This is a genomic window from Psychrobacillus sp. NPDC096426 (assembly GCF_044762745.1).
In the GTDB taxonomy this organism is placed as follows: domain Bacteria; phylum Bacillota; class Bacilli; order Bacillales_A; family Planococcaceae; genus Psychrobacillus.
The window spans coordinates 1-82541 of the sequence record NZ_JBIWEX010000023.1 but is presented as its reverse complement, the minus strand read 5'-3'; the positions used below and the strand labels follow the sequence as shown (position 1 = coordinate 82541).

Annotated in this window: 76 protein-coding genes and 3 pseudogenes; 19 read left to right on the top strand and 60 right to left on the bottom strand. The window is 36.4% G+C overall.

The window, feature by feature from the left end; all coding sequences use genetic code 11:
- Positions 1–287: 287 nt before the first annotated feature.
- The 8 genes and pseudogenes from ACIQYS_RS17585 to ACIQYS_RS17550 all read right to left on the bottom strand — a co-directional run bounded on the left by ACIQYS_RS17585 (position 288) and on the right by ACIQYS_RS17550 (position 7459).
- Complete coding sequence (locus ACIQYS_RS17585; protein WP_402982724.1) at positions 288–659, bottom strand: topoisomerase; 372 nt, start codon at positions 657–659, stop codon at positions 288–290.
- A 44-nt stretch (positions 660–703) separates the two neighbouring features.
- A complete protein-coding gene (locus tag ACIQYS_RS17580) occupies positions 704–1675 on the bottom strand; it encodes an anti sigma factor C-terminal domain-containing protein (protein WP_402982722.1) in 972 nt (323 codons plus the stop codon).
- The gene (locus tag ACIQYS_RS17575) at positions 1659–2171 is read right to left on the bottom strand and encodes an RNA polymerase sigma factor (RefSeq protein ID WP_402982719.1); all 513 of its coding nucleotides are present in this window, start codon (positions 2169–2171) and stop codon (positions 1659–1661) included. Before ACIQYS_RS17575 ends, ACIQYS_RS17580 begins: the two co-directional genes overlap by 17 nt.
- A gap of 365 nt (positions 2172–2536) precedes the next feature.
- Positions 2537–3385: an alpha/beta fold hydrolase gene (locus tag ACIQYS_RS17570; RefSeq protein ID WP_402982717.1), complete on the bottom strand. Its 849-nt coding sequence runs from the start codon at positions 3383–3385 to the stop codon at positions 2537–2539.
- An 11-nt stretch (positions 3386–3396) separates the two neighbouring features.
- On the bottom strand, positions 3397–4350 hold the full coding sequence (locus tag ACIQYS_RS17565) for an MBL fold metallo-hydrolase (protein ID WP_402982714.1): 954 nt from the start codon (positions 4348–4350) through the stop codon (positions 3397–3399).
- A gap of 871 nt (positions 4351–5221) precedes the next feature.
- On the bottom strand, positions 5222–5974 hold the full coding sequence (locus ACIQYS_RS17560; protein ID WP_402982712.1) for an amino acid ABC transporter ATP-binding protein: 753 nt from the start codon (positions 5972–5974) through the stop codon (positions 5222–5224).
- A gap of 3 nt (positions 5975–5977) precedes the next feature.
- Positions 5978–6643, bottom strand: a pseudogene (locus ACIQYS_RS17555) (amino acid ABC transporter permease).
- 33 nt (positions 6644–6676) lie between these two features.
- Positions 6677–7459 (bottom strand): transporter substrate-binding domain-containing protein, encoded by a 783-nt coding sequence (locus tag ACIQYS_RS17550; RefSeq protein ID WP_402982709.1) that lies wholly within the window; start codon positions 7457–7459, stop codon positions 6677–6679.
- 402 nt (positions 7460–7861) lie between these two features.
- Here ACIQYS_RS17550 and ACIQYS_RS17545 point away from each other — a divergent pair, with 402 nt between their 5' ends.
- A complete protein-coding gene (locus ACIQYS_RS17545; protein WP_402982707.1) occupies positions 7862–8818 on the top strand; it encodes an aromatic acid exporter family protein in 957 nt (318 codons plus the stop codon).
- Between the two features lie 247 nt (positions 8819–9065).
- Here ACIQYS_RS17545 and ACIQYS_RS17540 read toward each other — a convergent pair.
- The 5 genes and pseudogenes from ACIQYS_RS17540 to ACIQYS_RS17520 form a co-directional block, all read right to left on the bottom strand.
- Positions 9066–9278, bottom strand: a pseudogene (locus ACIQYS_RS17540) (TM2 domain-containing protein); the annotation flags it as partial.
- A gap of 690 nt (positions 9279–9968) precedes the next feature.
- The gene (gene aspA / locus ACIQYS_RS17535) at positions 9969–11393 is read right to left on the bottom strand and encodes an aspartate ammonia-lyase (RefSeq protein ID WP_402982705.1); all 1425 of its coding nucleotides are present in this window, start codon (positions 11391–11393) and stop codon (positions 9969–9971) included.
- Positions 11394–12157: 764 nt separating this feature from the next.
- The gene (locus ACIQYS_RS17530; protein ID WP_402982702.1) at positions 12158–13060 is read right to left on the bottom strand and encodes a hypothetical protein; all 903 of its coding nucleotides are present in this window, start codon (positions 13058–13060) and stop codon (positions 12158–12160) included.
- Between the two features lie 109 nt (positions 13061–13169).
- A complete protein-coding gene (locus tag ACIQYS_RS17525; protein ID WP_402982700.1) occupies positions 13170–14600 on the bottom strand; it encodes a sensor histidine kinase in 1431 nt (476 codons plus the stop codon).
- Positions 14597–15256 (bottom strand): response regulator transcription factor, encoded by a 660-nt coding sequence (locus tag ACIQYS_RS17520; protein ID WP_402982697.1) that lies wholly within the window; start codon positions 15254–15256, stop codon positions 14597–14599. The genes ACIQYS_RS17525 and ACIQYS_RS17520 overlap by 4 nt, the downstream gene beginning before the upstream one ends.
- Positions 15257–15526: 270 nt before the next feature.
- On the opposite strand from ACIQYS_RS17520, the pseudogene ACIQYS_RS17515 reads away from it, so the two are divergent.
- A pseudogene (locus tag ACIQYS_RS17515) lies at positions 15527–15709 on the top strand (23S rRNA (pseudouridine(1915)-N(3))-methyltransferase RlmH); the annotation flags it as partial.
- 565 nt (positions 15710–16274) lie between these two features.
- Here the strand turns inward: ACIQYS_RS17515 and ACIQYS_RS17510 are convergent.
- The 3 genes from ACIQYS_RS17510 to ACIQYS_RS17500 form a co-directional block, all read right to left on the bottom strand.
- On the bottom strand, positions 16275–17384 hold the full coding sequence (locus ACIQYS_RS17510; RefSeq protein ID WP_402982695.1) for a lactonase family protein: 1110 nt from the start codon (positions 17382–17384) through the stop codon (positions 16275–16277).
- Between the two features lie 659 nt (positions 17385–18043).
- The gene (locus tag ACIQYS_RS17505; RefSeq protein ID WP_402982693.1) at positions 18044–18304 is read right to left on the bottom strand and encodes a hypothetical protein; all 261 of its coding nucleotides are present in this window, start codon (positions 18302–18304) and stop codon (positions 18044–18046) included.
- A 470-nt stretch (positions 18305–18774) separates the two neighbouring features.
- Positions 18775–19638, bottom strand: coding sequence for a helix-turn-helix domain-containing protein (locus tag ACIQYS_RS17500; RefSeq protein ID WP_402982690.1), 864 nt, complete (start codon positions 19636–19638; stop codon positions 18775–18777).
- 1109 nt (positions 19639–20747) lie between these two features.
- Between ACIQYS_RS17500 and ACIQYS_RS17495 the strand changes: the two genes are divergently transcribed.
- Positions 20748–22103, top strand: a complete 1356-nt coding sequence (locus tag ACIQYS_RS17495; RefSeq protein ID WP_402982688.1) for a PepSY-associated TM helix domain-containing protein — start codon at positions 20748–20750, stop codon at positions 22101–22103.
- A gap of 557 nt (positions 22104–22660) precedes the next feature.
- Here the strand turns inward: ACIQYS_RS17495 and ACIQYS_RS17490 are convergent.
- The 4 genes from ACIQYS_RS17490 to ACIQYS_RS17475 all read right to left on the bottom strand — a co-directional run bounded on the left by ACIQYS_RS17490 (position 22661) and on the right by ACIQYS_RS17475 (position 25738).
- Positions 22661–22810 carry a hypothetical protein gene (locus tag ACIQYS_RS17490; RefSeq protein WP_402982686.1) on the bottom strand — a complete coding sequence of 50 codons (150 nt, stop codon included), beginning with the start codon at positions 22808–22810 and terminating at the stop codon, positions 22661–22663.
- Between the two features lie 122 nt (positions 22811–22932).
- Positions 22933–23913: an ABC transporter substrate-binding protein gene (locus tag ACIQYS_RS17485; protein ID WP_402982683.1), complete on the bottom strand. Its 981-nt coding sequence runs from the start codon at positions 23911–23913 to the stop codon at positions 22933–22935.
- 1 nt (position 23914) lies between these two features.
- On the bottom strand, positions 23915–24706 hold the full coding sequence (locus tag ACIQYS_RS17480; RefSeq protein ID WP_402982681.1) for an ABC transporter ATP-binding protein: 792 nt from the start codon (positions 24704–24706) through the stop codon (positions 23915–23917).
- Between the two features lie 12 nt (positions 24707–24718).
- The gene (locus tag ACIQYS_RS17475) at positions 24719–25738 is read right to left on the bottom strand and encodes a FecCD family ABC transporter permease (protein WP_402982736.1); all 1020 of its coding nucleotides are present in this window, start codon (positions 25736–25738) and stop codon (positions 24719–24721) included.
- A 911-nt stretch (positions 25739–26649) separates the two neighbouring features.
- Between ACIQYS_RS17475 and ACIQYS_RS17470 the strand changes: the two genes are divergently transcribed.
- Entirely contained in the window at positions 26650–26952 is a 303-nt protein-coding gene (locus tag ACIQYS_RS17470; protein WP_402982679.1) for a YciI family protein, read from the top strand.
- 112 nt (positions 26953–27064) lie between these two features.
- Here ACIQYS_RS17470 and ACIQYS_RS17465 read toward each other — a convergent pair whose 3' ends face one another.
- The 4 genes from ACIQYS_RS17465 to ACIQYS_RS17450 form a co-directional block, all read right to left on the bottom strand.
- Positions 27065–27913: a hypothetical protein gene (locus tag ACIQYS_RS17465; protein ID WP_402982676.1), complete on the bottom strand. Its 849-nt coding sequence runs from the start codon at positions 27911–27913 to the stop codon at positions 27065–27067.
- The gene (locus tag ACIQYS_RS17460) at positions 27888–28403 is read right to left on the bottom strand and encodes a sigma-70 family RNA polymerase sigma factor (protein ID WP_402982674.1); all 516 of its coding nucleotides are present in this window, start codon (positions 28401–28403) and stop codon (positions 27888–27890) included. The genes ACIQYS_RS17465 and ACIQYS_RS17460 overlap by 26 nt, the downstream gene beginning before the upstream one ends.
- An 83-nt stretch (positions 28404–28486) precedes the next feature.
- Entirely contained in the window at positions 28487–29038 is a 552-nt protein-coding gene (locus ACIQYS_RS17455; RefSeq protein WP_402982671.1) for a lysozyme inhibitor LprI family protein, read from the bottom strand.
- Between the two features lie 441 nt (positions 29039–29479).
- Positions 29480–30115 carry a YczE/YyaS/YitT family protein gene (locus ACIQYS_RS17450; RefSeq protein WP_402982669.1) on the bottom strand — a complete coding sequence of 212 codons (636 nt, stop codon included), beginning with the start codon at positions 30113–30115 and terminating at the stop codon, positions 29480–29482.
- Between the two features lie 405 nt (positions 30116–30520).
- Between ACIQYS_RS17450 and ACIQYS_RS17445 the strand changes: the two genes are divergently transcribed.
- Both ACIQYS_RS17445 and ACIQYS_RS17440 read left to right on the top strand, forming a co-directional pair.
- Positions 30521–31063 carry a PadR family transcriptional regulator gene (locus ACIQYS_RS17445; RefSeq protein WP_402982734.1) on the top strand — a complete coding sequence of 181 codons (543 nt, stop codon included), beginning with the start codon at positions 30521–30523 and terminating at the stop codon, positions 31061–31063.
- An 11-nt stretch (positions 31064–31074) separates the two neighbouring features.
- Entirely contained in the window at positions 31075–31551 is a 477-nt protein-coding gene (locus tag ACIQYS_RS17440) for a DUF4188 domain-containing protein (RefSeq protein WP_402982667.1), read from the top strand.
- Positions 31552–31717: 166 nt separating this feature from the next.
- Here ACIQYS_RS17440 and ACIQYS_RS17435 read toward each other — a convergent pair whose 3' ends face one another.
- Positions 31718–32347: a hypothetical protein gene (locus ACIQYS_RS17435; RefSeq protein ID WP_402982664.1), complete on the bottom strand. Its 630-nt coding sequence runs from the start codon at positions 32345–32347 to the stop codon at positions 31718–31720.
- 362 nt (positions 32348–32709) lie between these two features.
- On the opposite strand from ACIQYS_RS17435, the gene ACIQYS_RS17430 reads away from it, so the two are divergent.
- Positions 32710–32850 (top strand): hypothetical protein, encoded by a 141-nt coding sequence (locus ACIQYS_RS17430; RefSeq protein ID WP_402982662.1) that lies wholly within the window; start codon positions 32710–32712, stop codon positions 32848–32850.
- Positions 32851–33091: 241 nt separating this feature from the next.
- Here ACIQYS_RS17430 and ACIQYS_RS17425 read toward each other — a convergent pair whose 3' ends face one another.
- The 4 genes from ACIQYS_RS17425 to ACIQYS_RS17410 all read right to left on the bottom strand — a co-directional run bounded on the left by ACIQYS_RS17425 (position 33092) and on the right by ACIQYS_RS17410 (position 34089).
- The gene (locus tag ACIQYS_RS17425; protein WP_402982660.1) at positions 33092–33382 is read right to left on the bottom strand and encodes a D-alanyl-D-alanine carboxypeptidase; all 291 of its coding nucleotides are present in this window, start codon (positions 33380–33382) and stop codon (positions 33092–33094) included.
- A gap of 113 nt (positions 33383–33495) precedes the next feature.
- Positions 33496–33579 carry a hypothetical protein gene (locus ACIQYS_RS17420; RefSeq protein ID WP_402982731.1) on the bottom strand — a complete coding sequence of 28 codons (84 nt, stop codon included), beginning with the start codon at positions 33577–33579 and terminating at the stop codon, positions 33496–33498.
- Complete coding sequence (locus ACIQYS_RS17415; protein WP_402982739.1) at positions 33569–33748, bottom strand: hypothetical protein; 180 nt, start codon at positions 33746–33748, stop codon at positions 33569–33571. The genes ACIQYS_RS17420 and ACIQYS_RS17415 overlap by 11 nt, the downstream gene beginning before the upstream one ends.
- A 170-nt stretch (positions 33749–33918) precedes the next feature.
- Positions 33919–34089 carry a hypothetical protein gene (locus ACIQYS_RS17410; protein ID WP_402982657.1) on the bottom strand — a complete coding sequence of 57 codons (171 nt, stop codon included), beginning with the start codon at positions 34087–34089 and terminating at the stop codon, positions 33919–33921.
- A gap of 250 nt (positions 34090–34339) precedes the next feature.
- Between ACIQYS_RS17410 and ACIQYS_RS17405 the strand changes: the two genes are divergently transcribed.
- The 6 genes from ACIQYS_RS17405 to ACIQYS_RS17380 all read left to right on the top strand — a co-directional run bounded on the left by ACIQYS_RS17405 (position 34340) and on the right by ACIQYS_RS17380 (position 40794).
- Positions 34340–35530, top strand: a complete 1191-nt coding sequence (locus ACIQYS_RS17405; RefSeq protein ID WP_402982655.1) for a branched-chain amino acid ABC transporter substrate-binding protein — start codon at positions 34340–34342, stop codon at positions 35528–35530.
- A 78-nt stretch (positions 35531–35608) separates the two neighbouring features.
- On the top strand, positions 35609–36595 hold the full coding sequence (locus ACIQYS_RS17400) for a branched-chain amino acid ABC transporter permease (protein ID WP_402982652.1): 987 nt from the start codon (positions 35609–35611) through the stop codon (positions 36593–36595).
- A 6-nt stretch (positions 36596–36601) separates the two neighbouring features.
- Entirely contained in the window at positions 36602–37882 is a 1281-nt protein-coding gene (locus ACIQYS_RS17395; protein ID WP_402982650.1) for a branched-chain amino acid ABC transporter permease, read from the top strand.
- A 13-nt stretch (positions 37883–37895) separates the two neighbouring features.
- Entirely contained in the window at positions 37896–38672 is a 777-nt protein-coding gene (locus tag ACIQYS_RS17390) for an ABC transporter ATP-binding protein (protein ID WP_402982647.1), read from the top strand.
- A gap of 13 nt (positions 38673–38685) precedes the next feature.
- Positions 38686–39393 carry an ABC transporter ATP-binding protein gene (locus tag ACIQYS_RS17385; RefSeq protein ID WP_402982645.1) on the top strand — a complete coding sequence of 236 codons (708 nt, stop codon included), beginning with the start codon at positions 38686–38688 and terminating at the stop codon, positions 39391–39393.
- Positions 39394–39582: 189 nt separating this feature from the next.
- Positions 39583–40794: a M14 family metallopeptidase gene (locus tag ACIQYS_RS17380; RefSeq protein WP_402982642.1), complete on the top strand. Its 1212-nt coding sequence runs from the start codon at positions 39583–39585 to the stop codon at positions 40792–40794.
- Between the two features lie 133 nt (positions 40795–40927).
- Here ACIQYS_RS17380 and ACIQYS_RS17375 read toward each other — a convergent pair whose 3' ends face one another.
- The 13 genes from ACIQYS_RS17375 to ACIQYS_RS17315 form a co-directional block, all read right to left on the bottom strand.
- Positions 40928–43090, bottom strand: coding sequence for a glycoside hydrolase family 3 protein (locus ACIQYS_RS17375; RefSeq protein WP_402982640.1), 2163 nt, complete (start codon positions 43088–43090; stop codon positions 40928–40930).
- Positions 43091–43403: 313 nt separating this feature from the next.
- Positions 43404–44789 carry a glucuronate isomerase gene (gene uxaC, locus ACIQYS_RS17370; RefSeq protein WP_402982729.1) on the bottom strand — a complete coding sequence of 462 codons (1386 nt, stop codon included), beginning with the start codon at positions 44787–44789 and terminating at the stop codon, positions 43404–43406.
- A gap of 17 nt (positions 44790–44806) precedes the next feature.
- Positions 44807–45568: a response regulator transcription factor gene (locus ACIQYS_RS17365; protein WP_402982637.1), complete on the bottom strand. Its 762-nt coding sequence runs from the start codon at positions 45566–45568 to the stop codon at positions 44807–44809.
- Positions 45565–47412 (bottom strand): sensor histidine kinase, encoded by a 1848-nt coding sequence (locus tag ACIQYS_RS17360; protein ID WP_402982635.1) that lies wholly within the window; start codon positions 47410–47412, stop codon positions 45565–45567. Before ACIQYS_RS17360 ends, ACIQYS_RS17365 begins: the two co-directional genes overlap by 4 nt.
- 132 nt (positions 47413–47544) lie before the next feature.
- Positions 47545–48573 (bottom strand): TRAP transporter substrate-binding protein, encoded by a 1029-nt coding sequence (locus tag ACIQYS_RS17355; protein WP_402982632.1) that lies wholly within the window; start codon positions 48571–48573, stop codon positions 47545–47547.
- 48 nt (positions 48574–48621) lie between these two features.
- Positions 48622–49917, bottom strand: coding sequence for a TRAP transporter large permease (locus ACIQYS_RS17350; protein WP_402982630.1), 1296 nt, complete (start codon positions 49915–49917; stop codon positions 48622–48624).
- A 1-nt stretch (position 49918) separates the two neighbouring features.
- The gene (locus ACIQYS_RS17345; RefSeq protein WP_402982627.1) at positions 49919–50416 is read right to left on the bottom strand and encodes a TRAP transporter small permease; all 498 of its coding nucleotides are present in this window, start codon (positions 50414–50416) and stop codon (positions 49919–49921) included.
- A gap of 171 nt (positions 50417–50587) precedes the next feature.
- Positions 50588–51622, bottom strand: coding sequence for a Gfo/Idh/MocA family protein (locus ACIQYS_RS17340; RefSeq protein WP_402982625.1), 1035 nt, complete (start codon positions 51620–51622; stop codon positions 50588–50590).
- A 62-nt stretch (positions 51623–51684) separates the two neighbouring features.
- Entirely contained in the window at positions 51685–52080 is a 396-nt protein-coding gene (locus tag ACIQYS_RS17335) for a hypothetical protein (RefSeq protein WP_402982622.1), read from the bottom strand.
- 303 nt (positions 52081–52383) lie between these two features.
- Positions 52384–53214: a MetQ/NlpA family ABC transporter substrate-binding protein gene (locus ACIQYS_RS17330; protein ID WP_402982620.1), complete on the bottom strand. Its 831-nt coding sequence runs from the start codon at positions 53212–53214 to the stop codon at positions 52384–52386.
- A 15-nt stretch (positions 53215–53229) separates the two neighbouring features.
- Positions 53230–53892, bottom strand: a complete 663-nt coding sequence (locus ACIQYS_RS17325) for a methionine ABC transporter permease (protein ID WP_402982617.1) — start codon at positions 53890–53892, stop codon at positions 53230–53232.
- Entirely contained in the window at positions 53885–54634 is a 750-nt protein-coding gene (locus ACIQYS_RS17320) for a methionine ABC transporter ATP-binding protein (RefSeq protein ID WP_402982615.1), read from the bottom strand. Before ACIQYS_RS17320 ends, ACIQYS_RS17325 begins: the two co-directional genes overlap by 8 nt.
- A 156-nt stretch (positions 54635–54790) precedes the next feature.
- Positions 54791–55729, bottom strand: coding sequence for a Gfo/Idh/MocA family protein (locus tag ACIQYS_RS17315; protein WP_402982612.1), 939 nt, complete (start codon positions 55727–55729; stop codon positions 54791–54793).
- Between the two features lie 149 nt (positions 55730–55878).
- Here ACIQYS_RS17315 and ACIQYS_RS17310 point away from each other — a divergent pair, with 149 nt between their 5' ends.
- Positions 55879–56151 carry an alpha/beta-type small acid-soluble spore protein gene (locus ACIQYS_RS17310; protein ID WP_402982609.1) on the top strand — a complete coding sequence of 91 codons (273 nt, stop codon included), beginning with the start codon at positions 55879–55881 and terminating at the stop codon, positions 56149–56151.
- A gap of 117 nt (positions 56152–56268) precedes the next feature.
- Complete coding sequence (locus tag ACIQYS_RS17305) at positions 56269–57030, top strand: YgaP family membrane protein (RefSeq protein ID WP_402982607.1); 762 nt, start codon at positions 56269–56271, stop codon at positions 57028–57030.
- A 165-nt stretch (positions 57031–57195) separates the two neighbouring features.
- Here the strand turns inward: ACIQYS_RS17305 and ACIQYS_RS17300 are convergent, their stop codons facing one another.
- Positions 57196–57600 (bottom strand): hypothetical protein, encoded by a 405-nt coding sequence (locus ACIQYS_RS17300; protein ID WP_402982605.1) that lies wholly within the window; start codon positions 57598–57600, stop codon positions 57196–57198.
- Positions 57601–57811: 211 nt separating this feature from the next.
- Between ACIQYS_RS17300 and ACIQYS_RS17295 the strand changes: the two genes are divergently transcribed.
- The gene (locus tag ACIQYS_RS17295; RefSeq protein WP_402982602.1) at positions 57812–58897 is read left to right on the top strand and encodes a CotH kinase family protein; all 1086 of its coding nucleotides are present in this window, start codon (positions 57812–57814) and stop codon (positions 58895–58897) included.
- 25 nt (positions 58898–58922) lie between these two features.
- Positions 58923–59294, top strand: a complete 372-nt coding sequence (locus ACIQYS_RS17290) for an SET domain-containing protein (RefSeq protein ID WP_402982600.1) — start codon at positions 58923–58925, stop codon at positions 59292–59294.
- An 82-nt stretch (positions 59295–59376) separates the two neighbouring features.
- Here ACIQYS_RS17290 and ACIQYS_RS17285 read toward each other — a convergent pair whose 3' ends face one another.
- The 3 genes from ACIQYS_RS17285 to ACIQYS_RS17275 form a co-directional block, all read right to left on the bottom strand.
- On the bottom strand, positions 59377–61086 hold the full coding sequence (locus ACIQYS_RS17285; protein ID WP_402982597.1) for a methyl-accepting chemotaxis protein: 1710 nt from the start codon (positions 61084–61086) through the stop codon (positions 59377–59379).
- A gap of 352 nt (positions 61087–61438) precedes the next feature.
- Positions 61439–62362, bottom strand: coding sequence for an HPr(Ser) kinase/phosphatase (gene hprK / locus ACIQYS_RS17280; protein WP_402982595.1), 924 nt, complete (start codon positions 62360–62362; stop codon positions 61439–61441).
- A 473-nt stretch (positions 62363–62835) separates the two neighbouring features.
- A complete protein-coding gene (locus ACIQYS_RS17275) occupies positions 62836–63726 on the bottom strand; it encodes a LysR family transcriptional regulator (protein WP_402982592.1) in 891 nt (296 codons plus the stop codon).
- Positions 63727–63847: 121 nt separating this feature from the next.
- Between ACIQYS_RS17275 and ACIQYS_RS17270 the strand changes: the two genes are divergently transcribed.
- Positions 63848–65038 (top strand): coenzyme F420-0:L-glutamate ligase, encoded by a 1191-nt coding sequence (locus ACIQYS_RS17270; protein WP_402982590.1) that lies wholly within the window; start codon positions 63848–63850, stop codon positions 65036–65038.
- A 208-nt stretch (positions 65039–65246) separates the two neighbouring features.
- Positions 65247–65780, top strand: a complete 534-nt coding sequence (locus ACIQYS_RS17265; protein ID WP_402982587.1) for an ECF transporter S component — start codon at positions 65247–65249, stop codon at positions 65778–65780.
- A gap of 52 nt (positions 65781–65832) precedes the next feature.
- On the opposite strand, the gene ACIQYS_RS17260 is transcribed toward ACIQYS_RS17265, so the two are convergent.
- From ACIQYS_RS17260 to lspA, 14 genes are all read right to left on the bottom strand, one after another.
- A complete protein-coding gene (locus ACIQYS_RS17260) occupies positions 65833–67941 on the bottom strand; it encodes a triple tyrosine motif-containing protein (RefSeq protein ID WP_402982585.1) in 2109 nt (702 codons plus the stop codon).
- 173 nt (positions 67942–68114) lie between these two features.
- Positions 68115–68795 (bottom strand): DUF6944 family repetitive protein, encoded by a 681-nt coding sequence (locus ACIQYS_RS17255; protein WP_402982582.1) that lies wholly within the window; start codon positions 68793–68795, stop codon positions 68115–68117.
- A gap of 224 nt (positions 68796–69019) precedes the next feature.
- Positions 69020–69652 carry an orotate phosphoribosyltransferase gene (pyrE, locus tag ACIQYS_RS17250; protein WP_402982580.1) on the bottom strand — a complete coding sequence of 211 codons (633 nt, stop codon included), beginning with the start codon at positions 69650–69652 and terminating at the stop codon, positions 69020–69022.
- Positions 69649–70359, bottom strand: coding sequence for an orotidine-5'-phosphate decarboxylase (gene pyrF, locus ACIQYS_RS17245; RefSeq protein ID WP_402982577.1), 711 nt, complete (start codon positions 70357–70359; stop codon positions 69649–69651). The genes pyrE and pyrF overlap by 4 nt, the downstream gene beginning before the upstream one ends.
- Positions 70356–71270 carry a dihydroorotate dehydrogenase gene (locus ACIQYS_RS17240; protein ID WP_402982575.1) on the bottom strand — a complete coding sequence of 305 codons (915 nt, stop codon included), beginning with the start codon at positions 71268–71270 and terminating at the stop codon, positions 70356–70358. Before ACIQYS_RS17240 ends, pyrF begins: the two co-directional genes overlap by 4 nt.
- Positions 71267–72043 (bottom strand): dihydroorotate dehydrogenase electron transfer subunit, encoded by a 777-nt coding sequence (locus tag ACIQYS_RS17235; protein WP_402982572.1) that lies wholly within the window; start codon positions 72041–72043, stop codon positions 71267–71269. Before ACIQYS_RS17235 ends, ACIQYS_RS17240 begins: the two co-directional genes overlap by 4 nt.
- Positions 72040–75237: a carbamoyl-phosphate synthase large subunit gene (gene carB / locus ACIQYS_RS17230; protein WP_402982570.1), complete on the bottom strand. Its 3198-nt coding sequence runs from the start codon at positions 75235–75237 to the stop codon at positions 72040–72042. Before carB ends, ACIQYS_RS17235 begins: the two co-directional genes overlap by 4 nt.
- Positions 75230–76330, bottom strand: coding sequence for a carbamoyl phosphate synthase small subunit (locus tag ACIQYS_RS17225; protein WP_402982567.1), 1101 nt, complete (start codon positions 76328–76330; stop codon positions 75230–75232). The genes carB and ACIQYS_RS17225 overlap by 8 nt, the downstream gene beginning before the upstream one ends.
- Entirely contained in the window at positions 76327–77607 is a 1281-nt protein-coding gene (locus ACIQYS_RS17220) for a dihydroorotase (protein WP_402982564.1), read from the bottom strand. The genes ACIQYS_RS17225 and ACIQYS_RS17220 overlap by 4 nt, the downstream gene beginning before the upstream one ends.
- Position 77608: 1 nt before the next feature.
- The gene (locus tag ACIQYS_RS17215; protein ID WP_402982562.1) at positions 77609–78487 is read right to left on the bottom strand and encodes an aspartate carbamoyltransferase catalytic subunit; all 879 of its coding nucleotides are present in this window, start codon (positions 78485–78487) and stop codon (positions 77609–77611) included.
- A gap of 151 nt (positions 78488–78638) precedes the next feature.
- On the bottom strand, positions 78639–79937 hold the full coding sequence (locus tag ACIQYS_RS17210; RefSeq protein WP_402982559.1) for a uracil-xanthine permease family protein: 1299 nt from the start codon (positions 79935–79937) through the stop codon (positions 78639–78641).
- Positions 79938–79968: 31 nt separating this feature from the next.
- A complete protein-coding gene (gene pyrR, locus ACIQYS_RS17205; protein WP_402982727.1) occupies positions 79969–80508 on the bottom strand; it encodes a bifunctional pyr operon transcriptional regulator/uracil phosphoribosyltransferase PyrR in 540 nt (179 codons plus the stop codon).
- 202 nt (positions 80509–80710) lie between these two features.
- Positions 80711–81637 carry an RluA family pseudouridine synthase gene (locus ACIQYS_RS17200; RefSeq protein WP_402982553.1) on the bottom strand — a complete coding sequence of 309 codons (927 nt, stop codon included), beginning with the start codon at positions 81635–81637 and terminating at the stop codon, positions 80711–80713.
- The gene (lspA, locus tag ACIQYS_RS17195) at positions 81637–82113 is read right to left on the bottom strand and encodes a signal peptidase II (RefSeq protein WP_402982550.1); all 477 of its coding nucleotides are present in this window, start codon (positions 82111–82113) and stop codon (positions 81637–81639) included. Before lspA ends, ACIQYS_RS17200 begins: the two co-directional genes overlap by 1 nt.
- Positions 82114–82541: the final 428 nt, after the last annotated feature.

Below are 82541 nucleotides of genomic sequence, written 5' to 3'. Positions count from 1 at the left end.
TACTTTGACAAGCAAAAAGAACAATCGATTGTACGATATTCTGTTCGAAGACTTGAAAACTTGGGTTACAACGTTACAATCACTGAACCAAATGCTTCCTAATCCAACAAATAATTCCATCCAGATTTTGGCGCTGCAATTTTAAAAAAACAAATGAGCCGCGTCTGCTTTCGTATTGTCTTTTTCTCTAAATCGAAGATTTTAATTTTCATGGGAGTTTAAGTACATTCCATACTATAACACTACTTTATTTTTAGTGCTGTTTGTATCCTTTAAGAACTTCACTGTTAGTATTTCTCGATCTTTATTTTTATTTTCATTTTTTCTTCGCTAGTTGTTACTGTTTCTGTTTCAGAAACATTCTTAATAGAATCTTCAACTATTTGTTGAATCAACGTAGCATCAATTTTTGCATCCTTCGGGAAACCTACTGAAACTGTAAATTCATCAGCACCACCACCTAACATTATTGCTAGTGAATCACTTTCAAGTTCCGTTTGCTCTGTAATAGATAATATTATTTCATTTTGTAATTCAGAAAATAATTTCCCCTGAGAAACTACTACTTCCTGCTCGCTTTCTAATACCTCGGTTGTATTACATCCAACTAACAAGATTGAACAAAAAACAATTCCTGAAATTATAGCCTTTTTCATCATTTCTAAATTCCCCTTTCAAAAATAAATTGCACTTCCACAACAGTTTAATATTGGTCTGTTGTTGCTCCTAATGTAGCGCCGCGAATCATAGATTCATCACTAAACTTTATTAAATCACTTGGTTTTCCTGTAACTATCACACCAATGATTTTTAGGTTCTGAGGTTCTAGTTTTATTTCGCCCTGATTAGTTATGTTAGTAATAATTCTATCTGCATCTTCTTGATAATCACCACCATCTTCCTTTACTCTCTCTAAGATTGATATAAAGTTAGAGGCAGAATAGGTTTCTGCATTTCGGTTATATGAAAAGCCATATGCTTGAAAACCATGGATAGTAGCGTCTCGGAAATTCTTATCTTTGTTAAAATTATTATCATTTTCTATTTGATCTTTACTAAACGTATCTACCCAATACCATGCTAATTGTTCTTTAAATACCTCATTTACTTCTTCAATGGAGTAACCATCATCAAACGAAAAAGCCATTTCTACAACTTTGTTATCATCAATCACATTAAGTAACTTTCTATCATCAAATATTTGCTTATAATTTACTTGTGGATGAAAAAATTCAACGACTCTTTCTCCTTCATAATACATAGGAATTCGCTCATCATCTGAGTAGCCTAAGCCAGAAGGACCATTATTTGAAATAAGTCGAGACGAACCGAAAATAGTAAAAACTTTTTCCTGTTCCCCCCATGGAATTGGTACTCCTCCAACGACTTTTACTAACTTCGTTTTTGCTGTTGCAGAAGTTAGAGAATAATTAAATATGCCACCTCGCTTTTCGATGTTGGCGCCCATAACTCCGTTCCAAGCCGAATCTAAGTCGGTCTCCTTTTCCATTTTCATTTTCATTACTGTATCGCCAATAAAATATAGCCCAAATAATACTATGACACTAATAACTAATGAGATGAGCACCATTTTTATTATTGAACGTCTCTTTGCTTTTTTTACCAAATCCTCAAATTCAAAATCTTTAGAAAAAAACTCATTTTCCTTGTTCATTTTCATACCTCCTATATTGTTCTATAAATTCTTTTCTTGCCCTATGGAGAACAGTCTTAACAGATCCTTCTTTCATGCTATACAGTTCTGCTATCTCTTTTATTTTTAGTCCTGTACTATATTTCAGAAGAAGCAACTGCCTGTATTTTGGTTTTAATTTCGTTAAGATTTCATGTATATCTCTTTCTAGTTCACTTTGCATGAGGACTTTTTCAGGTGTTTCTTCCTCAAATATTTCCTGTACGTTGAATTTCAATAATATATCTCTTCGTCTAGATTTCTTACGGGACAAATCATAATATTGATTTACTGCTACTCTAAATAGCCAACTTTGGATATTATCAATCTGGACTGAGTCTATGTATTGTAAAAACTTATACGCAGTATCTTGGATAATATCTTCTGCATCCTCCTTTGAAGCACCCATTTTTATAAGGTAAGAGTAAACAAATTTTAGTATCTCATTTAATTTTTTCCCCATCATGGAATCATTCATTTCAAACCTCCTACCTTTAAAACGTTTCAAAACTAAAAAGGTTAACAAAAAAATTACAAATTTGGGTTACTTATTTCCCTTTAACATATATTTCTTGAGTTAAGAAATAAAAAAAGAACTTGGCAAGAAAGTTTTCGCTTCTCGCCAAATTCATTAGAAAATATATGATTACATTTAAACAATCTTCGACAGCCAATGGCTATTTATAGTTAGTTCACCCCTTTGTTTTACCATCATTTGTGGTACGGTTCTCCGTATCACATACTAACGATGAAAAAAGAAAAGCCCATTAACCCTTAGAACAAATTATTTTAAAATTTTAATGGAAGTCTTGGAATCTTTTATAATTTCCCAACTCATTTTCTTTATTTAACTTCTATCCATCTCTTTATCTCAATTACTGTTCGATCTGGTTCATCCCACTGCACCATATGCCCTGTACCTTCCATTGCTATCACCGTAACATCATCCAAGTCATCCTTTAGTTGTGATATACCGATCGCTCTTGCCTCATCTAAATTCTCAGGTTTAGAAGGATGAATAAGTAGTAAGGGTACCTTAATGTACGGATATGTATCTGAAAATGGTTCCTTAAAGAAGGCTTTAATAATGGACAAAACGGTAAATTTAGAAACTATTAGCTCAAATCGTTCATCTGTTTTTTTGAAAATTGATGATACATAGTGTTCTTTGTTAGTATCCCATTTATTCGTATATGTTTGATATTCCTGAACAACACTAGCCCAATCACTAAATACAGCTTGATTCATATAATCATTCCACCCATTAAACGCATGGTCAAATGTCATTTCCTTCTGGTTGTGCGGAAAGGTGAATCCCCCGTCCAACAGAATAATACCTAAAACGGTGTCGGGATAATGTTTGGTATAATGTAGGGCCAGATCAGCTCCCCACGAATGTCCCATCACATAGAATGGTCCTGGCACAACTTGCTGAATCACTCGTTGATACCACTTGGCTAATTTGGAGAACATATAATCACTTTCTTTATAGAAGGTGGCTGTTTCTCCATGGCCTGGACTATCAAATATAATAAGATGAAAATCATTTTCCAAAAGAACTGCTATTTCGGCAAAACTAAAGAAACCATTACCTGCAAGTCCGTGGAAACATACAATGGTTCCTTTGTTTATATCGCCCCACTCGTAGTAATTTACTGTGCTTCCATCTATTATTCTCTTGTAATTTTGCAAAAGGTTCCCTCCTATTCAAACACTCCAGCATAGAAGTTATATACAGTTGTAAGGTTACGGGTGATTCCATTTACACCTTTCCAGTTTGCATATTCAATAGGCGTGACAAATTCTGAGATGAAATCACTCAATGATATGTTATTTTGTTGCGCATACTCTACCTTTTTAATTAAAAATGACAAGTAACTCATTAATGTTTCACCCAACGCTAACGTCCCTACTTCACCATGTCCTGGGACAACTGTATCCATATCCATTTGTTTTACGTTTTCTAGAATAGTCAAAAATTCTTTTGGATTATTAATTGGCAAATGAATTTTTTCTGTGATGATATCCCCCATGAATGCTATCTTGTCAGCGGGTAAATACAAAAAGGTATCACTTGGTGAATGCCCTCCTCCTAAGCAGTGGAGCTCTACTGTTCGTTTCGAACCATGTATAACCAAATGTTTTTCAAAGATTACGGAAGGCAATACAGTTTCCAAATGAGGCAGCTCTTCTAACACTTTGGACATTTCTTCATATTGATTTAATAGACTGATCTTTATTATTTTATCTTCCGTTTTTTCTATTTGATTTCTTAAATTATGTAGATATTGTTTCGTTTCATCTATTTCCTTCTCTACATCATGAATAGTATTTTGTTCTTTAAACCATTTATAAGTTGATGAAGTAGAAATAATCGTAGCATCTTCAAATACTTGATTTCCAAACACATGGTCACCATGATAATGACTATTTATAAGATATTTCACCTTTTTCCCACATATCATTTCTGCTTGTTTCCTTAACTCCTTAGCAGCTGAAGGGGTACTAAATGAATCAAACACGAGCAACTCATCCCCTAAATCTACAACACCTGCATTACTCCAAGCTCCTTGACCAGGTTTGGCTATTGCTGCATATACTCCTTCTGCAAGCCTATATAAAGTGAAATATTCTGTCTCCGTCATGAAATTAACCATTCAATGCTCCCCCCTGTCTAACTATAGGTATTCGTCATTGTTATAGAAATCCCTTTTACTTCTTGATTTATTTGAATACTCGTCATACTAATAATTAATTACTATTATATATTCTGAAAACAACTCTGATGAAATACAACTCTATACTGCATGTATTGGAAGGACTATATTAGAAAAAAATGCAGTTTTTTTATATTGATAGGAACTCAATCTTTACCTGTTAGATTGAGCTCCTCCCACAGAAAAGGTAAATTCAACTGTACAACAGCATTTCGAAGTATTATAAAATTTGCAAAAAGAGGGAAAACTCCTTTTAGCAAGTCGAACTTTAAACAATGATCCAGTTGGAATAGTTGTAAACACTTGAAAAGCCAATATTTCACATGTATACTAGAAGTAAGATTTGAATAAAATAAAAAAGACCGGCTGATGTTGCTGCATCAAACGGTCAATTATAATTGCGGTTCCCTCAAGGGGATTGGCTGGTTGATAGGATTAACCCATCAGAGCGCTAACTCAAGGATGGGTTATTTTTTTGGTTAAATGACAGAATCACTACGACTAATGTCGCAAATGCTACTGCGAACATCAATGCTTCGAATACTGACATTGGCACCACGGGCCCGCACGATGCGGGTCATGCGGATGCTGCCACAGGATGTGGCACAATTAATCCGCCTTTCCTTTATTCTTTCGGGAGTGAGCCAACCACCCTTGAATTACCTTTCTATTATCCTCTCATTATACCACACATACGTTCTGAAACATATTATTCTCAACACATTGTAGGGACATATTTTCAACGACTGAAGGCACAAATCATTCAAAATACGAAGCCCTGTCTTAAACATATAGACAGGACCTCGTATATTTATTTCAGAATGGTTGTTTTTAAAAACTCTTGAGTTCGCTCCTCTTTCGGATAGCTGAAAAATTGCTCTGGGTTACCGCGCTCAACAATTTTTCCATCGTGCATATACACAATCCAATCCGCTACTTCTTTAGCAAATTCCATTTCATGGGTGACAACAACCATTGTCATTCCTTCTTCAGCCAATTCTTTCATAGTTGTTAAAACCTCTCCCACAAGCTCAGGATCGAGTGCCGATGTTGGCTCATCAAAAAGCATAATTTCTGGTTCCATCGCAAGTGCTCTAGCAATCGCCACCCGTTGCTTTTGCCCACCTGATAGTTTACTTGGATAGACATCTAACTTATCCTCCAAGCCTACTTTACCCAGTAATTGTTTTGCTTTCGAGATAGCCTCCTCTTTGGCAACACCCTTTACCATGATAGGTGCTTCGATAATATTTTCCAAAACAGTTTTGTGTGGGAATAGGTTGAAATGCTGAAACACCATTCCTACCTTTTCCCTAATCTTATTGAGGTTATCGGTATTTGGGTCGACTTCTTTTCCTTTAATAATAATATTACCGCTATCCTTTTTTTCTAAAAAATTCAAACAGCGAAGGAGAGTACTTTTCCCTGAGCCGCTCGCTCCTATTAAACAAACGACATCGCTCTCGTAAACTGTCATATCGATACCTTTTAATACATGTAAGTCTCCAAATGATTTATTCAATTGATTAATTTTAATCATTTCCTTTGTGTCCAATGAGCTCATCTCCTATCTGTCACTTACTGCTAATTTCAATTCAAATCGTTTCACTACGAATGTCAACAGTGCCACTAACAATAAATAGTAGACTGCTACGATGAGTAAATAGGTCATTTCGTCAAAATTATTGGACCCTAGTGTTGTCGCCACATTGAACAACTCATTCATGGAGATAAATGCGGCTAACGAAGAATCTTTTAAACCAATAATAAATTGGTTGCCTAAAGGCGGCAGCGCTCTTCGGAATGCCTACGGAAGAATAATTCTTCTTAATGTCAGTACTTTTGTCATCCCCAAAGAGCGTCCTGCCTCCATCTGACCTTTATCGACTGCCTGTATGGCTCCACGAAGGATTTCCGAAATATATGCTCCATTATGTAACGCCAAGGCCAAGGATGCAGCCCAGAAATCAGGAAGGAGGAAAAGCCCACTAATTCCGAAGTAGAGGATAAATATTTGAACAATCAGAGGTGTTCCACGGACTAAATAGACATATGCATCTGAAATGAATTCTAATATTTTTATTTTAGATATTTTTAATAAGGCAAAGAAAAGTCCAATAATTATTCCGATTAAGATAGAAACTACAGTAAGCTCTATTGTTACAAGCATGGCCTTTACGAATACACCTTTTGTTTCTATAAGTGTTTGAAAAAAATGTAATAAACTTGGCAATGTACCTACTTCCTTTCTTTCTATAGTATTGATTTATTCTGTTTTTTTGGTAATGTCCTCATCAAAATATTTGATGCTGATCTGACTTAGTGTTCCATCTTGTCGAAGCTGCTCTAGCGCTTCATTTAAACGCTCCAATAGTTTTGGGTTATCCTGGGGCAGCACGATCGCTTGTTCACTGCGCTCAATTAACTGCTGTCCTTTAATCATAAACCCTTCCTTTGCAGCATTTTTACCGGTCACAAAATCTGTGATGACCGCATCATGACGTCCACTGCTTAACGCTTGTAAAGCTGTAATATCGCTGTCATATGTTTTTATTTTGTTTGTATACTCAGCCGCTGTATCGGCATAAGTCGAACCTTTTGCTACAGCTACTTCTTTTCCCACTAAATCGTCGACAGTCTTAATTTGACTGTCCGGTCTGGTGAATATTTGCGGTCCAGAATAATAGTAGGGGGTAGTGAAGGAAACATGTTCGCTGCGCTGCGGATTAATGGTATGGCTAGCAACAGCTGCATCCGCACGACCTGTTTTTACCCCTTCTACAATCCCTTTGAATTTAATCCGCTTCTGAACTGGCTTAAGATCCATTTCTTTTGCAATAGCCTCGCCAACCTCAATATCAAAGCCTGACATGGTAAGATCATCATTCATATAACTAAATGGCTTAAACTCACCAGAAGCAGCAAAAACAAATTGATCTTTATGTATCAGTTTAGATCCGTCGGCAAGCTTCTCCTTCTCGGCACAAGCAGATAAAAAGCAGACCACGATCAAACCGAAAACCAATATTAACTTTTTATTTAACCACATGCTGGCTATCAATCCCTTTCACTCTTATTTATTTCTACAATACCCTTAGCAAACTAAGTAGCTTACATATAAATGGTAAATACCCTACTAACTTCCCGATTAAACAAAAGAGTGTCAAGCACCTTTAATGGTGCCTAACACTCTTTGTATAACACATACCATACACCTTTCCTTTATGACACTGCCCCACTTCTAGGGTAATAAATAAAATAGGGGAGAATCATTACGACCTCTCCTCACTAATTGTATAAATAAATGTATATGCAAAAAAAGCTACGGAGACAGTTACTTCGGCATATTAAGCCAAAAAAACTGTCACGTGCTTTCACGTCCCCATGAATTTCTGTTAGAATTAATAACTACTGGCAATAATAAAATATAGAAAACAATAGGATGATGCATATGATTGGAATGGGATTTCGGACAATTAAAACAGCAATAGGAGCGGGATTAGCAATTTGGATTGCTAGTTTATTCGACTTGGAGTTTGGATCATTTGCAGCCATAATCGTAATAATGTGTATTGAGAAGACAAAGAGAAAGACATTACATTCCATCCAGAAAAAGTTTTTCGCATCACTGTTATCTTTAATACTTGGTTCCATATGTTTTGAAGTATTAGGATACCATCCCATTGTCTTGACTCTCTTTATCTTATTGTTTGTCCCAAGCCTCATAAGGTTCCGTATTCAGGAAGGTTTTGTTACAAGCATAGTTGTGATTTTACATATTTACACAGTCAAGCATGCCAACCTAGAAAACTTATTGAATGAACTCTATATTATTTTCATTGGTATAGGAATAGCCATCCTCGTAAACAGTATTATGCCAAGCTTTAAGAAAGAAATTGAAAAATATAAAACAGAGATCGAAAATAAATTCAGCGTTATCCTTTACCAATTCTCTACATTTTTAAAAGATAGTAAGCAAAAATGGGATGGAAAAGAATTAGTCGAAGTAGAAAATATTCTTAATCAGTCTAAAAACATTGCTATACAAGATGTAGAAAATCATTTGTTAAGAAAGGAAAACAATGATTATTATTATCTCGAAATGCGAGAGGATCAACTGCAAATCCTAAAACGGATGGTAGACATCCTAAGCATTGTTTCTTCATCTGAATTAGACGTCAAACAAAGAGGAATGCTTGCTAATATCTTTCAGTACATCAGTCAACATGTGGATTCAGGAGATACAACCGTTGCATTACAGCTATTAGAAGAATATGAAGAGTCAATACGTGAAACAGAATTACCGAAGACAAGGGAAGAATTTGAAGTCAGAGCAAATCTTTTTTATTTAAATTTCGAGATTAAGAATTACTTAATTATTAAGAAAAATATATATCAAAGAAGTTAACTTTAGATCCAAATGCTAGTCATTATCTTTACAATGGCCACGGGGATAGGATTCTCAGCTTAATAAGCCTAGGAACCTGTCTCTTTGGCTTTTCTCTACAATAACCTGTTTTGAGATGTGGCGATGATATGTATCGAAGTAAACGATTCTTTATAAATTGTCAGCAACAAGCCAATTGATAACGAGAGGTGCCAGGTTCTAACACAATTCGGAATTCAATGAGAACCTGGCACTATTCACTATGAAATTATAAACGAAAACCTGGATCATGCTTTCTTGCAAAATCATTTGGATTAGAAACAAGATAAATAATCCCTTCAATCAAACCAATAATCGCCGGTATATATGTCCAACAGAATAATATATAAATAATTCCCCATCCCCATCTACCTAGATAGAATTTATGAATGCCAAATCCTCCAAATAAAATAGCTAAAATTCCTGCAGCTGTTTTACTTTTAGTAAACCTTCCTGAATAACCATTGTCATTTCCACTTGCTGCACTGGATGACGAACTAGAAGAACTTGAACTTGCTCCTCCAGCATTCATAAAGACCATTGGTTGATTTTTATTACCATTATCCTCTAATTTTTCAATCTTTTTCTTATTTTCATCAAATAATTCCTCAACACATTTCTTACAATAATTTTTTCCTTTTAGCTCAGTATTACAATTTTCACAAATAAATTTTCCACATCCAACACAAGTCCCTATTGGCGGTTGGTCATTATGCACGTAACAATTAGTCATTATTTACTCCCCCATTAATAAAATAAAAACTAAAATTCTAACAGTTTACTAATATATTACCATTTAAAATTACAAAAAACACAGTATTTTTTCAAAATTTTCTAAAACCCAACAAACTTTTTTCTCATGTTAATAAATATCTAAAATACCATTTGATATTCAAAGGTAGTATGAATAATGCCCCTATTCGTGCGGGGGAAATAGTGCATAGTTCCAACACTAAAAAAGAAGACAACAAATGACACAGCGGTTGCTGTAATCAAATGTTGTCCTCCAATTAATTAGTAGACCTATTCGTGAATATTTAATTCATCTTCATTGCTTTTAAAGTTATACGCTCCACACTTATCATCTGATTAGAAACTCATTTTACTTCTCTTTCATACTAAAACTTTGCAATTAACTCTTTACAAGTGTTCTACCACCAGCAATACCAGGATGTGTCATTTCAAAGGGATCTAATATAATATCTAATTGTTCTGCCGTTAAAACGCCGGATTGTAGACAAAGTTCTCGTACAGAAGCTCCCGTAGCAATGGCTTCTTTTGCAATTTGAGCTGCAAGTTCGTATCCGATATGTGGATTTACTGCAGTGATAATTCCCACACTTTTTTCAACGTATTCTCTTAAACGTTCTTTATTAGCTGTAATGCCTACTAAACATTTTTCAGTAAATACTGTAAATACATTATTCATGATCGAAATGGATTGGATTAGATTATAAAATAGAACCGGTTCCATGACATTTAGTTCAAATTGTCCAGCTTCAGAAGCTGCAGAAATGGTTAAATCATTCCCCATGACTTGGAAAGCTACTTGGTTCACGACTTCAGCCATTACGGGATTTACTTTTCCAGGCATGATCGATGACCCTGGTTGACGAGCAGGTAATTTGATTTCAAATAAACCATCACGTGGTCCAGAAGCCATTAAGCGCAAGTCATTTGCGATTTTCGACATATTAATCATACAAACTTTTAAATTTGCAGATACTTCCGTATAACAATCTGTATTTTGAGTAGCATCCACTAAATGTTCAGCACATTTTAATGGTAAGCCACTAATTTCACTAAGATTTCGAACGACTAATTCGATATATAAAGGATCCGCATTTAATCCAGTACCAACGGCAGTTGCACCCATATTGATGTCATATAAGTGTTGTCTGGAAAGTGAAATACGATCAATGTCACGTGAAATGACACGACTATATGATTCAAATTCTTGACTCAGTAAGATTGGCACGGCATCTTGAAGATGCGTACGACCCATTTTAATAATACCTTCAAATTCTTTTGCTTTCGAAACAAATGCTTTTTGCATTGTTCTAGTAGCTTCGAGTAATTGATCCATTAAGCACAACACTGCGATATGTGTAGCCGTTGGGAATGCATCATTTGTTGATTGGGACATATTAATATGGCTATTTGGGCTAATGATTGTGTAATTTCCTTTTTGTTCTCCCATTAGCTCAAGTGCACGATTTGCAATGACTTCGTTTGCATTCATATTAATTGATGTTCCTGCACCACCTTGAATAGGATCGACAATAAATTGGTCATTCCATTTTCCAGCAATGACTTCATCACACGCTTGAATAATCGATTGTCCGATTCCTTTCTCCAACATGCCAACTTCCATATTTGCTAATGCTGCAGCTTTTTTCACAATACCTAAAGCTTTTATAAGTTCCGGGTGAATTCGATATCCCGTAATCGGAAAGTTTTCGACTGCTCTCATGGTTTGAACACCGTAATAAGCATCTTTCGGAATTTCTTTTTCCCCTAAAAAATCTTTTTCCATACGAAACACTGTGGTAACCATTATCCTAATCTCCATTTCTAAGAAAACGTTTATTTTGGAATATTATTCATCAGTTAATAGATTAACACAATTTTAAAATAATACTCCTATATTCTTCAACAATCGACACAAAATCCTACTGAAAAGTTTACTTGTCGGCTTTTTAGTGGGATTCTTCTCTTTTTTACCCAAAAGATTATTTATGGTGCCGGGTACCCGACTTAACGATTTCCTCAAATTCTTTTATTAAGTCATCTAATATACCTTCTTGGTACCCTGCTACTTTTTGTTGCAAAATGACTTCTCCAAAAAGTTTTAGTTCTTGTTTTTTTATTTCCTAAGTTGTTTCAGGCGTTGATCGCTGATTAGCTCAATTGGCTCAGAATTTTGATATGAACCTACATCCATTTTGAGTATTTTTACTTGGTTTGGATAGCGTGCAAATAGTCAATCTGCAATTAATACACCTTTTGGATTAAAATCCCCGGAATAATAAATTTCTGTTGTTACATCTAGTCGCTCAAGTAACAACTAAACAGCATAACGAAATTGGCCGTTTGTACATACTATTGGCAAATTTGGAAAGCGATCTAGTAAAATTGGAAATACACCTGAATTTTCAATTAAAAATACTTTCTTATAAGCTGCGGGTTCTATTCTATTGATATCTAACATCCATCTGAAATAACATTGCTCGAAGCAGCGAATCTTGCAGCTTAATTTAAGTAAAGCACGTGAATTCACATTTGTGCCTTTTCATTTAAAGAACTTATCTCTGAAATGCTTCACATTTTCTGTACTTCCTTCACCAGCGTCTCGTCGATATTGTGCTCATATAAGACTACTTTTCCGGTTGTCGTATTGACCCCCACATAGTCCGTCTGGCCGTTCTCAAGCTGGATCAGCACCTGAAAATTTGTTTTGAAGTCATACGCCGTGGTGCTAACGACTGCAACCCCTTTGGCAAGATCATGTTTGTCTACAAAATCGGTGGCGGTCTGCTTAGCCTTTTCTAGTGTGATGTTCAGCGGATTGATAACCGAAGATGTGCTCGGCTCCTGAGTCACTTGAGTTCCCGACTCTGAAATCGGTTGAATGCTTGGTTCCCCCGGTGCGCTTTCCGCGGCATATCTCGCCACTTTCAGCAGCTCGCCATTGACGGCATCGACAGTTGCATAATAGGAGTCGTTTTTTTGCGTCGACTTCGTCTCACCCGTTTCTGCATTTACTTCCGGAACTTCCCAGTAGGCGACGGTCCAAGAAGGTCCTTTAAATTTCGACTCGTAAGCCATCACCTTATCCGGGTAGGTATGCTTTTGAAACTCCTGATATTTCTTCTCACTTGCTTCGTCATTGAGTTGCACATGTGCTTCTGACGGCAAATCCGCCAGCTCCGTGCCGAACATTTGCTGTAGCGTGTTCTCGACGATACGGATGGCCTGTTCCTTCTTCACAGGTAGGCCAATAGCCTCTTCTCCTGCGGTTGGGACGCTATACTCCACACTCAGCTTCGTCGTTTCCGCGCCGGTTTTTTCGGTCTGCACCACATTCTTCGGAGTCGTTTCAACCCCGTTCGTCGCGGCAACAGCGACTACACTCAAGCTGGCTGTGAGAAGTAAACCAGCGATTATGATACCGCCCGTTTTTTTACCTGATCCTGTTCTGGTTTTTTTTGTTCTATCTGTCATTATCTAATCCCTCCACTTTGATTGTCAGGTACATTTGGAACTGCGCAATTCCTCCCTGCAATTCCAATGATAGAGAAGCGATGTTGTGAAAGTATCGACAAGTTGCAAATTAGTTGTAAACTCCTGCCCAGGTAAGCTTCACCGTAGTCCCCTGATTCAAGCGGCTATGAATGTCTATGCCTGCCCCATGCAGCCGCACGATTTCCGCACAGATGGCCAGTCCAAGACCTGCACCCTGATGGGATCTGGACCTTGCCTTATCAACCATATAAAACGGTTCAAAGATCTTCTCTAAATCCTCCTCAAGGATGCCGTTACCTTCGTCGACGATCTCGAGCACATAGCCTCCATCGCCGTCCGCATGTCCTTGAAGCATAATGCGCCCGCCTTCCGTCGATGCCTTGATGGCGTTATCGAGCAGATTGGTGCACAGCACCTTGAACAAGTCTCGGTCAACGGTTAGGTAGGAGGATTCTACCTGTTGGACCAGCGCTAGACCCTCACTCTCCAGCCGTGGGAGGAAGGAAGCGGCAATTTCCGTGCACAGCTCACGAGCATCCTCACGGGTTCCAATAAGCTCCTCCTTGCGGAGCAAAATCAGATCCATCAGTTTAAATGAGAGTCTCTCTAGCCGTTTACCCTCCGTATAAATATAGTTCAGTCCTTTGAAATGCAGCTCCTCGTTGTATTTGGTCGAGCGGAGAAGATCGGCATATCCTATAATCGAGGTCAGCGGCGTCTTGAGCTCATGGGTAAGGCATTCAGTGAAATGCTGCTTGTCCTCGGCTGTGCGTTTCAGTTTATCGATATTGTCCTCCACGGCTGTGGCCATCCGGTTGAAATTGCGAGCCAGAATACCGACCTCATCCTTGGAATAAATGTGCACACGCTGGCTGTAATCACCTTCGGCAATGATTTGTGCGGAACGTGTCAGGCTACGGATCGAGCGTGTCAGGTACCAGAGCAGCAAATACAACCCCAGCCCGAGAATAAGCATGGTTACCGCATTCAGCTTGAAAAAAAGGTTAAATTGCGCCGACCTGTCCGTATAAATGTCCGTGATATCACGAACATAGGTCAGCAGAAAATGGTCTTCCTCCAGTGCGAGCCCGCTCGTGACAAACAGATAGCTCTTCTCACCAATATCGCGGATAACGTAATTCCGCAGACCGGAAGGATGAACCTCCAGCTCACCACGCGTCCCCACGAAGCTCTTATTAAAGCTGCTGTACACCATTTGTCTATTTTCATCCAGCAGCTCGATGAATACGCCCTTCTGATCGAAATAACTTGTATATTCCTGAAAGGTAATTCTCAGGAAATCACGCACCACACTTTGCGGGAAGCCCAGCTTCTCATTGATATAGGTGCCGTTAGTCTGGAGTCCGGACTGGATCACCCGCTGTTCGGTCAAGCTTCGTTCGATTTCCTTGTTCAGATTCATACTGAAATGATATTGAATCAGGTAGAGCGAGGCAAAGTTAAACACCAGCTCGAACAAAAGAAAGGCACCCAGAAATATCTTCTTCCACAGCTTCATATGGTGTCCTCCAGCCTGTAGCCGAATTTGAATACTGTGCGGATGCGGTCCTCCCAGCCGAGCTTCTTACGTAGCTTCTGGATATGAATATCCACCGTGCGGGTCTCTCCCGCATAGTCATAGCACCAGACTAGCTCAAGGATTTTTTCCCTTGATAACGCCTTGTTCCGGTTGCGGATCAGCAGAAGCAACAACTCGTATTCCTTCAGGGTCAAATCAACTCCAATGTCGTCTTTCGTCACGGTGCGCTTCTCTAGATCAATGGTCAGGTTCTCATGGACTAGCAGGGTGCGTTTGCTATCATACCGGCGCAGTACAGCCTCCATTCGGGCCAGCAGCTCCATTGCCTCAAACGGCTTGACAATATAATCATCCGCGCCCATCTTCAGCCCTTTAACCTTATCAGACAGGCTGTTTCTAGCGGTCAGAAAAATGACAGGAATACCACTCGACCGGAGTTTATCCATCAGATCGAATCCGTCCTTGTCCGGCAGCATCACATCAAGCAGCACCAGATCTGGCGTCTCCTGTTCAAGCATGGCCAAGGCGTCATTGCCGTTAAAGGCCTGACTGCTCTTATAGCCAGCCAAATTCAAATTCAGACGGATTAGCTCGGAAATGGCCTGATCGTCTTCAATGATAAGTATTTTGTCCACAAGAATGCTCCTTAAAATGTAGTTGAATGTGTGTTCCATTCCTTTTCATTATAACGGGGCATTGCCTCTGACTTGTTTATAAGTTGTAAATAAGTTGTTAATTCTGGAACCTCATAATGGATCAAGCGGCCTATTTGAGCCCGGGAAAGAGAAGTACGATGTTATTCATCCTTTTTGGTTTCATTCTGTGGTTGGAGTTTACTTCAAATTGTAGGATGAGCCCTATGCAATTCAAAAAAACAAAGAGGAGATAACAAAAACAATAAATATGATGAAGATATTTCTATAAGTAAAATTGATTTAAATTTAGGTTCTTCAACGCTTGTTATATTTGAACAACTGTACAGAGCATACCGCATCCTCAAAAATGAACCCTATCATAACACCACTTTTCATATGCAAAGCAAATCTCACAGCTCCACCAAAATTCATACAATTAGTTTTAGGGTATGACGTGGTATTCATCAGCGTAAAGACTCTAAATGAGGGTTTCATTTGTGATTCCTATTTTAAAACGGCGATTCCTAATATGTAAATTAGGATTCGCCGTTTTAACCTATTGTGTGGACCTTCCCCTTCCGCAATATACATTCGTCCAATGATGACATCTTCTCCACTTGGAATTTTCAATAGATTTAACATGCTCAAATTCTTTTGTTTAACATTTACCAATGCTACCCCTCTATCTTTTATAATTCTCCGATTATTAAAACTATCTATATTGTAATCTATAATAAGCAAAATCGTTAATGCTACAAACTTAGTAAAAAGACCACGATCTAGAATCGAGCAGGTCAACAAATACCTTTTATAGACTAAACGTTTACCGTTAGTTTCTAGAACAAGGACCTAAGGATGTAATATACCTATTTTTTCTATCTTTTATCCAAGAGTAAAACCTCATTTACTAATGGATTCAGATAGGATCATATTTTTTCTCCTTGCCCTGTCCGAAGTTTACTTATTTTTGATTCTATGCACCTTTATTATTCCACCCAGTATGGAAAAACCATTAGAATCAAAGAACAGCTAAACCTTGCGATCCATAGTAAGGAAAGTTAGTCCATGCTGCAATTTGCAATCTCGCTAAACTACCATCCTTTTGGATATTAAATACGGATACTGTCCCCTGATTCCCGTTAAGAGTGTAAAAATGCCTTCCATCTTTACTCACTCCAACATCCATCGGCAAACCTGGTGCTGTACCTGGCGGTGTACTGGTAATATGCCGTACCACCGACAGTGCTCCATTGGGATCGATTCGGTAGGTTGAGATAGTACCGCTTAAAGTGTTAGTAATGAATGCAAAACGTTCATCCCTCGTTGTTATGACCCAACAAGCAGTCTTATATCCGTTTGGTACAGAGCCGCTAATTACATGAAGGGTCCCATCGTTGCTAAATGAATAAGATGAAAGTGCGTTTGAATTTGCTTCAGTAACTAAGAGGATTCCAGAGGATAGAAAATAAGCGCCCAATGGTCCTTGGCCATAAGAATCATTAACGGTTGGTCCAGTAACCGTCCCATCTTTATTTACACTAAATACACTGAGATGGTTTGAAGTAAGTTCGGATACAAGGATTTTACTGCCATCAGGAGTAAAGAGAACCTGCGCCGGTTGGGCATTAAAAGTACTGAGAGAGTGGGTGGATCCAGGAATAGGAGTAATGTGTCCGTTATCATCGATGTGAAATCCAGAGATATTGGATGAAAAATTATTTGCAGTATTACCTACATTGGAAACATAGACAAGAGTTCCAAGCACATCCACACTATTGGGCTGAGCACCTCCTGATGGCTTAACATCCATGAGGACAGGTATTCCACTTTCGGTTATGATGAAACTACTGATACTATGACTTCCTGCGTTAACGGCAAGTAGAAAACGTCCATCACGGGACAAAGTTAGGGCGCCTTGTGAAGTAAGAGGATCGACGCCATCGTTTGCTGTGGCAGTGGACACTTCCTTTATTCCAGTACCTCTACCATGAGTCGGGTAAGATCCGACAAAAGTGAGCATTCCATTCATGTCCCTGTAAAAGGCAATGATTTGATTCATTACTTCATTATTAGTCATAATGTAGACCATACTCACACTCGCACGATAATTCTTGTTCATTATCTGCATTTTATCACTTTCCTCCTTTCATAATTTTATATGACTCTTTTGCCATTTCCATTCCCTAACTCGATGTAAATTGTTTTACAACGAGAGGTTGGCTTTCATTCGATTAACCAGAAATGTTAGTTCAACAAAAAAAGATCGCAAAAGCGATCAATCATCATTTAACAAAAGCACCTTATTAGTGTCGGGTACCAGGTTCAGACACAATTCAGAATTCAACGAGAGCCTAACACCATTCATAGCACATGTATCTAGTACCTTTCACTTGATCCTTTTAATATTTTGGAATCCATAATCTGTTAATTTTCTTAAAAAGTAGCCATAAAAAGAATGTATATAGATAGCTATTCTATCTTCGTTAAAAGAATCAAGTCAGCATGAATATGCAAAGGCGGATCATGCTTTGTTAATAAAAGAGTTATCGAAATTAAAAACGAAAGATACCAGGTTCTAACACAATTCAGAATAGCGTCCGATTTTTTTCTAACACAGGGACTTATTTAAAGAAATGAGAAAAGGTTATCAAAAGAGTTTTGTTAGTTAGGGTTTGGTACCAGGTACTGAAACAATTCAAAATTGTTTTAGAACCCTGGTACCTCACATTATCTTTCCTGTCCTTGTTTTAGCAATAATTGTAGTGATTAGACTCTTGAAAGTCGATATCAAGATTCAAAAGCTCCATTCAGAAGTTCATTGAAGGTTTTATTTAACCATACAGTAAACTTCTCTTTCTCTTCGAACTGTGGATAATGAGCAGACTCTTCAAATATAATAAACTCTTTTACAGGTGCTTCCAGACTATCATAATAATTTTTTGCAGCATTAACAGACGTCATATAATCGAATTTTCCAATTACAAAATAAACTGGCAAATCCACTTGATTTACAATATCCGGAATATTATGTTGTGCCTCTTCGTTCAACAAAGTTTCTTGTGTAACAAAAATTCCTCTTAGACAAGAGATACATCTAGATTTTTTAGTATTACGTTTCTCCATAAGTTATTTATTTGGTTGTATCAAATTAATGATAAAAACCAACTAGATCGTCGTCAAATTAACGTTTCTAGGTGGTCTTTTTATAACCTCACATATTTATGGTACGGTTCAACGTTTCACATCCTAAAATTGGAAGAAAAAAACAAAAAACAATAAATTCACAAACCCCAAGCAGCATGGACTTTAGCCGTTTACCTTCAACAATAAAAAATTATCCACAGTTAACTCCACTCTCCGCTTTACCACTATTTGTGATAAGGTTCCCCATAATATATTTAAGTGCAATTTTAAACGGTAGTAAATTGGCAACTTTAAAAAATATCTTCTTTAATTTTGATTCTAATTTAGACTATTAGTAATATAGTACAGCAATTGTTTTATTACAATGAGGTGCATCACTTATTCATCTCAATGGTATGGTTTTTAAAAATTTTAAGCAACGAGTCCAATAATGAAGACTCCCCATATAAACTTAATAATAAATTCAATTTTGTGAGCTCTTCTTCTACTGGTTTATTTAAATGAAATAAACAAATCGCCCTATTTGTAAATAACGCCACTAACGTTTGATAAGACATTTTTTGTTTGTAATTTTCATAGATATAATTAAGTTTATGGAGTACTAGCTCATATTTCTGTTGCTGTATAAGGATTACACATAAATCCATTTCGAAATAAATTTTTAAATAGGTTAAATCTTTTTCAAAATGCTCATAAGCATCGATGCGTTTTAAAGCCGTTGTTGTAATTTCTATAGCTGTATCTAATGGAAATAAGATTAATAGGCTATTTAATAAAATTAAATCATCAATATACCAACTATCTAATTTTTGAAAATCGCTCCAAACTAAACTAGCCTTTTGTTTTGCTAGTTCAATATTACCTTCTACTACATATAAATATAAAATTTGATAAGCAATAAAAACCTTATTTAAATTAGATGATGGATATCTTTTTAAATATATACTCAATCTTCTCATATGATTATTTAAAGTTTCAGGCAATGTGATTTCTAAGTCTCTAAAGTCTTTCATGATGGATTCATGCTCTATCGCTTGGTAATTATTGTGAATAAAAAGAAACTCATTGCTAGATATATTCAAGCGTTCAAGCAGCTTCAAAAATAACTCTACGTCTAATTGAAGCTGATCCCGTTCTATTCTTGAATAAGTTCCTTGAGTTATTAAACCTGCAGCAATTTTCTCTTGCGACATATTACGGTTTAATCTAATTCGCTTTAATGTTTGTCCAAACCCCATAGTACCTCCAAATATTCCGATTCGTATATTTTGAAATAATTATCTTAATTTCTATTATACTAAATTTAAAGTCTTAAATATTCAAAAAATATTAAATTCGAGGGGTATAATTTGGGAACTCTCAGCACTATTTTATCAATTGCAGTACCTATTGTCTTTTTACTTATTTTCTCTGCTAACTATTTAATAAAGAAACTAAAAAAATAATACTAGTCCTCTCTTAGAGCATATTTTGTATTGATATGAAAATAATTTCATTTGCTATCTATTCAATAAAACCCTGAATTAAATTAGATGTTGCAGTGAACACACTAATAGTAATCAATTATCTAAACCTGCATACATATAACTTTTCATAGAAAAATATTCTCACATGAAGATTCGATAAATTATAGAACCACCTAGAACGTTGACATATCAACCCTTCTAGGTGGTTCTTTTCATAAATCGCACTTACTTATGATAAAGTTCCCCGTGACTAGTCTAAATGCGGTTTGTATTTTAGATTTTCCATTAACACTTTTTCAAGTTTAGCTGCTAAATCATTAAGTCTAACCAACTCGAGGGGACCGCCTATTATTTTTGATCGTTTGATGCTACAAAATCCAGCGGTCTTTTTTTATTGTGGTCAGATGTTACTTATAGTGCGTTTAAGTTTCCAAATGAGAAATATGCATAGTACCCTATTTTCATTGAACTCTGTATTGTTTTTAATACCTTTAGTGAAGGTTCTAACACAATTCAGAATTCAAAGAGAACCTGGCACCTTGTGTTAAGTAAAAATTGAAGATAAATACATCAAATTTGGATAGTTCTAATTAATATCCCTTTTAATTCCCACTTCAAAATTCTTTTGTACATTTCCCCAATAAACTTAACTGTTTCACATTCCCAATAGGACATAAAGATTATTTTATTATTCGAAAATTTTTCATACTTTTATCACAATTTATGTTTATAATCATTTTTGTTGCCAGTGAAGGTCCAGCTTTTTTTCTAATAGTTTTTCTGTAATTATGCTCTTGCAACAAGAAGAACCTTTTGTGAAGTTCTTCAAGAATTCTTGACTATAGTGATAAAAATTAATAAACATATAAAAGGAGATTAGTATGAGCAATAAAAACACGTTCAATCCATTTAGAAGACTTCATTTTTACGCCGCTTGGTTTATTACACCACTATTATTAACGCTGACCGTTTCGGGCATTGGTTTTCTATTTTATCCTGAAGTCGAAAACAACATTTATAAAGAAGAATTTTTCGGGCAAAGTGAAATAGAAGAAAAGCAAAGCATAGATGAGGCTATAAAAGAAATAAATGACACATTCAAAGGCTATGCCGTTGGTAAAATCAGCATGATGGAAGAACCGTATAACAACAGAGTGACTATTAATAATGATGAAGGTGATTCTCTTTATATTTTTCTAGACAGCAACAATCAAATAGTTGCAAGTCAAAATGCTAAATATACATACTCTAATTTTATGAGAAACTTTCATAGCTCTCTATTTACTGAGAGTACATTTATACGATATTTGGTCGAATTGACTGCTTGTTGGGCAATTTTCCTTATCATATCAGGTATATATATGACTTTTAAAAAGAAGTTACTTATAAACAGGTCAAAAAAAGGATCTAACACTCTTAAATTACAAAAGATCCACGCAATATTTGGATTAGTAATTGCAATACCATTAATTGTAATTGTGGTTACTGGAATACCTTGGTCTGTATTTATGGGAAGTCATATTAGTAAATTTGGTGCAGAGCATCCTGAATTAGGTAGAACTGAATTACGCTATAATCCACCGCAATCTAATGTGGATGAGATTCCTTGGGCTACAAGAAGTTTAAACCAACCTGCTTCAAATAATACAGGACATGCTGATCATCACTCTGATAGCCCCCATAATATAAATATACCGGTTCAACAAAACTTAGATTTAATCATAAAAGAATCTCAAAATGAAAATATTACTAGACCGTTCTCGATCGTCTATCCTTCCAATGAAAAAGGCGTATTCACGGTATCCAAAGGAAGTAATACAGGTGTCACAGGGCTAGATATTAGCCCATACGAAGAAATAACCGCATATTTTGATCAATATTCCGGTAAATTAATTGCCAGAATTAACTTTGAGGATTATGGATTTATAGGTAAGTGGTTCACTTGGGGAATACCTCTTCATGAAGGACACTTGTTTGGGATTGCCAATAAAATCTTAAACCTAATTGTTTGTATTGCTTTCTTAGTAGCAATAGCTATGGGATACGTTTCATGGATGAAAAGAGTTAAACCAGGAGATATGAATTTACCAAAAAGAATAAATAGACCATGGTCAATTGGAGCTATATCAACACTACTTATACTAGGCATACTAATGCCACTTTTTGGTCTATCTATACTAATAATATTTATTATTGAAAGTATCATCTACTACTCTAAGAAAAATAATTATACTTGACGAATTGTAATATGAAGTGTGGCAGAAAAAACTTACTCATGGACTAATGAATGATATGATTAATATTGACCACTGCCAACACCTCCTTAATACTCCTGCCAAACTGTGTCCTAACAGGTGTGGATGTGGATGTGAATTAAGGAATAATAGGCCAGTGTTTTTGGTTTAATCATCTCTTACAACATAAATTTGATACCATTACCTATATTTTTATACTGCTATAAAACTTCATCGATTAGTAAAGAAAGTTGAAAGATTGAATAAAAAAGGGAACAGATTTTTAATGATAAATCAGTTCCCTTTTTAACTATTTAGTTTGTTCTTGTTCTTGCTTTTTTTCTAATGTTTTCTTCGGTTGGTGGAGGAGCCACATGATTTCTGTTAACGCAACCGTTATCAATGCGATAAACATTTGGTTCCAGATCCCAACGGGTGATTGGCTGAATAGATGGTTTACCTTGTTGTGCTGCTTAAGCCACTTTAAGAAAAGTTCGATATACCAACGATTTTATAGGCTTCCAAGATCTCGTCCTCCGATAAATCCAATCGATCCGTAATCAGATGAAATACCGTTCCTTTTTCATCTGTAAATTCGATGCAGCCAAAGGGTTCTTTACGGCAACGTCTCCATCCGAAAGTTCTTTCTTGTTCGAACGAGAAAATGGATATTCTTTGTAGCCAACCGCCAATTTATATTTTATTGGCATATCCTCTATCCATTGTGTACACTTTTCATGAGTGAACCCCTTTTGATTGTGTAGGGAATTACTTTAAATTTATCTTATTTTTGATCCTATGCAACGCTAGTGAATCCCTTCAAATAAGTCTACTATTCAAATAATTCTGGATATAAACCTTTTGCTAACGTTTCTACTGTATAGGCCATTCTATCACCTGGTAAAACACTCTCTAAAGTAATTGGTATGAAATTTTCATTTTTAACGCAGTCTAGTTGGGAGAGAGCTGGATCATTTTTAATGTCTTTAATTTTTTGTTCTAATGAAGGAGAATCATAATCGTGAATGATAATTATATCTGGCTTTCTAGCTAATACTTCTTCATAACTTACAGTTGTCCATTGTTTTTCTGTTATATCATCGAAAATATTCTTTCCACCAGCATGTTCAACTAATAATGTTTCAAAGTTTGTTCCACCTGCTGTGAAAACTCCGTCACCACCACTATCGTAAACTAATACATTTAACGGTTTTTGGCCTGAAACTTTCTCTTGAACGGCTGTGATTCTTGCTTTTTGATCGGCTACATAAGCTTCTGCAGAACTTTCTATTTGGAATATTTTACCTATATCGAGTATTTCTTGATAAGTTTCTTCTAATGTTGAGGCCTTATTCATATAAGTCGTTATCCCGTAATCTTCCAATTCCTTAACATCTAATCGATCCCCACCAAATTCCCAATCAATCCCGTAAATAAAATCGGCACCACTCGTTGTAACAGCTTCTTTAGTAACTGAGCCATGTGTTAATTCTGGAATCTTATCATAGGCTTCTTTATATTCAGGCAAAGCACCTCTGCTATGATTATTTAAGCTATTCCCAATCACGTAATCCGAAAGACCTAACGCGACGAATAACTCTGTACTATTTGGCCCGAATGTTAATACTTTTTTCGGTTTTTCAGTAACCACTACTTCTCTTCCGTAATTATCAAAAGTCAACGATTCATATTCTGCTGATTTTGTTTCTGTTGATTCCTTGACAGAAGTGTTACTGGCAGCTGTGCTACATCCAACTAGCCCTACTGCAAGTATTGTGACACATAATAATGCCCCAAAAACTTTTTTGCTCACTTTATTTTCTCCCCCTTTTTAAATTTAGGCTTTCCGGTAAATATGTGATGGAAACTTTTTTTGTTACCTGATGTATAATAACATCGGCTTTAATGCCGTAAACCTCATAAATCACTTCTGGGGTTAAAATTTCCTCTGGTGTACCCGCTTTAAATAACCGTCCTTCTTTTAATACATAGACTCTATCGCAGTACAATGCAGCAATATTTAAATCATGAATGGCTGATAATACTGTTACACCTAATCCCTTTACCAAATCAAACATTTGCAATTGATAATGAATATCTAAGTGATTTGTGGGTTCATCTAATAGTAAAAAATCAGTTTGTTGGGCTAAAACTCGTGCTATTAAAACTCGTTGCTTTTCCCCACCTGAGAGATGTAAAAAATTTCTCTTTGCCATGTCTTCGATGCCAGTTTGTTTTAAGGCTTTTACCACTATATCTTTATCCGCTTTTGTATCTCCATCAAAAAGCTTTTTGTGAGGGCTACGTCCCATTGCAACGATTTCTTCCACTTTAAAATCAAATGGAATAAAGTTTTCTTGTCCAACAACACCCATTATTGTTGCTGCTTTTTTTACATTCATTTTATATAAATCTTCAGCATCTAAGATAACATCTCCAGAATCAGGCTTAAGAGCACGATATAAATTCTTTAATATAGTAGATTTACCACTCCCATTTGGTCCTATTATTCCAACAAACTCTCCTTTTGCAACATGGAGGGAAATATCTTCAATAATCTTGTTCTCATCATATGAAAATTTTAAATTCTCAACTTGTAATCTCATGATTTCACCTCTTCATGTTCTTGAGTTTTTCTTAAGTAACCAAATGAAGAATGGTCCACCAAATAGAGCTGTTAATATTCCAATCGGCAATTCTTCTGGTGCTATTACCAGCCGAGCCGCAACGTCAGTCCAAACAACTAATATTCCCCCTAACAAAGCACTTACAGGGAGAACTCTTTTATGGTCTGAGCCAATCAATAATCTAGTCATATGTGGAACCATTAACCCAATAAAACCAATAGAACCACTTACTGCAATCGTCACACCAGCTAAAAGGGAAGCAACCAATACGAGCATTTTTTGCATACGTCTTACATTAATACCTAAAGTACTAGCTGTTTCATCTCCTAAAAGTAATGCATTTAAAGCACGGTAATTAATCAGTAATACAGTCATACAAAAAATAATGACTACAAGGGGAAGTTTTAAATAGCCCCATTTAGCTCCTGCCAAACTACCAGACATCCAAAATGCAGCATTATGTAATCCCAATGCGTTTGGCGCACTTAAAGTGATAATATTCGTAACAGCATCCATTATCATGGCAATGGCAACACCTGAGAGTAATAATTGAGTAATATTAATCCTTCCTCTAACTCTCGAAATAGTATAGACCATGATAATAGTAGCCGCAGCTCCAATAAATGCACTTATAGAAAGCGCATAGGTTCCTAAAAAGGAAAATACTCCAAATAGCATACCTAATGTAGCAGTAGCAGATGCACCTGAAGATACACCAAGAATAAATGGATCCGCTAAGTGATTGCGCACCAAAGCTTGCATGGCCACCCCAGTTACTGCCAATGATGAACCAACAATCATACCTAATAACACCCTTGGTAAACGTAAACCCCAAACTATGTTTTCATCTAACCTAGTCCAGTTATGATCCACAAAGTCTGTTAAAAATGGTAGTTTGCTAATAATAATTTTCCCGACGAAAGTTGGATGAACAGACACTGGACCAATACCTACTGCCAATATAATGGAAATTATGCTTGCTAGTAGTAATAGCGGAGTAATAACCTTCATATTCGGTTCATCCCGGTTGAAGATTTTTCTTATCTTGTATAATAAATTATAATTTTCAGTCATTTAATAACCTCTTATTTCTCATTTCGTTTCAACAGCCCTATTTGTTTATCTCAAATGCTTGTTTTCATTCTAGATATATCCTCTAATTATTAAATTCTCCTCACAGGTAACGCGATTACTTAAATTAGTAACACGATAATACATGCTGAATGGATAAATATGTTTTAAAAATCAATATTAATAGTGTATATAATCTATATAAATATTATTCCAGTTTTATGAGAGAACTTTTTAATAAAATTTTACTTTCTTACTGTATTAAACGATTTTTTTGTTTACGTCTCAGGGACAAAATTTACACATAATATAATTCTTTAGAACACCTATAAGACTCTCATAGATGGACCTCGAACTTTTCGCTAATCTTTCTCTTCAATCCATTATTTTATTTCATTTGCCGTTTGATCCGGTTCATCCTACTGCAGCATGTACGTAACATTCTCCATTGCTATTACAGTAACATCGTCCAAATTCTCAGGTTTAGAAGGATAAATAAGTAGTAACGGCACCTTAATAAAAGGGTATGTTTTTGAAAATGGTTCCTTAAAGAAAGCTTTAATAATATACAACACTGTGAATTTGGAAACCACTAGCTCAAATCGATTATCCTTCTTTTTGAAAATGGAAGATTCGTAGCGTTCTTGTTAAGATCGCTTCAATTCGTATATGCTTTATATTCCTGATCAATGCTCCCCCTTTCTAACTATAGATATTCGTCACTGTTTTAAGAATCCCTTTTTCTATCTAATCTATCTAAATATTGATAGATTACTAATTACTACTTCTATATGTTCTGATACAATATTAATGAATTGCAACTCTAAATTGCACTTATTAGGAGGCTCATAATGGAAAAATTACAGTTTTTATATCAACTGAAACTCATTCCTTCCCTGTTAGATCAAGCTAATTGGACAGATAAAGAAAATTCAATTGTCCAACATCATTTTGAGGTATTACAAAAATTGCAAGAAGAAGGAAAACTCCTATTAGCGGGTAGAACTTTGAACTTGGATCCAATGGGAATCGTCATTTTAGAAGTAGATACAGAGGAAGAAGCAGTTGAATTGATGAATAATGATCCCGCAGTAAAAGAAGGAATCATGGAAGCACAACTATTTCCGTATCGGGTTGCTTTATACAAAAAGTAAAGCGATGCTGAAAAAATAAAAATAACCCATCCATGAGCAGATGGGTTAATCTATCAATCAGCCCTTGAGGGAACCGATTATAATATTTGGTCTTTTGAAGTTGCGACATTATTTAATATCTTCCTTGTTGATAATATTCGACTCCTTGGTTATCCACTAAAATACGCTCGCCTTTTCTCGTAAACACGATCTCAAATCCATCTGCCGATAACCATAAAACTTTTCCATTATCTTTGTAGACAAGACGAGGTTGCAGATATTGTTCAGACACAGATTCCTCGCCAATCTCTTTTAAGTACAACTCGATGGCCGATTCCACCTTATTATGTGAACGAGAGCCACTCACAAACAATTTTCCACCATCAATCGCTACAAACTGACTGTTATTACGATATCCCCCAAAACCAAAAACGGCTTGCGCCTGCGCTTCTTCAATATCAAAATGCTCATATATATAAAACGGATGTTCATATACAGGCTCATATATTTTACCATCTACGATTTGATAATACGTAACAACATCTCTCCATTTTTCGCCGTCTTTATTCATCACCTCCAATTTCATCCAAATGATGCCGTCAAGCTGGAGTAGAAATTCTGCTTTCGATAAATCCATATTTTCATATTTGTTAAATAGCTCCTCTACAGCCACACCGTACGCTGGGGATGCTACTTGTTTTAGCGTTTCTGCATCCTGTGCATCAATTGCCTCAAAATACGTATTAAATAATTCTCCGTGCGCACCAAGTGCCTTTGTTGTTGCAGCACTCAAAATCCCTGGTTGGGATGACCATAATGTAATCGTAAGAAATAAGGCCGCAATTGCAACAAAGCCTACTATTGCATATATCGGAGTAGGTGTCGTTTTTTTTCTCGGTTCAGCCATTTTCCGCGCTAGCCCTTCCGTCATCCAACTCTTTTCGCCAATCACTTCATCAATACCCATTTTCAATCGTTCCATCAAAGCCACCCTCCTTTAGCACTAATTTGAGTTTTTCACGACCACGCGCGAGCCTAGTACGCACCGTTGCCGATGAACAATTAAGCAGCTCTCCAATTTCCTCAGAAGAATAATCATAGTAATACGTAAATACAATGACTTCACGGTATTTCAACGGTAATGCAAGAACTGCTTGTGCGAGTTGACGATTCTCTGATTGTGTCACGACATCTTGCTCCGTCAATCGACCAAATAAGCGCTGAATTGTTTCCCCTACGATTGTATTTTTATAATGCCAACTTCGCAAATAGTCGTAACTACGATTAATCGTCATTCTATACAAATAAGTACGATACGTGGCCTCCCCACGAAATTCCTCTTGTTTTTCAAATGCTCTGAGTAGCACATCTTGGACAACGTCTTCCGCAGCTTGCTTATTTTTCACATAGGTATAAGCAAGTCTTAACAACTCCTCACCATGCTCATATATAAATTTTTCAAGTTGCGTCATAGAGCACCTCCTTTATTGTTAAACGTTAGACGGAGCAACGGGTATTTCTGTTTCAAAATAATAGAATTTTCTAAAGTGAAAAATTACTTCATATACTTTGCAATTAACTCATAGCATCTTTCTCTTGTGAGAATTGCTTGCGTAGCCACATATTCTAATGATTCCATCGACCCACCTTTATACTTTAGTGATGACTCTTTAGCAATTTCATCTCTGTGTTTTACCCAGTTCCGTTGTTCTTCTCTTAATTTATCCATCTGTTCAGTACCAAGCTGTTCTTTCAACACTCCGTAAATTTGATTCAACTCTACATCCCATTTTTTATTTCTCTCCGCCTCTTGTTCCTCCAACTCTAACATTGTTGTTCCAACGTTTGAGTATCTATCTGCTTCTTCCATATCATTTAGTATCTTTAGATACTCTTCCTTTTTGCTTTTAGTGTCGTCTGCATCTTCTAAAGAGTTTTCTGTTCGATCTGCATTAGAAGAATCTTCATCTCTATTCTGAGTCGAGTCGTTACCCGATGAATCGTTGTTCGATTTAGTACTTAACTCATCAGTAGGGTTTCCACAAGCAGCCAATATGACTAATACTAGCGTAAATATTACCGTTAATGTTTTTCTATTATTTTTCATTTTTAAAGCCTCCTCTCTGAAAATCATACAATACTTTAACATCCCTCCGAGTGAAAATTGCTTATATTCGATCATTTCTTTATCTTTTTTACTTAGGTTTCCAGTTTCATTAAAGGATTGCAAAGAACTAATCAATTTGAATAAGACCATCTATATTGTTGTTTGTTACTCCGGATGAGGAGTAGATTAGACATATGAAGAAATGAGAAAAGGTTATCAGAGTGGCGTAGTAGCCGCTTTGATAACCTTTTTTTAAAAGATATGAATAATTAATAAACGTTTATAAAAAATTCACTAATCCATTTACCACCACTTGAAATTTGGAGATTAACGTATAATGTCTAATTACTTATGATACGGTTCTCCGTAGCATATCTAAATGAGGTTTCTCCAATACATCGTATTTGTTTGTTTATTTATTTATTTATTTATTTATTTTGTCTACATATGCGTTAACAGGCGATCCTTTTGACCGAGGAAAAATGCCATCAGTTTCTTACATTGAGGAATAGAAAATCCTAAAATTGGACCTAATCCAAACGCAATAATCACTGTTCCAATTCCAACAGGCCCCCCTAATATCCAACCAAGAAGAAAAACGAGTACTTCAATCCCATTTCTAACCAACGGAATACCCCAACCCGTTCTTTCAACGATTAATAACATAAAGCTGTCTCTAGGACCTGCTCCAAAATCAGCAGAAACATATAACCCAATACCGTACCCAATTAACACGACACCTATGATAAAGGCAATAGTTGCTCCTACTAAACTATCAATGCTAGGTAAAATCAAATTAAAAAGATCAATAAATAATCCTAGAAACAACATATTTAGAAAAGCCCCTATTTTTGGCCATGCCTTATTGAAAATTGAACCAATCATCAAAAGTAAAAATCCACTTATTATCGACCAAATTCCAATAGTAAAGCCAAATTTAGTGAATAGACCATAATGAAAAACATCCCATGGTCCAATTCCTAAATGTTTTCCTTCAATTGTTAAAGATATGCCAAATGCTAGTACCATTAATCCAAAAATAAAAAAAGACCAGCGTAAAATCCATTCCTTTTTCATAACCGCTCCTCTTTCTTTTATCATATTTTTTTATTAATATAACATTAAATTTGGACAGAATTTATAATCTATATTTTCCAAAATGTCATCGATAATCATATCTTTCATTTTCTTATTAAAGGAGAATCATGGAGTCTTCGTTTTAACAACGGAAAAGCTGACGAAGGCAATATCAATATCATATAGCCAAGTCAGCTTTTCTATTTGTAGATAAAACCTATTTAGTTGTAAGAAATGAACTATTTACTTATGATAGGGTTCCCGCAGCTTATCTAAATGAGGTCTTGTATTTCCCTCTAAAACCACATTATTTTTACCTATTCAGAAAATTCCGCTTGCATTCCTCTCTTACATCCTTTACCATATATCTAAATGATATATATCTTTTGGATAGGCGTGAAAATACTGAAAAATTATAACGATACAACCTATGCAATACTAGGAATATTAACTACTGAATGTAAATCGGGTTACGACATTAAGCAGTTCATTGATCAAAGTTTAAATCATTTTTGGAAAATTAGTTATGGACAAATATATCCAACTCTCAAACTAATTGTCCAAGAGGAATTAGCGGAAGTTCGTACTTTATCTAGCCCGGGAAGACCAGTTAAAAATGAGTACTTGCTTACTTCAAAAGGAATGGAAGTACTAAAAAGTTGGTTGGAGCAGCCAATTAAACAATTACCAATTGAGCGGAATGAAATTTTACTTAAACTATTTTTTGGTCGCTATCAAGCGAGAGAAAGTAAGGTATTACTTCTACAGAATTATAAGCAAGAGCTTGAAGGACGTTATAATACCTATGTTTCTATTGAACAGGCAATTAGCAATTACAAAGATAACAGTGAGGATTCAATGTATTGGTTGTTTACATTAGATTATGGAAAAAGAACCACAAAAGCTGCAATCGAATGGTGCGATTTTACTCTTGATAAACTTTCTTAGGGGGATTAATGATGGCCAAACAAATTTTTACTGGGCGTTACACGGTTGATAATACGGAGGATATTGTCGTTTTCATAATTGGCATGAGGGTGAACAAGCGACTTGCAATCCATAAGTGGTTACCCGTTTTTAACGCCATGCCTGGGATGATTAAGGAGCTTTATATGCATAAAGAGGAACTAGGATTTTTATCGATGGAAAGCTACTTTGGGCTTCGAACCACTACCATGATCCAATATTGGCGTTCAACTGAATATCTTCTTGCTTATTCTAAAAATGAAAAACATCTTACGGCTTGGAAAAATTTCAACCAAAAAGTAGGTAACAATGATGCGGTTGGAATTTATCATGAAACTTTTCAAATAAGTAAGGGGAATTATGAATCTATTTATGCCAATATGCCTCACTATGGCTTAGGAAAGGCATTGAACCATATTCCCGTTACTGTAGAACGAAATTCAGCTAGTAAACGACTTAAAACACAATAGCTTTGTTTTCATTTTGAAAAGCACCTTATAGTAAATTTCAATAAGGTGCACCTTTGTAAATTTTAAAACCTCACTTACTTATTATTCACCACGATTTTCAATATTTTTTAATGGCATGGCACAACTTTGGCATTTTTTTCTTTCTTACTATCACCTCAAAATATACTTAATTTGCTTCTAATATTTTATAGATCTTTTTGATTCTTTTTAGTTGAGGAGCTGTTAGGTATTTTTCTCTTTTTCGTAACACATTCAAAAATTCCTCTTTATTTTCATATGTTACGGCTAAAAGCGTGCTTTCCGAGTGCTGAGGAATTTCCTTTGTTCTGCAATCCTCAAGGTGTTGGAGTAAGAACGGAAAAATCACATCATTGTTTTCCTTACTGACGGCTGCTAGCTTCGCAAGAGTTAGAACACCTTTATCAGTTGTAATAATTGAACCAATTTTCATGGCACTTTTTAATGTATCAAGATGAGCCATAATGATTTCTGATGCTAACTCAGCAATCGTTGCTAATGCCGTCATCCCGCCCCAGACCAAACGATTATTACGGCTTTTTAGCAACTTTATAAAAGTATGAGCATACTTACTTATGAGTTCTGGTTTAACTTGTCCAATTTCGTACGCTACTTTAATACAATCGTATTGAATCTTTTTATCTTTGCTTGATAGGTTTTCAATTATTTCTTCTATTGCTGTATGATTTTCTTCATTAACTAATTCACGTGCCAACTCAATATTTGGTACTTCATCATTTCGACTTAGTTGAGAAGCTAACAGGTTCACAACTGACATGATCATCCCTCATTTATCAAAATTATTTCATGTACATACATTATCACATTTAATCCGCTACCATTATGTCGTATATGTAATATTTATCGCAAAGCAAGGTAATGGGCTCGATTTCTCTTTCCATATAGCTTCCATTTATAGCTATATATTTAAAAGCAATTACTTAATTTGACTCCATCTATTTTTTGATAGTATTTACTTTTTCGTTTTTTTCCAGTCTGCCCTAACCACCGAAATCTAACAAAAGTGGCGAATGAATTTAAGAACGCATTCCCAATTTCATTAAAAAATTGCAAAGAACTAATCATTTTGAATAAGACCATCCGTACTGAGCACATTAAACTCTAGGAGGTGACGATACCATGACAAAGAAAAATAAACCAAACTTTAAGAAAAAAGAACCCAATTCAAGAAAAGACACGCGTGAAGAATTTGCAGAAGAACATAATTTAAATCAAGCTAAACGAAATAACGCACAACAAAATAACGGGCAGAATAGATAATATATTAAATAGATGGAACTCCATTATTAAAACACGCTCAGACAAATCGAATTTATGGATATGGATAATTTTCCAATTCGATTTATCTGAGCGTTATTGCTACTATTATATATACAAAGCTATCTTCTAAAAAAACATATTATGATTCTTTCAATTGCATAACTCTGATCGTGGTGCCGGTGTCAGCTAACATGTTACTCTTCCCTTAGATGATGAACAATAGAAGTAGTAACTCAAATCCCTACAATTCTTCCGCTATTTCTTTCACAATCTCATCAATTACTGTGGATGTACCAGATTTATTTTGTACTAACACACTAAAGATGTACGATTGCCCGCTGCTTGCTTCTAAATAACCACTAAGTGTAACACCAGTTAATGAACCTGTTTTTGCATGGACTTTACTTGCTGTTAGTGGAACGTTTAATCGATTTCTTAAAGTACCTCCTACCATTCGATCCGCATTTGCAGCTTCTAGTAAACTAGTAAAATAGGTAGTAAACCAATCTTCGCCCTGGACTTTAAATAACAATTCGCTCACTCATAAACTCGAAACACTATTTTTATGAGACATTCCAGAACCATCTTCAAATTGCCAATCTGCCATATTTAAGTTAATAGAATTTCCATATTCTTTTATCACTTTCAATCTGGCCTTTGTATTACCGTTTTCACGTTCCCCATTGTTTTTACTAAAATATCCGCAATGCCATTATTACTAAGTTTCATATAAGGGATTAACAGTTGCTCCAGTGTCGTCGATTGCTTCATTACAAAAAGTAGCACTATTTGGTGTTGCGGCTTGAAATACTTTTTCTTTTGTATACTCGATTCCTGCTTCTGCTAAAACTGCTTGAAACATTGTCAATGTATGTGTCGTTGGATGTTGGACAGTCACCCATTCTTTTTCGTTTTATCGGGAAGATTCCCACTAATGACAATCTTGTTTGTTTGATATAATCTTTCAATCGTTATTGTATTGGTTTTTCCAGTTTCCACTGCCTGCGCTTCATTTACTATTTAATACTGAGAGGTGAGCATTAATACACTCACCTTTCATGTACTGGTTTAATCCCTTTTTTTAGGTTTATTTTTATTAAGTTCTTTCGTTACTTTGTTTTTTGATATTGCAATAAATTCCTCAGCAAATTCCTCGTCAGGATTATTTGTAGGATTTTTATAAAGTTCGAAACTATTATGCGTTCTAACATTCATTGTCTGATTATTATTTTTACTCATTGATCATCACCTCCTAGAGATTAATTTGCTCTATATAGAGGTTTTTATTCTTCATGAATCCGTACACTTAACGAATTGGAACTCGGTATCACTTGATTTACTAATTGGAATATATATGCCAAAGGAACTAAAAATCAATAGGATGTTAGAATAACTAATATTTTTTCTGTTTTTTAGTAATTTTAAAATTATAAATTAATATACTAAATCTAGTAGCTAAACTAGTGCTAAAAAAATAGGGGGGGAAAATATGCGATTAAAAAAATCTGTTGTCTTACTTTTAACTGGTGTGCTGATTATTGGAATGTTAGCGGCTTGTTCATCTAAATCTAAAGGTGATGAATCGGCAAATGGATCAAATGTCATCAAAATTGCTACACAAACACCTTTATCAGGTGGATCAGCAATCATTGGTGAATCCATTCGGCTAGGTGCTCAAATGAAATTAGAAGAACAGGCAGAAAAGTTTAAAGAACTAGGTTATACACTAAAGCTTGAATCTTATGATGATCAATCAGATCCCAAAAAAGGTGTATCCAATGCGAACATAATCGGAGCTGATAAGTCGATTTACGCAATAGTTGGTCACTATAATTCTGGTGTTGCCATCCCTTCTTCTGAAGTGTACGAAAAATACAATGTTGCTATGGTATCGCCAGGAACTACTGCTGTTACGGTAACTGATCGTGGATTAAAAACAGTCAACCGAATTGTAGGAAGAGATGATGCACAAGGTCCAGCTGGAGCGAAGTATGCTATTGAAACTTTAGGGGCAAAGAAAATCTTTATAATCCAAGACAAAACAGCTTATGGCTCAGGTATTGCAGATGCATTCAAGGTAGCTGCTGAAGAAGCAGGTGCCGAAATTGTGGGATATGAAGGAATTACAGTTGGGGAAAAAGACTTTAATGGTGTGATTAATCAAGTTTTAACAAAAAAACCTGACTTGATTTATTTTGGTGGAATTTACTCTGAAGGTGGAATTATTATCAAACAAGCTCGTGATAAAGGAATTGATGTTCCTATTATGGGTGGGGATGGCATGGATGCTTCCGGTTTAGTTGATATTGCAGGTGATGCAGTTGTAAACACCTATATCACATCTGTTGCTGGCGATAGTACAGCAACTGAAGCAGGTCGAAAGTTCGTAGCGGATTATAAAGCTAAATTCAATAAAAATGCAGAGGCTTTTTCCGTTTATGGTTACGATACAATGGGCGTAATTCTCCATGCTATCGAAAAGGCTATTAATGAAAATAACGGAAAACTACCTTCTAAAGAAAAAGTTGCAGAAGCTGTTCGATCCGTGAAGGACTATGAAGGTGTATTAACGAACGTTACGTTTGATGAAATAGGCGATAACACGAACGCAAAAATTTATTTATACAAATTTACTGAAGCGAGTTATCCAGGTGTTCTAGAAGGCGAAGTTGGAAAATAGTATAGGGATTTTGATAGAGTGTTGGGACTTTTTTTCTCAACACTCTTTCTTTACCGAAAAAAATTATGGAGGGTTATTATGCTTCTAGAAATGTTACAAAGTTTACCTCAGGTACTAATTGATGGACTTGCATTAGGCGCTGTGTATGCTGTTGTAGCCCTCGGTTATACAATGGTTTACGGGATATTACAGCTAATAAATTTTGCACACGGAGAAATTTTTATGACGGGTGCATTTATCGGTACAGCATTCTTTATTTTATTAATGGGAATGGGTTGGGTATCTTCCGTTCCACAAATTATTGTACTTATTTTAGTTTTAGTTGTCACTGCTTGTTTGACAGGACTTCTTGGGATGGGTATTGAAAGAGTGGCATATCGCCCCCTTCGAAATGCTCCAAGGCTTATTCCACTTATTACAGCAATAGGAATTTCTTTTATCTTACAAGATGTCATTCGTTTTATCGCCGAACTATCTTCTGGAAACTATATTGTAACAGGGCCATCTATGTTTAGAGATCAAATTACGATTAGTTTCTCTTCCCTATCCAGTATTTTTAATGACGCTAGCTTTAAAACTTCCTTCCTAATAGTACTAGTTACGGCATTTATATTAATGATTTCTCTAGATTACTTTATAAACAGAACAAAATGGGGAACAGCAATGCGGGCAGTAGCACTAGACCGTGACACGGCATCCCTAATGTCTATTAATGTTAACAAAACGATTTCTATTACTTTCTTTATTGGGTCGGCTTTAGGTGGTGCAACAGGCGTATTATTCGCTGTTCAATACGGCACAATCGATCCATTTATCGGATTCATTTTGGGCATGAAGGCATTTATCGCTGCGGTTTTAGGTGGTATCGGTAATATACGAGGTGCCATGCTTGGTGGAATACTACTAGGGTTAATGGAAATGTTTGCATCTGCAAATCTATCGTTACTAACAGGTGGCGTCTTTGGAGCAGAGTATAAAGATGTTTTTGCATTTTCGATATTAATATTAGTGCTTATTTTCAAGCCGGAAGGTTTATTGGGTAAACCTTCTGCTGAGAAAGTGTAGGTGGCTATGTTGAAAGAAATTTTAGCGAAATTTTTACAATATAAATGGTCGCAAGTAATCTTATTTACTGTTTTTGTTGCGGTTTCATCCGCTGCATTGTATTTCTCCCAAAAATCCGTCACCGCCTTTTTACTATTATTATCTTCTTTGTTAATACTACATTATATAAATTTGAAGAATGCAACAAAATGGATCATCGCTATTGGATTATTATTTATTCTCATACCTTTTGCTTCGAGTGGAGGCCCAGCTTTCCAATCGTATATGGATGTAGCTACAATGGTAGGAATTTATGTTTCCATGGCATTAGGTCTTAATATTGTCGTCGGAATGGCGGGATTACTCGATTTAGGGTTCGTTGCTTTCTTCGCAGTCGGTGCCTATTCATATAGCATTTTTGCTACACCACAAGCTGCAAATTTTATGCCATTTGGAAATTACCCTCTCGGTGGAGAAAGTTTCTGGATATTTTTAATCATTGGTGGGGTTATCGCTGCCATCGTTGGAGTTCTTATTGGCATCCCAGTACTTAGGGTAAAAGGCGATTACTTAGCGATTGTAACTTTAGGTTTTGGAGAAATCATCCGAATTTTATTTAACAACGCGGACAAACCAGTCAATATTACAGGTGGTGCAATGGGAATAGCATCTGTAACGCCTCCTGAAATATTCGGCATTCCACTCATCTTTCCGAACCAATTTTATTTCGTTACACTTGTCATCTTAGTATTTACCATTTTTACGGTATTACGATTGGAACGTTCCAAACTCGGTCGCTCATGGAAAGCGGTTCGTGAAAATGAAATTGCAGCTCAAGCTATGGGTATCCCTCTTGTAAAAACGAAATTGTTAGCCTTCGCTCTTGGTGCTTCGTTCTCAGGAATGATGGGTGTTGTATTTGCAGCAAAGCAAGCTTTTATCGATCCTACAAGTTTCACCCTATTGGAATCATTTACCATTTTAGTGATGGTTGTACTTGGTGGTATGGGCAGTATTCCAGGGGTTATTCTTGGTGCAGCGGTTATAACCATCTTAAATTTGCAAGTATTAACAGAATTAGCGACTTGGGTAAATCAGCTATCCTTTAGTGGCGTTATTTCTATTCCAGAAGCTCTATCTCCCGCAAAAATGCAAAAATTTATATTCGGAGTACTACTAGTAGCATTTGCATTATATAGACCAAAAGGGTTAATTCCTGCAAAAAATAAAATCTTTGATGAAAAGAAATTAAAAGAGAGTTCGAGCCATAAGGACTTTATAGCTACTGATCAGAAAAAGATTCAATAGTAGGAGGATATAAATGCCAATATTAGAAGTAACAAATATAACAAAAAAATTCGGGGGTTTAACGGCCAATCAAGATGTAACGATGAATATTGAGAAAGGCTCTATTACTGCAGTAATCGGACCAAATGGAGCAGGAAAAACAACCTTTTTCAATATGATAACGGGTGTTTATCAACCTACTTCAGGTGACATTAAATTAGAAGGAAAATCATTACTAGGGCTAAAACCTGATGAGGTAGCCAAAAGAGGTATTTCTAGGACATTTCAAAATATAAGGTTATTTAGTGAAATGTCTGTTATCGAAAACGTATTAGTTGGGATGCATACTGGATTGAAAACGAGTCTATTAGGTATTTTTTTGAATTTACCTAATACTAAAAAAGAAGAATTACTAGCGGAGAAGGAAGCTTACCGCTTGCTAGAACATTTCGAACTTGCACCTTATTTGAATGAAAAAGCTTGTAATCTAAGTTACGGTGCACAAAGAAAACTAGAAATTGCTCGTGCCCTTGCGACAAAGCCAAAGTTAATATTATTGGATGAACCAGCAGCTGGAATGAATCCGGCAGAAACGAGAGAATTAACGACAATTATTAAAAATATGGGAGAAGAATTCAATGTTTCTGTGCTATTGATTGAGCATGATATGAAATTAGTAATGGAAATTTCGGAGCATATCATAGTTTTAGATCACGGCGAAAAAATTGCAGAAGGAAATCCAGAAGAAATAAGAACGAATCCAAAAGTAATTGAAGCTTACCTAGGTTCAGGTGCTGTTCAAACGGTCTAAGGAGTGAAACTAGATGCCTATACTAGAAGTAAATAATATCGAAACATATTATGGTGGAATACAAGCATTAAAAGGAATTAGTATTCATGTAAACGAAGGTGAAATTGTTACATTAATAGGAAGTAACGGAGCTGGGAAATCTACCACTTTAAAATCAATTAGTGGACTAGCCAAAGTGAAAACTGGCTCCATCCTTTTTAAAGATAAAGAAACAATGAATAAACCAGCTCATGAAACGAGCCTTTTAGGTATGGCACATGTGCCAGAAGGAAGAAAGATTTTTTCGACCTTGACGGTAAAAGAAAATTTATTAATGGGTGCTTTCTCCGTTAATAATAAGCATTTAATAGAAGAGCGGATGGAAATCGTTTTTGGTCATTTTCCAATCCTTAAGAAGCGACTGGAGCAAAAAGGAGGAACAATGAGCGGCGGAGAACAACAAATGCTTGCTATTGGTCGGGCATTAATGATGGAACCTGACTTATTAATGCTAGACGAACCATCAATGGGACTAGCTCCAATCATTGTGGAACAAATTTTCGACATCATTAAAAAATTAAATCAAAACGGGATAACAATTCTATTAGTGGAACAAAATGCGTATCAGGCATTAAACATTGCACATCGTGGTTATGTTATACGAAATGGTGAGATCGTATTAAGTGGAAAAGGTTCCGAGCTCGTTGAAAATAGTGAAATCCGAGATGCATATTTAGCATAAAACAGTTCGATACAAGTGATAAAATGTACTAATCTCCCACTTCCCTCTTATACAGTAGACTACCTCAAAAATTGAGCTTGTCTACTGTTTTTTTAATAAGAAGCTTATATTATGAGTTCATACATTTTAGAAAACATCTATTAATAATACGCTTTAATAGCTCATATACTTTAATATTTGTAGTCTTCGATGAATAGGAGGAAATACGTGGAAGTTCATGTGAGACGTGGTGATTCCCTATATTATTATAGTCAATTATTTATGATTCCCTTGCAACTAATTATTAATTCCAATCGCAGCGTTAATGCTCAAACACTTTCAGTCGGTCAACTCATTCAAATTCCTGGATTTGTTACTATCAATTATCAAATTATACCGGGGGACTCTCTTTGGAGGTTGGCAGAGAATCATAACCTTCCTTTAGATGCAACTTTGCTACTAAACCCCGATCTTAATCCAAACTATTTGCAAATTGGGCAGACGATTAATCTTCCACTAAGAGTGGACTGGAGAGTTGTTAATGGAAAGCAAAATTATGATTACAATACGATGATGTTTGACATTAGACGTTTACAGAACATCTATCCATTTTTGCGAGTTTCTTCAATAGGCAATACCGTTTTAGGTAGAGATATCCCAGAAATCGAAATTGGAGATGGAGAAAAACAAGTGCATTATAATGCTTCGTTTCATGCCAACGAATGGATTACAACTCCTATCCTTTTGACCTTCTTAAATGATTATTTACTGTCTTTAACGAATCAGCAATCAATTCGAGGACTTGTTACTACACCTCTGTATGTTCAAACAACACTTTCCATTGTTCCAATGGTTAACCCTGATGGCGTTAACTTGGTGCTAAACGGTCCACCATCAGAGGAACCATACAGAAGTAATGTTATTGAATGGAATAATGACAGCTTAGACTTTTCAGGATGGAAAGCGAATATTCGCGGTGTGGATTTGAATGATCAATTCCCTGCCGAGTGGGATCGTGAACGTGAACGAAATTCTCCTAAAACTCCAGGTCCAAGAGACTATGGTGGAGAAAGCCCTTTATCCGAGCCAGAAGCAATAGCAATGGCGGATTTAACAAGAGTAAAGGATTTTGCAAGAGTACTAGCTTTTCATACACAAGGAGAAGTTATTTATTGGGGATTTGAAAACCTCGAACCTCCTGAGACAGAAGCAATGGTCACAGAATTCAGTAGAGTCAGCGGCTACGAACCTGTTCAATCAATCGAAAGCTACGCTGGTTATAAAGATTGGTTTATTCAGGACTGGAGAAGACCCGGTTTTACGGTGGAGCTTGGAAGAGGAACAAACCCGTTACCACTTACCCAGTTTGATGAAATCTATGAAAAGACATTAGGGATTTTTTTGGCAGGGCTATATTTATGAATATTTATAAGGGCTCATAAAATTCGTGAACCGTTCATCACGTTTCCTTTTCGAATGAATAATCCCTATCGACCGAATAAGAAAATCGACTGGAAGTTGACTTTGTCTCCTCCAGTCGATTTATTAATTAATTTTATTTTTCAGATTTACCTTTTGCTTTCCCTTGATTATAAGAAAGACCAAATCCATATTTATATACATCACCGGATTTATTTTTATAAGAATAGGAAGGATCTTCTTCTTTTGCAAAGCTTGGAACATCTCCAACTTCATTGTCCACCGCTGCCATACTTGCTGGTAATGCAAATGGAAGCTTTCCTGTTGGATTATATTCACCACGAATAACATCAAAGATTGCTTCGGCCTTTGTTCCAAAAGTACCGATTAATGCCGCAGCATTAGGTTCAATTTTATCTAGTACCCATGGATTCGTCATGTTTACTGCCATAATAGTTGGAACTGTTTTTTGTATAGTGACAATTCGATCAACATTTGTAATTCCTGTTTCAGGTCCTACTGTAATACGTGGATTATTATCCCAGTTCGATTGAACAGGCTTTACATAAATATACGCATGTGTTGCATCTTCCAACTTATTGGTGATTGTAATGGAAGGATCATGCTTTTTAATCGTCTCTATTAATCCCTTTGTACTCGCTCCATCGGTACCACCAGGGAACATTTCCACGTATAGTTTTACCTCTTTTAATTTTGCATCCTTTAAAGGCAAAATATTTTTATCATTACGTAAAAGAACTAGTGACTTAAGGTGTGCTTCATATGCTAGTTCTTGTGCTTTTGGATTAGCCACTACATCAAGTGCATGTTGTACATCTACATATGGATCTTCAAATAACCCTAAATTCATCATTTCTGTTAGCAATAATGTGACAGATTCGTTAACCGCTTCTTCTGAAAGTAAACCTTTATTTACTGCATTGATAATAAACTGCGGTTCGGATGATCCAGAAATAATATCCGTTCCAGCATTGATTGCTTTTGCAAACTTTTGTTCCGGAGTTAGGCCCTCTGCTCCCCAAGCATTATCTCCGATAGCGCCAGTATCAGAGTTAACATATCCTTTGAATCCAAGTCCTTCGCGCAAGAAGCCATCTAAAATAGCATCGTTTAAGGCAAATCCAACTTCTTCAAATTGCTGGGTTTTCTTATACCATGGTAATCCTTGATCAGCACTGTCATTGCTTGGATACGCGTAATACGGCATGATTGAGGATACATTTGCTTTTATCGCAGCCTCAAAAGGAGGAATATGATACTTAAGTAGACTTCCTTCGGTTGGATAAGGATTAAATTTTCCCTCTACAAAGTGAGGATCTAACCCGTTATCACGCGCTCCACCACCCGGAAAATGTTTTACGGTTATTGCTACACTATCTGGACCAAGCTTATCACCTTGAAATCCTTTGATGACGTTATAAATCATATCAGAAGCAACTTTAGGGTTTTCACCAAAGGTATCTTCAATTCTTGCCCAAAGTGGATCCGTAGCTATATCAGCAGTATATCCGTAGACTTTACGTATACCTGCTGCTCTCCATTCTTTTGCGGCAATTTCGGAAAATTCCTTTACAGCTTTTGTGTCACCTGCTGCCGCAAACCCTAATGGTCCTGGCCAAAATGAATGTTGTCCTTCACTTGCTGCAATGTTAGTATAATCCGTTGAGGCATGGTTTCTCGGGTTCGAAGTAACTACTACTGGGATTCCTAATCTTGAAGCCTCCCCCAGTTCTTGTAACTGATTTGTATATTTAGCGATAACATCAACAGTAGGGGTTTGACGGAAAATGACGTAACGCATATTCTTTCCAACAATTAATGGATCATCTGATTTAACATACTTTCCATCGGTTGGATTCGCTATTGGTGTATGTGTGTCGATCAACATTAATCCCGCTTTTTCAGCAAGTGTCATCTTTGATACTAAATCGGCTACTCGGTAATTAACGGATATTCTCCAATCTTCGTATAGGTCTAGACTCTTGTTACCATTTAGGTCTTTGAACTGTTTTCCATCAATTGTAAGAACGCCTTTTTGGGCTGCTTCGATTTCTGGTTGACCTGTTTTACTGTTAGCTAGAACACGATAAGTCTCCACGTTAGTCCCTGAATGTCCAGGATTTGTATTCGTAGTTGGATCTACATATCCTAAGCCTTCATTGCCATTTGCGCCTACTTGTGGAATACCTACTGAGGCGATTAGCGATAAAGTAAGCATGCCAGTCATAACCTTTTTAGATTTTTTTCCTTTTTTTAGTCTTTTCAATAGTGAACCCATTCTTTTCCTCCCCTATTAAATTACATGTTTGCATAAATGACTATTTAGCTTTTAACAAGATCACCCCCTTAAAAATGGAAATGATTTTTGTTGGTTAGTTTAAAGGAATAGATTTATTTTCATAATTTTCAGAAATTTAGAAATGTACTTCTATGAATCATAGAATTCATCCATTAAGTAAGACCTAATAGTTTAATTACTGAGTTGATTTCATAATTTGCATTGATTGGAGCGGAAAGCGTCCGCCTGAAGCGAAAATCAACTTTGTTCGGACTTCAATTGTTTGTTCCCTATTATGAAATTGATTCATTTCTTAAAAATTAAAATACTCTTTTGCATTTTGATAGCAAATGCCTTGAACAAGCCTACCTAACATGTCTAGATCGTTTGGCACTTCCCCATTTTCCACCCATTGTGCAATTAAATCACACACTAATCTTCTAAAATACTCATGTCTTGTGTAAGAAAGAAAACTTCTTGAATCTGTAAGCATTCCGATAAAACGGCTGAATAGACCAAGATTAGCTAACGTTTTCATTTGTTCGAGCATGCCATCTTTTTGATCGTTAAACCACCACGCAGTACCAAACTGGATTTTCCCCGGCATTCCTCCCTGAAAATTACCAATTAAACTACCAATAACGTAATTATCTTTTGGATTTACTGAATATAATATTGTTTTTGGAAGTGCATCTTCTCGTGCCAAAGCATCTAGTAATTGACTTAAAGGTACAGCTATCTGCCCGTCATTAATACTGTCAAAACCAGTGTCAGGACCTATTTTGTTATACATTTTTGTATTAGTATTACGTAATGCTTGAATATGAAATTGCATCGCCCATTCAAATTTCGCATATTGTTTTCCTAAAAAAGTTAATGTATAAGATTTATATTTTTTTTCTTCATCAAGTGATACTTTTTGTCCTTTCAATGCTTTCGTAAAAATGTTTGCTGCTTCTTGCTTTGTTGTTTCTTCATACATCATCGTATTTAAGGCATGATCAGAAACACGACAGCCATTTAAATGAAAAAACTCAATTCTAGACTGTAGTGCATTTAGGAAATCATCATAGTTGGAAATTTGTATTTGCGACACTTCTCCTAGTTCCTTAACCCACTGAAAATATCCATCCAAATTAATCTCTAACCCTTTATCTGGCCGGAAACTCGGTAGCACTTTGACATCAAAATCGGAGTCGTCTCTAATTTTCGCATGGTATTCTAATGTATCAATTGGATCGTCCGTTGTACATACTACTTCAACATTTGACTTCTTAATCAAATCTCTTGCTCCAAAGCCGCCACCTGAAAGCATTTTATTTACTTCCTCCCAGATACTTGGCGCAGTTTCTTCATTTAAGATGTTGTATATACCGAAAAAGCGTTGAAGCTCTAAATGAGTCCAGTTGTACAATGGATTGCCAATGGTCATCGTAACAGTCTTTGACCACGCTAAAAACTTTTCATAATCCGTAGCTCCTCCGGTAATGAATTGTTCTTCCATTCCGTTAGCTCTCATCGCTCTCCATTTATAATGGTCACCATATAGCCATGCTTCTGTAATGTTTTGAAATGTTTTGTTTTCATAAATTTCCTTAGGGTTTAAGTGACAGTGATAATCGATAATTGGCAAATCCTTTGCAAATGAATTGTACAAAATAATAGCCGTATCGGTAGACAATAAAAAAGTATCGTCCATAAACTTTTTCAATCATTTCACCTGCTTTTAGATTTTTTTGTTTTTGTAGATTTTCGAAATTCAGAAGGAGAGTACCCAGTCATTTTTTTGAAGTTATTGCTGAAGTATGCCACTTCTGAGTACCCAACTCTATCTGCAATTTCTGACATCTTTAATGTCGTATTCAGCAATAAACGTTTCCCTTCTTGAATTCGAAGTTCGGTTAAATAATCCACAAATTTAGTGTTTAGTTGTTGTTTAAACAATTGACTTAGATAACTAGGGTTCAAGTGCACGCTTTTTGCAGCGTCGGTTAAGGATACCTGTTTTAGTGGTGTTTTTTTAAGATAAGCTAACACCTGATCAATTGTAGTTGTAGGAAGGACTTCATCAATACTAGTAGGTGTATTATTTTCTTTACCTACTTCTTTTTGTTTATTCAGCCACTTTTCCAAACAATCTTTTAACTCTTCGTCCTCAATTGGTTTCAGGAGATAATCTGTTACCCCGCTTCGAATCGCTTGTTGAACAATTTGAAACTCATCATGAACACTAATAACGATACAATCCAGATTACGATCTAATTGGTTTAGTTCTTTCACTAATGTAAGTCCATCCATGACAGGCATACGGATATCTGTTAAAACCAAATCAACATCATTTAGTTTAATCCAGTCAAGAGCCTCTAGCCCATTTGCGCATTCATGCACGATTTGTAACGATAAGTTTAACTTTCTAATCGACCACATAAGAGCTTTCCTTACCCATCTTTCATCGTCCACTAGTAAAACTCTTTTCATTCTTTTTTCACTTCCTTACCATCTACAATTGGCAAATGAATAGTAACCTCAGTTTCTAAACCTCTCGTACTATTAATTGTTATTCCATACTCTGGGCCAAACAAGTAGCGAATTCTCTGATGAACATTCATAATCCCGATATGTTGTCCACCAAAGGAAGTTGAATTCTTTCTTAATTTCTCTGTTAATTCTTTTAAAACTTCTTCCTTAATCCCGGCTCCTGTATCTGTAATTCGAATAACGTATGATGATTCAGACAGAATTTGAGCAGTTATGGTAATGTTTATTTTCTTAGCGTTTTCTCCAATACTGTGCATAAAACAGTTTTCAACAATTGGTTGGAGAGAAAACTTTACTACTTCAAAGTCTATAACATCATCTGGTATATTAAATATATATTCAAAACGGTTCTCGAAACGAAAGACTTGAATCTGTAGATACATCTCACAAAACCTAATCTCTTCTCGTAAACTAACAGTGGGCAAGCTATTTCTAAGGTTATAACGTAAAAGTTTCCCTAGAGAAGACGATATGTTAGCTATGTTCTCTCTGCCCTCTTCTAAAGCCATCCCTCTAATTGTTTCAAGTGAATTGTATAAAAAATGTGGGTTTATTTGTGATTGGAGCATTTTTAATTCGGTCTCTGTTTTGTTAAGAGACATTTCAGCTTCCTTCAACTTGGAAACATACACTTCTTCCAGTAAATTAGATAGTCTTTCGACCGTCTTATTAAACCCAGCTGTAAGCTGTCCGATTTCATCACTGGAGTCCACCTTTACTCTTCCTTTTAAGTGACCAATTTCGACTTCTTTCATAAAAGTGCGAAGTCGATGAATTGGGCGAACGATACTTTTGGAAATGCTATAATAACCTACTAAGTACGCAAATACCAAGGAGACAAAAATGGTCCATGTAATCGCGGTTCTTATTTGTTGGATACCGCCTCGTAAATCCTTATATGGAGCAGCTGTAAAAAAACTCCAACCAAGATTCGGAGAAAAAGAATAGGAAACTAACTCCTTACCATTGTTATCAATGAACACTGAATCACTTTTTTCACTATTAAGATTTGCTAATTGCTTGAATTCTACTTTGTTACCAAGCTTTGAATAATTAGGATGATAGACATAATGCCCCTCAGAATCCAAAATAAAAAAATAACCGTTCTTACCGAAAGTTACCATTTTAGAAATTTCTTCAATTCTTTTAAAATTAATATCAATAATCAGCATACCTACAGGCTTCAGTGTATGTGGATTATATAAACGCCTAACAAGAGAAATTACCGGCAGCTCTTTGTCTTTCAATTTTAATGTCCTGCTCACAAGCATAACCAAACCGTTTCCCGGGACGGATGAATACCAATATTCATCTTTCATATTTATAGCTGGGTAGTAATTTCTTTCCCTCAATGAATCTATAATAATGCCATTATCTAATGAAACCGTAATATTAGAAATATCATTTCTGGAATATTCTGAATTTTTAAGAACTTTAAGCGCCGACTCAGCAAGCGTACGATCATATTCATTACTAATTGTTTCAAGTCTTAATAAACTTCCCATCTCAGGTGAGTTAATGATTTTTAAACTCGTTATTTCAAAATCTTGCAAATAATATTCAACATGCAATTCAACCTGTTCTATTATTTTTTGACTCGATTGCGTGAACTCTTCCTCTAGTTCAAAAGAAGAATATTTGTAAGTTATAAATCCAACAGAAAGTACAGGTAAAATAACTAAAATACTAGAAAACACACTAAATTTCGTCATAAGTGTCTGGTTTTTAAAAAGAATATAGCGATCAAAAAATTCTACAATTTTACTCCACGGCTTCTTCATCATAGTTCCTTTCCAGTAAGTATTGCCTGTGTATTATATCCTACTTATACTTAATGGAAAAGACCTACCTAGTAAATATTCACCCAACTAGGTAGGGTAAAAATGCTAGTCTCCAGTACAAATATCTTTTAATTATTATGGACTTGCCGAATTGATCGCATCGACTAGCTCAGGATAACCTTTAGAAAATTCATCTACAATAGGCTTCACTGCCGCTTGCCAAGGAGATATATCTTTGACTTCTGTAATAGTTACTCCAGCCTCGTTCAATTTCTTAAGAGATTTTTCTTCATAATCAGCCCATGCTTGTCTTTGGGTCTCGACTGAATCCAATGCAGCTTGTTTGATTAACTTTTGATCTTCATCCGAAAGTTTTTCCCAGGCTGTTTTACTCATTAACAACACCTCAGGCACTCTTGTATGGTGATCCATGATCAAATATTTTGCCTCTTGGTAATGGTTCGATGAGTCAAAGCTCGGAAGATTGTTTTCTGCTCCGTCAATGATACCAGTTTGAAGGGCAGAGAATACCTCTCCATATGGCATTGGAGTAGCACTTGCTCCCAATGATTCCATTAACTTTATATTTATTTCACTTTGCTGAACACGAATCTTTTGACCCTTTAAATCTTCAATACTTGTTAAAGGTTTAGTGGAATAGAAACTGCGCGAGCCTGAATCATAATAAGCAAGACCTTGCATTTTCGCTGCTTGTAGACCATCTAACAATGCGGAACCTTTTTCCCCCTTAAGGAAGTTCCATAGATGATCATCACTGCTAAATAAATATGGTACGGAGAAAACGGTGAAATCATCATTAAATTCTGCAAGTGGGCTGGCATTTATTCTCGCAAAGTCAATAGCTCCAAGTTGAACTTGCTCTAGCACAGATTTCTCATCACCAAGCTGACCTGCTGGAAATACTTCAATCGTTATACGACCGTTAGATTTTTCGCTAACCAACTCGGCAAACTTTTGATCTCCAATAACCGTTGGATAATCAGCTGGTTGATTGTCTGCTAGACGTAAAGTAATTTTAGGTGCTTCTGATTTAGTACCTCCATCCTTCTCCACTGCAACCTCTTCCTTTTGACTACATGCTACAAGAATTATTGCGGCAAAAAGTAAAGATGTTAATAAGCCCATAAATTTTTTATTGTTCATTTTTGAAACCCCCTTAAATATTTTTATAATATTACCCAATCCCAAGGTTTAGTCAGTCATTATATTTGGAAGCCACATGACTACCTCAGGTATATAGGTGATTATTAACAGAACTATTAGCAAAGCATAGAAAAATGGCATCATTGCTTTCGTGCCTTGTGAAATGGAAATTTTACCAATCGCGCAACCGACGAATAAAACAGTTCCTACCGGTGGTGTCAATAAGCCTATTCCTGCATTTAATATAAGAATAATTCCGAAATGTACTGGATCCATACCAAAGCTTGTGACAACCGGAAGAAGAATAGGTGTCATGATTAAAATCATTGGTGCCATATCCATTGGTGCACCAAGTAGAAGTAATAAGATATTAATAATCAATAATATAATAAGTGGATTATCAGAAATACCTAATAATAAGTTAGTCATCATGGATGGAATTTGTAAGTAGGCCAATATCCAACCAAATGCAGCTGAAGCAGCAATTAGAAAAAAAACCATCGAAACAGTTTTCAAAGTACGTTTTAAGATAGCCCACACACTCGATAGTGGTGCTTCTCTATAGACAACAAAAGCTAGAATAAAAGAATATAAACAAGCCAATGCCCCTGACTCTGTTGCCGTAAAAATCCCACTCATAATCCCACCTAAGATAATTACCGCTGGACTGAGGGATAATACACCGTGTAAAAGGGTACTTGCAATTTGTGACTTTGGCACAGGAGCTGCCTTTTCATAACCTCTTTTCCTCGCAATTATATATCCTGTAATACACAGCGCGATTAGCATAATGACACCTGGCACAATACCAGCCATAAACAAACTAGCTATAGAAACGCCACCTGCTGCCAATGAATACAATACAAGATTATGACTTGGCGGAACTACTACCCCCTGTATAGCGGATGCAATCGTAACTCCAACCGCATAATCTGCTTCATAGCCATTCTTTTTCATCATTGGAATCATTACGGATCCGACAGATGAAACATCCGCTACAGCAGAGCCAGAGATATTCCCAAAAAATAGCGATGCCACACTGTTTACCATGGCCAATCCTCCTCGAATCCTTCCTACTAAAAGAATGGCCAGATTGACAATCCGATTAGCAAGACCACCCGTACTCATTATTTGACCTGTTAGGATAAAAAATGGAATTGCGAGTAGGGAAAATGAATTTATTCCTTGAATCATCTGCTGACCAATAATGGGTAACGGTATACCTAAAAAAATTATGGTTAGCAGGGATGATATAACAAGTGTTAAAGCGATTGGAAAGCGTAGCATAACTAAAATAACAAAACTTACGAGTAAAATGGTGACCGCAATGCTAGTACTTGTCATGCTAATGCCCCTCCTCTATGTCTTTATACTTAGCGGTATTGATATTAAATAATTGCAAAAGTGCATATAAACAAATCATGAATCCCGTTATTGGCATGATTATATAGGTGACGCTACTCGGAAATTTTGTTGCTGGTAGTGTTGATTCCAACATAAGAACTGTAAATTGCCACCCCTGAACTACAAGGTATATGCCAAAAGCCAAAACAATGATAAGAATCACCTTATCTAGAACTTTATTAAAGATTTTCGGAAATAAGTTAGTAAATGAATCGATTCCTAAGTGGATATACTCTCGAAATCCAATTGCGATTCCCATAAATCCAAACCAAACTAATAAAAGTAAAGTGATTTCTTCTGACCAAAAGAAGACAAAGTTAAAAAAATATCTTGTTATCACTTGCAATGTAACGATGATTACTAATAAAATTAACGATAAAAGGGTGAACTTTTCAAATATATTATCAATGAGTGAATATACTTTTTTGGTTAGATTCATAACTTCCCTCCTCGAGAAAGCGTTTTCTTTGTTAAATTTTACGTTATATTCAGAATTATTAGAATGCTTATTTTTTATAGAAATATTGTGTTTTTTTTAGGTTAGGAAATGTTTTTATTAAGTGATTCATCAAAAAAAACGCAGGCCTTTTATAATTAAGGCACTACGTTTTTATAATTTGACAGGATTTCCAGTTCTAGCTGATTCATAAATCGCCAAAACTAATTCAAGTGATTTCCTTGCTTCTTCACCTGTTACTAGTGGATCTCTTTTCTCAGAAATAGCATGAACAATATCCTCATATTGTCTTTTGTGTGACTCATAAGAAGACATTTTGTTTGAGGATGCACTTGTTTTCATTACTTCTCTTGGAGCTTTTGTGTATTGATTTCCACTCTTAAAATTCCATTCCTTTACTTGGTCATTTTCAATGATGACACTACCGTTATTACCAAAAATATCAAGCGTTGCACTATACCCTGGATATGCTGCTGTATTCCCCTCAATCAATCCGAGTGCGCCTGACTTGAATTTTAATGATGCGACCGCAATATCTTCAACTTCTATTCTTTCATGAGCTCGAGTAGCACAATACGCATGGACTTCCTCAACTGGACCCATTAAATAAAGAAGAAGGTCGATATAGTGGATCGATTGATTCATTAATGAGCCACCACCATCAAATTCCCAAGTTCCACGCCATGCACCACTATCATAATATTCTTGTGAACGATACCAGGTAGTACGTGCAGCTCCAAAATTCAGTTGACCAAATTCTCCTAGATTCATTGCATTTTTAATATCTACAATCCCATTATCAAATCTATGTTGAAAAATACAACTTAACGTAACATTCGCTTCTCTACAAGCCCGAATTAGTTCGTTCGTTTTGTTTAGCGATGTATCGATCGGCTTTTCAACAATCACATGTTTCCCTTTTTTCGCCGCTATTATTCCAAAATCTGCATGTGTTCCACTAGGTGTTAAGATAGTAACGATATCAATTTCACTATTATCTAGAAACTCCTCATAATTACTGTAAACTTCAATGTTGTATTGATAACCCAATTTTTCCGCTGTTTCCTTGTTTCTAGAAAAAATAGCTGTTACCTTCGCATTCGGTACCTCTTGAATGCTTTTAATATGAGTTTCTACAATATTTCCACTACCAATGATTCCGAAATATAACGTTTTTTTCGTACTCATACACCTCCGGGAAAATTTATATTTAAGGTGCATCCTTCGTTCTGGTGACCCAGGGGAAATGCTTAGCTCCTAATTTTCTTAACAATTCTACTGGGCAATTTAAACATAAACACTTTCTTGCCATTCACTGATTTTATTGCTTTTCGTACGCCCATATAGCTTTTCCCAAATAGTTTACTATTTTCTGCAATTTCAATGATGACCGCTTCTAAAAAAGCAAAACTACCTACTATCATAAGTATAATTATTGTAATCATATCGAAAATACGAACGTAAGCATATGCTTCATGTGAAATAAAGTTAAGCTTGATATAGAAGAAGAGCACACCAATAGCAAAAGAAAAAAATGGAATGTATTTCATTAGGCTCTTTGACACTTTCTTGCTTAAATAATAGGTAATGCACGCCATAAAAACCATTAAGATCAAACAAACAAGTATGCCAATCTTAAAGCTCATTCGTTCACCTCTTCCAATGAAACATTTTAATCTTGTAATCCTTACATTACTATATTCCTTCGAGAATAGAATAAGCACTTCAAAAACAAAGATAAAACTAGTTTATCCAATGGAGGAAAAATTTAATCCATCGCATTATGTAAAATGTCCAGGAAGTAAAATAGCGCAGATTTTGTAACTCTTTATAAAATTTAAGAGTACGACATCTGGATGTCGTACTCTTGGTAAATGTTACCTGTACCACGCACCATACAGACACTTTTCTACATGGTGTCTAAATAGTTTCGTACACAGAGAATGTATTTAGAATGCTGGTATTGCAGTTTCATCATAATTTTCTTCTAAAAATTTGCGTACCTCTGGGCTCGTCATAGCTTCGGCTAACTTTTGAATCGGCTCCCAATCCGCATTATCTTTACGTGCTACTAACGTAATAGCAAAATCATTTTCAGTTCCTTCTGTAAGAAGCGCATCACTTTTAGGTGTCAATCCAAGTGGCGCAGCATATGCCGGTGTCATAACAACTGCATCTGCGTCATCGTACATTCTCGCTAACATTAATAAATCCACCTCTGCAAACTTAAAGTTTTTAGGATTGTCGATAATATCTGCTAGCGTATAATATGTATCCGTTTTTTCTTGTAACTTAATGGCATTATGTTGAGCTAACAAAGTCAAAGAGCGATCAATATTAGAAATGTCATTTGCAATTGCAATAACGGCACCATCTGGCAATTCGTCCATCGAATCATATTCTTTCGCATATACACCATAGTTCGCAAAATAAATAGGTACAATTGGAACGAGTTCCGCATTATTATTACTATTGAATTGCTGCATATACGGAACATGTTGGAAGAAGTTTGCATCTACTTCTTTTGCCGCTAGCGCACTGTTAGGCTGCACATTATCACTCAATACAACAACTTCCAGATTAATAGATTCCTCTGCTAGTTTTGGTTTCACAAGCTTCTCGAGAATTTCCGTCATAGGCGGTATTAGCGAAGCTACTTTCAGTGTCACTTCTTCCTTCGAATTATTTTGAGCAGTTCCATTATCCGTTTCTTTATTAGCTTGACCACAACCACCTAAAATAAATAACAGTACAGTAATTAAAACGAATATTTTTTTCATAATATTTTCCTCCAATTATCTTTTATCGATTTTTCGTGATACTGTAGTTCCAATAAACTGGATAAGCTGTACGATTATAACCATAATAATAATCATGTACATCATTAAGTCAGTTTTGAATTGTTGGTAACCATACCGTATAGCAAAGTCTCCTATACCACCTCCCCCTACGACTCCCATTATAGTCGAATAGGAAATAAAACTAATAATGGAGGTTGTCAATCCTAGGACGAGCCCAGAACGAGCCTCTACATAAAGAAATTTGAAAATAACTTCCTGAACGGAAGCTCCCATTGAAATTGCTGCCTCCATCACACCTTTTGGTACGTCCACTAAAGATTGCTCGACCAATCGCGAATAATGTGCAATGGCGATAATCGATAATGGAATGGTTGCTGCCGCAGTGCCAATTGCAGTTCCTATCAAGAATCGTGTAAATGGTATTAAAAAAACGACTAATAATAAAAACGGAAAAGAACGTATAATATTTACTACTAAATTTAATGCTGAAAACACCAGTTTGTTCTCCAGCATCTCGTCCTTTCTGCAAAGAAAAAGTATTGTCCCAACTGGTAATCCTATTAATATAGCAGCTAATATAGATACACCAACCATTACAAAGGTTTCTCCAATAGCGTTCAAAATCTCAGCTTGATATTGTATTAAAATCTCAGGCATGGTGCATGTCACCATCCTTTGTTAATTGCTCTACAAAGAATTTTGGACTTTTATCAATACTTTTAATCCCTTTTGGTTCCACTATTACCGTTTCGTATATTCCTCCATCTACCATTACCGTTACACGATTACATATACTTTTGATCACTTCCATCTCATGACTAACAAGAACAATTGTCACACCTAAACTTTTGTTCACTTTTTCAAGTACATCTAATATTTCCGCAGTTGTATGAGGATCAAGGGAAGAGGTAGGTTCATCACATAACAAAACTTGAGGGTTATTTGCTAAAGCTCTTGCAATGGCAACACGCTGCTTTTGACCACCACTTAATTGTGCAGGATATTTTTCCATTAGTTTTTCTAGCCCAACAAATCGAAGACACTCTATTACGCGATTTTGACGTTCTTTCTTTGGAAACTTGGTCAATTCTAAAGATACGGCTACATTGCCGTAAACAGTTTTGTTTGCCACTAGATTAAAATGTTGAAAAATCATCCCAATAGATTTCCGTGCTTTTCGTAGATGTTTGCTGTTCAAATCAGTTAATGTTTGACCATTCACTTCTATGGCCCCTTCATCTGGGATTTCCAACAAATTCATTAATCGAAGTAAGGTCGATTTTCCTGCTCCACTTGCTCCAATAATCCCATAAATTTCTCCTTTATTAATCGTTAAAGACACGGAGTTAATAGCCCGAAAATGCGAATAATTTTTAGTAATATTATGTAATTTAATCATAAAAAAAACCCCTTTCTATTATTTGAAGGGTGATTGCAACGATACTAATTATAGCTTAAAATGCTGGGGCTGTCATGAGTGTTGTTCCCTGTGACACGCACAACTTAGACACTATTCAAAATTGTGTCTAAGTTGTGCTGTACACAGGAAAAGTATTTAAATCAACAACTGCTCTATCCATTCCTGTACCATCAATCCTTCTTCAAACGATACAACGAATGACTGTTGTCCATTGATCACATGATGACACGCATCTATTAAACTATTTGGCTGAATGTCCGGAATGACTCGAACAGCTTCTAGATCCCTTTCGCTTACCCAGAGTTCTGACCAATTTCGGATTGTCATTGCTTTTTCTGTTCCAAAAACTTTAAATTCTAGACTTTCCTCTTGTCCAATTCCAGACAAACCATTCAGAACAATCGGTATTCCACTTTCTGTTTTAGCTAATGCTGTTACACCTGTTTCACAAAGTTCCTCGTTTGCTGGATAAGTCGTCGTATGAGAAGAAATCGTAAAGTTGCCAAATAGATGATACATAAGTTGAAGGTAATGTGGAAATATTTCTCTTATGAAACCACCCTGTTCTCTTGTGCCAATCCATGGATTTTGTTGCCACTTTCTCGGCCAATTTGGTAAATAAGTATGCAATTCAATACGAACAATATCTCCAAGCGACTCAGAGTTCAGCTCATTTTTAAGACTATGTAAAACTGGACTATACATTAACGGAAAATGCATTGCTGTTTGAACATTAGCTTCAGCTGCAGCTTTTACCATCCGTATGCCATCCCTAGCATCGTGAGCAAGTGGCTTCTCCGATAGAATATTTAAACCAGATGCTGCTATTTGTTCTGATAGTGGCGCATGGCTTACAGGTGGTGTACCGATATAAACCCAATCCGGATGCGTTTGTAAAAGCACTTCTAACGATTCTGCAACCGGAAGCTGATATCTTGTTGAAATTTCCTCTAGTCTTGTTTTATTTTCATCATATACGGATACAATTTCGCAATTAGGATGAGCTAGAATCTGATTAATAATACGTTCCCCAACTACTCCTGTTCCAATTAATGCAAATGTAGTTTTTGACATTAGTTGCACTCCTTTAACATTCTAGTTTTATAGCTATGTAACTAGTTAATCATAAACTTCAAGAGAATGAAAGATTAATCATGTCCTCAAGCAATACATGTGTAATCGTTCATATTCCGGAAATACTAATAGACAAAGGAGTGAAAAAAATGGCAAATAGAAATAAAATATTAGTTCCCTCTGCTCGAGAAGAATTAGACAAACTAAAAGCTCGAGTGATGAAAGAACAAGGTTATGATGTGAATATGGACAAGCCTAATGATGTTAAATACGAAATTGCTGAAGAACTCAGTATTCCATTAAAAAAAGGATATAACGGCAAACTTACAGCTGAACAAGCCGGAAAAATTGGAGGACCAATTGGCGGTAGTATGGTGAAAGAAATGATTAGAATGGCACAAGAACAAATGATGAAAAAATAAAGTAGCCCCATATTCGTGAACGAAAACACATAATTTATATGTGTTTGGGGATTATATGGTTGAAACGGATGAGGAAATGAAAACATCGTTATATTACAGATTGGAGGATTTACAAAGATGACAAAAAGTCAACAAAACCTTAGTCCAAGTACTGCCTTTGCCCGTTTCATGTTAGGCTCCATCCTAACCGCTTACGGTACCGTAAAACTTTTGCGAGAACCCAATAGCAGAACTGGCAAAATGCTTGTTTTATTTGGTTCCATGAAAGTAGCAGAAGGTGCCACTAAATTTTGTCCAACTAAAGCGATGAGTAATATGATGGACAATATGATGAGTGGAAATACTTCTCAAAGTGCTTCCACTGGTGCTGGAGCATCGACGAAAAGCGGAACTCAGCCTCAACAAACTGCTTCAAGTGGCAGTACCGGTCAAATGAGTGGAAACATTATGCAGATGGTCGGGAATATCGCTCAAAAACTAACCGGTGCAAATGCATCCCAACAAATGACAAGTGGGACTGGGACAACCGCTCAAACTATTAGTAATATCGCACAAACAGTAGCACCAAAAGTTGGGCAAATGATGAACGATGTAACAAACATGACGGGATCACAAAATGCTACTGGAGGAAATACTAACGGAAAACAAGCGTCTACAACGAGCGAAGCATCAAACAAAACTGCGACGACAAATGCTAATGCTAACACGAAGAATGCTGCAAACGGATCCTCAAATGGAAAGAAAAATGCTTCAGCAAATGCAGAGAACAAGAAATCAGCTTCAGCTACAACTACTAGTTCAAATTTAGATGCCTCTGTAATAGACGCCGCTTCAAAAACAGCTTCCCAAAAATCACCTGCATCAGATATTCTACAATAAAAGAAAACATGCTACCGTAAGTTGCGGTGGCATGTTTTCTTTTATTGTAGAATAGTTCTTGGTTTTGTTTGAAATCGTTATGTTTTACCTTAAATAACTTTGATGCGTATCTAGGCACATGAGTCAATTGTCCACTTGATTTAAAATGCTTTGCGTATTATAAAACTAATCTGTTATTAAGGAGGTGCAAGTTATGCCAGGAAAAAAAGGGAATAGCAGTAGTTCATCCTCAGGTAGTTCGTCTTCTTCAAGAAGCACTTCTTCAAGTAGTTCTACCTCTTCAAGTTCTTCCAGAAGATCGTCTTCAAGTAGTTCCTCAGGAAGAAAAGGAAGTAGTTCGTCTTCTTCAGGTAGCACTTCTTCAAGTGGTTCTACCTCTTCAAGTTCTTCTAGAAGATCGTCTTCAAGTAGCTCCTCAGGAAGAAAAGGAAGTAGTTCGTCTTCTTCAGGTAGCACTTCTTCAAATCGTTCTACCTCTTCAAGTTCTTCAACCGGAAGATCGTCTTCAAGTAGTTCCTCAGGAAGAAAAGGAAGATCAACTTCTTCTGGAAGTACATCTTCAGGAAGCACTTCTTCTTAAAATAAATAAATTTACTAAAAAAATTAAAAGCTTTCCTCTAATCATTCGATCGATTAAGGAAGGCTTTTAAGCCAGACCAATATGGAATGCCTTACGAACCTGACAACTAACATAGCCATTGTTCATCATGCATGTACTATAGCTATGTTAGTTGCCAGTAGCAACATTAATAACTATGAATAATTACAAGGAGGTGAATATATGTCAAATCTCATTCCTTCTTATCACTTAATGATTAAAGAAGATGACTTAAACCGTTTAAGAAAAAACTTAACGAATGATAATGCTATTTCCACCAAATTGAAAATAGAAAACACTACTTACGATATTAATATTGCTTATCGTGGCTCTTATACAAGAAAATTTCGTAAAAGATCGTACTTAATTGGTTTCGTTAATCCCGAAGAGTTTGCCGGGGCACATAAAATTCACCTCAATGCGGAGTATAAAGATCCTTCTCTTATTCGCAATAAACTTTCATTCGACTTTTTTCAAGATCTAGGTGTTTTAGCCCCAGATAGCCAGCATATAAATTTTTACAGGAATGGTTCATTTAAAGGTGTCTATTTACAGTTAGAGTCCGTGGACGATATGTTTCTGAAAAAAAGAGATCTGCCTTCTGGTCCCATTTATTATGCCGTCAACAACGATGCGAATTTTTCCTTTACAAGGGACGAGAAGCCCAAAAAATCACTTTTGTCGGGCTATATCCAAGCGTGTGGTAAATCGTCCGATGATGAATTTCTTACTGAGTTAATTACTAGGATAAATACTACCTCCAAGTCAAAGTTCCTCGGTGAAATCTCCCAACACATGAATATGGATCAATTTATCCTCTGGTTAGTTGGGGCAATTTGTACAATGAATAATGATGGTTTCACACATAATTATGCCCTCTATCGCAATAGTGACACATGTTTATTTGAAGTGCTTCCTTGGGATTACGATGCAACATGGGGACGGAAGGTTAGCGGTGGACTAATGGAGCATACTTATGTCCCTATTGAAGGAAAGAAGGGAAATTATCTTTGTTCGCTTCTTATGCAACTACCAGAATTCCGCAAACGTTATAGAAACGTATTGGAAGAAATTCTTGATACAAAGTTTACTGTGGAATATATGGAAGACAAAGTATTATCACTGCATGAACATGTACGTCCCCACATACTGCAAGACCCTTATACAAAAAATAAAATAGATCAGTTTGATGAAGAACCAGAAGTAATTTTCCAATTCATTCGTGATCGTAGAAATTATTTAAGAGAGAATCTTAGCAACCTAGATTAAGTTTGCAAGAAAGGAGTTAAAGCAATTGCTACCTTTTTATATGAAAGAGACTGGAAAGTATGGTCGAGGGATATTTGCTGCGCGTGATATTAAAAAGGATGAGCTAATAGAAGTATCACCTGTTATCGTATCACCAAAAGATGAATGGAAATATTTAAAAAAGACTGTCCTTTATTATTACAGCTTTCACTGGGGGAAAAAAGATACAGCTATCGCACTGGGGTATGGGTCACTATTTAATCATTCATACACACCGAATATAACATTTAGTAATAATAAAAAAAATTTATCTATTGATTTTTACGCAATAGTAGATATTAAAGAGGGTGAGGAATTAACAATAAACTACAACGGAGAGCCAGAGGATACATCTAGATTATGGTTTGATGTAATATAGTAAAGAAATAAATTCGTATGATTATAAATGCCAAGTTTCCCTTTCTTAAGGAGAACTTGGCATTTAATCTATTATTATGCTTTTATACCTTAAACTTACCAATCTGTTCTTGCAGTTTTAAAGCCATGTGAGAAAGAGATTCAGCAGACGCAGTTATTTCCTCCATAGATGCTAGTTGTTCTTCAACAGCAGCTGCTATACTTTGAGTTCCTGATGCTGCTTCGTCTGCAATTTCAGTTAAAATCTTTTCTGATTGAAGCACTTGTTCAGATCCAGCAGACAGCTGTTGCGTAGTAACGGAAACTTCTTGTAACTGAGTAGATACTTGATTTACAGAGTTACGTATTTGTGCAAATGAATCACCAGCTTTATTGACAACTTCTATTCCTCCATTTACTTCCTTGGTTGTTTTCTCCATCGATTGAACAGCTACCTTTGTCTCGTTTTGTATTAAAGCAACAAGGTCCGCAATATTCCCGGCCGATTCTGCTGATTGTTCTGCAAGTTTACGTACTTCATCGGCGACTACAGCAAAACCGCGTCCGTGCTCGCCCGCTCTAGCAGATTCGATAGCCGCGTTTAAAGCTAATAGATTTGTTTGTGAGGCAATACTTGTGATCACTTCAATAATTTCTCCAATTTCTTTGGAACGGTTTCCGAGACTATTTACGACTTGTGATAATTGAGTAACAGTCAAATTAATAGAATTCATCTGCTCAATTGTTGAGTGAATAGCTTCATTTCCTTCTATTGCCTTTAGGGACGCATCGTTTGCATTAATCGATAAATCATGTGCATTGGAAGCAATTTGCTGAATACTTAAAGCCATTTCTTCCACAATTTTCGAACTTTCTTCTGTACTTGATACTTGTCTTTCTGCTCCAATCGCTAATTCTTGCATGGTAGAGGAAATTTGTTCACTAGCCTTCGTTGACTCCTCTGAACTTGCTGTCAATTCTTCTGATGAAGCCGCTACTAGTTCTGATGTACTATTTACTTGTCTCATTAATTCTCTTAACTTAAACACCATATTATTGAAAGAGGACGTTAACACTCCTATCTCGTCTTTCGAGCGGTACTTCCCTTCAACCGTTAAATCACCATTTTCTGCTTTAACCATAAGCTTTTGAATCTCGCTTAATGGTTTAGTAATCATACGTGCAATGACAGTACCCATTACAATTTTCAAAACAAGTGCAAGGAGAATCACTGTTATTACAATAATATTACTTGTTTTTACGCTAACTGAAATACTCGTATCTAAATCATCTGCATAGTTTACTAAATAAACTCCAATCTCCTGTAATAGAGTATTCGATTTTTCCATAGGATCTTTGAGTTTCTGTTGGTATTCTACATAACCTAAATCACTCTTCCCAACTAAGCTTAAGTTCACTACTTTTTGTAACTCAACTTTATAGAGTTCAAAATCTTTTTTATATTGAGCTAACCTCTCTAGTTCAGCGGAAGATAGAAGACCCTTTTCTAAAGACATTACTAACTCATTATTTTCATTTATTCGATCATTAATTTGTGTTTGTAAGGCTTTCATTTCTTTCGAGTCAGATGTTAGTAATATTTCTAACGTATATCGGTCGATTGCTTCGTTATTTGTACGGATTTGTGACTGCCACTTTATTGGTAAAAGTGCATCCTTATACATTTGAATAGAATTTTTCTTCATTTCATTCATAAAATAGAATCCTGTTCCACCTATTAGTAAAAAAATTAGAATGGAAAGAGAAATTAAAAAGACTAATTTCTTCCCAATTTTAGCGTTTCTTAAGCTCATTTCTAGTATACTCCCTTTTTGTTCACATTTATTTACCTTATGTACATAGCTATTTAAGTATCAACCGTTAGACATCTACACCAATCATAAAAATTTCAAAAAATAATAAAATTACACAATACATTGTAAATACATATAGCCCTAGTGATATAAAATACCTATCAACCATTTAGATATTGTACAATTTTTAATTACTAAAGTCACTAATACTTTAGGCCTAATACGTATCACAAAACTTTTAAATACGATTGTAGGATTTTTCGCATAAAAAAAGTGCCAGATAAAAGAACAATCGTTCATGTTCTTACATCTAGCACCCCAAAAAAGTACGCATTGTGATAAATGGTTATCATTAATTGGAATTTCCAAAGTCCTCCTCAAGTCGTTTGACGAATTCTTCCGCCGCACTATAGCCTTGCTGCTTTAAATACCAATTATTTGCTGCCGCTTCTATTAGGCCAGCAACATCACGACCAGGCTGTAATTGAATTTGAATATGTGGAATTTGTACCCCCATATATTCTGTGAATTTTGTTGCTAATTCTAGTTCGTTATTCAATGTATTGTGCTCCCATTTGGTTAACTCAATATCTAGTGCAATCCTTGTTTCATCTTGGAAAGCAGCTCTTCCGTATAAACGTACGACATTTAGTAACCCAATACTTCGCAAGGCAAGGAATTCTTTGTTTTTTTCATTATGCGATCCTAGTAACGTTTGTGGGCTTAGTTTTTTCAATACGACGATATCATCTGCTACTAAACGATGTCCACGCCCAATGAGTATATGGGCTGTTTCGCTTTTTCCGACACCCGATTTACCACGCAACAAAATACCAATACCAGCTACATTCACACAAACACCATGAATAGCAATTTCCTCCGCCATCGCTTTTACAACATACGCATCTAATTTCGCACTTACCTCACTGGTCGAATCTTGTGTACGTAATACTGGAATTTTCTTTTCTACGCAATAATGGATTAATCCGAGTGGTTCATCTTGATTTGATGTAATGATAATACATGGTGGATCGTATTGAACGATATTGCCAATACGTAATTTGCATTCTTCTTCTGAAAGTGTATGTAAATAATTAATTTCATTTTTCCCTAAAATTTGGACATGTTCAGTTGCAATAAAATCGAATTTATCCATGAATTCTAAACCAGGTCTGCGGACTTTCGATTTTTTCAGTACACGATGCAACTGATCAAGTCCTGTTAACACATCAAATGAAAATGTACGGACGATATTTTCAACAGTTATAATTTTCATCTTTATCTCTCTCGCCTTCTAAACTACCCGTTAAAGTCTTCTATAACTTTCTATTATACCCCGTTAAATATTAGTAATAATACCTTATAAAAGTATACTTCACAAGTACCTAAAATATGAATAAAAAAGGTTATCAAACGCTTATGTTTGATAACCTCAGCTTGACACAAAAGTATTTTTATAGACTGTTATGAATAGCTTATGAATCTTCTTATCGAGATTCCTTTATCCAATTAAATGATAAGATAGTGGATATCTATTTAGATGGATTTGTTTATAAGGGGCATGGACCACCATGAAGACTCCTGTGGGAAAGCGAGACAACCGAGACCCCGCACGAAGCGTTCAAGTGGAAGGAGGCTAAGTGGTGGTCTGTGCCGAATTTTATATCCAACTCTATTCATCCAATATTGAGTTTGTCTAAAGTTTAAGGTTATCAAACGCTTGTGTTTGATAACCTTTTCCGAAATTTATTAAGCTTGTCTATTTTCTATAATCTCTACAAATTTTTTAGACGCTTGTGATAAAGACACACTCTTTAAAAAACATACACCAATATTTCTCTTTGGTATTTCTTCCACTAAAGGTAACTCATACAACAATCCTTTGTTTAAATATTCTTGGGAAAATTCTTTTGTTACACAAGCAATCCCTAAATTGATACGAGCAAATTCCAATAATAAATCATGGGAGCCTAACTCAAACTCAGGAGCAATTTTAATCCCTTTGGATAATATATAATCTTCTACGTACTTTCTGGAAATTGAATTAGGTTCTAATAATATTAATGGCAGCTCAGTAACTTCCTCTAGACTTATTGGGTGAGATAATAGACTTTTATATTTTTCTCCACAAACAAATATATCATGGATATCAATACATGGAATTTGTTCTAATGTAGGATCTTCGAGAGGAAAATTACAAATTGCAATATCAATTCCTCCTGACTTTAATATCGAACAAAGCTCTAGCGTGGTGCCGTTCTCAATCTTAAATTTAATATTCGGGTACTTCATATGAAATGCTTCTAAATACGGAAGTAAGTAATATCTAGAAATTGTATCGCCTACGCCTATTTTCAATTCCCCAGCAGTTAAATGTTTAAATTCAAACAGCTTTTCTTCCCCAACATCGATTAAATTCATAGCGGAGCTCACATACTCAAACAGAAGGATCCCCTCATTTGTTAAAGATACTCCTCTTGGTGTTCGATTAAAAAGTCGAATATCTAACTCTCTTTCTAGTTGCATGATGGACTGGCTAACAGCTGGTTGTGTCATATAGAGATCTTTTGCGGCCTTCGAAAAACTTTTAAAAATGGCGACTTTACAAAATACTCTATATAAATCTAATTTACTTACCATATAAGCACCCCTTATATCTACTATATCATATATTCATTTTACTTATATCATTAATTACATGTATAGTACAAGTAGGTACAAATTACAAATAAATTTTTATGCTTATTAAGGAGCGATCATTTTGGAAAGAGTTGTTGGAACAGTTGTAAGAGGACTTCGTTGCCCAATCATCAATCAAGGAGATAACATCGAAGAAATCGTTGTAGATAGCGTGTTAAAAGCTTCAGAGGTAGAAGGCTTTTCCATTCAAGACAAAGATATTGTAACATTAACAGAATCCATCGTTGCACGTGCGCAAGGAAACTATGCGACAATCGATCATATTGCACAAGATGTTCAATCGAAATTTGGAGAGGAAACAGTTGGTGTTATCTTCCCTATTTTAAGTCGTAATCGATTTGCAAACATCCTTCGCGGTATCGCGAAAGGTGCTAAAAAAGTTGTATTAATGCTAAGCTATCCATCGGACGAAGTTGGCAATCACTTGGTAGACATAGATTTACTTGACGAAAAAGGCGTTAATCCTTGGACAGATGTTCTAACTGAAAAACAATTCCGTGATCATTTTGGCTATATTAAACATACGTTTACTGGAGTCGATTATATTGAGTATTATAAATCATTAATCGAAGAATTCGGAGTGGAATGTGAAGTAATCTTCTCTAATAATGCTAAAACTATTTTAGATTACACAAAAAATGTTCTTACTTGTGATATCCACACAAGATTCAGAACGAAAAGAATTTTGAAAGCAAATGGCGGAGAGAAAATTTACGGTCTCGATGACATCTTATCAGCGTCCATTGATAGTAGTGGATTTAATGAAGCTTATGGTCTACTTGGGTCAAATAAATCAACAGAAGATAGCGTTAAACTTTTCCCTCGTGAATGCCAACCAATCGTTGATAAAATCCAACAAATGTTACAAGAAAAAACAGGTAAAAATGTAGAAGTCATGGTTTACGGAGATGGTGCATTCAAAGATCCAGTAGGAAAAATATGGGAACTCGCAGATCCAGTTGTATCCCCTGCTTATACAGCAGGTCTTGATGGTACACCAAATGAAGTGAAGTTAAAATACCTTGCAGATAATAACTTTGCCGATTTAAGAGGCGAAGAACTTAAACAAGCTATTTCTGAATTTATAAATAATAAAAATGAAGATCTTGTTGGTGCAATGGAAGCGCAAGGGACAACTCCTAGAAGACTAACAGATCTTATCGGTTCTTTATCTGATTTAACTTCTGGAAGTGGCGACAAAGGAACACCTATTGTCTTCATCCAAGGTTATTTTGATAATTATACAAAATAATATATAGGAAAGAGCTCGTGCTTTTTGGTGAGGTATTTGACAGTTTAATTGTCGAATACCTCGCTTTTTTAATTGCTTTATATTCAATAAACAACTTAAACTGACCTCTAAGTTTTATATTAAACTGATGCTTTTACAAGTGCCAAAACTTTGATAAAGTTTTCTACAAATAAGAAAACAAATTCAGAAGAAAGTAAGGTTTAAAATTATGAACACAGTGAAAAGTTATTCAAGATCAAATACGGTTGATTTAATCATAAGTGCGATGTTAATTGCACTCGTATTTGTTTCAACAGTTTTATTAAATATCAAATTACCTATTACGGCAAACGGTGGTTTAGTTCATCTTGGAACAGGTATGCTCTTTATCGCATCTATTTTATTTGGTCCTAAAAAAGGAGCAATTGCTGGTGCTGTTGGGATGGGCTTATTTGATTTAATCTCGGGATGGACATTGTGGGCACCTTTCACTATAGTAGCTCGAGGTTTACAAGGATATATAGTTGGAAAAATTGCCTGGTCAAATGGTCGTAACGGAAACAGTTATGCCTTCAATCTAGTCGCAACAATTTGTTCGGTTCCTTTTATGCTTGCTGTCTATTATATTTGCGAACGAGTTATATTCGGTAGTTGGGTTATTCCATTAGCTTCTATTCCCGGAAATCTCATTCAGAATGTTGTAGGTATGTGTGTAGCTCTTCCGGTTTGTGTTGTGTTAAAAAAGGTGCCTATTTTTAAATAATCATTTTAAATCCCCACTTCTAAATACGAAGTGGGGATTTGTTCACTTTGAATCAATGAATATTTTTTACAGTAATTGATTCCGTCCAAATATTACCGGCATCATCTTCTATCTCGAATTTATAAACACCGTTTTTACTTACAGAGAAAAAGACAGTAGACCTATTAACGTATGTACCATTCGGTAATTTTATACTTCTCACCATCGTCTTATCTGGTATATTCACGGTTATTATTACATTACTTTTAGTTTTAGCATAAGAACTTTTTGTAATGATTACTTTTGGTTTTACATTATCAAGATCGGTTACCTCTAACGATTTAGTAATGACATTTCCGGTCACATCTTCTATTACAAATAAATAAGTTCCATTCTTATTTACTGTATAGCTAGCTTTTGAATCATTAACTTTAACTCCATTTGGAAGTATAATTGTCTTAATACCTAAATTATCTTTTGCAGTAATTGTAATATTCATATTATTTTTCGATGCGTTTTTAACTGCTTTTAAGTCAGCAATTGGTGGATCCATATCTAACACTTGCCACCAGAACTCATGCTCTTTTTCAGATTTTTCCTCTGAATCCTCACTTCTTGCCATAACTTTAAACTCATACGGCCCTATTTCTACTGGGCGCCATACCAAACTATTAGCGGGTCCATATTTTTGGAGAACCTTCCATTTTCCATCTTCATTGATTAGAAATTGATACTGTGGGTTAACACCACCCACTGCATTCGCTGTAAACACATATTCTAGCGGTAATCGGCTTGTTTGATCTTTCGTTACAGATAAGCTTGTAATTGACGGAGCCATTGTTTGAAATTGAATATCTTGTTTTGCAGGTAATTTTTCACCAATAGAGTTAGTTAATGCCCCATTTCCGATAGACAATGTGTACGTTGCGTATTCTTGTAAATATTCTGGTCTAATAGTTAAAACTTCCCTGTTAATCGTAGTGTCTACCCTCACAAATCCATCTGGTCCTTTAAGAGTAATTTCCGCTTTATCATTCAGAGTAATTGTTTCATTATATACCACTTGGAAAAAACTATTTATCGGTATATTTTTTGTACCAGTCGTTAATTCTCTCATGTCATTGTTACCAAGATGTTTGCGATATAGTGCTGTTTGCGCAGAAAAAACTTCCTTATTATAATTTTCAACAAACTCTAAAAAGTAATTATTATTGCTATCTGAATATATCGATATTAGTCCATTCCTATAATGTAGTTTTTCGACTAACCTATTTTTCTTAAGCGTGTATAAGTAATTAGTCGTGTTATATGTATATACATCAATCCCGCCAGAATTACTAACTGCAAATGTTAACTGATCCTTTAAGCTGAATTCAAAGTCTTTATATTCCCGATCAAATTCAAACTTATATACCATATCTCCAGGCTGTTTTTCGGCTAAGTCGAAAACAACACCACTATGATTATATACTTGAAGACCATCTGGAGAAATGTTTGCTGTTGGATTTAAACGATAGTCTCCGTGATAAGGGGAATTATACTGTTTAATAATGATTCCATTATTGATTTCATAAGCATAAATGTCTCTTGGGTTAACCTTTGAACTAATCGTATATAATTTCGAAGCCTCTTTATTGTAATAAATCATGGAAAAAGGGGAAACATAAATATTTTTCTCATTGTCCACTTTAGTTTTGTTTACTAAGGAATAAACCTTTATAGAACCATGTTGATCCGAGCCAGGAGTAATATAGATAAATCCATTTTGATCGATGGCAATATCATAAGGATCTTCGTCTATATGCATAACGGAATTTAACGTAAATTTTTCTGTATCAACTTCCGCAATACCACCCTCATGAGGACCAAAATTGTAGCTATCATGCTTCATTTTAAGCTGTGTCACATATAGATTCTGATTATACAATTCTAATCGCTCCGCTGGATACGGTAATGTAAGCGTTTTAATGACACCTGTTTCATAATTAACTGCTTGAATTGTTTTACTACCCTTTTCTGTCATGTAAACAACTGGTTTATCAGGGTCAACAGCTGTATCGTAAGGGTTAAATCCTATGTTAACTGGCCCTCCTGCTGCTAGTGCAATCTTTTCCGGTTCTAGTAAAACGAGGGTAAAAAGAACAAAAATGAATAAAAATAAAGAATGTGCTATGTTTTTCAAAAAAATCCTCCTAGTATATATATTAACTAATGCTATTAAATTATATCAGCTAGAAATAATTGTTATCTATCCAAATATAGGTAAATGAATATTCCATAAATTTTATTCCTCTATAGTATTAACAATCCATATAAAAAGCCTTTCATTACTTCTACTTGAAAAGTAAGGAAAGGCTATATCATTCTATTAAAATTTGGGTCATACAAGTGCATTATTGGATAATTATAATACTGATAACAGTAGTAGTCTTGTTCTTGTTGTTGAACTAAATTGATATCAGAGGCAGTTTTTAAAGCAATCACCACGGTAAAAGCACCAATAACTTGTGTCCAACTTCCAATAAACGACAATCTGTCACCAGCTCTATTCAGGTTTTTCATGGAAAAAAGAAGACCTACTGCGTCAAGAAATGCTCCTAAAGCAAGTATACTTAATCCAGTTACTTCTAAACTTTTAAACGGCGAATGCCCTTCTAGTGCACCAATTGCCTCATAAGTTGCACCAAGCCCTTGAATACCACTTCCAACCGCATTTAGACCAATGGCACCTTCATCAGCAGTAGCGATTTCGATATTCGTTGTAACTGTATTCGTAACATTACCAACCGCCTGAATCCATGCACCAAATATTATATCAGTTAAGTACGACTCTTTTTCTTCCGACAATAATACTGTAGTTCCTATTGCCTCCAAACTGTTTCCGAAAGCTTCAATGGCATTCCCTTTGGCAATTAGGTTTGCTCCCATCAGACTTTCGGTAAATGTTTTACTTGTTTGTCCTATAGCTGTAATAACGGTACCAATTGTAACAATCCAGGCAGCCGTATATACAAGCTCCTCTCCATGTTGCTTCAAAATATCCCACCGTTCCGTAAACGACAGTACCATATCATATGCGCGGATTTGTATTGTTGCTCGCTTCAATTAGTGTAAATGCAAATCGATAAATGGTACCATTCACAATTAAGCTTGTAGTAATGTGCAACAAACGTACGAATGTCAGATTACTATGCTCTCACATAAAAAAAGTCTACAAACCAAAAAAACATTCACTAATCGATTAGTGAATGTCTTTTTACTTATTTTAACAATCCTTCTTTCAAATCATTATGCCATTTCGAAAGCATCGGTAAATCAGCTTCATCAATCATTCCGGCATCACGAGCTGCTTTTGTCAATGCATCATAATTCGTTAAACTTACAAAGAAGATGCCAGCTTCTTTAAAAGCTTGTTCTGCTTTTGGAAGTCCATATGTAAAAATACTCACTACTCCAAGTACTTCAAAACCTTCTTTTTGAAGCGCTTCTACAGCTACTAAGCTGCTCCCACCAGTAGAGATTAGATCTTCAATGACCACTACTTTTTGTCCAGCGACCATTTTACCTTCAATTTGATTGCCACGACCATGTTCTTTTGCTTTTGAACGAACATACATCATCGGGAGTTCTAATACATCACTTACCCATGCGGCATGTGGAATACCTGCTGTTGCTGTACCAGCTATAGCTTCTGTTCCTGGGAAGTATTTCCTGATTGCATCCGCTAATCCTTTTGCAATTTGTTTTCGAATTGTAGGAGACGACATCGTAATGCGGTTATCACAGTAAATAGGAGATTTAATGCCAGATGCCCATGTGAAAGGTTCGTTTGGTTTTAATTCGATTGCTCCTACTTTAAGTAGCGCTTTTGCGATTGTATTTTCTAATGTCATGCTTGTTCCTCCCACACCTTTAATATGTTCTCATAAGCTTGAACAGCGTTGTCTGCTCTTGTAATTGCCCGCCCTACGACAATATGAGACGAACCTAATATTCTAGCGTTTGATGGTGTCGCTACACGAATTTGATCGTGTGCTTCCCCTTCTGATAAGCGAATTCCTGGAGTTACTCTCAAAAATTCATTACCACATGCATCCAGAATTTTATTCGCTTCTAGTACCGAACATACAACACCGTCTAATCCAGCACTTTTAACCAGTTTTGCGTAGTGGACAACAGATACATCAATAGATGTTTGGATCAGTTGCTCTTCTTGCATTTGTTTTTCCGAAGTGGACGTCAGCTGTGTTACACCAATAATAGCCGGTCTTTTATTGCCTGCCGTTGTCCCAGCTTCTAATCCTTCTCGAGCAGCAATCATCATTGCCTTTCCACCAGCAGCATGTACATTCACTAAATCAGCGCCTAATCGAGCTAAACCTTTCATCGCCTGCCCAACTGTATTGGGAATGTCGTGAAGCTTCAAATCAAGAAACACATCATGTCCCATTCCTTTCAGCTTATAGACGATAGATGGACCTTCTTGCAAATAAAGTTCCATCCCTACTTTTACAAAAAGAGTTTGTTCGAAAGGTGATAAAAATTGGTATACTTCTTCAGCACTCGCAAAATCTAATGCGACAATTGGACTGTTTTTCATAATCGATGACTCCTTCCAACTAGTTCTGAAACCAAATCAAATCCTAGTTCATCCAATTTTTCTGGAAGTTGCTCGATTAAATTCGGGCAAACAAATGGATCCACGAAGTTTGCGGTACCAACTGCAACAGCACTCGCTCCCGCGGACAAAAAGTCAATTACGTCATCAATCGTTGAAATTCCGCCCATTCCAATGATCGGAATAGACACTTGTTTTGCTACATCATATACCATACGAAGGGCAACAGGTTTAATCGCTGGACCAGATAATCCACCTGTGACATTGGCAATAACCGGTTGACCAGTTTTCGTATCTAAACGCATACCAAGCAGTGTATTAATCATAGTAATTCCGTCCGCTCCACCTGCTTCTACCGCTTTTGCGATATCATTTACATTTGTCACGTTCGGGGAAAGCTTTACGTACACAGGAACCGAGGAAACTTCTTTTACAGCCCGAGTTAACTCTTCTGCAATTACAGGATCTGTTCCAAAAGTAATCCCACCTTGCTTTACATTTGGACATGAAATATTTATCTCTAGCGCATGCACATTCGGTGCTTTTGATATGCTTTTCGCAACTGCTACATAATCTTCCGTTAGTGTTCCGGCAACATTTGCGATAATTGGCACATCATATTGCTCTAACCAAGGAAGTTCATTTTCCATTACTTTCGTTAAACCCGGATTTTGTAACCCGATCGCATTTAACATCCCAGCTGGTGTTTCTGCTACACGCGGTGTCGGATTTCCTAGCCTCATTTCTAATGTTGTTGCTTTAATCATTATCGCACCGAGCTTAGATAGATCATATAATTTGGCATATTCTTTCCCAAAGCCAAAGCATCCTGAAGCCGGCATGATAGGATTTTTCAATGAAAGGCCTGGCAATTTAACCGCTAATCTATTCATACAAGAACCACTCCTGACTGAAACACTGGACCATCTGAACAAACTTTTACATAGTCGGCTTCTGTTTTTTCTGTCGTTTCACATACGCATGCAAAGCAAGCCCCTATTCCGCAGCCCATGCGTTGTTCGAAAGATAAATACCCTACTTTTTCCGGATACATTTTCTCCAGAGCAGCTAACATTGGCGTTGGCCCGCAACTGTAGTAAACGGCAATATCATCTTCTAACGTTTCAAGTACTTTCGTAACAAATCCTTTATGACCGTGAGATCCGTCTACCGTTACGATATGTGTTTCTCCTAACTCTTGAAATTGTCGTTCATAAAACACTACATTTTTTGATTGGAACCCGAGTACATGAATTGGTTTTACTCTATTTTCCACAAGCCGTTTTGATAACTCATAAAGTGGTGGTACCCCTATTCCTCCCCCAACTAGTAACACTGTTTGACCTGCTTCTACTTTATCGATTGGAAAACCATTTCCAAGAGGCCCAAGTACATCGACTTGGTCTCCTGGTTTCTTTTCAGAAAGAAGTATAGTTCCTCTTCCATCCGCACGATAGATCATCGTAAACTCCAGTGTTTCTTTATCTATTGACGATATACTAATAGGTCTTCTAAGCAGTGGTTCCATTTGGTCAGACACACGTAAATGGACAAATTGACCGGGTTGTTTCATCTCTTGAACGAGTTGCCCAATTAATGTTAGTTCGAAGATGTTCGTCGCAATTTGTTGTTGCCTGACGACCTGCATTTGTTCTTGTCTAATCATGCATGAACCTCCTCCCGTGTCATCGTATCTGTTGAAAAAGTCATTGATTCGATGACCCGCAGCAATGCTTCTGCGGTGTCTAAAGATGTTAAACAGGGAATACCATTTTCAACCGATTCTCTTCGAATACGGAACCCATCACGTTCTGGCTGCATCCCTTTTGTTAATGTATTAATAACAAATTGTGCCTTCCCTTTTTGAATCAGATCTATGATTGTCGTACCTTTTGAACCGATTTTTCCTACAATATCTACAGGTATTCCTGTTTTTTGAATCGCTTCTGCTGTTCCTACTGTTGCAATAATGCGGAAGCCTATATGATTAAACTTTTTGGCGATTTCAATTGCTTCTTCCTTATCTTTATCCGAGACAGTCATTAGGACAGAACCATGATCTTTTATTTCCATGCCAGCCGCTACTAAGCCTTTGTATAATGCTTTTTCTAACGTGATGTCTTTCCCCATTACTTCCCCAGTCGATTTCATCTCTGGTCCAAGTGTAATGTCTACACGACGAAGCTTCGCAAAGCTGAATACTGGCACTTTTACAAAGACGCCTTGGCTATTCGGAACAAGTCCTGGTTTATAGCCTTGTTCTAGAATGGATTGACCTAAAATTGCTTTTGTTGCGATATTCGCCATTGGAATGGATGTAATTTTACTTAAAAATGGTACTGTACGGCTTGAGCGTGGATTTACTTCAATCACATATACTTCATCATTTGAAATGACGTATTGGATATTCATTAATCCTACAATTTTCAACCCTTTTGCAAGTCTAGTTGTATAGTCCAGAAGGGTATCAATATGTTGTTGTGAAAGTCTTTGTGGTGGATACACAGCAATTGAGTCACCAGAGTGAACTCCTGCGCGTTCAATATGCTCCATAATTCCTGGGATTAATACGTTCTCTCCATCACAAATGGCGTCTACTTCAATTTCTGTTCCAGTTAAGTAACGGTCGATTAGTACCGGTTTTTCTGGACTTGCATCTACGGCATGCTCCATATAATGTTTAATCTCTTCTTCGGTATAAACGATTTGCATTGCACGACCACCTAGTACGTAAGAAGGTCTTACAAGCACTGGGTAACCGATTTCGTTTGCAATCGCTACTGCTTCTTCTACTGAAACGGCTGTTTTCCCAAGTGGTTGCGGAATATCAATCTCATGTAGGGCAGCTTCAAATTCGTTACGATTTTCTGCACGGTCGATATCTTCTAATGTAGTCCCTAAAATTTTTACGCCTCTTTCTTCTAAAGCAGCAGCTAAGTTAATCGCTGTTTGACCACCAAATTGTACGACTACTCCTTTTGGTTGTTCTAGGTCTACGATATGCATGACATCTTCCACCGTTAGAGGTTCGAAGTATAATTTATCGGAGATAGAGAAATCGGTTGAAACTGTTTCAGGATTGTTGTTTATAATAATTGCTTCGTACCCTGCTTCTTTAATAGCCCATACCGAGTGAACCGTTGCGTAGTCAAATTCCACCCCTTGACCGATACGAATCGGACCTGATCCAAGCACGATAACACTTTCTTTTTCGCTACGGATAGATTCGTTTTCTTCTTCGTATGTTCCGTAGAAGTATGGCGTTTCTGATTCAAATTCTCCTGCACAAGTATCAACCATTTTGTAAACAGGAACGATGTTATGTTTTTTCTTAAAATTGTACACTTCTATTTCTTTTACATTCCAATATTTTGCGATTGTTTTATCCGCAAAGCCCATACGTTTTGCTTTGTATAGCACCTCTTGATCATATGGATTTGCTTGAATTTCTTTTTCGTATCGCACAATATTTTGTAGTTTGTTTAAGAAAAATACATCGATTTGGCTCCACACATGGATTTGCTCTACCGATACCCCTCTGCGAAGTGCTTCCCCGATGAAGAACAAGCGCTCATCTCCTGCACGGCGAATACGTTTTTGCATCCATTCATCTGTGATGGTTTCAGCGTTTTTCATTTCGATATGGAAGTGACCGGTTTCAAGGGAGCGAACTGATTTCAGAATTGCTTCTTCAAACGTACGCCCTAGGGACATTACTTCCCCGGTTGCTTTCATTTGCGTTCCTAGATTACGTTTAGCTGACTCAAATTTATCGAATGGCCATCTTGGGATTTTCGCCACGATATAATCAAGTGCCGGTTCAAAGCAAGCATACGTTTTTTCTGTTACGGGGTTCATCATTTCATCTAATGTAAGACCTACTGCAATTTTTGCTGCAAGCTTCGCAATAGGATATCCAGTAGCTTTTGAAGCAAGTGCCGAGGAACGGCTTACTCGTGGGTTAACTTCAATAATATAATAATTAAAGCTATGTGGATCGAGCGCTAGCTGTACATTACATCCACCTTCAATTTTTAATGCACGAATAATTTTTAGTGACACATTACGAAGCATTTGATTTTCACGGTCCGACAAAGTTTGCGTAGGAGCAACAACAATCGAATCTCCTGTATGAATTCCAACTGCATCGACGTTTTCCATATTACATACAACAATTGCATTATCTGCAGAGTCGCGCATTACTTCGTATTCAATTTCTTTATATCCTGCAATTGATTTTTCAAGCAAACATTGGGTTACTGGACTATACTTTAATCCACTCGTTACGATTTCCTGTAAGTCCGCGGAGTTTTGGCAAATACCTCCACCTGTTCCACCGAGTGTGAAAGCAGGACGCACGATTACGGGGTAGCCAATTCGTTCCACAAATGCTTTTGCTTCGTCCATATTATGGATAATATCACTGTCAGGTACAGGCTCTCCTAATTCGTTCATGAGTGTACGGAATAGATCACGGTCTTCCGCTTTATGGATTGCTTCTAGTTTGGTTCCTAAAATTTCTATTCCTAATTCTTTTAAAATACCTGATTCGTCAAGAGCAATCGCCATATTCAATCCTGTTTGCCCACCGAGTGTAGGTAAAATCGCATCCGGGCGTTCTTTGCGAATGATTTTGCTTACAAAAGGTAAAGTGATAGGCTCAATATATACTTTATCTGCTATTTCCGTATCTGTCATAATCGTTGCAGGGTTGGAGTTTACTAGAATTACTCGGTATCCTTCTTCTTTCAATGAAATACAAGCTTGCGTTCCAGCATAGTCAAATTCTGCAGCTTGACCGATGACAATTGGACCAGAACCGATTACTAATATGGTTTCGATATCTTTACGTTTAGGCATGTGAACTCTCCTTTTTGCTATTAGCATTCATTAATTCGATAAATTGGTCAAATAGGTGAGTGGAATCCTCTGGACCGCATGAACCTTCTGGATGGAACTGTACGGAATACACTGGGAACTTTTTATGTTTTACGCCTTCGACCGTACCGTCATTTAGCGCAATATGGGTGATTTCTAAATCTGTGTTAGCGATTGAATCTGTATCAATTGCATAGCCATGATTTTGAGAAGTAAGTTCTGTTCTTCCAGTCGTTAAATCTTTTACTGGATGATTACCCCCGCGATGCCCGAATTTCAATTTGAAAGATGTAGCACCACTTGCAAGCGATATAAGTTGATGTCCTAGACATACTCCAAAAATCGGAACTTGCCCGATAATTTCCTTTACCATTTCGATCGCTTCTGGAATATCGGTTGGATCTCCAGGGCCGTTTGATAACATAACCCCGTCTGGGGACATTGCTAAGACTTCTTTTGAGGATGTATTATATGGTACGACAATAATGTCGCAATTACGTTTATTTAATTCTCTTAAAATACCGTGCTTCATACCAAAGTCAACAAGTACTACTCTTTTTCCACGACCTGGGCTTGGATAAGGACGAGCAATAGAGACTTGTTCTACTACATTTTTTGGAATAATAGTGGCTATTAGTTTTTCTATTTCTTGTTCCAAGTTCAATTCTTCTCCGGCTTTTGTAAGCCTCCCTTTTATAGATCCATGATTGCGAATAATACGTGTTAATTTTCGTGTATCGATCCCTTCAATCCCGGGGACATTTTTCGCTTCCAAAAATTCATTTAATGTACGTTGGCTTCTAAAGTTAGATGGCTGTTCTGCAAGTTCTCTTATTACTACTCCTGAAAGAGCAAGCTCAATCGATTCAAGATCGTCTGGGTTAATCCCGTAGTTTCCAACCATTGGATACGTAAATGTTAAGATCTGACCACAGTTGGACGGGTCTGAAATGGATTCTTGATAGCCAGTCATTGCCGTAGTGAAAATAACTTCACCAATAGATCCTTCTTCGCTTCCAAAAGCATTTCCTTTAAATACTGTCCCATCCTCTAGTAGTAAATATCTCGTTTTCATTCGTTCTCCTCCTGCCATACGATTTCTCCGTTGTAAATAGTCACTTGTGGCCAAGCAGTGCAAACCCATCCGTTAAATGGTGTGTTTTGACCTTTGGATAAAAATGCTTCCTTTTCAATTGCTTGTTCTTTTTCCAAATCTATTAAAACTAAATCTGCTGGTGCCCCAACTTCTAGCTTTCCAAATTCAAATCCGAAAACGTCAGATGGTTTAGTCGTTAAAGAGTCAAGTAATTGCTGTAAAGTCCATTCTCCCGTTTTCACAAAATGTGTATACAAAAGTGGGAATGCCGTTTCTAGTCCGACAATTCCGAATGGAGCTTTCTCGAAACCATAAGCTTTTTCTTCTTCTGTATGTGGTGCATGATCCGTCGCAATGAAATCTAGCGTTCCATCCAGTAAGCCTTCTCGAAGTGCTAGCATGTCTTCTTTTGATCTTAGTGGAGGATTCATTTTCCAGTTCGCATCGTTTGATAGAATATCATCTTCACAAAGTAATAAATGATGCGGGCTTACTTCTGCTGTTACATTTACGCCTGCTTTTTTCGCATCTCGTATCACACGTACCGATTCTTTCGTACTCACATGGCATACATGATAATGAGCTCCCGCGGCTTCTGCGAGTAAAATATCTCGCGCAATATGTACTGATTCTGAAACAGATGGAATTCCTTTTAATCCTAATTCCTCGTTTCTTTTTCCTTTATGCATTACACCACCGTATATAAGGGTATTATCTTCACAGTGCGCAACAACTGGGATATTAAATTTCGCAGCTTCCTCCATTGCTTCAAGCATTGTACCTGCAGCTTGTATTCCAACTCCGTCATCCGTTAAAGCAAAGGCGCCAAGATTTTTTAACTCTTCAATATTTGTTCTTTCTTTTCCAGCTTGACGGATGGTAATCGATGCATATGGTAGCACGCGTACTAGCGCATTTCTCTCTATTAAATCAAGAACATGTGAGAAGTTTTCTGCTGTATCAGGTACAGGTCGTGTATTTGGCATTGCACAAATCGTTGTATATCCACCTTTTGCTGCAGCTTTCGTTCCTGTTTCGATTGTTTCTTTCTGCTCGCCACCTGGTTCCCGTAAATGGACATGAACATCGATAAATCCAGGTGAGAGAAGCATTCCTTTTCCGTCTATAACATTAGCATTTTCAGTTGTTACATTTGCTCCGATTTCTGCTATTTTTCCTTCTTTTATCACAACTGAAGTTTTTTCCAAATCTCCTGCATTGTTAACTATTTGAACGTTTCGAATAATTTTTGTCATGTTATTCTCTCCCTTTCAAAATCATTTCCGTAATCGCCATACGGACATACACACCATTTTCTACTTGCTTAAGAATTCTAGACCGGCTACACTCTACTACTTCACTCGCGATTTCTACTTCCCGATTAAATGGTGCTGGATGCATGATAATCGCGCCATTTTTCATTTTTCGTTCTCTTTCTACTGTTAATCCAAATGCTTGATGATAGTCTTCTTTAGAAAATATCCCATTGTGTGCATGTCTTTCATGTTGTATTCGAAGCATCATCATGACATCACTAGATTCAATTACTTCATCGAAATTTTGGGTGCATTCAAACTCTCCTTGCCATTCTGTCGGGCATACTAACTGTACTTTTGCGCCGAGGCGAGTAAGGGCATCTGCGTTCGATCTCGCTACTCGACTATGTGCTATATCCCCGACTATCGTGATAATTTTGTTTTGTACTGTCCCAAATTCTTCCCAAATGGTGAAGATGTCGAGGAGGCTTTGAGTTGGATGATTTCCAGTCCCGTCTCCTCCGTTAATGATCGCTACTTTCGTTTTCCCTACTAACTCTTCAAAAAAGTTGTTTTGTTCATGCCTTATTACTAATGCATCTATTCCGATTGCTTCTAAAACTTTCACTGTATCGTAAAGCGACTCTCCTTTTAATGTACTTGAAAAACCTGAATCGAAGGGGATTACATTTAGCTGTAATTTTCGCGCTGCCATTTCAAAACTCATTTTCGTTCGGGTACTCGGTTCAAAAAATAAATTTGCCATCATATAGTTATTTTTCAATGTCGAGGTAGCACCATCTCGAAAATCCTCTGCTCGTTTTAAAATAGCTGTTATTTGTTCCACCGATAAATCTTTCATTGATACTAAGTTTTCCATCTAAATCCTCCTCTTTTCTATAAAAAAAACTTCTTGAAAAGTCTCAAGAAGGTTCGTTTAAGCATAGACAAGGAAAGGAATCTCTTAGTGAAGTCCCAACCAATCTATCCGAACCTTTTGCTGACTCTCTGTTCAACTTTTAAAAGGTTACTTATTCTGTTGTATTTAAGTTCGGTGTTTCCGCTTCTTTTCTTCCTGGTAATACCAAATTCAGTATAACACCTATAATTGCTGCTAGTGCCATACCTTCAATACTTAAAGATTCTGAAACTATGAACTTTGCACCACCAATTCCGATAACTAGAATTACAGAAGCAATGACTAGATTACGGCTATTGCCAAAGTCAATATTGTTTTCAACTAGCATACGAAGACCACTTGAAGCAATAATTCCGAATAGGAGAATGGATACACCACCCAAAACAGCTGTTGGAATTGTTGCAATAACTGCCATCACTTTACCAAAAAAGGATATGAAGATTGCAATAACTGCTGCTCCTAAAATAACATACACACTATATACGCGAGTAATGGCTAATACACCAATATTTTCACCGTATGTCGTTTTTGGTGGACCACCGATTAAAGAACTGATGAATGTACCAAATCCATCTCCTAACAAGGAGCGATGTAAGCCCGGTTCTTTAATATAATTGCGATTCACTACTTTCCCAAGTACTAATTGGTGTCCAATATGTTCCGAAATGGTGACGATGACAATTGGAACCATAATTAATATTAAATGAGGTGTAATAACAAAATCATAATCTACTCCAGGTATTAAAAAGGCTGGAATTTCAAACCATGCTGCTTCCTTTACTGCTGAATAATCTATTATTCCAATGGCAGCTGAGTATATATACCCTACTATTAAACCAATTAATATCGGCATAGTACTTAAAATATTTTTAAAGTAAATTGTACAAAAGACTGCTGTTAATAATGTGACTAATGCCGCTGAGAAGTGGATAAAACTATACTCTTTTAAATCCGTATCCGGAATTGGAATATTCATGGCCATATCAACTGCCACTCCTGCAAGCCCTAGTCCGATAACCATAATTACTGGACCTACCACGATTGGTGGTAACAGTTTCATAATCCATTTATACCCGCTCTTCCAAATGATAAGCGACACGATGCCGTATGTGATTCCGACGAGCATCCCTCCTATCATCGCACTTCCTACTCCACCTATCTCCGTTGCAAGAATAATTGGTGCAATAAAGGCAAAGGATGAGCCTAAATAAGCTGGCACTTGAAACTTCGTAATCATTAAGAAAAATATTGTCGCTATACCACTCGTAAGTAGTGCGATAGCAGGGCTTAACCCTACTAGCTGCGGTACTAAAATTGTTGAACCGAACATGGCGAACATATGCTGAAAGCTTAACGTAATCAGTTGACCTCCAGACGGTTTTTCATTTACATCTAATACGGTATTTGACATGTACGATTCCTCCCCTTTTCTCCGAAAACTATTACTCGAATATAGTTACAGCATCTAAACCATCTTTTTCTACTACTTTGACAACAATTCGTTCGCTACTAGAAGTCGGGATGTTTTTCCCAACATAATCTGCTCGAATCGGAAGCTCTCTATGACCTCTGTCTATTAATACAGCAAGCTGAATTTGTGCAGGTCTTCCTAAATCCATTACTGCATCCATCGCTGCCCGAACCGTTCGTCCTGTGTATAGCACATCATCGACTAGTATTACTTTTTTAGCCGTTACATCATGTGTAATATCTACTTCTTGTACTAATGGCTCATCTGTCCCATTTTTTAGTGATAAGTCATCTCTGTACAAGGTTATATCGAGTTCCCCTGTTTTGATCGCTTTGCCTTCTATCTCTTCAATTCGCTTCGCAAGTCGTTCCGCTAAAAATGCACCTCTCGTTTTAATCCCGACAAGTATGCACTGTTCAATTCCTTTATTTCGTTCGATAATTTCATGTGCAATCCTTGTAAGTGCACGTTTGATCGATTGTTCATCTAAAATGTTTGCTTTTTCTGCCATTGCCATTCTTTTCCCCTTTCCAAAATAAAAAACCTCTTGAGCAAGAGTTGCCCAAGAGGTTGTATGTGCGTAATTAAATAGGGTGAAGTTCACTTAAAAGTCCGCAGACCTATAGTGAGTCACTTTCACATATACCTTCTCAGCCTCTCTGGACTGTTATTAAAGGTGAAGCTATTCGATTTTCTTAATTCAGTATAATGTACTAGTCTTCTTTTATCAAGGATTGTTTTCTCAAATCTTGTATTAAATTTTCGAAATCCTCTGGAAGTGGGGAAGAGAACTCCAAGTACTCGCCTGTTTTTGGTTGGATAAACCCTAAAACTCCTGCATGTAACACTTGTCCGTTAAAATCAATTGTTTTTTTCGGACCGTACTTTGGATCTCCCGCTAGTGGATGCCCAATATATTTCATATGCACGCGAATTTGATGTGTTCTTCCTGTTTCCAATTGACACTCTACTAACGTATATTTATTGAAGCGTTCTAACACTCGGAAATGCGTCACAGCATGCTTTCCGTTATCTACTACAGCCATGCTTTGTCTTTCTTTTTTATCTCGCCCGATTGGAGCATCAATTGTTCCTTTGTCATGAGGAATATGTCCATGCACAAGTGCAGTATATTTACGAGTTACTGTTTTCTTTACTAATTGGTCGACTAATGACTCATGTGCTACATCATTTTTGGCAACCATTAGTAAGCCTGTCGTATCTTTATCTATACGGTGAACAATTCCAGGACGTAATACCCCGTTAATGCCCGATAAATCTTTCACTTGATACATAAGCCCGTTAACAAGTGTACCACTTACATGACCTGGTGCAGGATGAACGACCATTCCACGCGGTTTATATACAACTACTACATCTTCGTCTTCATAGACAATGTGTAAATCCAGGTTTTCCGCAACAATATCAAGTGGAATAGCTTCAGGAGGCGTGATCACAATAACATCTCCTTTTTTCACTTTATAATTCGATTTTGCGGTTTCGTTATTCACTGTTACATGTCCATCTTTTATAAAGTTTTGGATTTGCGTTCGTGACCAATCCGTATCAAAAGAGGCTATTGCTTTGTCAATTCTCTCTTTTTCTTGTTCTTTTTCTATTACAAATGTAAGTTCTTCCATTACTTCACCTTTTTCTTTTCTGCTCGTTCTTCTTTTAATATAAATATTATTACCATCACTACACCGATTGATAACGCCGCATCCGCAACATTAAAAATAGGAAAGTCATAGTTTATGATTGGTATTAATACATCAACGAAATCGACTACTTCTTTTCTCCATAAACGATCGATAAAATTTCCTATTGCGCCGCCTAATAACATCATCAATCCAACTTGAAATATCGGCTTGCCTTTTGCTTCTTTATGAAAATAATAAATAATCCCGATTATAACGATAACTGTAATAATGGTAAACAAACCAAATTGACCTTCTAGCATCCCCCATGCTGCTCCTCTGTTCCGATGAGAAAGTAGTGCGATATAAGGGTCCAATATAGGTATACGTTCGCCAAATTCCATATTTTTAACAATTAACCATTTAGTCCACTGATCAAGAGCAATGACAATTGCCGCTAGTCCATAAAATTTCCACACATCAAATTCCCCCGATTTAAAAGAATCTTCCCTAGTTTACCATACAATGCAACATTACGTAAAAAAACAGAAAAAGAAATAAGCTATCTCGTATCTTTAAACGTTTCGGGTGATTTAAATTGCAGACAGATAGCTGCTTCCCCAATCTATTTCACTATTTATTAACTTAATTAATCGAGCATTAAAAAGTAATAACTATCATTAAAGGATAGGTCGCACAGTATAAGGAAACTGCGTCGTAGTAAAATTTTCCACTGGGATTTCCGCTGCAGGGCGGACGCTTTCCACGGGGGGAGCGATAAGCCATCGCCGACGCTAACGCGTTCGCCTGCAATGTCTCATCTTCTCACTCATCCCGTAGGAGTCGCCGCCCTTTCGCTCCAATCCATCAAAATTTATTGCCAATTTGCTATAAATTGAACAAATCC

Coding starts and splice junctions, on each gene's coding strand:
- ACIQYS_RS17585 (WP_402982724.1), bottom strand. CDS start 659: ATGATGAAAAAGGCTATAATTTCAGGAATTGTTTTTTGTTCAATCTTG.
- ACIQYS_RS17580 (WP_402982722.1), bottom strand. CDS start 1,675: ATGAACAAGGAAAATGAGTTTTTTTCTAAAGATTTTGAATTTGAGGAT.
- ACIQYS_RS17575 (WP_402982719.1), bottom strand. CDS start 2,171: ATGAATGATTCCATGATGGGGAAAAAATTAAATGAGATACTAAAATTT.
- ACIQYS_RS17565 (WP_402982714.1), bottom strand. CDS start 4,350: ATGGTTAATTTCATGACGGAGACAGAATATTTCACTTTATATAGGCTT.
- ACIQYS_RS17560 (WP_402982712.1), bottom strand. CDS start 5,974: ATGAGCTCATTGGACACAAAGGAAATGATTAAAATTAATCAATTGAAT.
- ACIQYS_RS17550 (WP_402982709.1), bottom strand. CDS start 7,459: ATGTGGTTAAATAAAAAGTTAATATTGGTTTTCGGTTTGATCGTGGTC.
- ACIQYS_RS17545 (WP_402982707.1), top strand. CDS start 7,862: ATGATTGGAATGGGATTTCGGACAATTAAAACAGCAATAGGAGCGGGA.
- aspA (WP_402982705.1), bottom strand. CDS start 11,393: ATGGTTACCACAGTGTTTCGTATGGAAAAAGATTTTTTAGGGGAAAAA.
- ACIQYS_RS17530 (WP_402982702.1), bottom strand. CDS start 13,060: ATGACAGATAGAACAAAAAAAACCAGAACAGGATCAGGTAAAAAAACG.
- ACIQYS_RS17525 (WP_402982700.1), bottom strand. CDS start 14,600: ATGAAGCTGTGGAAGAAGATATTTCTGGGTGCCTTTCTTTTGTTCGAG.
- ACIQYS_RS17510 (WP_402982695.1), bottom strand. CDS start 17,384: ATGCAGATAATGAACAAGAATTATCGTGCGAGTGTGAGTATGGTCTAC.
- ACIQYS_RS17500 (WP_402982690.1), bottom strand. CDS start 19,638: ATGGGGTTTGGACAAACATTAAAGCGAATTAGATTAAACCGTAATATG.
- ACIQYS_RS17495 (WP_402982688.1), top strand. CDS start 20,748: ATGAGCAATAAAAACACGTTCAATCCATTTAGAAGACTTCATTTTTAC.
- ACIQYS_RS17490 (WP_402982686.1), bottom strand. CDS start 22,810: ATGCCAATAAAATATAAATTGGCGGTTGGCTACAAAGAATATCCATTT.
- ACIQYS_RS17480 (WP_402982681.1), bottom strand. CDS start 24,706: ATGAGATTACAAGTTGAGAATTTAAAATTTTCATATGATGAGAACAAG.
- ACIQYS_RS17475 (WP_402982736.1), bottom strand. CDS start 25,738: ATGAAGGTTATTACTCCGCTATTACTACTAGCAAGCATAATTTCCATT.
- ACIQYS_RS17470 (WP_402982679.1), top strand. CDS start 26,650: ATGGAAAAATTACAGTTTTTATATCAACTGAAACTCATTCCTTCCCTG.
- ACIQYS_RS17465 (WP_402982676.1), bottom strand. CDS start 27,913: ATGGAACGATTGAAAATGGGTATTGATGAAGTGATTGGCGAAAAGAGT.
- ACIQYS_RS17460 (WP_402982674.1), bottom strand. CDS start 28,403: ATGACGCAACTTGAAAAATTTATATATGAGCATGGTGAGGAGTTGTTA.
- ACIQYS_RS17455 (WP_402982671.1), bottom strand. CDS start 29,038: ATGAAAAATAATAGAAAAACATTAACGGTAATATTTACGCTAGTATTA.
- ACIQYS_RS17450 (WP_402982669.1), bottom strand. CDS start 30,115: ATGAAAAAGGAATGGATTTTACGCTGGTCTTTTTTTATTTTTGGATTA.
- ACIQYS_RS17440 (WP_402982667.1), top strand. CDS start 31,075: ATGGCCAAACAAATTTTTACTGGGCGTTACACGGTTGATAATACGGAG.
- ACIQYS_RS17435 (WP_402982664.1), bottom strand. CDS start 32,347: ATGTCAGTTGTGAACCTGTTAGCTTCTCAACTAAGTCGAAATGATGAA.
- ACIQYS_RS17430 (WP_402982662.1), top strand. CDS start 32,710: ATGACAAAGAAAAATAAACCAAACTTTAAGAAAAAAGAACCCAATTCA.
- ACIQYS_RS17420 (WP_402982731.1), bottom strand. CDS start 33,579: ATGAAACTTAGTAATAATGGCATTGCGGATATTTTAGTAAAAACAATG.
- ACIQYS_RS17410 (WP_402982657.1), bottom strand. CDS start 34,089: ATGAGTAAAAATAATAATCAGACAATGAATGTTAGAACGCATAATAGT.
- ACIQYS_RS17405 (WP_402982655.1), top strand. CDS start 34,340: ATGCGATTAAAAAAATCTGTTGTCTTACTTTTAACTGGTGTGCTGATT.
- ACIQYS_RS17400 (WP_402982652.1), top strand. CDS start 35,609: ATGCTTCTAGAAATGTTACAAAGTTTACCTCAGGTACTAATTGATGGA.
- ACIQYS_RS17395 (WP_402982650.1), top strand. CDS start 36,602: ATGTTGAAAGAAATTTTAGCGAAATTTTTACAATATAAATGGTCGCAA.
- ACIQYS_RS17390 (WP_402982647.1), top strand. CDS start 37,896: ATGCCAATATTAGAAGTAACAAATATAACAAAAAAATTCGGGGGTTTA.
- ACIQYS_RS17385 (WP_402982645.1), top strand. CDS start 38,686: ATGCCTATACTAGAAGTAAATAATATCGAAACATATTATGGTGGAATA.
- ACIQYS_RS17380 (WP_402982642.1), top strand. CDS start 39,583: ATGAATAGGAGGAAATACGTGGAAGTTCATGTGAGACGTGGTGATTCC.
- ACIQYS_RS17375 (WP_402982640.1), bottom strand. CDS start 43,090: ATGGGTTCACTATTGAAAAGACTAAAAAAAGGAAAAAAATCTAAAAAG.
- uxaC (WP_402982729.1), bottom strand. CDS start 44,789: ATGGACGATACTTTTTTATTGTCTACCGATACGGCTATTATTTTGTAC.
- ACIQYS_RS17365 (WP_402982637.1), bottom strand. CDS start 45,568: ATGAAAAGAGTTTTACTAGTGGACGATGAAAGATGGGTAAGGAAAGCT.
- ACIQYS_RS17360 (WP_402982635.1), bottom strand. CDS start 47,412: ATGATGAAGAAGCCGTGGAGTAAAATTGTAGAATTTTTTGATCGCTAT.
- ACIQYS_RS17355 (WP_402982632.1), bottom strand. CDS start 48,573: ATGAACAATAAAAAATTTATGGGCTTATTAACATCTTTACTTTTTGCC.
- ACIQYS_RS17350 (WP_402982630.1), bottom strand. CDS start 49,917: ATGACAAGTACTAGCATTGCGGTCACCATTTTACTCGTAAGTTTTGTT.
- ACIQYS_RS17345 (WP_402982627.1), bottom strand. CDS start 50,416: ATGAATCTAACCAAAAAAGTATATTCACTCATTGATAATATATTTGAA.
- ACIQYS_RS17340 (WP_402982625.1), bottom strand. CDS start 51,622: ATGAGTACGAAAAAAACGTTATATTTCGGAATCATTGGTAGTGGAAAT.
- ACIQYS_RS17335 (WP_402982622.1), bottom strand. CDS start 52,080: ATGAGCTTTAAGATTGGCATACTTGTTTGTTTGATCTTAATGGTTTTT.
- ACIQYS_RS17330 (WP_402982620.1), bottom strand. CDS start 53,214: ATGAAAAAAATATTCGTTTTAATTACTGTACTGTTATTTATTTTAGGT.
- ACIQYS_RS17325 (WP_402982617.1), bottom strand. CDS start 53,892: ATGCCTGAGATTTTAATACAATATCAAGCTGAGATTTTGAACGCTATT.
- ACIQYS_RS17320 (WP_402982615.1), bottom strand. CDS start 54,634: ATGATTAAATTACATAATATTACTAAAAATTATTCGCATTTTCGGGCT.
- ACIQYS_RS17315 (WP_402982612.1), bottom strand. CDS start 55,729: ATGTCAAAAACTACATTTGCATTAATTGGAACAGGAGTAGTTGGGGAA.
- ACIQYS_RS17310 (WP_402982609.1), top strand. CDS start 55,879: ATGGCAAATAGAAATAAAATATTAGTTCCCTCTGCTCGAGAAGAATTA.
- ACIQYS_RS17305 (WP_402982607.1), top strand. CDS start 56,269: ATGACAAAAAGTCAACAAAACCTTAGTCCAAGTACTGCCTTTGCCCGT.
- ACIQYS_RS17295 (WP_402982602.1), top strand. CDS start 57,812: ATGTCAAATCTCATTCCTTCTTATCACTTAATGATTAAAGAAGATGAC.
- ACIQYS_RS17285 (WP_402982597.1), bottom strand. CDS start 61,086: ATGAGCTTAAGAAACGCTAAAATTGGGAAGAAATTAGTCTTTTTAATT.
- hprK (WP_402982595.1), bottom strand. CDS start 62,362: ATGAAAATTATAACTGTTGAAAATATCGTCCGTACATTTTCATTTGAT.
- ACIQYS_RS17275 (WP_402982592.1), bottom strand. CDS start 63,726: ATGGTAAGTAAATTAGATTTATATAGAGTATTTTGTAAAGTCGCCATT.
- ACIQYS_RS17265 (WP_402982587.1), top strand. CDS start 65,247: ATGAACACAGTGAAAAGTTATTCAAGATCAAATACGGTTGATTTAATC.
- pyrE (WP_402982580.1), bottom strand. CDS start 69,652: ATGACATTAGAAAATACAATCGCAAAAGCGCTACTTAAAGTAGGAGCA.
- pyrF (WP_402982577.1), bottom strand. CDS start 70,359: ATGAAAAACAGTCCAATTGTCGCATTAGATTTTGCGAGTGCTGAAGAA.
- ACIQYS_RS17240 (WP_402982575.1), bottom strand. CDS start 71,270: ATGAATAGATTAGCGGTTAAATTGCCAGGCCTTTCATTGAAAAATCCT.
- ACIQYS_RS17235 (WP_402982572.1), bottom strand. CDS start 72,043: ATGATTAGACAAGAACAAATGCAGGTCGTCAGGCAACAACAAATTGCG.
- carB (WP_402982570.1), bottom strand. CDS start 75,237: ATGCCTAAACGTAAAGATATCGAAACCATATTAGTAATCGGTTCTGGT.
- ACIQYS_RS17225 (WP_402982567.1), bottom strand. CDS start 76,330: ATGAAAACGAGATATTTACTACTAGAGGATGGGACAGTATTTAAAGGA.
- ACIQYS_RS17220 (WP_402982564.1), bottom strand. CDS start 77,607: ATGACAAAAATTATTCGAAACGTTCAAATAGTTAACAATGCAGGAGAT.
- ACIQYS_RS17215 (WP_402982562.1), bottom strand. CDS start 78,487: ATGGAAAACTTAGTATCAATGAAAGATTTATCGGTGGAACAAATAACA.
- ACIQYS_RS17210 (WP_402982559.1), bottom strand. CDS start 79,937: ATGTCAAATACCGTATTAGATGTAAATGAAAAACCGTCTGGAGGTCAA.
- pyrR (WP_402982727.1), bottom strand. CDS start 80,508: ATGGCAGAAAAAGCAAACATTTTAGATGAACAATCGATCAAACGTGCA.
- ACIQYS_RS17200 (WP_402982553.1), bottom strand. CDS start 81,637: ATGGAAGAACTTACATTTGTAATAGAAAAAGAACAAGAAAAAGAGAGA.